Here is a 115343-nt window from a genome sequence, read left to right on the forward strand (position 1 = left end):
AGCTGGACCGCCGAGGCGCCCGCCTCGATCTGGATCTTCAGGAAGGCGGAGGTGATCTGCGCGAGCCGGTCGACGAGTTCGGCCCACAGCTCGGGGGCGCCGTACATCATCGCCTTGGTGTTCTCGTACGACTTCGAGGGGCCGCCCTCGATCAGGTAGCTGGCCAGCGTGAACGGCGCGCCGGCGAAGCCGATCAGCGGGGTGGCGCCGAGTTCGGCGACCAGCAGGCCGACCGCCTCGGTGATGTAGGGCATGTCGTCGGGCTCGAGCGGGCGCAGCCGCTGGAGGTCGGCCGCGGTGCGGATCGGGTCGGCGATGACCGGGCCGATGCCGCCCTTGATCTCGACGTCGATGCCGACGGCCTTGAGCGGGACGACGATGTCGGAGAAGAAGATGGCCGCGTCCACCTTGTGCCGGCGCACCGGCTGCAGGGTGATCTCCTTGACCAGCTCGGGCTGCGTGCAGGCGTCGAGCATCGGGACGCCCTCGCGGACCTTCAGGTACTCGGGCAGCGAGCGGCCGGCCTGTCGCATGAACCAGACGGGGGTGTGCGGCACCGGCTCGTTGCGGGCGGCGCGCAGGAAGACGGAGTCGTACGCGGCGCCGCGGGGCCGCTGACCGGACTGGGCTGCGGGGGTCTCACTCACGGGTCACATCCTCGCACGCGGCCGGCGGGCCCCCGGCCCGCGCGGGCGGCCCGGCCAGGCAAAACGGACACCTCGGGCGGTGCCCGCCGGGGCGGCGCCCGCGGCCCGCTCGATTTCCGGGTTCTCGGCACGCCGGAGGCACGAAAGTGCTCGGATTGCGGGTCCGCGCCGCCTAGGCTTCCGGTCATGGCAGCGGTCGGCGGGCAATCCGCGCAGGGTGGAGGAACGGGCAGGGAGTCGGCGCCGATCGAGTTCCGCGACGCGGTCGAGGCGCTGACCGGGGCGCGGCTGCGCCCCGAGGTACGGCTGTCCCCGCAGCCCGCCCCCCGTCGGCTGGCCCCGTACTCCTTCGCGCTCTCCGCCTCGGTCGAGGTGGACGGCGAGGAGCTGGCGGACGGCACCCTGGTGCTGCTGCACGACCCGTCGGCGCCGGAGGCGTGGAACGGCGACTTCCGGGTGGTGACCATGACCCGGGCCGAGCTGGAGCCGGAGATGGCGGGCGACCCGGTGCTGTCCGAGGTCGGCTGGAGCTGGCTGCTGGACGCGCTGCAGGCGCACGCCGCCGGGTACGCCGAGCCGTCCGGCACGGTGACCAGGTGCCACTCGCAGTACTTCGGCGCGCTGGCCGAGCGCGGCTCGTCCACCGAGATCGAGCTGCGGGCGTCCTGGACGCCGGCCGACCGCCGGTTCGAGCGGCACCTGGCCGCGTGGGCCGACCTGCTGTGCGGGTGCGCGGGGCTGCCGCCGTCCGCGCCGGCCCAGCTGCCGGCCGACGGGCCGGGCGCGCTGGGCGGGGTGGTGCCGATGCCGGCCCGCCGCCGGCCGCGCAATTCGCACTGACCTCCCGTCAGCCGTCCCGGGCGCTCCCGGGGCGGGTCCGCAGACACCTCAGGGGGACAACCCCGCGCTCCGGGCCCGGTGCCACCCGCAGGGCTGACGGAGTGTGACTTCGCGCGCGCTCCTGGTCAATTACCTGCGCGTTTGCGATCGCCGTGGCGTCGTTCCCGATCGAATGTGTGCGATTTCCAGGCATGTCGTACCGGTCATCTGCGCGATTTGTCCGTATTGTTACTCACCAGATCGTGATCACCCGCTAAAGCCGGGCACGGTTGATGCCGAAGGTGTCAGTGACCCTTTCCAGCCGCGGAACGCTCCGACCGCCCCCTCGGGGTTCGTCCGCCACTCCCCCCGGAGGCCTCAGGTGTCGGTCCTTCTCGAGCACCCCGCAAACGTGGTCGCCTACCGTCCGACGAAGCCCACCGCCATGGTGGTCATCGCAGATCCCCGGGTCCGGAACACGGTGACCCGGCACCTATGGGCGCTCGGTGTCCGCGACGTCATCGAGGTCTCCTCGATCGCCGAGGCCCGGCCCCGGGTCTCCACCCCGCGCGACATCTGCATCGCCGACGTGCACCTGCCCGACGGCTCCGGCCTGACCGTGCTGGCCGAGACCCGCGCCGCGGGCTGGCCCAACGGCCTGGCGCTGTCCGCCGCCGACGACATCGGCGCGGTCCGCTCGGCGCTGGCCGGCGGCGTCAAGGGCTACGTGGTGACCGGCACCCGGACCAACATGCCGATGCCCGGCCGCCCCGGCCTGCCGATCGGCGCCGGCCTGGCCGGCCGGATGCGCCGCCCCGGCATCCCCGGCCACCACCACCCCGGTGCGCCCGGCCACCACGGCGCCCCCGGCCAGCCCGGTGCCGCCCCCGGCGCCCCGGGTGCGCCCGGCGCCCAGCCGTCCGCCTACCGCGAGCTGTCCGGCCGCGAGGTGGAGGTGCTGCGGCTGGTCGCCGAGGGCCAGTCGAACAAGGCGATCGGCGTGGCGATGGGCCTCTCGGCGCTGACGGTGAAGAGCCACCTGGCGCGGATCGCCCGCAAGCTGGGCACCGGCGACCGGGCCGGCATGGTCGCGGTGGCGCTGCGCACCGGCATCATTCACTGACCCGCATCGTCCCTGGTGGCGGCCCGGAGGAACGTTTCCTCCGGGCCGCCGTCGTGCGTCCTCCCCGCCCCGCGCCCGGGTCGCCGCCCCGCCCTGACGGGACGTCAGCGCACCGGCGGCGACCCGGCAGCGGCCCCGCGGCGCCCCGCCGGGCCGGGAGCGGGGCGGCCCGCCGCCCCCGGTTGGCATATGTCCGAACGCGGTCCGACCAGTCAGACAACACTCCCGGCGGCGACACACGACGTACCCTTGGGGGGTGACCGACGCCGTAGCCTCCATCCCCGAAGAGACCGCCCCGGTACCGCTCCTCGAGCCCAGGGACGGACTCCCACCGGTGGTGGCGGACGAAGCGGCCCTCGCCGCCGTCGTCGAGGGCTTCCGCGGCGGCACCGGGCCGGTCGCCGTCGACGCCGAGCGGGCCTCCGGCTACCGCTACGGCCAGCGCGCCTACCTGATCCAGCTGCGCCGCCAGGGCGCGGGCACCGCGCTGATCGACCCGATCGCCTGCCCCGACCTGACCGGCCTGAACGCCGCGCTCGCCGACGCCGAGTGGGTCGTGCACGCCGCCACCCAGGACCTGCCCTGCCTGTTCGAGGTGGGCATGCACCCCGGTGTGCTGTTCGACACCGAGCTGGCCGGCCGGCTCGCCGGGTTCCCCAGGGTCGGCCTCGGCCCGATGACCGAGAACGTGCTGGGTCTGTCGCTGGCCAAGGAGCACTCCGCGGTCGACTGGTCCACCCGCCCGCTGCCCGAACCCTGGCTGCGCTACGCCGCGCTGGACGTCGAGGTGCTGGTCGACCTGCGGGACGCGCTGGAGGCCGAGCTCGACCGGCAGGGCAAACTCGACTGGGCGCACCAGGAGTTCGCCGCGCTGGCCGCCGCTCCCCCGCCCTCCCCCCGGGTCGACCCGTGGCGGCGCACCTCCCAGCTGCACAAGGTCCGCCGCCGCCGGCAGCTGGCCGTGGTCCGCGAGCTGTGGCTCGCCCGGGACCGGATCGCCCGTGAGCGGGACGTCTCCCCCGGCCGGGTGCTGGCCGACGCCGCCATCGTGAACGCCGCGCTCGCCATGCCCGCCAACGCGCCCGCGCTGATCGCCGTGCAGGGCTTCGGCCCCCGGGTGAACCGCCGCCAGCTCGAGCAGTGGCTGACCGCGATCGAGCGCGCCCGCGAGCTGCCCGAGTCCGCGCTGCCGCCGGCCACCGCCCCGCACGACGGGCCGCCGCCGCCGCGCGCCTGGGCCGAGAAGGACCCGGTCGCCGCGGCCCGGCTCAGCGGCGCCCGGGCCGCCGTCACCGCGCTCGCCGAGCAGCACCACCTGCCCGCGGAGAACCTGATCACCCCCGACCTGGTCCGCCGGGTCTCCTGGGAGCCCCCGGCCCACCCGGACGCCGACGCGGTCGCCGCGGCCCTGCGCGCCATGGGGGCCCGGGCCTGGCAGACCGAGCTGGTCGCGCCCGTCATGGCGACGGCGTTCCGGACGGCGGCGGAGGGCTAGGACGGGCCGGGGACGGGCCGGGCGGCGTGACCGCCCTCACGGTCCTTGCCCGGCGTTGTTACTCGCGGGTAGATTGGTGAGCGCAGCAGCGCCGATCCTGGGCGCGCTCATCGTCATGTCCCCCTGGGAGGAGAGCCCCCGTGCCTCGTACCGCGAGGGACGTCGTCTTCGTCGACGGCGTCCGCACCCCGTTCGGCAAGGCCGGCCCGAAGGGCATCTACCACGAGACCCGCGCCGACGACCTGGTCGTCAAGTGCATCCGTGAACTGGTGCGCCGCAACCCGAGCCTGCCCGTCGAGCGGATCGACGAGGTCGCCGTCGCCGCGACCACCCAGATCGGTGACCAGGGGCTGACCATCGGCCGCACCGCCGCGCTGCTCTCCGGCCTGCCGAAGTCGGTGCCGGGCTACGCGATCGACCGGATGTGCGCCGGTGCGATGACCGCCGTCACCACCACCGCGGGCGGCATCGCCTTCGGCGCGTACGACGTCGTGGTGGCCGGCGGTGTCGAGCACATGGGGCGGCACCCGATGGGCGAGGGCGTGGACCCGAACCCGCGGTTCGTCTCGGAGAAGCTGGTCGACGAGTCCGCCCTGTTCATGGGCATGACGGCGGAGAACCTGCACGACCGCTTCCCGCACATCACCAAGGAGCGCTGCGACGCGTTCGCGGTCCGCTCGCAGGAGAAGGCCGCCAAGGCGTACGCCAACGGCGACATCCAGCCGGACCTGGTGCCGATCGCGGTCCGCAACACCAACCCCGAGGTCGGCGAGACCGGTTGGGGCCTGGCCACGGTGGACGAGCCGATGCGCCCGGGCACCACGATGGAGTCGCTGGCGGGCCTGAAGACCCCGTTCCGCCCGCACGGCAACGTGACCGCGGGCAACGCGGCCGGCCTGAACGACGGCGCCACCGCCTCGCTGCTGGCCGCCGAGGACGTGGCCCGCGAGCTGGGCCTGCCGGTCAAGATGCGCCTGGTCAGCTACGCGTTCGCGGGCGTCGAGCCCGAGGTGATGGGCATCGGCCCCGTCCCGGCGACCGAGAAGGCGCTGGCCAAGGCCGGCCTGACCATCGAGGACATCGGCGCGTTCGAGGTCAACGAGGCCTTCGCCGTGCAGGTGCTGGCGTTCCTGGACCACTACGGCATCGCGGACGACGACGAGCGGGTCAACCCGTACGGCGGCGCGATCGCGTTCGGCCACCCGCTGGCCTCCTCGGGCGTGCGCCTGATGACCCAGCTGGCCCGCCGCTTCGAGCAGCGTCCGGACGTCCGCTACGGCATCACCACCATGTGCATCGGCTTCGGCATGGGCGGCACCGTCATCTGGGAGAACCCCCACTTCGAGGGTGGTAAGTGACCATGAGCACCACTGAACTGCTGCAGCGCGCCGCCGGGCTGTTCCCCGGCGAGGTCGTCACCACCGCGCACGTGCGCCACCTGGACCTGCCGCTGCGGGCCGGCAAGCTGGCCCTGATCACCCTGGACAACGGCTTCGACCACACCAAGCCGACCACCTTCGGCCCGGGCTCGCTGGCCAAGCTGTCCGAGGCGCTGGACCAGGTCGAGGCGGAGGCCGCCGCGGGCAAGGTGGTCGCGGTCGCCGTCACCGGCAAGCCGTTCATCTTCGCGGTCGGCGCCGACCTCAAGGGCGTCGAGCTGCTCAAGGAGCACTCCGACGCGCTGGCCATCGGCAAGGGCGGCCACGACGTCTTCAAGCGGATCGCCGCGCTGCCCGTCCCGTCCTTCGCGTTCTACAACGGCGCGGCGATGGGCGGCGGCGTCGAGGTCGGCCTGCACTGCACCTACCGCACCGTCAGCGCGGGCGTCCCGGCGTTCTCGCTGCCCGAGGTCTTCCTCGGCCTGGTGCCCGGCTGGGGCGGCTGCACCCTGCTGCCGAACCTGATCGGCCCCGCCAAGGCGGTCAAGGTCATCATCGAGAACTCGATGGCCCAGAACAAGCAGCTCAGGGGCAAGGACGTCTTCGAGCTCGGCATCGCGGACGCGATCTTCGAGCCGGCCGACTTCCTCGAGCAGTCGCTGCTGTGGACCGCCAAGGTGCTCACCGGCGACGTGGTCGTCGAGCGCGAGGAGTTCGACCGCGGCAAGGCGTGGGACGACGCCGTGCTGTGGGGCCGCTGGGTCGCCGACGCCAAGGTGCACGGCGCCGCCCCGGCCGCCTACAAGGCGCTGGACATCATCCAGCAGGTCAAGGACGGCGACCTGCAGGCCGGCTTCGACGCCGAGGACGCGGCGCTCGCCGACCTGATCATGAGCGGCGAGCTGCGCTCCGGGATCTACGCCTTCAACCTGGTGCAGCGCCGCGCCAAGCGGCCGTTCGGCGCACCGGACAAGTCGCTGGCCCGCCCGGTCTCCAAGGTCGGCGTGGTCGGCGCCGGCCTGATGGCCTCCCAGCTGGCGCTGCTGTTCGCCCGCCGGCTGGAGGTGCCGGTGGTGCTCACCGACATCGACCAGGCCCGGATCGACAAGGGCGTGGGCTACGTCCACGGCGAGATCGACAAGCTGCTCGACAAGGGTCGGATCGGCAAGGACAAGGCCAACAAGCTCAAGGGCCTGGTCTCCGGGCACCTCGACAAGGCCGTCGCGTTCGGCGACGCGGACTTCGTGATCGAGGCCGTGTTCGAGGAGATGGGCGTCAAGCAGAAGGTGTTCGCGGAGCTGGAGGCGGTGGTCTCGCCGACCGCCGTGCTGGCCACCAACACCTCCTCGCTGTCGGTCACCGAGATGGCCTCCAAGCTCCAGCACCCGGAGCGCGTGGTCGGCTTCCACTTCTTCAACCCGGTCGCCATCCTGCCGCTGCTGGAGATCGTCCGGGCCGAGCAGACCGACGACGCCTCGCTGGCCACCGCGTTCGGGGTCGCCAAGAAGCTGAAGAAGACCGCGGTGCTCACCAAGGACGCCCCGGCGTTCGTGGTCAACCGCATCCTGACCCGCTTCATGGGCGAGATCCAGAACATCATCGACGAGGGCACCCCGTTCGAGACCGTCGAGGCCGCGGTGAAGCCGCTCGGCCTGCCGATGTCCCCGATCGCCCTGCTCGAACTGGTCGGCCCGGCCATCGCCCTGCACGTCTCCGAGACCCTGCACGGCGCGTTCCCGGAGCGGTTCTCCGTCTCCGCGAACCTCGGCAAGGTCGTCGAGGCCGGCAAGCGCGGCTTCTACGTCTGGCAGGACGGCGCGCAGGTCCTCGACCCCGAGGTGCTGGCGCTGCTCTCCTTCGGCGACAGCGTCCTCACCGAGGAGCAGGTGCGCGCCCGCGCGCTGGAGGCCGTCGCCCAGGAGATCGGCCTGATGCTGGACGAGGGCGTGGTCGGCGAGGCCCAGGACATCGACCTCTGCATGATCACCGGGGCCGGCTGGCCCTTCCACCTCGGCGGCATCACCCCGTACCTCGACCGCGAGGGCGTCTCCGAGCGCGTCAACGGCAAGAAGTTCCTGGCCCCCGGCCTGGCTTCGGTCCCCGCCTGACGCAGCAGCGCACGGCCGCCGGGCGGCGCCCCCTTCCACCGGGGGTGCCGCCCGGCGGCCTTTCTGTATGCTGCCGGTCTTTCCGGATGCAGGGGGGCGTGGGGCGCGTGCTGGTGCTGGTGCACGGCGGGCTGTGGGACGAGGCGGTGGACGCGGCGGCGTTCTGGGAGCGGCCCGGGGTGGTCGACGGCCTGCGCGCGGCCGGGGCCGCCGTGCTGGCGCCCGACCGGGCGATGCGGGCCGGGAGCTGGGCGGCCGAGGCGGAGCACCTCGCGGCGGCCCTGCCGGCCGGGCCGCCGGTCGTCCTGGTCGGCGGCTCCAACGGCTGCTCGGCGGCCCTCCGGCTGGCCCTGGCCGCGCCGGACCGGGTCCGGGCCCTGGTGCTGGCCTGGCCCGCCACGGCGGGCGACGAGCGGCTGGACGGGCGGATCCGGGCGGCCGCGCCGGAGGCGGCCGGGCTGCTGGCGGGCGGGACGCTGCGCGGCGCCGCCGACGCCGAACTCGCCGGGCTGCGGCTGCCGGTGGCGGTCCTCCCCGCCGTCCCGGAGAACCCCGTCCACCGGCGCCGCACGGCGGACGCGCTGCTGGCGCTGGTCCCCGGCGCGGTGGAGCTGCCGGGGTGCCCGGAGCCGCCGCACCCGGCCTTCCGGCCGGAGCCGCTGGTCGCCGCGCTCGTCGGCTTCGCCGGGTAGTCCGCGGCCTCGCCGCGCGCTCCGGGCGGCGGGGCCCTCCTGGCGGGGCCCTCGTGGCGGGGACGCGAGGTGGCCGGGGGCACCGGCGGCGGGGCGCTACTTCTTCTTGAGGCGGTAGATCACCGTGTCGCCCGTGACGCCGACGACCTCGTAGTAGGTGTTGAGCAGGCTGGCGATGCGCGGGACCTTGTCCGGCTGGTAGGGGGCGGTGCCGGAGTCGTCGACGAAGACCTCGGGGAGGCCGTTGGCGGAGATCTCGTTGTCGAAGGTCTGCCAGGCGTCGGAGACGGAGTACTGCTCGCCGACCTTCTCGGCGCCCTTGCCGCCGCTGAAGTTGGTGAGGAAGCCCGCGGTGAGGTAGCGGCTGGCGGGGCGGCGGTCGGCGAGCCAGTAGAGCTCGGGGTGCATGCCCCAGACCAGGACGGTGTCCTTGGGGGTGGTCTGGGCGGCGACGGCGGTGGCGACCTCGGTGGTCTGGGTGAGGCGCTGGCCGGGCCAGAAGACCGCGAGGGCGCAGAAGACGCTGCTGGCGAGGGCGGAGTAGGCGACCACGGGGCGCCAGGGCACGGCGGAGGTGGCGACCGCGCCGACGCCGAGCAGGACCAGCGGGGGCATCAGCTGGAGGTAGTAGTGGCCGAAGAAGTGGAAGCCGACCGAGACGGCGACCGCGGAGGAGAGCAGCCAGACCCAGAGGTCGGCGGTGGAGCCGCGCTCGGGGCCGCGGGCGGGGACGGGTCTGCGGCGGCGGCGCAGCCACAGGCGGTGGGCGTAGGGCAGCAGGAAGGCGAGCCCGGCGCTCAGCAGGATCGCCGAGTTGCCGAGGGCGCGGCCGAGCATCTGCGGCCAGTTGGAGCCGAGCACGGCGTAGTCGCCGGAGCCGGTGACGACCCAGAACAGGAAGCCCTTGGGCTTGGTGAGGATGGCGGCGACCAGCGCTATCGGCAGGGCGAAGCCGAAGCCGATCTTGGCGAGGGCCGGCGGCCAGGGGACGCCGCGGCGGCGGGTGTCCTGGAGCAGCATCCAGAGCACCGGGAGCATCACGGCGCCGCCGGTCTGCTTGGTGAGCGAGCAGAGGGCGACGGCGATGCCGGCGGCCAGCCAGCGGCGGCGCTCCGCGTAGCGGAAGGCCAGCACCATGGCGGGCAGCATGAAGACTTCGAAGGTGGCGGCCTGGGTGTCCTCCGGGGAGAGCCCGATGGACACCAGCAGGTAGAAGGCGCCGGCGTAGCGGCCGGCCCGGTCGCCCCAGCGGCCGCGGGCGATGGAGGCGAGCAGGACGGCGGTGGCCAGGTGGGCGCCGATCGCCAGGGCGCGCAGCGGCCAGAGCGAGACCGAGCCGAAGAGCGCGAAGCAGGCCTCGTACAGCCAGGGCAGCAGCGGGGGCTTGCGGTCGACGACGGTGTCGTAGAGGACGCCGCCGTCGGCGAGCATCCGGGCCTGGGTGGCCAGGTAGCCCTCGTCGGGGCTCCACACCGGGCGGAGGAAGGAGGGGACGTGGGTGGCGGTGGCCAGGACCGCGAGCAGCGGGACCAGTCTGGTCCAGTACCCGGCCCGGACGTGCCCGCGGAGGCGGTCGGCGAGGGCGCGGGGGCTGCTCGTGGCGGTGTTGGGCACGGGTGACAACCTACCGGGCGCGAACGGGCGGAGGAGTGCCAGCCCAGGAATGAGTGTGACGGTCCGACAATAGCCGCACCGCCGGGAGCCGTCGGTGCGGCTCCCGGGCGGTGCGTCCACGGAGGTTCCGGAGGGTCAGCTCCGGGCGAAGGAACGGGCGCTGACCAGTGCTTCGATCTTCGCGGCGACGGCCGGGCCGGTGAGCCCGATCTCCGCCATGATCTCGGCCCGCGAGGCGTGGTCGAGGAACTCCTGCGGGATGCCGAAGTCCCGCAGCGGGACGTCCACGTCGGCGTCGCGCAGCGCCTGGGCGACCGCGGAGCCGACGCCGCCGGCCCGGCCGTTGTCCTCGACGGTGACCACCAGGCGGTGCTGGGCGGCCAGGCCGGGCAGCGCGGCGTCCACCGGCTTGACCCAGCGCGGGTCGACCACGGTGCTGGTGATGCCGCGCTCGGCGAGCAGCGCGGCGGCCTCCAGGCAGAGCGGGGCCATCGCGCCGATCGAGACGATCAGCACGTCGGCGGCCTCGTCCGCGGAGCCGTCCGCGGGGCGGTGCAGCACGTCCATGCCGCCGACCTGGCCGACGGCGGGCACCGCCGGGCCGACGCTGCCCTTGGAGTAGCGGACCACGGTGGGGGCGTCGTCGACCTCGACGGCCTCGCGCAGCTGCAGCCGGACCTGCTCGGCGTCGCGCGGGGCGGCCAGCCGCAGGCCGGGGACGACCTGCAGGATCGACATGTCCCACATGCCGTTGTGCGAGGCGCCGTCGGTGCCGGTGACGCCGGCCCGGTCGAGCACGAAGGTGACGCCGAGCCTGTGCAGGGCGACGTCCATCAGCACCTGGTCGAAGGCCCGGTTCAGGAAGGTCGCGTAGACCGCGACCACCGGGTGCAGGCCGTTGGTGGCCAGGCCGGCCGCGCAGACCGCGGCGTGCTGCTCGGCGATGCCGACGTCGAAGATCCGCTCCGGGTACGCCTTGGCGAACGGGGCCAGGCCGACGGGGTGCAGCATCGCGGCGGTGATCGCCACGATGTCGCGGCGCTCGCGGCCGAGCGCGACCATCTCCTCGCCGAACACCGACGTCCAGTCCTTGCCGGCGGTCTTCACCGGCAGGCCGGTGTCGGGGTGGATCACGCCGACCGCGTGGAAGCGGTCCTCGTCGTTGTTCTCGGCGGCGTGGTAGCCGCGGCCCTTCTCGGTGATGCAGTGCACGATGACCGGGCCGCCGAAGCCGCGCGCCTTGGTGAAGGCGGACTCCAGGGCCTGCAGGTCGTGGCCGTCGATCGGGCCGATGTACTTGAGGCCGAGGTCCTCGAACATGCCCTGCGGGGCGATGAAGTCCTTCAGGCCCTTCTTGGCGCCGTGCAGGGTGTCGAACATCGCCTGGCCGACCACCGGGGTGCGCTGCAGCGCGTCCTTGCCCCAGGACAGGAAGCGCTCGTAGCCCTGGGTGGTGCGCAGCGTGGAGAGGTGGTTGGCGAGGCCGCCGATGGTCGGCGAGTAGGACCGCTCGTTGTCGTTGACCACGATGACGACCGGCAGGTCGCGGCTGTCGGCGATGTTGTTGAGCGCCTCCCAGGCCATGCCGCCGGTGAGCGCGCCGTCGCCGATCACGGCGACCACCGGGCGGTCGTGGTGGCCCTGGATCTTGTTCGCCTTGGCCAGGCCGTCGGCGTAGCCGAGGACGGTGGAGGCGTGCGAGTTCTCGATCACGTCGTGCTCGGACTCGGCGCGCGAGGGGTAGCCGGACAGGCCGCCCTTCATCTTGAGCCGGGAGAAGTCCTGGCGGCCGGTCAGCAGCTTGTGGACGTAGCTCTGGTGGCCGGTGTCGAAGAGGATCCGGTCGCGCGGGGAGTCGAAGACCCGGTGCATCGCCAGCGTGAGCTCGACCACGCCGAGGTTGGGGCCGAGGTGGCCGCCGGTCTTGGAGACCTCCTCCACCAGGAAGCCGCGGATCTCCTCGGCGAGCGCCGACAGCTGCGCGGGCGTGAGTCGATCGAGATCGCGCGGTCCCCGAATGCGGGTCAGCAGGGCCACCCGTTCCTCCTCGTCCAAGTTCTCGCGCCCGCATGGGCCCGGAGGGCGTACGCCCCGCTCGAGTCTAATGTCCATTACCGGCCCGTAGTGCGGGGGGCAACCCGACCAGCTCTTCGGGTGGCCGGGTGCCGAACGCGCCGGACCGCGCGGCCGGGCCCTGGTATGGGGCGCCGGTCGCGCGGTCCGGGGTGGGGCCGGGGGGTCAGCCGCGGCCGTGGGACTTCTGGGTGCGGCGGGAGACCGAGTCCAGGACCACCGCGGCGAGCAGCACCGCGCCGGTGATCATGTACTGGATGGCCTGCTGGGCGTGGATCATGTCCAGACCGGTGGTGATGGACTGGATGACCAGGATGCCGAGCAGCGCCGACCAGGTCTTGCCGCGGCCGCCGAAGAGGCTGGTGCCGCCGATGACGGCGGCGGCGATGGCGCTCATCAGCACGTTGCCGCTGCCCAGCGCCTTGTCCGCGGAACCCTGCTGGGAGGCGATGAACAGGCCGCCGAGGCCGGCCAGGCCGGCCGAGATCATGAAGACCGAGATCCGGACCCAGGCGACGTTGATGCCCGCGCGGCGGGCCGCCTCGATGCCGCCGCCGACCGCGAAGATCTGCCGGCCGTAGCCGGTGCGGCGGAGCACGAAGTCGGCCAGCGCGACGATGCCGACGAAGATCACCAGCGGCAGCGGCAGGCCGCGGTCCTGGTTGAGCATGTAGGCGGCGATCAGGACCAGGACGCCGATCACGCCGGTGCGCAGCGCGATCTCGCTCATCGGGCGGGCCGGCAGGTTGGCGGCGCTGCGGCGGCGGGAGTCGAACAGCTGGCCGGCCGCGAACAGCACGATGGTGGCGAGCGCGAACAGCCAGGCCCAGATGACGTCGCCGTCGCCCAGGAAGTAGGTGTCCAGGTTGGCGACCACGCCGTCCATCGGGTTGTTGACGGTGCCGAGGTTGCCCAGGACGAGCATCTGCAGGCCGTTCCAGGCCAGCATGCCGGCCAGTGTGACCACGAAGGCCGGGACGCCGATCTTGGCGAAGAAGTAGCCGTGCAGGGCGCCGATGGCGACCGCGGCGGCTATCGCCAGCACGATGGCGAGCCACTCGTTCAGGCCCTGGCGGACCGAGAGCACCGAGGTGATGGCGGCGGTGGCGCCGGCCACCGAGCCGAGCGAGAGGTCGATCTCGCCGAGCAGCAGCACGAACACCACGCCGACCGCGATCAGGCCGGGGCCCGCGATCCACTTGGTGATGTTGGTGAGGTTGTCGGCGTTGAGGAAGGTGCCGGTCTTGATCTGGAAGATCGCGGCGATCACGATCAGGCCGACGACCACCGGCAGCGAGCCGAGCTCGCCGCTGCGGATCTTGCGGGTGAACTCGTCGAAGTAGCCGGCTAGGCCCTCCTTGCGGACCAGCAGGCGCGGGTCCACCGCGGGGGAGACGGGCGGGGTGGTGGGGGTCTCGGTGCTCACTTGGCTTCCTCCGCGATTCGAGCCTGACGGCGGGTCACCGCGTTGTCGGTGGCTCCGGTGATGGCGGAGATGATCTCCTCGTGCGAGGTGCTGGCGACCTCGAAGCTGCCGTTGTTGCGGCCCAGCCGGAGCACCGCGACGGTGTCCGCGACGGCCTTCACGTCGGCCATGTTGTGGCTGATCAGGATCACGCCGAGGCCGCGCTGGCGGAGCCGCTCGACCAGGTCCAGGACCTGGGCGGTCTGCTCGACGCCGAGGGCGGCGGTGGGCTCGTCCAGGATGACGATCTTCGGGTCGCCGACCAGGGCGCGGGCGATGGCCACGACCTGGCGCTGGCCGCCGGAGAGCGAGGCGATCGGGATCCGGACGCTGGGGATGCGGATCGACAGGGTGTCGAGGAGCTCGCGGGCGCGCTTCTCCATGGCGACCTCGTCCAGGGTGCCGAAGCGCTTGAGCTCGCGGCCGAGGAACAGGTTGCCGACCACGTCGAGGTTGTCGCAGAGCGCGAGGTCCTGGTAGACGGTGGCGACGCCCAACTGCTGGGCGTCCTGGGGGCGGTTGATGTTGACCGCCTTGCCCTCCCACTCGATGACGCCCTCGTCGATCGGGTGGACGCCCGCGATGGTCTTCACCAGGGTGGACTTACCGGCACCGTTGTCGCCGACCAGGGCGACGACCTCGCCCGCGTGGACCTCCAGATGCACGTCGGTGAGTGCCTGGACGGCACCGAAGCGCTTGGAGACCCCGCGCAACGCCAGTACGGGTGCGCCTGTCACGTGAACCAACTCCTTGAGTCCCGTGCCGGACCTGACGTTTCCGGCACGGCCGTCCCGCGCGCCGGGCCGGGCACGCGGGGTAGTGCTGTGGGTGAAGCGGTGCGGGCGGGGGCTCCCGTGTGGTCAGGGAGCCCCCGCCCGGCGGGTGTTACTGCAGGCCGGCCGCGGTGCAGGCGGCGGCGAAGTCGGCGGTGCAGATGTCCGCGACCTTGTAGAGGTTGTCGGCGATCACGGTGTCCTTGATGTTCGCCTTGGTGACGACCTTGGGCTCGAGCAGCTGGGCCGGGATGCCCTTGTCGGTGTCGCTGTCGATGGTCGAGGTGGCGACGGACTTGATGTCCTTGCCCTGCAGCAGGTTGACGGCGAGCTGCGCGGCCGAGTCGGCCAGCGGCTTGTAGGCCTTGTAGATGGTGTAGGCCTGGTCGCCGGAGACCAGTCGCTGGATGGCGTCGAGGCCCGCGTCCTGGCCGCCGACCGGGACGTTGATGCCCTGGGACTTCAGCTGGGTGATGATCGCGGCGGCCATGCCGTCGTTGGCGGAGTAGACGGCCTGGAAGCCGTCCTTGCCGAGCTGGGTGATGGCGGCGCCGACCTTCTGGCCCGCGACGGTGGGCTTCCACTCACCGCTCTGCTCGTAGACGATCTTCTTGACCTTGCCGTCCAGCACCTTGTGGGCACCGGCCTTGAACTTGCCGGCGTTCGGGTCGGCGTCGTCACCGTTGATCATCACGACGTTGGCGTCGGCGGCCTTGGCGCCCAGCGCGTCGACCAGGGCCTGGCCCTGGAGCTCGCCGACCTTCTCGTTGTCGAAGGAGACGTACGCGGAGACCGGGCCGGTGGCCAGGCGGTCGTACGCGATGACCTTGACGCCCTTGCCGGCCGCCTCGGTGACCCACGCCTGGGTCGACTTGGCGTCGAAGGCGTCCAGGATGATCACCTTGACGCCCTGGGCGATCAGGGTGTCGAACTGCTGCTTCTGCTTCGCGGCGGAGCCCTCGGCGTTGTTGTACTCGACCTTGCAGTCGGCGCAGAGTTCCTTGACCTTGGCCTCGATGAACGGCTTGTCGAAGGACTCGTAGCGGGTGGAGGACGCGTTCTCCGGGAGCAGCAGGCCGATCGACTTGTTGTCGCCCGAGGCCGCGCTGTCCTTCTTGTCGCTGCCGGCCTTGCCGCAGGCGGCCATGGTCAGCGCCATCGAGACGGCGACGGTACCGACGGCGACGCGACGCATCATTGCGTTCATGGTGGGGGGAGCCTCCCTGACAGAGCCGCGAACATTGCGGCGAGGTGGGCAGGAGTCAACCCCGTGACGGAGCTTGTCGTCAATAAGTAAAACCTGAGGCCCGGTGATTCAAACCCTTTCGTTATCTTCCTGAAGGCTCACCCGATACCGAGCGAGCCTCCGGGGCCCCCTCCGCGGGGGTCAGAGCACCCCGCTCTCCCCCATCTCGCTCATCACCAGGGCCAGCGCTCCGAGCACCTCGGCCCGGCCGCCGAGCGTCCCCGGAACCACCGACAACTGCCGGGCGGCACTGGGGATCGCGTACCGTGCCACCGAGTCCCGGATCGGCGAAAGCACCAGCTCACCGGCCTCGGCCAGGTCTCCGCCGAGGATCACCCGGCGCGGATTGAGCAGGTTGCACAGGGTGGCCACGCCCATCCCGATCTGCCGGCCCGCGTCGGCGATCACCCGGCGGCAGCCCAGGTCGCCCTGCTGGGCCAGCTGCACCACCTTGCTGAGGCTCAGCTCACCGGGGTGGTTGGCGTTCAAGAGGTTGAGCAGGTAGCGGGAGCCCACGAAGGTCTCCAGGCAGCCCCGGTTGCCGCAGCGGCACACCGGCCCCGCCTCGTCCAGCACAATGTGCCCGATCTCGCCGGCGGTGCCGCCCGGGCCCCGGTAGATCTGGCTGTTGATCACCAGGCCGGAGCCGACGCCGCTGGCCACCTTGATGTACGCCAGGTCGCCCAGGCCCCGCCCGGCGCCCCAGACCAGCTCGCCCAGCGCGCCCAGGTTGGCGTCGTTGTCCACGTGCACCGGCATGCCCAGCCGCTGGGCCAGCTCCTGGCCGGGCGTCACCCCGGTCCAGCCCGGCAGGATCGCGGTCGAGCCGAGCGCCCCGGTCTCCACGTCGATCGGGCCCGGCACGCCCAGGCCCACCCCGATCACCTTGTCGGCCGGGAAGCCGGCCTGGGTCAGCAGCCGCTCCACCATCCGCTCGGCCCGGTCGAAGCCCTGCTGCGCGGAGACGTCCACGTCCAGCGGCTCGCTCTCCTCGGCCAGCACCCGGTGCGCCAGGTTGCCGACCGCCACCCGCAGGTGGGTGTGGCCGAAGTCCACACCGACCACGATCCCGGCGTCCCCGCTCAGCGACACGCTGCGCGCCCGCCGCCCGCCAGAGGAGGTGTCGGCCACCACCACGGTGCCGGACTCCTTGAGCTCGCGGACGATGTTGGACACCGTCGCGGCCGACAGCCCCGTGCCCCGGGCGATCTCCGCCTGGGTCAGCGATCCGGCCATCCGCACGGCTCGCAGCACCCGCTCGAGATTCGCCCGGTGCAGCGAGGACTGCGATCCCGGTGTGTCCGTCGACATGTTCCACCCTCCAGGGCGCACTTGCTGTTCGTGAGAAGTTCAGCTTCAACTTCTGAACTCTATGCTCCGGTACTGCTCGGAGGGGGAGTCAAGCCCGAACACGGATCGTTACGCGCATGGGAGGATTCCCGGTAACCCCAGCCCTGACGAAGGAGTCCTGCGAGTGCCTGGCACCAACTTGACCCGTGAGGAGGCCCGCACCCGGGCCGCACTCCTGGCCGTGGACGCGTACGAGATCGAGCTCGACCTGAGCTCCGCGCGCGAGGGCGGCACCTTCCGGTCCACCACCGTGGTCCGGTTCACCGCCACCGAACCCGGCTCCTCCACCTTCATCGACCTGGTCGCCCCCGCCGTCTCCGAGATCGTCCTCAACGGCCGCGCCCTGCCCCTGGAGAACTTCGCCGACAGCCGGATCGAGCTGCCCGGCCTGGCCGCCGAGAACGAGCTCCGGGTGGTCGCCGACTGCGCCTACACCAACACCGGCGAGGGACTGCACCGCTTCGTCGACCCCGCCGACGGCGAGACCTACCTCTACACCCAGTTCGAGGTCCCGGACGCCCGCCGCGTCTTCGCCAGCTTCGAACAGCCCGACCTGAAGGCCACCTTCGCCTTCACCGTCACCGCCCCCGCCGGCTGGGTCGTGGTCTCCAACTCCCCCACCCCCGAGCCCGCCGGCGACGGCGACACCCGGGTGTGGACCTTCGAGCCCACCCCGCGGATGTCCACCTACATCACCGCGCTGGTGGCCGGCCCCTACGTCGGCGTGTTCGACAGCTACGACAACGGCTCGCAGCACGTCCCGCTGGGCGTGTACTGCCGCCCCTCGCTGCGCGAGCACCTGGACGCCGACGCGGTCTTCGCGGTGACCAAGCAGGGCTTCGACTACTTCCAGGAGAAGTTCGACTTCGCCTACCCGTTCGCCAAGTACGACCAGCTCTTCGTCCCGGAGTTCAACGCCGGCGCGATGGAGAACGCGGGCGCCGTCACCCTCCGCGACCAGTACGTGTTCCGCTCCAAGGTCACCGACGCCGCCTACGAGATGCGCGCCGCGACCGTCCTGCACGAGCTCGCCCACATGTGGTTCGGCGACCTCGTCACCATGGAGTGGTGGAACGACCTGTGGCTGAACGAGTCCTTCGCCACCTTCGCCGAGGTCGTCTGCCAGGCCGAGGCCCCCGGCTCCAAGTGGCCGCACTCCTGGACCACCTTCGCCAACCAGATGAAGACCTGGGCCTACCGGCAGGACCAACTGCCCTCCACCCACCCGATCATGGCGGAGATCAACGACCTGGAGGACGTCCAGGTCAACTTCGACGGCATCACCTACGCCAAGGGCGCCTCGGTGCTCAAGCAGCTGGTCGCCTACGTCGGCCAGGACGCCTTCTTCCAGGGCGTGCGCGCCTACTTCAAGCGCCACGCCTGGGGCAACACCCGCCTCGCCGACCTGCTCGGCGCCCTCGAGGAGGCCAGCGGCCGCGACCTGCGGACCTGGTCCAAGGCCTGGCTGGAGACCGCGGGCATCAACGTGCTGCGGCCCGAGCTGTCGGTCGCCGCGGACGGCACCGTCACCTCCTTCGCCGTCCTCCAGGAGGCCCCCGCGCTGCCCTCCGGCGCCCGCGGCGAGGCCGTGCTGCGCCCGCACCGGATCGCCGTCGGCCTGTACGAGCTCACCGACGGCAAGCTGGTGCGCACCGACCGGATCGAGCTCGACGTCGACGGCGAGCGCACCGAGGTCCCGCAGCTGGCCGGCCGGAAGCGGCCCGCCGTGCTGCTGCTCAACGACGACGACCTCTCCTACGCCAAGGTCCGGCTCGACGCCGACTCGCTGGCCGTCGTCACCGAGCACCTCGGCGACTTCGCCGACTCGCTGCCGCGCGCCCTGTGCTGGGCCTCCGCCTGGGACATGACCCGCGACGGCGAACTCGCCACCCGCGACTACCTCTCGCTGGCCCTCTCCGGCCTGCCCCGCGAGAGCGACATCGGCGTCGTCCAGTCCGTCCAGCGCCAGGTCAAGCTCGCCCTGGAGCTGTACGCCGACCCCGCCTGGCGCGAGACCGGCCTGCAGCGCTGGGCCGCCGCCGCGGAGGACGCCCTGCGCGCCGCCCCCGCCGGCAGCGACCACCAGCTCGCCTGGGCCCGCACGCTGGCCGGCGCCGCCCGCACCGACGGGCAGCTCGCGCTGCTCGCCGGACTGCTGGACGGCTCGGTCGGGATCGACGGCCTCGCCGTCGACACCGAACTGCGCTGGACCCTGCTGGCCCGGCTGGTCGCCACCGGGCGCGCCGACGAGGCGGCGATCGACGCCGAACTCGCCCGCGACAACACCTCCTCCGGCCAGGAGCACGCCGCCACCTGCCGGGCCGCCCGGCCCACCGCGGCGGCCAAGGCCGAGGCCTGGGCGTCGGTGGTCGACTCCGACACCCTGACCAACTACGTCCAGGAGGCCGTCATCGCCGGCTTCCAGCAGGCCGACCAGCGGGAGCTGCTGGCCGCCTACACCGAGAAGTACTTCGCCTCGGTCAAGCAGGTCTGGGAGACCCGCAGCCACGAGATCTCGCAGCAGATCATCGGCGGGCTCTACCCCTCGTACGCGGTCTCGCAGGCCACCCTCGACGCCACCGACGCCTGGCTCGCCGCGGCGGACCCGGCGCCGGCGCTGCGCCGCCAGGTCGTCGAGGCGCGGGCGGGCGTGGAGCGGGCGCTCAAGGCGCAGGCTGCCGACCGCTGACCGCTGACGCGGCGTCAGGGGCAGGACGGGCAGGGGTCGGAGGCGAGGGTTTCGCTTCCGGCCCCTGCGGCTTACTGCCCCCAGCCGCGCGGACTTGCCGGTGGGCTCCGGCCGGCAGCGGCATCGACCCGCCGTTCCCCGGGCCCCTGGCTACTGCCCTCCGAGGGTCACGGTGAAGGTGGTGCGGCCCGGGGCGCTGGTGAGGGTGACGGTGCCGTGGTGGGCGTGGACGACGGCCTGGACGATGGCGAGGCCGAGGCCGGTGGAGCCGGTGCGGCGGGAGCGGGCGCGGTCGCCGCGGGTGAAGCGGTCGAAGACGTGCGGGACGAGGTCCGGGGGGATGCCGGGGCCGTCGTCGGTGACGGTGAGGCGGCCGTCGGGGTCGAGGCGGAGGGTGACGGTGGTGCCGTCGGGGGTGTGGGTGCGGGCGTTGGCGAGCAGGTTGGTGACGACCTGGGCGAGGCGGTGCGGGTCGCCCTGGACGGTGACGGGTTCGGCGGGGAGTTCGAGCAGCCAGCGGTGGCCGGGGGCGGCGGCGCGGGCGTCGGCGGTGCAGTCGAGGGCGATCCGGGTGAGGTCGGTGTCCTGGACGGCGAGCGGGCGGCCGGCGTCGAGGCGGGCGAGCAGCAGCAGGTCCTCGACGATGGTGCCCATCCGGCGGGACTCGGCGCTGATCCGCTCCAGCGAGTGCCGGACGGGTTCGGGGACCGGGCCGGGGTGGCGGAGCGCGAGTTCGGCGTGGCCGCGGACGGTGGCGACGGGGTTGCGCAGTTCGTGGCTGGCGTCGGCGGCGAAGGCGCGCAGGCGCTCCTCGACGTTCTGGCGGCGGGTCAGGGCGTCCGCGACGTGGCCGAGCATCCGGTTGAGCGCGGTGCCGACCCGGCCGACCTCGGTGCCGGGGTCGTCGTCGGGGACGCGTTCGCCGAGGACGACGGCGCCGTTGGCGAGCGGGAGGGCGGAGACCCGTTCGGCGGTGGCGACGACCCGGTCGAGCGGGCGCAGGGCGATCCGGGCGGCGAGGGTGCCGGCGGCGGCGGCGACGGTGAGCGCGGCGGCGAAGACGATCAGTTCGATCAGCAGCAGGCGCTGCACGGTCTCGTCGACGGGGTGCAGCGGCAGGCCGGTGACCAGGGTGTCGCGGTCGTAGCCGGTGACGGCGACCGCCCGGTAGTGGCCGAGCGCGGAGAGGGTGAGGTCGCGGGGGCGGCCGTCGACGGGGAGGGCGCGCAGGGCGGCGGTGTCGGCGGGGTCGAGCGGGACGGCGGCGTCGGTGCCGCTGTCCTTGGCGAGCGGCACGGGGTCGTCGTCGCCGGGCGGGACGCCGCCGACCACGGCGGCGTGGGTGACGCCGCCGTCGACCAGCCGGGCGCCGAAGGTGCCGGGCGACTGGGCGCGGGTGTCGTGGCCGCCCTGGCCGGGGTGTTCGAGGCTGGCGGCGTAGCGGCCTCCGGAGGAGGAGAGCTGCTGGTCGAGGCGGTCGACCAGGAAGTGCCGGAGCGCCTCGCAGGTGGCGACGCCGATGCCGGCGCAGATCAGGGTGAGCAGGACCAGGACGCCGGCCACCAGGCGGGCCCGCAGGGTGCGGGGCCGCAGGGTGCGGGGGCGCAGGGTGCGGGGGCGCAGGGTGCGGGGGCGCAGGGCGGGGCGCTTCACCCGGAGGGCGGGGCGCCTCATCCGGTGGCCGCCCGCAGCACGTACCCGGCGCCGCGGACGGTGTGGATCATCGGGGGCCGGCCGGCGTCGATCTTGCGGCGCAGGTAGCTGATGTACAGCTCGACCACGTGGGCCTGGCCGCCGAAGTCGTAGGACCAGACGGCGTCCAGGATCTGGGCCTTGCTGAGCACCTGGCGGGGGTGCTCCATCAGGTAGCGCAGCAGGGCGAACTCGGTGGGGCTGAGGTCGACGGGTTCGCCGCCGCGGCCGGCCTCCCGGGTGGCGGGGTCGAGCCGCAGGTCGCCGACGGCGAGGGTGCCGGGGGCGGCCGGTCCGGGGGGTGCGGTGCGGCGGAGCAGGCCGCGCAGGCGGACCACCACCTCCTCCAGGCTGAACGGCTTGGTGACGTAGTCGTCGCCGCCCGCGCTGATCCCGGCGATCCGGTCCTCGACGGCGTCCCGGGCGGTGAGGAACAGCACCCGCACCTCGGGGTCGGTGGTGTGGACGCGGCGCAGCACCTCGAGGCCGTCGAAGTCGGGGAGCGTCACGTCGAGCACCATGGCGTGCGGGTGCCAGTCGTCGGCGGCGGCGACCGCGTCCAGGCCGCCGGTGACGCCGCGGGCCTGCCAGCCCTCGTAGCGCAGGGCGCCGCAGAGGACCTCGACCAGGTCGGGTTCGTCGTCGACCACCAGGACCCGCCAGGGGGTGTCCGCGTGCTGCATGCGTCCATTCTGCCGTTCCGGCATGAGAAAGCAGTGAGATCATCAGCCCGGCTCGATTCCCGGTGGAGTCCGGCCGGATCCGCCCTGACCTGCGCGGACGCGGCTCCGGGGCGGCCGGGTCGGGCGACCGGTTCATAGGGAATTGAGAACTTCCGGTGCCACCGTGGGCGGCGTACCACCGAAGGAGGGCCCGATGACCGCACTGTCCACCCCCACCCGGGCCGCCCGGCGCGCCGCCCCGGGCCGGGCCCTGCACCCGGACGCCGTCCGGCACGGCGCCGCCGCCCTGATCGTGCTCGGCGCGCTCGGCGTGCTCGGCCTGTGGTGGGCCGACACCCCGCGGGTGGCCGGCGCCGCGGACTGGCTCACCGGCACGGCCCGGATCACCGGCCTGCTGGCCGGCTACGCCGCGCCCGTCCTGCTGCTGCTGATGGCCCGCGTCCCGCTGCTGGAGCGCGAGGTGGGCGCGGACCGGCTGGCCCGCTGGCACGCGTACGGCGGCCGCTACCTGGTCTCGCTGGTCACCGTGCACGTGCTGACCGTGGTCTGGGGCTACGCGCTGACCGACGGGCGGGGCCTGTGGGGCCAGACCGTCGAGATCGTGTTCCACTTCCCCGACATGCTGAAGGCCACCGCCGCCACCCTGCTGATGCTCGGCACCGGCGCGGTCTCCGCCCGGGCCGCCCGCCGCCGGCTGGGCTACGAGACCTGGTACTACCTGCACCTGGCCACCTACCTGGCCGTCGCGCTCGGCTTCGCCCACCAGCTGACCAACGGCGCCGACCTGGTCGACGGGCCCGCGAAGGCCGGCTGGTACCTGCTGTACTTCGGCACCGCGGCCGTCCTCGGCTGGTACCGGCTGCTCGCCCCTTACCTGCGCGACCGGCGGCACCGGCTGGAGGTCGCCGAGGTCCGCGCCGAGGGCCCCGGCGTGGTCTCGGTCTTCCTGACCGGCCGCCACCTGGGCGAGCTGCGGGCCGAGCCCGGGCAGTTCTTCCGGCTCCAGTTCCTCACCCCGCAGCTGCGCTGGGCCGCCAACCCGTACTCGCTCTCCGCTCCCCCGCACCCGCGCTTCCTGCGCTTCACCGTCAAGGGCCTGGGCGCCCACAGCGCGGCGATCGCCGCGCTCGCCCCCGGCACGAAGGTCCGGGCCGAGGGCCCCTACGGGGCGTTCACCGCGCGGCGGCGGCACGGCGGCGGGCCGGTGCTGCTGCTCGGCGCGGGCGTCGGCGTCACCCCGCTGCGCGCGCTGTTCGAGACGCTGCCCGGCCGGCTCACCCTGGTGCAGCGGGCCCGCCGCCCCGAGGACGTGCTGTTCCGCCGCGAGCTGGCCGCCGTCGCCGAGCAGCGCGGCGGCCGGGTGCACGAGCTGCTCGGCAGCCGGGCCCAGGTCGGCGACCTGGGCGCGGCGCTGCGCCGGCTGGTCCCCGACCTGGCCCGGCACGAGGTCTACCTGTGCGGGCCCGAGGAGTTCACCGCCGACGCGGTCCGCGCGCTGCGCGCCGCCGGGGTCCGGGCCGCCCGCATCCACCACGAGTCCTTCGCCCTCTAGGAGCACCCGCCACCATGCGACGCGCCGTCATCACCGCCTCCGCGACCGCCGCCGGGGTCGTCCTGCTGCTCTCCCTCAAGCCCCACGACCCCTCCACCGCCCCGGCCATCTCCTCGGCCGGCGCGGACTCCGCCCGGAACACCACCCAGGACACCGGCCAGGGCACCGGCCAGAACACCACCCAGGGCTCCGGGCAGGGCAGCGGCACCGGGGCCGCCGCCGGCGGGGCCACGCAGACCGTCACCGGCAGCGCGGTCAACACCCGGTACGGGCCGGTGCAGGTCAAGGTCACCGTGGCCGGGGGGAAGATCAGCAAGATCGACGTGGTGCAGTACCCCACCCGGGACCGCCGCGACCAGGAGATCAACAGCTCCGCCATCCCGCAGCTCAACCAGGAGGCGCTCGCCGCCCAGAGCGCGGACATCGACGTGGTGTCCGGCGCGACGTACACCAGCGACGGCTACACCCGCTCGCTGCAGAGCGCGCTCGACCAGGTGAAGAAGTGACCGTCCGCCACGTCGAGCACGTGATGGGGACGGTGTTCTCGTTCGCCGTCCGCGACCCCGGGCCCGCGACCGGAGCGGCGATCGGGCGGATCGTCGAGCGGCTGCACCGGATCGACGCGGTGTTCTCGACGTACCGGCCGGACAGCGCGGTCAGCCGGCTCGGCCGCGGGGAGATCACCCCGGAGCAGGCCGGGCCCGAGGTGCGGTGGGTGCTGGAGCGGTGCGCGGAACTCACCGCGGAGACCGGCGGGTACTTCACCGCGCGGCCCGGCGGGCGGCTGGACCCCAGCGGCTACGTCAAGGGCTGGGCGGTCGAGGAGGCGTCCCGGGCGCTGCGCGCGGCCGGCTCCGACCGGCACTGCGTCAGCGGCGGCGGCGACGTGCAGACCGCGGGCGGGCCCTGGCGGGTCGGGATCGCCGACCCGCACCGGGCGGGCGCGGTCGCCCGCGTGGTCACCGGCCACGACCTGGCGGTCGCCACCTCCGGCACCGCCGAGCGCGGCCCGCACGTCCTCGACCCGCACACCGGCCTGCCCGCGGGCTCCTTCGCCTCCCTCACCCTGGTCGGCCCGCACCTGGCCCGGGTGGACGCCCTGGCCACCGCGGCGTTCGCGATGGGCGCCCCGCGCGGCCTGGACTGGCTGGCCGCGCGGGGCGTCCGGGCGCTGGCGATCCACCCGGACGGGCGGCAGGAGACGACGGCGGGCTGGGACTGACCCGGGCTCAGCGGCCCTTCACCAGGTCGTAGCCGGTGGCGATGGCCGGGCTGGTGAAGGTGTTGACGGCGTCGGCCGGGGACGGGTGGTAGGAGCCCCACTTGAGGTAGTCGCGGGTGCCGTCCCAGGTGGTGCCGGTGTAGGTGCCGGAGCCGGTGGTGAAGGTCTGCTTGACGCCGTCGTACCAGAAGTCGACGGTGCCGTCGGTGCGGCCGAGGCGGAGCTTGAGGACGTAGCCGTGCCACTGGTCGTCGGCGACGGGGGCGCTCCAGAGCGGGTGGGCGACGTGCTGGGTGTCCCACTCCTGGAGGCGGACCCGGCCGTCGGCGACGTCGATCTCGACCGGGTGGTTGGCGGTGCCCTCGCTGGGCGAGCACTTGAGCTGGAAGACGTAGCGGCTCCGGTCGTCGCCGATCCGCACCCGGGAGGACCAGCCGACGTAGACGGTCGCGCCGTTCACCAGGTCGGGGCTCAGCGTCTCGCAGCGCTCCTCCCCGGCGGCCTGCCGGGCCCGCCAGACCTTGCCCCTGGCCGGGTCCTGGACGGTGCCGAAGTTCCCTGCCTTGCACTGGACGGCGGCGAACGAGGAGGGGCCCTCGGCGGTGTCGGCGGCCCAGATCACCTTTCCGGCGGCGGGGGCGGCAGCGGCGGTGCCGGGGGCGGCGGTGGGAAGGAGGGCGGCGGCGGCGAGGGCCAGGGCGAGGGTCGCGGCACGGGCGGGGCGGAACACGGGGGCGGGGCGGAACGCGGGGGCGGGGCGGAACATCGGCACTCCGGAGGGTGGGAGGGGTGTCTTCGCTCCGGCTGATGTTCCGTCACCTGCCACCCGGCCGCCACCCCGCCCCGTCCCGCTCCGTCCCGTCCCGCACGAACGCGGCGGCGGCCGCCGGACCGCCGACGCTGGTCGGGGTCCGGCAGCCGCCGCCGTCCGGGTACGGGCCCGGGATTACTTCTTCTTGCTGCCCGGGATCATGCAGAGGCCCGCGATCACCGCGAAGGCGACGATCGGGAGGGCGACGAACAGGCCCAGGGTCGCACCGACGCTCAGGCCGGTGCCGGGGTCGTCGCCGTCGTCGCGCGTGAGCGCCATCGCGGGCGACGACATGACCATCATCAGCGTGGCCGCCGCGGTGACCGCACCGGCGCGCATTGCGTTCCTCTTGTCCACGTTTCCCAAGGTACCGGCCCCCTACACCGCTCCGCCCGGCGGGGTGCGCCTGTCGGCGTGTCCCGGCGGGAGGGCGTTCAGCGGGGCGAGGGTGGCGGCGATGCCGGCGGTGCCGGGGGCGGCGGCGAGGGCGTCCAGGGTGCGGGGGGTGCCGGTGGCGTCGGCGACCGGCAGGCGCCAGTTGGGGTACTGGTCCCAGGTGCCGGGGAGGTTCTGCGGGCGGGGGTCGCCGACGGTGTCGGGCAGCCAGACGCCGACCAGCTTGGCGGGGGTGGCCAGCAGGTAGGCGTACAGCGCCTCGGGGGTGGCCGGCTCGCCCTCGGCGAGCAGCCCGATCCGGACCAGTTCGCGCTGCCAGTCGGCGAGTTCGGCGGCCGCGGCGTCCTGTTCCTCGCTGAGCGGGCGGGCCAGCAGGCCGAGGTGGTGGCGGAGTTCGACGTGCTCGCCGGTGAGCCGGGCGGCGGTGGAGGGCAGGTCGTGGGTGGTGAGGGTGGCCAGGCAGCCGGGGCGCCAGCGCTCGGGGGGCAGCACGGCGCCGCCGGCCTGCCAGTCCCGTTCGAACCAGAGCACCGAGGTGCCCAGCACGCCGTGCTCGGCGAGCCGTTCGCGCACGCCGGGCTCGACGGTGCCGAGGTCCTCGCCGATCACGGCGGTGCCGGCCCGGTGCGCCTCCAGGGCGAGGACGGCGAGCATCGCCTCGGCGTCGTAGCGGACGTAGGTGCCCTCGGTGGGGCGGGCCCCCTCGGGCACCCACCAGAGCCGGAACAGGCCCATCACGTGGTCGATCCGGATCGCGCCGGCGTGCCGGGCGGAGGCCCGGATCAGCTCGGCGAACGGGGCGTAGCCAGCCTCGGCCAGCGCGTCCGGCCGCCACGGGGGCAGGCCCCAGTCCTGGCCGTGGGCGTTGAACGCGTCCGGCGGGGCGCCGGTGGAGATGCCGGCCGCCAGCACGTCCTGCAGCGCCCAGGCGTCGGCGCCGTCGGGGTGGACGCCGACCGCGAGGTCGTGGATCAGGCCGATCGGCATGCCGGCGTCGGTGGCGGCGCGCTGGGCGGCCCGCAGTTGCTCGTCGACCAGCCAGGCCAGCCAGCGGTGGAACTCCACCCGGTCCTTCGACTCGGCCTTGGCGGCCGCCACTTGGGGGTTGGCGGGGTGGCGCAGGCCCTTCGGCCAGGAGTGCCAGCCGGCGCCGTGCTCCTCGGCCAGCGCGTTCCACACCGCGTACCGCTCCAGCCACTCGCCCCCACGCCGGACGAACGCCCGGTACGCGGCCTCCCGGCCGACGCCGCGCGGCACGGTGTGCAGCAGTTCGAGGGCCCGGCGCTTGAGCGACCAGACCGAGTCGCGGTCGATCAGCCCGTCGTGCTCCAGCACCTCCTCGCGCAGCAGCCGGGCCCGGCGGGCCAGGTCGCGGGCCTCCTCGTGCCGGGCGTACTCGGGGAGCGCCTCGACCCGCAGGTGCACCGGGTCGGCGAAGCGGCGCGAGGACGGGCGGTAGGGGGACGGGTCGGAGGGGGCGCCGGGCATGCCCGCGTGCAGCGGGTTGATCTGCAGGAAGCCCGCGCCGAGTTCGGCCCCGGCCCACTGGGCGAGCTCGGCGAGGTCGGCCAGGTCGCCCATGCCCCAGGACTGTTCGCTCAGCACCGAGTACAGCTGGGCCAGGAAGCCCCAGTGGCGGCCGGCCGGTTCGGGGATCCGGGGCGGGGCGACGACCAGCGCGGCCCGGGCGGTGCGCCCGTCCGCCCGGACCGCCAGGACGTGCCGGCCGGGCGGCAGGTCGGCGGGCAGCCAGTGCGCGTGCTCGTCCGTCAACTCCCAGGCTTCGCCGCCCTGTTCGAGCTCGATCCGGACGTCCGCGCCGGCCGGCAGGTCGAGCGCGGTGCGGCGGCCCTGCCAGGCGACCACGGTGGGCGGCAGCAGGCGGGCGGCGGTCTGCGCGCGGTGCCGCTCCAGGGCCGCGGCGGCCAGCTCCGGCGTCCCGGCGTCGACCCCGAGCGCGGCCAGCACGGCGGTCAGCGTCCGCGCCCCGACCTGCACCGGGCCGGCGCCCGCGTCGTAGCGGGTGTCCACCCCGTACGCGTGCGCGAGCGCCGTCAACTCCGGTGGGGCGGGCGGGTTGTCCTCCGCCGGCACCTGCTCGGACCCGGCCTGCTCGCGGTCAAGGTATGCGGCCACCCAGCGCACTCCGTCCTCGGGGTCTCCCCCATGCCAACGACGTCGACAGCCACAGTCCTACCCGGGCCGCCGCCCGCCGACCCCGACCGACACGGCCCGGCGCCCGCACCGGTCGGGTGAACCGTCCGGCGGCGCCTTGCCGGGCGCCCCCGGAAGACGGAGGTCAACGGATGTACCGGGCGATACCGGACATAGCTGCCAAGGGCGTTGACAGGGACGCGGGGAGCTGGTGGGGTGGGCGGGCCGGGTGGCCCCGGGGGGCTGGGGCCGGGTCGGCGGGGGGCCGGTGAGCTGGGCGTTTCGGGCGAGGAGGCTCCGGTGCAGGCGCGGGTTTCGGTGGCGGCCGGACGGCGGCTGCGGCAGCGGTTGGAACAGAGCGCGGCACTGCGCGAGGTGCTGCACCACCCGGCGGCGCTGGCGGCCCGCCGGACGGCGGCGCGGACGGCGCGGCAGCTGGCCCCGCGGGCCGCGGACCGGTTCATCGCGGACGTCAAGGGCACCGAACCGCTGCTGGCCTCGGTGCGGGCCGAGCGCCGCGCGGGCCGGCGGGGCAGCGCGCTGCGGGTCGCGGCGACGCTGTCGGCGGCCGCGGTGGTCGGCGGGCTGCTGCTCCCCACGCCGGGCTTCGCCGTCGAGGCGGGCCTGCGGGCCGGGCCGGGCAGCGCGGCGCCGGACGTCGCGGACCGCTCGGAGACCGTCACCGAGGCGCCGCTGCCGCTGGGTTCGCTGACCGACCCCCGGGTGTTCCCGCGCCCGCAGCAGCTGCGGACGGGCGGCGGCGCGGTGTCGGTGCCCCGGCAGGTGGCGCTGGTGCTGGCGGACTCCGCGGACGGCCCGGCGGTGGACGCGGTGCGCGCGCTGCTGGCCCGGGCGGGCGCGACGGACGTGCGGAGCGTGCCGGAGGCCCCCGCGCAGCCGGCCGCCGGTTCGCTGGTGGTGTACCTGGGCGGCCCGTACGAGGGTGCGGGCGGGGCGACCGACCGGGTGCTGCGGGAGCTCGCGGTGGCGAACGGGCTGAAGGACACCGAGGTGCCGCAGCTGGCGGGCCTGCCCGCGGGCGGCTACCTGCTGGCGTCCGGCCGGCTGACCGCGCCGGGCGGCTCGTACGGCGCGGTGGTGCTGGCGGGCGTCGACGGCGCGGGCACCTACTACGCGGCGCAGAGCCTGGCGCAGCTGCTGGCCCCGGTCGCCCCCGGCCAGGGGCAGGGCGGCGAGGGCGACAAGGGCTTCCCCGGGGTGCTGCTGCGGGACTGGCCGAGCGGCGCGGCGGTGCGCGGCACCGCGGAGTCGTTCTACGGGGCGCCGTGGAGCGCCGCGCAGCGGCTGGCGGTGGTGGACTTCCTGGGCCGCACCAAGCAGAACTACTTCCTGTACGCGCCGGGCGGCGACCCGTACCGGGCGCAGCGCTGGCGGGAGGCGTACCCGGCCGCGCAGGCGGCCGAGCTGTCCGAGCTGACCGCCCGGGCCCGGGCCGCGCACGTCACGGTGGCGTACTCGATCGCCCCCGGGCAGTCGTTCTGCTTCTCCTCCGGCAAGGACGTCGACGCGCTGGTCGCCAAGCTCGACGGGCTGCGCCAACTGGGCGTGCGGGCGTTCCAGTTGGACTTCCTGAACGTGTCCTACGACGAGTGGCACTGCGGCGCGGACCGGCGGAAGTTCGGCACCGGGCCGGTGGCCGCCGCCAAGGCGCAGAGCGCGCTGACCGCGGCGGTGCAGGAGCGGCTGGTGGCCCGGCACCCGGACCTGGCGCCGCTGTCGGTGGTGCCGACCGAGTACCTGAAGCAGGGGTCCACCCCGTACCGGGCGGCGCTGGCGGCCGGGCTGCCGGCCGGGGTGCAGGTGGCCTGGAGCGGCGGCTCGGCGATCCCCCGACAGGTGACGGGCGATCAGATCGCCGCCACCGCCGGGCTGTTCGGGCGTCCGCTGATGACGATGGACAACTACCCGGTGAACGACTCGGCGCCGGACCGGCTGTTCCTGGGCGGCTACGACGGGCGCGACCCCGAGGTGGCGCGGCGCTCGGCGGTGCTGCTGACCTCGGCGATGAGCCAGCCGGTGGCGTCCCGGATCCCGCTGGCGACCGCCGCCGACTTCGGCTGGCAGCCGGACGGCTACCGCGCCGACCAGTCGCTGGCCGCGGCGCTGCGGCTGCTGACCGCCGGGCCCGCGCAGCAGGCCGCGGCGGCGGCGCTGGCCGGCAACAGCGCCTCCTCGCCGCTGGGCGGCCAGGAGTCGGCGTACCTGGCGCCGCTGGTGGAGCGGTTCTGGGCGGCGGCCGAGCCGGCCTCGGGCGCGTCGGCCGACGCGGCGAAGCTGCAGGCGGCCGCGCAGCCGCTGCGCGAGGCGTTCACCGTGATGGCGGACGCGCCGAAGGCCCTGGCGGGCGACCCGCTGGCGCAGGACGCGGCGCCGTGGCTGGCCCGGCTGGCGGCGTACGGCGCGGCGGGCCGGGCGGCGGTGGACATGCTGCTGGCGCAGCACGGCGGCGACGGCGCGGCGGCCTGGCAGGCCCGGCTGGAGCTGGGCCGGCAGCGCGGGGTGCTGGAGCAGAACCCGGTGACGGTCGGCAAGGGCGTGCTGGACGCGTTCCTGGACCGGGCGGCGAAGTCCGCGGACACCTGGTCGGGCATCACCGCCGGGGCGTCCCCGACCACCACCCTGGGCACCGCGCACGACCACGGCCCGGCGCTGATGGCGGACGGCTCCGGGCAGACCTTCTACTGGTCGTCCGCGCCGCCGCAGGTCGGCGACAGCTTCGGCCTGGACCTGGGCACCCCGAAGCCGCTGGGCTCGGTGACGGTGCTGATGGGCTCCTGGGGCGACGACCCGGACGCCGCCTCGGCGGCCGACGACTACCTGCACGACGGGGTGCTGGAGTACTGGAGCGGCTCGGGCGGCTGGCAGCAGCTGGCGGCCGTGCACGGGCAGCGGACGGTCACCGCGAACGCCCCGGCGGGCGCGGTGGCCAAGGCGGTCCGGCTGCGGGCCACCGGCGGGCAGCAGACCGCCGTCGCGGTGCGGGAGTTCACCGCGGCCGCGCCGGACGCGGTGGACACCGCGGTGTCCGGCCCGCCAGCCGCGCCGGGCTCCTCGCCGGACGCGGTGCTCTCCGGCGACCCGGACTCCGCGTTCCGGGCGGCCGCGCCGCCCGCCGCGGGCGACGCCCCGCTGACGGTGGAGCTGGGCTCGGCCCGGCCGCTGGACCGGCTGACCGTGCTGACCGACCCGACGGTGCGGGCCGAGGCGACCGCGCAGGTGCGCCGCCCGGACGGCAGTTGGGCGGACCTGGGCCCGGTGCGGCCCGGCTACAACGAGCTGCGGGCCGACGGCGGGCCGGTGGAGGCGCTGCGGCTGGTGTGGCAGCCGGGCGGCGAGGCCCCGGTGGTCAACCAGGTGATCCCGTGGTGGGCGGACGTCCCGGCGGCCCGGCTGACGCTGGCCGAGCCGACCCTGGACGTGGTGGCGGGCGCGGCCGCGCCGGCCCAGGCCCGGGCCACCGTGGAGTCCGGCCGGCCGGACGCGCTGACCGGCGCGCTGACCGCCGAGGTCCCGGCGGTGGCCAAGGGCCTGACGGTGGCTCCGGCCCCGGCGGTGACGGTGCCGCGCGGCGGCCGGGCGGGCGCGCCGCTGCTGGTGACGGCGGCCGCGGACACCCCGTCGGGCAGCTACCGGGTGCCGGTGGTGTTCACCGCGGGCGCGCTGACCGTCCGCCAGGAGCTGCTGGTGCACGTCGTCCCGCCGACCGGCGGGCCGGACCTGGCGCGGGCGGCGACCGCCTCGTCCTCGGGCGACGACAGTGCGAGGACCCCGGCGGCGGCGGTCGCCGACGGCGACCCGAAGACCTCCTGGAACTCCCCCGCCGAGGACGACGCCTGGGTGCAGCTGCGGCTGCCGCAGCCGGCCCGGCTGGGTGCGGCGGTGCTGCACTGGGGCGCGGCGTACGCGTCCGCGTACCGGCTGGAGACCTCGGTGGACGGCGTGGTGTGGACCACCGTCGCGGAGGTCGGCAACGGGCAGGGCGGCACCGAGACGGTCCGCTTCGACGCGCCGGGCGCCCAGTACCTGCGGGTGCAGGGCGCGGGCCGGGCCACCCGCTACGGGTACGCGCTGTCCGGGGTGGAGCTGTACGGCGTGCAGGCGCCGTAGGGCCTGTCCGCACACTCCTGTCGCGGGCCCGCGGCGGCCGGTGCGTGCTCTCGGCGTGCCGGCCGGAAGCCCTCGTACTGGGCGTACTTGGGTTTTCGGCCGGTGCGGCGAGCGGGCCCCTCCTGCCCGGCGGCGGGCAAGGAGGGCGCGTGCCAGGCGCTGTGGGGCAGACGGGAGTGTGCGGACAGGCCCTGGACGCGCGGCGGGCCGCCGGCGCTCCCGTTGCGGGGGCGGCGGCGGCCCATGAGGCGTACCGGTTGTCGTGTCGGGCAGGCCCTTGTCTGTTCAGGCGGAGAGCGGGGCGTGCTGCTCGCCGCGGCGGATCGGTCGGGTGCGGACGGGAACGGGCAGGACCGTCTCCGGATGGTCGTGGTGCTCGAAGTCCCGGAACTGGTCGAGGCCGCCGTACGGCTCCAGGTAGGGCCGCCAGCGCGGGTCCTTGATCCCGGTGCCGATGACCCGCCAGGCCAGGCCGCTGGGCGCGGCCGGGGGGCGCTTCATCCGCCAGCCGAGGTCGGCGAGGTGCATGTCGGCCTTGGTGTGGTTGCAGCGGCGGCAGGCCGCCACCACGTTGTCCCACCGGTGCTGGCCGCCCCGGCTGCGCGGGATGACGTGGTCGACACTGGTGGCGGCGGCCCCGCAGTACACGCACCGACCGTGGTCGCGGGCGAACAGCGCCCGCCTGGTCAGCGGTACGGGGCCGCGGTAGGGGACCCGCACGAAACGGGTCAGTTTGACGACGGACGGTGCCTGGACGGCACCGGTGGCGCTGTGCAGTGTGGTGCCCGCATCCTCCAGGGCGATCGCCTTGTGGTTGAGGACGAGGATGAGGGCGCGTCGCATCGAGACGACACCGAGCGGCTCGTACGACGCGTTGAGGACAAGGACATGCGGCACGGGGCCTCCTTGGACGCCTGCGGCGCGTGGCTCGCGCCGAGTCGAGCGGGGCGATCGTGGCCCGTGCGGGACGCGATCTCCCTCAGTGTCGCCTTACGCCGTCGTACGACGCCACCATTTCTCCGTGAACGGCCCGCGCGCGTGCGGTGAGCCACCGCGCGTTCCGCCATAGCCGGTATGCCCAGCTCGCGGCCCTCCTGCACGTACCGTGCGGGCGGCGCTGCGGTGCGTGGCCGGGACGGCTCCGGGGGCCTCCGAGCGGGTGAACGGGCTCGCTAGAGTGGGGCGATGCTCGCCGATTCCGCTGCCGACAGCACCAGCACCCCGACGTTCACGCTGCCCACCAGTGCCGCCGACGTGACCGACACCACCCGGCAGGCGGCCGGCTGGCTGGACGACAACTGGCAGGGCTGGGTGGTCGACGGGCTGCGGATCGTGCTGATCCTCGGGCTGGCCCTGGTGCTGCGGGCCGTGGTCCGCAAGGTGATCGACAAGCTGGTGTCCCGGATGGGCCGCCCGGCGGAGGGCGACGGCGACCACGGGGTGCTCGGCGGGCTGCTCGCCAACAGCGGCGTGGTCAACACCGAGCGGCGCCAGCAGCGTTCCGAGGCGATCGGCTCGGTGCTGCGCTCGGTGGCCTCCTTCAGCATCCTCGGCACCGCCTCGCTGATGGCGCTGTCGGTGCTCGGCGTCGACCTGGCCCCGCTGCTGGCCTCGGCGGGCGTGGCGGGCGTGGCGATCGGCTTCGGCGCCCGCAACCTGGTCACCGACTTCCTGTCCGGCGTCTTCATGATCATGGAGGACCAGTACGGCGTCGGCGACGAGATCGACACCGGCATCGCCACCGGCACCGTCCTGGAGGTCGGCCTGCGGGTCACCAAGCTGCGCGGCTCGGCCGGCGAGATCTGGTACATCCGCAACGGCGAGGTCAAGCGGATCGCCAACATGAGCCAGGGCTGGAGCACCGCCACCGTCGACGTGCAGGTCGGCTACAAGGAGGACCTGGAGCGGATCGAGGCGCTGGTCACCGAGGCCGCCGAGCAGCTGTCCAAGGAGAGCCCGTACGACGAGCTGATCTGGGGCCGGGTCAAGGTGCTGGGCGTGGAGTCGGTCGCGGTGGACTCGGTGCAGCTGCGGATCGAGGCCCGCTGCACGCCCGGCAAGGCCGCGCAGGTCTCGCGCGCGCTGCGGCTGCGGCTGAAGGCCGCCTTCGACCTGGCGGGCGTCAAGCTCAAGGAGGAGGCCGCCGCGACCGTCCCGGCCCAGGCCGCCGCCCCGGAGGTGCTGCCGCCGTCCGCACTCGCCGACCCCAACTCGGCCCGCTCGCTGGCCGCCAAGCCGATACCCGCCCAGAACTGACGCCCGCCCGCGGCCGACGGGGCCCCGGGGGCCGGGGTGTGGGATCCTCTGGCGTCGCACGGTGCGGACGAGGGGGATGCATGTCGCAGGGGGGCTACGTCGGCGCACTGGTCGGCGAGCGGTACCGGCTGGTCGAGCAGCTCGGCGCGGGCGGCTTCGGCCGGGTCTGGAAGGCCGTGGACGAGCGGCTGCGGGTCGACGTCGCGGTCAAGGAGGTGCTGCTCCCGCAGGGCGGGCCGGGCGGGGCCGCGGCCGTCAACGCGGCCCGCGCCGAGCGCGAGGCCCGGCACGCCGCCCGGCTGCGCAACCACCCCAACGTGGTGGCCGTGCACGACGTGGTGATCGACCGGGGCGTGCCGTGGATCGTGATGGAACTGGTCACCGGCCGCACCCTGGACGACGAGATCCGCGCCGTCGGGCCGATCCCCGCGCCCCGGCTGTCCGCGATCGGCGACGCCGTGCTCGGCGCGCTGGCCGCCGCGCACGCCGCCGGGATCGTGCACCGGGACGTGAAGCCCGCCAACGTGCTGCTCGCCGCCGACGGGCGGGTGCTGCTCACCGACTTCGGCATCGCCGTGCACGCCGCCGACACCGCGCTGACCGCCGCCGGGACGGTCGTCGGCTCCTTCGAGTACATCGCCCCGGAACGCGCCGAGGGCCGCGAGGCCGCCCCGGCCGGCGACCTGTTCTCCTGCGGGGTGACGCTCTACCACGCGGCCACCGGGCACTCGCCGTTCCGCCGCGACAGCGTCTCGGACTCGGTGCTCGCGGTCTTCGCCCACCACCCCGCGCCGCTGCCCGGACCCGGCCCGCTGTCCGGCGTGATCGGGCAGCTGATGGCGAAGGACCCGGCCGCCCGCCCCACCGCCGAGGCCGCCCTGCGGACGCTGCGCGACCCGGCCGCCGCCCCGGCGTTCCCCGCTCCGCCCGCGCCGCCGGCCGTCCCGGCGGTGCCGCCGGGACCCGGGCCGGTGCCGACCGCGCTGGACCGCACGCCCGCGGCGCCGCCCGCGCCCGCGTACGGCCCGCCCGCGCCCGCGTACGGCCCGCCCGTGCCCGCGTACGGCCCGCCGCCCTCGTTCGGCCCGCCGTCGCCCTCGTACGGGCCCCCGGCCCCGTCGTACGGCCCTCCGGTTCCGTCGTACGGGGCGGCGCCCGTCCACGCGGCGGCGACCGGGGGCGCGGCCCGGGAGCCGTTCGAGGAGGACGAGGACGGTGCGTACGGGGCCGGGGCAGCGGCCAGGGGCCGGGCGGCCCGGGCCGTGCTGCTGCGGATCGTCGGCGGCTTCGCGCTGCTGGGGCTCGGTCTGGCCCTCACCGCCTACCTGCTGCTCACCTACCTGGTGGGCGAGCCGTCGGAGACCGCCGCGACGGTCACCGCGGTCAAAGTGGCGGTCGAGTCGGTCACCGCGGGCGCCGCGGTCACCGGCGGCGTGCTGGCGTTCCCGGGCGGCTCGCCGCAGCGGCGGCTCTACCTGGCCACCGGGCTGGGCGCGGTGCTGACCGTGCTGGTCACGGCGGTGGTCTCCGCCAACGCGCAGATCAGCGGAATCCTCTGACGGTTCGCCAGGACGCGGCGGGCGGGCGGCCCGGGCCCGTCCGCCGCTCGGCAGCACCGCCCGCCCCCCTCGGCACGGCGCCGTGCAACGAACCGGTGTCGGGGCGTTGACATCCGCGACTCATGATTGGAAACTTTCCTAACAGTTGGCCGCAACCGCGTACGCAGAGGAGGATCGGGCCGTGACCACCCGAAAGACGCCCCGTTCCCCGCTGGCCGGTACGCCGAGTCTGCTGCGGGCCATAAACGACCGCGCCGCGCTGGAGCTGCTGCTCGAGAACGGCCCGCTGTCCCGCACCCAGATCGGGAGCCTGACCGGGCTCTCGAAGCCGACCGCCTCGCAGCTGCTGGCCCGGCTGGAGGCCGTCGGGCTGGTGGTGCCGGTCGGCACGACCGCCGGGGGGCCGGGGCCGAACGCCCAGCTCTACCAGGTGAACCCGGCCGCGGGCCACGTCGCGGGCGTGGACGTGACCAGCACCACGGTGCGGGTCGCGGTCGCGGACATCACCGGGGCGACGCTGGCCGAGCACCGGGTGCCGACCAAGGGGTGGCCGGCCGCGGAGACGGTGGCCCGGGTCGCGGAGGCCGTCGCGGAGACGGTGCGCCGGGCGCAGCTCGCCCCCGGGTCGCTGCGCGAGGTGGTGATCGGGATCGGCGGCGCGCCGGACCCGGTGACCGGGAAGCTGCGCTACGCCTCGCACCTGCCGGGCTGGCACTCGCCGCGGCTGGTGGAGGAGCTGGAGCAGGCCCTGGGCGCGCCGGTGTCGATCGAGAACGACGTGAACCTGGCCGCGGTGGCGGAGCAGGCCGGCGGGGCGGCGGCGGGGTGCGAGGACTTCGTGCTGCTGTGGGCCGAGGAGGGCATCGGCGCGGCGATCGTGATCGCGGGCCGGCTGCACCGGGGTTTCACCGGGGTGCGGGCGAGGTCGGCTACATGCCGGTGCCCGACGCCCCGGTGTCGTTGAACGCCCGCCGGAAGGTGTCCGGCGGGTTCCAGGACCTGGCCGGCGAGCCCGCGGTGCTGGCGCTGGCCCGCCGGCACGGGCTGCGCGGCGCCGACGCGGCGCAGGCGGTGGCCGGGGCCCTGGGCAGTGCCGAGGGCGGGGCCTTCCTGGCCGAGCTGGCCGAGCGGCTGGCGGTCGGGCTGGCGGTGATCGCCTCGGTGGTGGACCCGGAGCTGGTGGTGCTCTCCGGGGGGACGCCGACCGCGGGCGGGGAACGCCTGCGGGAGCTGGTCCAGGAGGCCCTGGGCCGGATGTCCATCCCGCGGCCGGAGGTGCGGCTGTCGGCCGTGCCGGGGCCGCCCGTCCTGACCGGTGCGCTGCAGCGCGCGCTGGCGACCACCCGGGACGTCCTGTTCAGCACGCACTGACGCACCGCCGCGCGGGCGCACTGGCGCACCCGCGCGGCACCGATCCGAGACGTTCGCTCCCACTCCCCTTCCCCCCACGGGACGCCGGGCCCTGCCGCCCTGCCCCCGTACCCTCCCCAGGAGTGCAATTCCGTGGACACCACCCGCAGCGCCCCGCCCGTCCGCCGCCCGCTGGCCGCGCTCACCGCCGCGCTCTGCGCGACCCTGCTGGCCTCGGCCTGCACCGGCACCAACTCCGGTGGCGGGCAGGACGGTTCGGCGTCCGGCCAGGACGTGACGATCACCTTCTGGCACGGCTGGAACCAGGACAACGAGGTGAAGGCGATCAACGACAACGTCGCCGCCTTCGAGAAGCTGCACCCCAACATCCACGTCAAGGTGGTCGGCGACATCGCCGACGACAAGGCCCAGCAGGCGCTGCGGGCGGGCGGCCCGGACGCCCCGGACGTGGTGTCCTCGTTCTCCACCGACAACGTGGGCAAGTTCTGCTCCTCGCACGTGTGGGCCGACCTCGGGCCGATGCTGAAGCAGGACGGCGTCGACCCGGCGAAGACCTTCCCGGCCGCGATGCTCGCCTACAGCCGGTACCAGGGCAACCAGTGCTCGCTGCCGCTGCTCGGCGACGCCTACGGGCTGTACTACAACAAGACCGCGTTCGCGGCGGCCGGGATCACCGCGCCGCCGAAGACGTTCAGCGAGTTCGCCGAGGACGCCGCCAAGCTGACCGTCCCGGACGGCGACTCCTACCGGCAGCTGGGCTTCATGCCGAACTACCACGGCTACGAGACCTCGATCGCGCACTACCTGGGCCAGTACGGCAGCACCTACTTCGGCCCGGACGGGAAGTCCGACGTGGCCACCGACCCGACCGTGGCCGCCGCCCTGGCCTGGCAGAAGCAGCTGGTGGACCGGCTGGGCGGGTTCGCCAGGCTGGAGAAGTACCGGACCTCCTTCGGCGACGAGTTCAGCGCCAAGAACCCGTTCGCCACCGGGCAGGTGGCGATGAGCATGGACGGCGAGTGGCGCGCCGCCTCGCTGGCCGAGGACAAGCCGTCCTTCGAGTGGGCCACCGCGCCGTTCCCGGTGCCGGACGACCAGGCCGACAAGTACGGGCGCGGCTACCAGACCGGCACCATCGTCGGCATCGCCAACGGCTCGAAGAAGCAGACCGCGGCCTGGACCTTCGTCAAGTACCTGACCACCGACACCGACGCGGTGGTCTCCTTCGCCAACGCGATCCACAACGTGCCCAGCACCCTGGCCGCGCTGGAGTCGCCGAAGCTGGACGCCGACCCGAACTTCCGCACCTTCCTCGGCATCGCCAAGAACCCGAACTCCGCCACCACCCCGGCCAGCATCAACGGCGGCGCCTACCAGGTGTCGCTGCAGAACCTCAGCTACGCGGTGGAGTCCGGCCAGCAGACCGACCTGAAGGCGGGCCTGGCGGCCACCGCCAAGGAGATCGACGACGCCGTCAACCAGGCGAAGTGACATGGCGACCGTGAGCCCCGCCCTCCCGCCGGCGCTGCGCCGCAAGCGCCGGCGGGAGCGGGCCAGGACCCTGGCCTTCCTCTCCCCGTGGCTGATCGGGTTCGGCGTCTTCTTCCTGTACCCGCTGGCCTCCACCGCCTACTTCTCGTTCACGCACTACGACGGGTACCTGGCGCCGACCTTCTCCGGCCTGAAGAACTGGGACTACGTCTTCACCAAGTACCCGCCGTTCTGGCAGGGCCTGGGCAACACGCTCTGGCTGGTCGCGGTGATGGTCACCCTGCGGGTGGCGTTCGGCCTCGGCATCGGCCTGCTGATCACCAAGGTGAAGACCGGCGCCGGGTTCTTCCGCACCGCCTTCTACCTGCCCTACCTGGCCCCGCCGGTGGCCGCCACGATGGCCTTCGCCTTCCTGCTCAACCCCGGCACCGGCCCGGTCAACCACCTGCTGGGCGAGGCCGGCCTGCCGCAGCCCGGCTGGTTCACCGACCCGTCCTGGTCGAAGCCGGCCCTGACCATGCTGGCCATGTGGGGCATCGGCGACCTGATGGTGATCTTCATGGCGGCGCTGCTGGACGTCCCCCGGGAGCAGTACGAGGCGGCCGAACTGGACGGCGCGGGCGCCCTGCAGCGGTTCCGGTACGTCACCCTGCCGAACATCTCGCCGATCGTGATGTTCGCCGTGGTCACCGGCGTGATCCAGACCATGCAGTACTACACCCAGGCGATCGTGGCCGGGAAGGTCGCCTCCGGCGTGATCGGCGGCTCCGGACAGCAGTTCGAGTCCGGTTACCCGCACGGCTCCACCTGGACGCTGCCGCAGATGGTCTACAACCTCGGCTTCCAGCACTACGACTACGGCTCCGCCTGCGTCGTCGCCCTCATCCTGTTCGCCCTCACCATGGCGTTCACCTCGATCCTGCTGCGGCGCAAGTCCGGCTTCCTGACGGAGGACTGAGCTCCCGTGACCCTCGCCTCCGCGCTCCCCCGCGAACGCCCCGCCCCGGCCACCGCCGCCGACCGCGCCGCCCGCCGCCGCGCCGCCCTGAACTGGGTCGCGGTGCACTCCCTGGCGATCGCCGCCGCGCTGTTCTTCCTGCTGCCCCTCGTGTTCGTCTTCCTCACCTCGGTGATGACGGACCAGCAGGCGCTCACCTCCGACCTGTGGCCGCACCACTGGCAGTGGTCGAACTTCGTCAAGGTGTGGAACACCGACGGCTTCCTCACCTGGTGGCGCAACACCCTGCTGTACGCGGTGGCCGGCACCGCGCTGACCCTCGCCTCCAGCCTGCCGGTGGCCTACGCGCTCGCCAAGTTCCGCTTCCGCGGCCGCAACCTGGCCCTGATGGCGGTCATCTCGATGATGATGCTGCCGCCCCAGGTCACCATCATCCCGATGTACCTGTTCTGGGCGAAGCAGCTGCACCTGTCCGGCACGCTCTGGCCGCTGATCATCCCGATGGCGTTCGGCGACGCCTTCTCGATCTTCCTGCTCCGCCAGTTCCTGCTGACCATCCCCAAGGAGTACACCGAGGCCGCCCGGATCGACGGCTGCGGCGAACTGCGCACCCTGCTGCGGGTGGTGCTGCCGATGGCCAGGCCCGCCGTCGCCGCCGTCGCGCTGTTCCAGTTCTTCTGCTGCTGGAACGACTACTTCGGCCCGCAGATCTACGCCTCCGACAACCCCGGCGCCTGGACCCTCAGCTACGGCCTGGAGTCCTTCAAGGGCGCCCACCACACCAACTGGAACCTCACCATGGCGGCGACGCTGCTGGTGCTGGCGCCGGTGATCGTTCTGTTCTTCTTCGCACAACGCGCCTTCATCGAAGGCGTCACACTGACAGGGGTCAAGGGCTGATGTCCGCACTGAAGTTGGCAATCGTCGGCGGCGGTTCCACCTACACGCCGGAACTGATCGACGGGTTCGCGCGGCTGCGCGACACCCTGCCGATCCGCGAGCTGGTGCTGATCGACCCGGCGGCCGACCGCCTGGAACTGATCGCCGCCCTGGCCCGCCGGATCTTCGCCAAGCAGGGCCACGGCGCCACCGTCACCACCGCCACCGACGTCACCGCGGGCGTCCGGGACGCCGACGCGGTGCTGCTGCAGCTGCGGGTCGGCGGGCAGGCCGCCCGCAACCAGGACGAGACCTGGCCGCTGGAGTGCGGCTGCGTCGGCCAGGAGACCACCGGCGCGGGCGGCCTCGCCAAGGCGCTGCGCACCGTCCCGGTGGTGCTGGACATCGCCGAGCAGGTCCGCCGCACCAACCCGGACGCCTGGATCGTCGACTTCACCAACCCGGTCGGCATCGTCACCCGCGCCCTGCAGACCGCCGGCCACAAGGCCGTCGGCCTGTGCAACGTGGCGATCGGCTTCCAGCGCAAGTTCGCCGCCCACCTCGGCGTGGACCCCGAGCTGGTCCGCCTGGACCACGTCGGCCTGAACCACCTCACCTGGGAGCGCGGCGTCACCCTGCTCGACTCCCCCGGCTCGGCCGGCGGCCGCGAGGTGCTGCCGCAGCTGCTCGCCGAGCACGGCGAGGCGATCGCCGCCGACCTGCACCTGCCGCTGCCGGTGGTCAGCCGGCTCGGCGTCGTCCCCTCCTACTACCTGCGCTACTTCTACCAGCACGACCTGGTCGTCGAGGAGCTCAGGGTCAAGGGCTCCCGGGCCGCCGAGGTCGCCGCGATCGAGCAGCAGCTGCTGGAGATGTACGCCGACCCGGCCCTGGACACCAAGCCCGAGCTGCTCGGCAAGCGCGGCGGCGCGTTCTACTCCGAGGCCGCCGTGCAGCTGATCGCCTCGCTGCTCGGCACCGACGGCCGCACCACCGTCCAGGTCGTCAACACCCGCAACGACGGCGTGCTGCCCTTCCTGCCCGACGACGCCGTCATCGAGGTCCCCGCCGAGGTCGACGCCGCCGGCGTCCGCCCGCTGCCGCAGCGCCCGGTCGAGCCGCTGTACGCGGGCCTGATCGCGAACGTCACCGCGTACGAGCACCTGGCCCTGGACGCCGCCCTGCACGGCGGCCGGGACCGGGTCTTCGACGCGCTGCTCGCCCACCCGCTGGTCGGCCAGATCGAGCTCGCCGACCAGCTCACCGACCGGCTGCTCGCCCACAACCGCGACCACCTGAGCTGGGCGTGACCGGCACCATGGCGGAGCACCACCGCACCACCACCGAGCACCACGGGGGGACCGGCCGATGAGCCACTCCGCACACCTGCCCGGCGTCCTCGCCATCGACGCCGGCAACAGCAAGACCGACCTCGCCCTAGTCGGCGCCGACGGCACCGTCCTGGCCACCGCCCGCGGCGGCGGCTTCCAGCCGCAGCACACCGGCCCGGCCGCCGCCGTCGCCGCGCTCGCCCCGCTGGTCGACGACCTGGCCCGGCAGGCCGGCGTCACCCGGCAGCCCGGCGGGCGGCCGCTGACCGACCACGTCAGCGCCTGCCTCGCCAACGCGGACCTGCCGATCGAGGAGCAGCAGCTGCACGAGGCGATAGCCGGACACGGCTGGGCGACGTCCGTGCACGTCGCCAACGACACCTTCGGCCTGCTCCGGGCCGGCACCGACGGGCCGCTGGGCGTCGCGGTGGTCTGCGGCGCCGGCATCAACTGCGTCGGCCTGCGGCCCGACGGGCGCACCGCCCGCTGGCCCGCGCTCGGCCGGCTCACCGGCGACTGGGGCGGCGGCGGCGGACTCGCCGAGGAGGCCATGTGGCACGCCGCCCGGGCCGAGGACGGCCGCGGCGAAGCCACCCTGCTCTCCCCGATGATCGGCGCCCACTTCGGACTGGCCGGGGCCAACGCCCTCGCCGAGGCCGTCCACCTGGGCCGGATCGCCCCGGCCCGGCTGCACGAGGTCTCCCAGGTGCTGTTCGCGGCCGGCGCCGCCGGCGACCCGATCGCGCTCGGCCTGATCGACCGCCAGGCCGACGAGGTGGCCCGGCTCGCGGTGGTCGCCCTCACCCGGCTGGAGCTGCTCGACCGCCCGGTGCCGGTCGTGCTCGGCGGCGGCGTGCTGGCCTCCCGGCAGCCCCTGCTGATCGACAACCTGACCGCCCGGCTGGCCGCCGACGCCCCGCTCGCCGAACCCCGCGTGGTCGTCGCGCCCCCGGTCCTCGGCGCCGCCCTGCTCGGCCTGGACCACCTCGGCGCCGCCCCCGCCGCCCACCGCCGCCTGCGCGACGCCTACCCGACCACCCACCCGATAGCGGCCTGACGGGCCGTCCGGCCACCGTCCCGCCCGCGAGCCGCCGCCGGCGGGGGCCTCCGAAGCACCGCACATGCCTCGGACGCCCCCGCCGGCGGTCCTCTCCCCGGCGGACGGGGCGCGCGGCGCGGGGTGCGGGGTGCGGGGTGCGGCGGGGTTCGGCGCAGGGTTCCCGCAGGTGACGGTACGTCACCGGGCCGACAAGTTCCCGAGTCCGGTATCAGTTGAGTGAACATCTGGCAATGGCGCCTGGGATGCCCGTTCTGTCCGTTGAACCCGGCCGGTGGGGTTGTTAGTGTCGCGCGCTCACAGCGCGTCCGACGGGGGCGTGCGCCTGGAGCACCGGGAGCAACGCCAGATGGCGATCCGCAAGTCCACGATGCAGGAGCAGGTCGCCGCGGCGATCGCCGCGATCGAGCCCAACGACCGCCCGGTGACGACGTTCCACACGGTCACCGGCCCGAGCCCGTGGCTGACCCAGCAGTTCGGTCTGATCGGCCAGCTGTTCGTGAAGTACTACTTCGTGACGCTGACCCACCGGGTCGTCGTCATCCACCGCGCCTCCCGGGTGAGCAACCGTCCGCTGGACCTGCTGCACGTCATCCCGCTCGACCAGGCCCGCGCCTCGATCGGCGACGTGCGCCGCAACACCCTGTGGAGCTCGCTGCGCTTCCAGATCCCGGGCGAGCCGCAGCCGACCCGCCTGAACATCCACCGCTACTGGCGCACCGAGATGGACGCCTTCACCGGCGGCCTGCTCGGCGGCGGCCCCGGTGTCCCGGGCCAGTACCCGCAGGCCCAGGCCCCGGTCCCGGGCCAGTACCAGCCGGCTCCCGGCCAGGCCCCCTACCCGCAGCAGGCCCCGGGCCAGGCCCCGTACCCGCCGGCGCAGGCCCCGGGCCAGTACCCGGCGCCGGGTGCCAACCCGTACCAGAGCTGACCGCGCCGCCGGGGCGCCCGTCCGACCGTCGAACGGTCCGGCGGGCGCCCCGGCGTTCTCCGGGGCCGCGGAGGTGCCGGGGCGTCAGCCGAGGTGGGTGCGGGCCCAGTCGGCGAGCAGGCGGGCGCAGTCGTCGACGGACTCCCGCCAGCTGCGGACCGCGCCGTCGCCCGCCTCGTCGCTGACGTGCTTGACCAGCCGGACGGGCAACTGGGCGCGGCGGGCGACGGTGGCGACCGCGTAGCCCTCCATGTCGACCAGGTCGGCGGTGCGGGCCAGCAGGTCGCGGTCGGCGTCGGCGGAGACGAAGCGGTCGCCGGTGGCGAGCACCGGGCCGCCCGCGGAGAGGTCGATCGGGCCGTCCATCGTGCGGCCGGTGAGCTGTTCGAGCAGCGGGGTGTCGAGGTCGTGCTGGAGCACCCGGCCGACCTCGTGGGTGCCGGCCAGGCCGGGCCGCAGGGCCCCCGCGGTGCCCAGGTTGACGACGGCGGCCGGCCGCCGTCCGCCGGCCAGCAGGGTGGCCAGCGCGGCCGCCGCGTTGAGCTTGCCCATGCCGGTGAGCAGCACCGGCAGGCCGCCGTCGAGGTGGGCGGCCTCCTCGGGCAGGGCGACGACGAGCAGCGGGCGGTCGGGGGTGACGGTTCCGGTCAGGCGCATGGCGTCCAGCTTACGAGGGGGCGGCGGGCGGCCCGGCGGGCCCGAGGAGCCTGCGGCAGGTCCGGCCCGGTGGCGGGCCCCTCGCCGGGCCCGGCGGTGGGCCTGGTCGGACCCGGCGGTGGGCCTGGTGGGGCCGGTGGGGCACAGATCGGTCACCGCCCGGCGAACTCCAGACCAACTCCGGCCCGGGGGCCGTTCCGCGTGGCGATACTGCCCGGAGACGGGGCCGGTGGAGCCGAGGGGGAACGGTGGCCGCACAGACACAGGGGGGCGTCCTCGCCCCGCCGCCGGGCCCTGCGCCGGGCCGGGCGCCCGACCGGGTCGCGGAGCCGGGCCGCGGCCCGCTGTCCGCCCCGCTGGCGCGGCTGCGGACGGCCGCCCGCACCCCGCCGGGGCGGCTGCGCACGGCGGGCGCGGTGCTGGTGGCGCTGGCGCTGCTGTTCGGCGTCACGGCGGCCTGGCAGTCCGCCGACCGGGCGGGCGCGGCCCGGCAGTTGGCGTCCCGCAGCGAGCCGCTCAGCCAGGACGCGGCGGAGCTCTACCGTTCGCTGGCGGACGCCGACGCCACCGCCGCCGCGGGCTTCCTGATGGCGTCCGCCGAACCGCCCGAGGTCCGCAAGCGCTACCAGGACGACCTGGCCACCGCCGCCCGGCTGATCCCGCAGGCGGCCGCGCGCAGCGGCGCGTCCGCCGACGCGCAGCGCCGGCTGGCCGAGCTGAGCGAGCAACTGCCGCGCTACGCGGGCCTGGTGGAGACCGCCCGGGCGATCAACCGGGAGGGCCTGCCGCTCGGCGGGGCCTACCTGCGGTACGCCTCCGACTACCTGCAGAAGACGGTGCTGCCGAACGCGCAGAAGCTGGCCGACACCGAGGCCGCCGCGCTGGACGGCGACTACGACGCGGCCGCCGCCGAGCCCTGGGCGGCGCTGGTGCTGGGCGTGCTGCTGCTGGGCGCGCTGGGCCGCTACCAGGTGCTGCTGTTCCGGCGCACCAACCGGGTGTTCAACCCGGGCCTGCTGACCGCCTCGGCGGCGGTGCTGGTCGCGCTGGTGTGGACGGTCGGCGGCACCGTGGCGGCCGGCACCGGCCTGCACGAGGCCCGCACCCAGGGCATCGACCCGCTGCGCGCGCTGAACCAGGTCCGGGTGGAGGCGCTGCAGGCGCACACCGCGGAGAACCTCGACCTGGTCTCGCGCGGCGCCACCGAGGCGTACAACGAGCGCTGGACCAGCCTGTCCCGGACCCTGAACGGCTCGCCCCGCAACGACGGTTCGGTGGCGGGCCTGACCGCCGCGCCGCCGGCCCGGGCCGGGGACCGGCTGGCCGAGGCGCAGCGCTGGTACGGCGAGTGGCAGCGGCGGCACGCGGCCGCCGCCGAGCTGGACGCGAGCGGCGACTACGAGGGCACCCTGCGGCAGACCCTGGCCCCGGGCCGGGACGACACCGCGGAGGCCGCGTTCAACGCCGCCGAGCAGCAGTGGGAACAGGCCGGACGGGCCGAGCAGGCCGCGTTCGACTCCGCCGCGGGCGGCGTCAGCGGGGCGCTGGCCGTCCAGGCGGTGGCGGCGGCGCTGCTGGCCGCGCTGGCGGTCGGCGGCACGGTGCGCGGCATCGGGCGCCGACTGGCCGAGTACCGGTAACGGGGGGAGCGAAGGATGCGCAGGGCTGGCAGGGCGAGGACCGGAACGCTGGCCGCGACCGCGGCACTGGTGGCGGGCCTGCTGGGGGTCGGCGGCTCGGCGGCCGGCGCGGCCGGGAACGCGGTGACCCGGAACGCCGTGACCGGGAACGCGATGCCCGGGAACGCGGTGGCCGGGAACGCGGTGGCCGCGGACGACTGCGATACCGGGGTGTCGCTGCCGCCCAGGGAGCAGGCGGGCGCGAAGATCCAGGAGATCCGCAAACGCGGCCGCCTGGTGGTCGGCGTCGACCAGAGCGCCTACAACTGGGGCTACCGCGACTCGCAGACCGGCAAGATCGAGGGCTTCGACATCGACCTGGCGCGCGCCGTCGCCAAGTCGGTGCTCGGCGACCCGGACAAGGTGGTGCTGAAGACCATCGCCACCGCCGACCGGATCAACGTGCTCAAGGACCACCAGGTCGACCTGATCGCCCGGGCGATGACCGTCACCTGCGAGCGGAAGAAGCAGATCGCCTTCTCCGCCCCGTACTTCAAGGTCTCCCAGCGGGTGGTCGCGCCGAAGGCCGCGCACGCCGGCAGCGTGGCGCAGGCGCTCGGCGGCAAGCGGGTGTGCGCGGCGCTGAACTCCTCCTCGCACACCGAGCTGAAGGCGAACGCGCACGGCGCCGCCTCGGTCGTCACGCCCGACAACCAGCTGGACTGCCTGGTCCTGATGGAGCTCGGCGAGGCGGACGCCACCCTGTCGGACAGCTCGCTGGCGGCCGCGATGGTCGCCCAGGACCAGACCATGGAGCTGGCCGGGGAGTCCTTCCTGCCCACGTACATGGGCGTGGGCATGAACCAGGACGACACCGACCTGATCGCCTGGGTCAACCAGGTGCTGGTCGAGTGGCGCGGCGGCGGCTGGCAGGCCAGCTACGACACCTGGCTGCGGCCCAGCATGGGGGTGCCCGACCCGTACCGGCCGTGGTGACCGCGCGGACGCGGGCGGCGCGGGCAGCTCAGGTGGCGCGGACGGCGCGGGCGGTACGGGCGGCGGGGCCGGGCCGGGCCGGTTTCCCGTCCCGGACCGGGAATCCGGGGGACCGCCGTCCGTGCGGTGCCGGGCGTCGGGGAGACTGGCGGCCCACGGACGGTCGTCCCGACCGCCCCAGGACCGACGCCCCGTCACCACGACCGTGGCCGAGAGGAGGAACCGCGTTGGCCGGAACGACCCGCCCGGTGATGAACCGTGAGGAGGTCGACCGCGCGCTGGCCCGGCTGGGTGCCGAGCGCGACGCGGTCGAGGCGGCGCTGCTGGCGCTCCAGGACCACCCCGGTCTGCGGCTGCTGACCGGCGCCGAACTGTCCGGGCGCACCCGGGAGCGCTGGGCGGTCGCCGAGGGCGGCGTCGCCCTGCTGTGGGCGCTGTTCGACCGGTACGCGGAGGCGCTGGCCTCCGCCCGCGCGGTGCGCTCCCGGCGCACCCGGCCGACCGCCGCCGAGCTCGGCGAGCTCGGCGAACTGCTCTCCGGCCGCTCGGTGACCGTCTCCGGCGGACGGCTGCCCGACGAGGCGGGCCTGATCGGCGGCCCGGCCCGGCTGGTCGAACAGGTCACCCTGGTCGAGCTGCTGGAGCGGATGAACGGCTGGTACGCGGTGGTGGTCGAGGTGGTGAGCGCCGTCGACGCGGTCTGGTCGGCGCTGCCCGCCCGGATCGACCTGCTGCTCGCCGAGCTCGGCCGGGTCCAGATGCTCGCGGTCTCGGTCGGGGTCCGCCCCGGCGGGCACCCGCTGGCCGACGACCTCGCCGACCTGGCCCGGCAGTTGGGCGCGCTGCGCGCCCTGGTGGTCGCCGACCCGCTGGCGCTGTGGCGGCCCAGCCGGGTGCCCGCGCAGCGCGGCCGGGCCGGCGAGGGAGCGGCCTGGGCCTCCCCCACCGGCGCCGTCGACACCGCGGGATTCGACCGGATGGGACGCCAACTGGACGACGTGCGCGTCGAGTTGGAGGGCCTGCTGCGGCTGCGCGACGAGTCCCACGAGCGGCTCCAGCAGGTCGCCGACCTGCTCCAGCGCGCCGACCTGACGCTCGCCGAGGCCCGCCGGGCCCGCGGCGAGGTGCTGGCGAAGATCGCCGCGACCGAGGTGCCCGCCGTGCCCGGCCCGCCCTCCGCGCTGCGCGAGGCGATCGGCCAAGCCGTCGAGTTCCAGCAGACCGGCCAGTGGCACCGGCTCGGCCCGCTGCTGGACGCGCTGGAGGACGCGGCCGCCAAGGAACTCGGCCGGGCCCGGCAGGCGCTCACCGAGGTCGCCCAGCCGCTCGCCGTCCGGGCCGAGCTGCGCGGACGGCTGGAGGCGTACAAGGCGATGGCCGCCCGGCTCGGCCTGGCCGAGGACCCCGAGGTGGTCGAACGCTTCGAGAAGGCCCGCTGGCTGCTCTGGAGCGCCCCGTGCGACCTGCGGGCGGCCGCCGAGGCGGTCGGCCGCTTCCAGCAGGCGCTGCGCGCACCCGAACGGCAGCCGCAGCCGCAGCCCCAGCCGGAAGCGGCGGCGCCGCAGGTCCAGGACACCGAACAGGGGGAGGACACCGATGGCTGACGCATGCGCCCGCCCGGGCTGCACCGGGGAGATCGACACCGACGGCTACTGCACCGAGTGCGGCCTCGCCCCCGAACGGGGCGGCACCGCCGCCGCCCCCGGCGGCCCGTGCGGGCGCGCGGACTGCCCGGGCACCGTCGACCCCGACGGCTACTGCGACGAGTGCGGCCTCGCCGCCACGTCCTCCACCGCCGCCCGGCTCCCCGCACAGCGCAGCGCACCCGCCGCCCCCGGCGCTCCCGCCGCTCCCGCCGCCGCCCCCGGCGGCCCGTGCGGGCGCGCGGACTGCCCGGGCACCGTCGACCCCGACGGCTACTGCGACGAGTGCGGCCTCGCCGCCACGTCCTCCACCGCCGCCCCCGCGCCCTCGTCCCCGTCCTCCGCCCCGTCCGCCCCGGCGTCCCCGTCCGCCCCCGTGCCCGGTTCCGTCCGCGGCTCCTCCGGCCGGTCCCGGTCGAGCCGTTCGACGCGCGGCGGCTCGGTGTCGGTGCGCAGTTCGCGGGGCAGCACGGGCACCGCGCGGCGCGGCAACCTGGGTGCGGGCCTGGTGGCGATCGCCCCGGTGCCGACCCAGGACCCGGCGCAGGCGGTGCTGGCGAACCCGGAGGTGCCGGAGCGCAAGCGCTTCTGCTCGCGCTGCGACCAGCCGGTGGGCCGGGAGCAGGACGGCCGGCCGGGCCGGCCGGAGGGCTTCTGCACCAAGTGCGGCACCCCGTACTCGTTCAGCCCGAAGCTGTCGCGCGGCGACCTGGTCGGCGGCCAGTACGAGGTGATGGGCTGCCTGGCGCACGGCGGCCTGGGCTGGATCTACCTGGCGGTGGACCGGCGGGTGAACGACCGCTGGGTGGTGCTCAAGGGCCTGCTGGACACCGGGGACGAGGACGCGCTGGCGGTGGCGATCGCCGAGCGGCGGTTCCTGGCCGAGGTCGACCACCCGAACATCGTCCGGATCATCAACTTCGTCGAGCACCCGGACGCCCGGACCGGCGTCGCCGACGGCTACATCGTGATGGAGTACGTCGGCGGCAAGTCACTGAAGGACATCGCCAACGAGCGCCGCGCCGCGGACGGGCGGCGCGCGCCGCTGCCGGTCGAGCAGGCGCTGGCGTACGGGCTGGCGGCGCTGCCCGCGCTGGGCTACCTGCACGCCCGCGGGCTGGTGTACTGCGACTTCAAGCTGGACAACGTGATCCAGTCCGACGACATGCTCAAGATCATCGACCTGGGTGCGGTCCGCCGGCACGACGACGACGGCCCGATCTACGGCACCGTCGGCTACCAGGCCCCGGAGATCGCCACCGCCGGCCCCTCGCCGTCCTCCGACCTGTACACGGTGGCCCGCACGCTGGCCGTGCTGACCTTCGACTTCGCCGGCTACACCGACCGCTGGCGGCACGAGCTCCCGGGCCCGGACGAGGTGGAGGTGTTCGCCCGCTACGAGTCCTTCCACCGCCTGCTGGTGCGCGCCACCGACCCGGACCCGGCCCGCCGGTTCGCCTCCGCCGAGGAGATGGCCGGGCAGCTGACCGGCGTGCTGCGCGAGGTGCTGAGCCTGCAGGACGGGCAGGCCAGGCCCGCGCCGTCCACCCTGTTCGGGCCGGAACTGCGGGTCGTCGACACCGAGTTGGCCGAGCACGCGCCGGACGCCCGGGCCGCCGCGCTGGCGCTGCCCGCGCCGCTGGCCGACCCGGCCGACCCGAACGCGGGCCTGCTGGCCGCGCTGCCCGCCGCGCCCGCCGAGGCGCTGGCCGTGCTCCGGGCGGCCGGCGCCGACTCGACCGAGCTGCGGCTGCGGGTGCTGCGCGCCCACCTGGAGCTGGGCGAGGCCGCGGCCGCCGCCGAGGTGCTGGCCGCCCTGGAGGCCGAACACCCCGGCGAGTGGCGGGTGGTGTGGCACCGGGCGCTGACCGCGCTGGCGGCCGGCCGGGCCGCCGAGGCCCGCGACTCCTTCGAGGCGCTGTACGACGCGTTCCCCGGCGAGGGCGCCCCCAAGCTGGCGCTGGCGGTCTGCGCCGAGCTGCTCGGCGGGACCGCGGCCGCCGCCGGGTACTACGCGCTGGTGGGGACCGTCGACCGGTCCTTCGTGAGCGCCGCGTTCGGCCTGGCCCGGGTCCGGCTCGCGGACGGCGACCGGGACGGCGCGGTCGCCGCGCTGGAGGCGGTGCCGGAGAGCTCCGCGCACTGGACCGCCGCCCGGATCGGCGCGGTCCGGGCCCGGCTGCGCGGCCGGGCCGCCACCGAGCCGCTGGCCGCCGAGCTCGCCGACAGCTCCGAGCGGCTGGCGGCGCTCGCCCTGGACGCCCGGCGGCGCGAGGAACTCGCCGTCGAGGTACTGGACTCGGCGCTGAACTGGGTGCTGGCGGGGGCCGCCGGGAAGCCCGCCACGCTGACCGTGCTGGGACATCCCGCCGCGGAACGGGAACTGAGGCTCGCCCTGGAACACTCCTACCGGATGTTGGCGCGGTTGTCCGACCGGGCCGAGACGAGGATCGAGTGGGTGGAACGGGCCAACCGGGCCCGCCCCAGGACATGGGTGTGAGCATGCCGCAGCAGACCGAGTGCCCGAACTGTGCCGAACCGCTGGGCTCGCAGGACGCGTTCTGCGGGGCCTGCGGCACCGCCCTGACCGGGCCGCCGACCCTGCGCGACCTGCCCGTCGTGCCCAGCTGCCCGCACTGCGGCTCCGCCGAGCTCGCGGACGGCTGGTGCCAGCGCTGCGGCCAGGCCCAGCCGCGCGAACGCGACCACCAGGAGCGGGAGCTGACCGGCGTCGCGGCGGTCTCCGACCGCGGCCTGCGGCACCACCGCAACGAGGACGCGTTCACCGTCGCCACCGCCGAGGCCCCGGACGGGACGCCCGTGGTGCTCGCCGTGGTCTGCGACGGGGTGTCCTCCTCGTCCCGCCCGGACGAGGCGTCCGCCACCGCCGTCACCGCCGCCGCCGACTCGCTGGTCGCCGCGCTGGCCTCCGGCCGCGAGCCCGACCGGGCGATGCGCGAGGCGATCGGCGCCGCCAACCGGGCCGTCACCGCGCTCGCCCACGACGGCACCGCCCCCGACGGCCGGCACAGCAACGCGCCCGCCTGCACCTACGTCAGCGCGGTCAGCTCCGGCGGCCTGGTCACCATCGGCTGGGTCGGCGACACCCGCGCCTACTGGATCCCCGACGACCGCGAGTCCGCCGAGCCGTACCGGCTCACCGAGGACGACTCCTGGGCGGCCCGGATGGTCGCCGCCAACCTGATGGCCGAGGCCGAGGCGTACGCCGACCCGCGCGCGCACGCCATCACCGGCTGGCTCGGCGCCGACGCCGAGGACCTCGACCCGCACACCGTCAGCTTCACCCCGCACGTCCCCGGCGTGCTGCTGGTCTGCACCGACGGCCTGTGGAACTACGCCGAGGCCGCCACCGACCTGGCGTTCTTCGTCCGGGCCGACGCCCGCACCGAACCGCTGGCCACCGCCCAGGAGTTGGTGCGGTTCGCGGTCGAACGCGGCGGGCACGACAACATCACCGTCGCGGTGCTGCCGATCGACCCGCCGACCGCGCCGGCCGTCCACGACGCCACCCTGCTCGACGTGCCGCTGCCGCGCGCCGCCGACCCGGACGCCACCGTCCCGCTGCGCCCGGCCGTCCCCGCCGCTGCTCCCGCCGCCGCAGCCGCGCCCGCGCCGCCGGCGCCGCCCGCCGTCCCGCCCGTGCCCGCCGCCCCGCCCGCCGTGGTGCCCGTCGCGGCGGCGGACGCGGACCCGGCCGGGAACTGACCCCTCCGCCCTCCCGCCCCTCCGCGACAGGAGCTCTCCGCATGGCCTCGTTGTCCAAGCCCGACGCGCCCCGGTTCGACGTCGACGTCTTCCAGAACGAGTACCTCGCCCAGGGATCCCGGGAGGTCAACGCGATCGTCACGGTGACCGCGACCGGCGGCGGCACCTCCGGCGGGCGCCCGATCGGCGCCCCCGGGCCGGACGCCGCCGTGGTCCTGGTGATCGACTGCTCCGGCTCGATGGAGTACCCGAACACCAAGATGCGGCACGCCCGCGAGGCCACCGCCGCCGCCATCGACGGGCTCCGCGACGGCGTGGCCTTCGCGGTGGTCGCGGGCACCCACGAGGCGAACGACGTCTTCCCCGGCAACGGCCGGCTGGCCGTCGCCGACCGGCACACCCGCGAGCAGGCCAAGGACGCGCTGCGCCGGCTCAAGCCGTCCGGCGGCACCGCGATCGGCACCTGGATAGCCAAGGCGCAGCAGCTGTTCGCCTCCCGCCCGGAGGCGGCCATCCGGCACGCCGTCCTGCTCACCGACGGCCGCAACGAGCACGAGAAGCCCGCCGCCCTGCAGCGCGCCCTGGACGCCGCCGCCGGGTACTTCACCGCCGACTGCCGCGGCGTCGGCACCGACTGGGAGGTCGCCGAGCTGCGGAAGGTCTCCTCCGCGCTGCTCGGCACCGTCGACATCGTCGCCGAGTCCTCCGGCCTGGCCGAGGACTTCCGCGCGATGATGACCGCCGCGATGGGCAAGCAGGTCGCCGACGTCGCCCTGCGGGTGTGGACGCCCGCCAACGCCCGGGTGAAGTTCGTCAAGCAGGCCGCCCCCGCCGTCGAGGACCTCACCGACCGCCGCACCGACGCGGGGACGCGCGCCGGGGACTACCCGACCGGGTCCTGGGGCGACGAGTCCCGCGACTACCACGTGTGCGTGGAGGTCCCGGCGGCCGCGGTCGGCAACGAGATGCTGGCCGCCCGGATCAGCCTGGTCCTGCCGCACCCCGACGGCACCGCCGAGGTGCTCGGCCAGGGCCTGGTGCGCGCCGTGTGGACGGACGACCTGGCCTCCTCGACCCGGATCAACCCGCAGGTCGCGCACTACACCGGCCAGGCCGAGCTGGCCGACTCGATCCGCGACGGTCTGGAGGCCCACCGGGCGGGCGACTTGGAGCGCGCGGGCGCCAAGCTGGGCGCCGCCGTCCGGCTGGCGTACAGCAGCGGCAACGAGGGCACCCTCAAGCTGCTGCGGAAGGTGGTGGACGTGGTCGACGAACGGGAGGGTACCGTTCGGTTCCGTAAGAACGTGAGCGAGGCCGACTCGATGACACTCGAGACCCGGTCGACGAAGACCGTGCGCGTGAAGAAGTGAGCCGGACACCCGCCGGACCCGAACCTGCTGGAGTGGGGACCTGATGCCGATCTGCCCTAGGGGACACGAGTCGCAGGCCGAGGACTGGTGCGACTACTGCGGCTTCCCGATGACGCCGCCGCCCGGCCTGGCGATCCCGGGCTTCCCGAACGGCCCGGCCCAGCCCGGCCCCCAGAGCCACCAGGGTCACCAGGGCCAGCAGGGCCAGCCCGGCCACCAGGGCCAGCACGGCGCCCAGGGCTACCCGGGCGGCCCCGCCGCACCGCCCCCGGGCCCGCCCGGCCCGCCCCCGTACACCTCCGCCGGCTACCCGCCGGTCGGCCCGGGCAGCACCCCGCCGTCCGGCACCCCCGCCGGTGGCGGCGGCTACTTCGAGCCGCGCCGCACCCCGACGCCGCCCGCCGGCACCCCCACCGGGCCCGCCGCGGGCGCCCCCGGCGCGCCCGGACCGTACGGCGCCCCGCCGCCCCCGCCGACCGCGGGCCTGGTCACCTGCCCGATCTGCCGCAGCCCGCAGAGCGGCCGGTACTGCGAGGAGTGCGGCTACGACTACAACCTGGCCACCTCCGCCCGCCCGCCGGGCGCCGCGCCCGCCCCGGCCGCCCCGTTCGGCCAGCAGCCGCCGGCCGCGCCGCCGGGCCACCAGCCCCCGCCGCCGGCCCAGCAGCAGGGCTACGGCTTCCCGCCGCCCGCCGCCGCGCCCCCGGCCCCGCCGACCGCGTTCGACCCGCCGGCGCCCTCGCCGTACGAGCGCCCGCAGCCGCCGCAGCCCCAGCCGCAGTCGCCCTACGAGCAGCAGCGGCCCCCGTACGAGCAGCAGCCGCCCGCCCCGCAGCCGCCGCAGTCCCCGTACGAGCGTCCGCAGCCGCAGCAGCCCTCGCCGTACGAGCGCCCCGGCTACCCGGCCGCGCAGGCCGCCCCGGGCGGGCCGGCCGCGCCGTCGTTCGAGAAGCCCCCGGCCGCGGGGTTCCCGGACGTCGACTACGAGCGCACCGGCCCGGTGTACGCCGAGCCGTCCGCTCCCCCGGCGGGCGGCCGGCCGCAGCCGGGCCAGGGCCCGGACTCCGGGACGTCCTTCCGGCTCACCCCGCCCGGGCAGCCGGGCGGCGGCGCGGCGCAGCGCGGCACCTGGTTCGCCGTGGTGGCGCCGGACCACGAGTACTTCACCGACATGATGACCCGCAGCGGCCCGGAGGCGGCCGGCCTGTACTTCCCGCAGTACACCTCGGAGCGCCGGGTCCCGCTGACCGGCCGGGGCCAGCTGCGGATCGGGCGGCGCAGCCAGCAGCGCGGCACCGTGCCGGAGATCGACCTGTCGGTCGCCCCGGAGGACCCGGGCGCCTCGCACCACCACGCGCTGCTGGCCGAACAGCCGGACGGCAGCTGGGTGGTGGTCGACCAGGACTCCACCAACGGCACCACCATGAACGGCGGCCCGGACACCCTGCCGCCGCACACCGCGATCCCGCTGAACGACGGCGACCGGATCCACGTCGGCGCCTGGACCACCATCACGGTGCACCTGGCCTGACGCCCCGCCCGTCCTGACGGCACCTCACCACCGGCCCCGGCCCGGGGAGTTCGCTCCCCGGGCCGGGGCCGCCGCCCGCACCCGGTCGGCGCGGAAAGCTCGGAAGCGGAAAGCTCAGAATTCGCACAGAAGCCCTCGTCCGGCGCGCCCCCACCCCCTACGCTTCGCCCCATGAGTGATGCAATAACCGCGGACGGGATCCGGAAGCGGTACGGGGATGTCCAGGCCGTCGACGGAGTCTCGCTCTCCGTCCGGACTGGCGAGTTCTACGGCCTGCTCGGACCGAACGGTGCGGGCAAGACCACCACGTTGGAGATCCTGGAGGGCATCCGGGAGGCGGACGAGGGGCGGGTCGAGCTGCTCGGCCTGTCGCCGTGGCCGCGCAACCCTAAGCTGCTGCCGCGGATCGGCGTGCAGTTCCAGGCCTCCGCGTTCTTCAACAAGCTGAGCGCGCGCGAGACCATCCGCACCTTCGCCTCGTTCTACGGCATCGGCCCGAAGGCGGCCGACGCGATGCTGGAGCGGGTCGGGCTGACGGAGTCCGCGAACGTGCTGACCGACAAGATGTCCGGCGGCCAGGCCCAGCGCCTGTCGATCGCCTGCGCGCTGGTGCACGACCCGGAGCTGGTGTTCCTGGACGAGCCGACCACCGGCCTCGACCCGCAGGCCCGCCGCAACCTGTGGGACCTGCTGCGCGACATCAACGCCGAGGGCCGCACCGTGGTCCTGACCACCCACTACCTGGACGAGGCGGAGATCCTCTGCGACCGCGTCGCGGTGATGGACCACGGCAAGGTGCTGAAGACCGGCGCCCCCGCCGCGCTGGTCCGCGAGATCGACGACACCGTCAGGGTCCGGATCGAGTCCGGGCAGCTGGCCGTCGACCGGGTGCGCGAACTGCTCGCCGCCGCGGGCGCGGTGTACGCCAACCTGGAGGACGACAGCGTCACGCTGGCGCTGTCCACCGCCGAGCCCGGGCCGGTGCTCGCCGTGCTGGCCGAGCAGAACGCCCTGCGCGGCCTCGAGGTCCGCGGCGCCACCCTGGAGGACGTCTTCCTCCAGCTGACCGGACGGGAGTACCGGGCATGACCGCCACCGAACGGCCCCCGGCCCCCGCACCCGCCCCGGCCGCCGCGGGCCAGGAGAAGGCCAACGCCTTCGTCGGCCTGTCCCGGGTGATGCTGCTGGGCTTCCTGCGCGACAAGGGCACCCTGTTCTTCACCCTCGCGCTGCCGCTGATGTTCCTGCTGCTGTTCGGCGTCCTCTACAAGGGCGGCGGCACCTCGCACGTCAAGGTCGCCGAGATCGGCCAGGTCAAGGTGCTGGACGACGCCAAGGCGCACGCCGCGGGCGCGCTGGACGCACTGGAGATCACCACCGGCCTGGACGAGGCCGACGCCCTCGCCAAGGTCAGGAAGGGCGACCTGGACGGCCTGGTCGCGGAGGGCCCGGACGGCACCCTGGTGCTCCGCTTCAGCCAGGCCGACCAGGTCAAGTCCGCCACCGTGCAGGGCATCGTCAACTCCCTGGTGGACGGCGCCAACCAGGCGGCCGCGAACGCCCCGGCGAAGTACACCCTGGACGCCTCCAAGGTCGAGGACGACTCCACCAAGCCGATCCAGTACCTGACCCCGGGCCTGCTCGCCTACGCCGTCGCCATGGGCGCGGTGTACGGCGCGTCCTTCACCCTGGTCACCTGGCGCAAGAAGCGGGTGCTGCGCCGCCTGCGGCTGGCGCCCATCTCGGCGGGCACCATCGTCGGCGCCCGGGTACTGGTCAGCGTGCTGGTCGCGCTCGCCCAGACCGGGCTGTTCCTGATGGTCGCGCAGATCGACTACTTCGGGCTGAAGCTCACCGGCAACTGGTGGCTGGTGCTGCCGCTGGTGGTCTGCGCCACCCTGGCGTTCATGTCGATCGGCCTGGTCACCGGCTCGCTGGCGAAGACCGAGGAGTCGGCGAACGGCATGAACCAGCTGATCATCCTGCCGATGTCCTTCCTCGGCGGCGCGTTCATCCCGCTGGACTTCGCCCCGAGCTGGCTGCAGGACATCTCCCGGGCGCTGCCGCTGCGCTACCTGATCGTGCCCGCCAAGTCGGTGCTCAGCCAGGGCGGCGGCCTCGCCGACGCGCTGCCCGCGATGGGCATCCTGCTCGCCTTCACCGCGGTGCTGTGCGCCGTGGCCTGGCGTTTCTTCAACTGGGACGACGCGTAGCCGCCGCCGCCCCGGGACGGGGGTCGTACGCCGGAAGTCCCGGTGTACGGCCCCCGTCGGCGTCTGCGACCATGGACGGGTGACTGACACCGGGCGCAAGACCACCACCGCACCAGAGGAGACCTTCTACGACCAGGTCGGCGGCGAGGAGACCTTCCGCCGGCTGGTGCACCTCTTCTACCGCGGTGTCGCCCAGGACGAGCTGCTGCGCCCGATGTACCCGGAGGAGGACCTCGGCCCCGCCGAGGAGCGCTTCGCGCTGTTCCTGATGCAGTACTGGGGCGGTCCGCGCACCTACAGCGAGCACCGCGGCCACCCCCGGCTGCGGATGCGGCACGCCCCGTTCCGGGTCGACCGGGCCGCCCACGACGCCTGGCTGGGACACATGCGCGCCGCCCTGGACGAGCTGGCGCTGCCCGCCGAGGCCGACCGCGAGCTGTGGAACTACCTGACGTACGCCGCCGCCTCGATGGTCAACACCGCGGGCTGAGCGGCCCTCCCCGGGCGTCCTCCCCGGGGCGTCCTCCCCGGGGCGCCCTCCCGGGAGGCCCTCCCGGGGCGTCCTCAGCGCAGCGGGCTGAGCCCCAGGCCCGCGCCGGGCGCGGCGGCGGTGCGCAGCGCGACGGACCCGGCGGGCGCGTCCAGCCGCAGCCAGGCCCCGGCCCGGTGGGCGGCGAGCTCGGCGCCGGGCCGCAGGAACCCGATCGCGTGGGCGGCGTGCGCGGCCCGCAGCGGCAGGCCCTCGGCGGCCGCCAGCGGCCGGGACCAGATCTCGTCGGCGATCGCGTCGACCGCCTGCCTGGTCCGGTGGTGCTCCGGCACCTCGGCGGTGCGCCGCTTGAACTCCGCGACGGCGGCGAGCACTTCGCCCACCACCCGCTCGACCGGGGGCCGCCCGAGCGGCCGCCAGCCGGAGCGCGGCGGGAGCAGCCCGGCCCAGGCCGGTCCGGTGACGGGCGCGGGCAGCCCGAGCCCGGCGCCCGGCTCGTCCACCGACTCCAGCAACTGCCCGGCGGAGACGGTCAGGTCGGCCGACCCGTCCAGCCCGGCCAGCCGCACGGTGCGCACCGCGAGGACCGCGGAGCCGCCGAGCGGCAGCCGCCCGAACACCGCCAGCACCCCGCCGCCGTCCGCGCCCGGCACCGCCTGGAGGCGGACCGCCGCGGCCCGGTCGAAGCGCAGCAGCCGGCCGAGGAAGGCGGCCAGGTCGGCGGCCTCCTGCCGGTCGGCGAGGTCGAGTCGGGTCTGCACGGTCACCGGTTCAGCTCGTTTCTCGGACGGGACTTCGGCGGGACTTCGACGGGGCGGCGGGCGCGGTCAGGCGGCGGCGCAGTCGGCCGGCTGCTCGTCGGTGAACCGGCTCAGGAACTCCCGCTCGACCGGGCTGATCCGGCGCGGGCGGGCCTCGGCGAGGTTGTAGGGGACGACCACGGTGGAGGCGGTGACGTAGACCGTCTCGGTGCCGTCGGCGGCGACGTCCTTGATCTCGTAGGAGACGGTCAGCGAGGCGCCGCCGATCTTCGTCACCCAGGTCTCGATGGTGACCGGCTCGGGGCGGTGCACCAGCGGCCGCTTGTAGTCGATCTCGTGGCGCGCCACCACGGAGCCGCCCGCGAACTCCCCGGCCCCGGCCTCGGCGGCCCGGGTGAACATGAAGTCGATCCGGGCCTCCTCCAGGTAGCGCAGGAAGACCACGTTGTTGACGTGGCCGAAGGCGTCCATGTCGGACCACCGCAGGGGGCAGGCGTAGATGTGGCGAGCCACGGTGTTCTCCTCGAATTCTCTGTACCCGGAGGTACCCTGCTGGGCAGCCTACGGGCGGCGGCCCGGCAGCCCGCCCGCGGGGGCAGTCTGCCGGGCCGACGTTGCGCCCCGGTGTCAGCCGCGGGTCAGCTTCTTGTAGCTCGCGCGGTGCGGGCGGGCGGCGTCCGCGCCCAGGCGCTCGACCTTGTTCTTCTCGTAGGACTCGAAGTTGCCCTCGAACCAGAACCACTTGCTCTCGCCCTCGTAGGCGAGGATGTGGGTGGCCACCCGGTCCAGGAACCAGCGGTCGTGGGAGATGACCACGGCGCAGCCGGGGAACTCCAGCAGCGCGTTCTCCAGCGAGGACAGGGTCTCGACGTCGAGGTCGTTGGTCGGCTCGTCGAGGAGCAGCAGGTTGCCGCCCTGCTTGAGGGTCAGCGCCAGGTTGAGGCGGTTGCGCTCACCGCCGGAGAGCACCCCGGCCGGCTTCTGCTGGTCCGGGCCCTTGAAGCCGAACGCGGACACGTAGGCCCGGGACGGCATCTCGACCTGGCCGACGTTGATCCAGTCGAGGCCGTCGGAGACGACCTCCCACAGGGTCTTCTTCGGGTCGATGTTGGAGCGGGTCTGGTCGACGTAGCTGATCTTGACGGTCTCGCCGACCTTGACCGTGCCGCCGTCCGGCGTCTCCAGGTCCTGGAGCATCTTGAACAGGGTGGTCTTGCCCGCGCCGTTGGGGCCGATCACGCCGACGATGCCGTTGCGCGGCAGGGTGAAGCTGAGGTCGTCGATCAGGACCTTGTCGCCGAAGGCCTTCTGGAGCTTGTCGACCTCGATGACGACGCTGCCCAGGCGCGGGCCCGGCGGGATCTGGATCTCCTCGAAGTCCAGCTTCCGCATCTTGTCGGCCTCGGCCGCCATCTCCTCGTAGCGGGCGAGGCGGGCCTTCGACTTGGCCTGGCGGCCCTTGGCGTTGGAGCGGACCCACTCCAGCTCTTCCTTGAGCCGCTTGGCGCGCTTGGCGTCCTTCTGGCCCTCGACCTTGAGACGGGTCTGCTTGGTCTCCAGGTAGGTGGAGTAGTTGCCCTCGTACGGGTAGGCGCGGCCGCGGTCGAGCTCGAGGATCCACTCGGCGACGTTGTCCAGGAAGTACCGGTCGTGGGTGACGGCGACGACGGTGCCGGGGTACTTCTCGAGGTGCTGCTCCAGCCAGTTCACCGACTCGGCGTCCAGGTGGTTGGTGGGCTCGTCGAGCAGCAGCAGGTCGGGCTGCTCGAGCAGCAGCTTGCACAGCGCCACGCGGCGCTTCTCGCCGCCGGAGAGCTTGGTGACCGGCCAGTCGCCGGGCGGGCAGCCCAGCGCGTCCATGGCCTGCTCGAGCTGGGCGTCGAGGTCCCAGGCGTTGGCGTGGTCCAGGTCCTCCTGGAGGGTGCCCATCTCGGCGAGCAGCTCGTCGGAGTAGTCGGTCGCCATCAGCTCGGCGATCTCGTTGAACCGGTCGAGCTTGGCCTTGGTCTCCTTGACGCCGTCCTGGACGTTCTCCAGGACGTTCTTGGACTCGTCGAGCGGGGGCTCCTGCTGGAGCATGCCGACGGTGAAGCCCGGCGAGAGGAAGGCGTCGCCGTTGGAGGGCTGGTCGAGGCCCGCCATCATCCGCAGCACGGTCGACTTACCGGCGCCGTTGGGGCCGACGACGCCGATCTTCGCCCCGGGGAGGAAGCTGAGCGTCACGTCGTCAAGGATGACCTTGTCGCCGTGTGCCTTGCGCACCTTGCGCATGGTGTAGATGTATTCCGCCACGTTGAGATCGCTCCGGCGTCGTCGTGAGTAATCGGCTTGCAGCCTTCCATTGTGCCGTAAGGCCGGGGCCGACCCGAACGCCGCTCCCTGGCGCCCGCGGCCCCGCCGGGCCGCCGGCTGCGGGCGCCCGTCATGCGAACGGCCCCGCCGCCCGGCTCCGGGCGGCGGGGCCGTTCCCCGTCCGGCGCGGGCGCCGGACGGGGTTCAGCTGGTGGTTCAGGAGGTGCGGCTGTGGCGGCCGCGGCGGCGCATGCCGTAGACCGCGGCACCGCCGGCGACGAGCAGCACGCCGGCCAGCGCGGCGGTCAGGCCGGAGCCCATGCCGCCGCCGGTGGAGGCCAGCTCCGGGCCGGTCGGGCTGGGCGACGGGGCGGTGGACGGGGTCGCCGACGGGCTGGCCGGCGGCAGGGTGTTGCTGTCGGTCTTGCAGTTCAGCACGCCGCTGAAGGTCTGCGAGAAGCCGCCGGGGCCGGTGACGGTGAACTTGTAGGCGGTGTCCTCCTCGACCGGGAGGGTGACGTCCTGGGTGGCGCCGGGCTTCACGGTGACGTTCTTGCCGCCGACGGTGAACGTCCAGTCCTGGTCGCCCTTGTTGGTGGCGGTGATGACCAGCGCGCCCTGGGTGCAGTCGACCTTGGCGGTGGCGGCCGGGATCGGGCCCTTGGGCGCCCAGGTCAGCGCGGCGAGGGCGTTGACCTTGACCTTGTCGGTACCGGCGAGGATCAGGGTCTGGCTGTGCTTGCCGTTGTCGTCGCCGACGAAGGCCCGGCCGAGGTTGATGGTGGCGGTGGCGTCGGCGGTGACGTTCGCGGTGCCGGCGGCGGCACCGGCCGGGACCTTGGCGAACAGCTGGTCGCCGCTCTTGGCGTTCTTCACCGCGGCGCCGTTCTTGTCGACGAGGGTGACGCCCGCGTCGGTGCCCTTCTTGTCGAGCGCGACGGTGACGCTGTCGGTGCTGCCGCCGGTGGTGACGGTGATCGGGCCGAGCAGGTCGCCGCTCTTGCCGGCCACCGAGCCGGGGTTGAGGGCGAGCGAGGGCTTCGGCTCCTCGGCGCCGCCCTTGGCGTCGGCCTGGGCGATCAGCCAGTCGGTGAACTTCTTGGCCTTGTCGTGGTCGTCGCTCTGCTTGGTCGGCACGTTCGGGTCGGAGTAGTGCCAGATGGCGATCTGGGTGGCCGCGGCCGCGTCGTCCTTGGTGAGGCCGTCGATGCCGGAGGCCTTGCTGAGCGCGCCCTCGTCGACGTTCGGGAAGGAGTGCTCGAGCAGCCACTGGATCTTCGGGCCGGCCTTGGCCTTGACCTTCTCCGGCTGGGACAGCGAGGTCGAGGCCCAGTCGGTCTCGTGGTAGGTCGCGTCCTTGAGCGTGTCGTTGAGCAGGTCGATGCAGTACACCTGCAGGATCGTGTCGGTGCCGGTCACCTTGAGGTTGAACTGCCCGGCGGTCACCGGCAGCCAGCGACCGGGGCGGACCTCGTGCTCGATCTTCTCGCCGTAGCGGATGCCGCCGTCCAGCTTCGCCGTGACACCCGAGGAGGGGTCCGCCGCGAACGCCGTACCGGACGCGACCAGGCTCGACCCGACGGCAAGACCCGACGCGAGCATGACAGCTGCTATGCGGGAGACGACCCGCCCCTGCTTGTGGAACATCTGCGATCCCTCCGGGCGGCGACGTGCCTTCGGCAACCCGCCCCCTGCAAAGCGGCACCCCCTGTGGCGCCGCTGCACGTGTGTGGACCAGACGCATCCTATTGACGCGCCCCGACCGGTTCACGCCCGTAGCGAATCAGGACGATTTCGTGGCTGTTCTGTTATCAAAGAGCTCTTCCGCAGGGCGAGTTGATGAGTCGACATAAAGCCACGGGGCGCCTCCGCGGCAATCAGGATTGCACCCCCCGGCTCAAGAAGTGCCCCGATTACGTCAGTTCAGAACCTCCTCCGCCACACCCGCACCTCCCTCCCCGGCCGCCCCACCCGCACCGCCGCCGACCGCGGCGGCCTCCTCCGCCCGGCGCCGGGCCGCGACCGCCGCCACGATCCACTCCGGCACCGCCTCCTCGACCAGCCGCACCGCCCGCGGCCCGCCCGCCGCCGACAGCACCGGCACCGCCGCCGCCGCACCACCGCCGGAAGCACCGCCGGGAGTTCCGCTCCCGGCCGGGGCCGCCCCCGAACCTCCCTGCCCCGGCGCCGACTTGCCCTCCAGCGCGCGCCGGAACACCGAGGTGCCCCGGGCCAGGTCGTGGCCGATCGAGCGGGCGTCGATCTCCACCTCCGTCCGCCGGCTGCCCTCCTCCCCCCACTCGCGGACCCGCAGTCGCCCGCTCACCACCAGCGGATCGCCCTTGTTCACCGAACCGACCACGTTGGCCGCGAGCCCCCGCCAGGCCACCACCGTCACCCAGGTCGTCCCGCCGTCCGTCCAGTCGCCGCGCTCCCGGTCGTAGCGCCGCTCCCGCGCGGCGAGCCGGAAGTTCGCCACCGCCACCCCGCCGGGCGTCTCCCGGTACGTCACGCCCGACGCGGCGTTGCCGACCATCGTCACCAGTGCCTCGTCCATTCCGACTCCTCCGTTCCCGGCCGCGGCGACCGGTGCCCTTTCCCGGCGGAATCCCCGCCGGGAAAGATCCTCCGCCTTCCGGGAAATCCGCACCAGCACCTTCCGCCCGCCTGTGGACAACTCCGCCCTGTGGAAAACCGGAGTAACTCCCCCGAGTGAATTGAATCGTTTTCCGGTCGAAAATCGACCATTTCAATGCCGTGTCCATGACAACAAAACGACCACCCCGGACAAATGCCGCTCCCTGCCCCGACCTGCACCCCGGCCCGCGCCCCGCCCCGCGCTCCGACCCCGCACCCCTTCCCCCGCAAGGACCGTTCGGGCACCCGCGTCGACCACCCCTTCCGGTGACCGCCCGCACACCCTCCGGACACCCCGGGTCCACCCCCGAAACCACGAACGGGTGGCCCTCGACTCGCCCCGTCCATGTCATCCAACCGATGGAACCCCTAAACGCGCCCCCACCCGCCGGCCGCTCCGGGCGATTGCCCCCGCCGAATCCATAACGGGTGGGGTTGCAGCCCCGTAACGACTGCACAACGTCCCGCTCCGAGAGCCGGTAGACCGCTGCACTCCCCGGCACTACCTGCGATTATCGGACCGCCCCGAGGAGGTCGACACACCCCGGTCCGGTCTTCGAAGTCCAGGGGGCGGAACTGAACACCCGTATCCTGTCCCGGAACATCCCGTCCCGGCCCAGGCCCGGCAAGCGGGCCGACGTCAGCACCCCGGCCCCCATAGCTCAGCGGATAGAGCACCCGCCTTCTAAGCGGTAGGTCGCAGGTTCGAATCCTGCTGGGGGCGCCCACCCACTCCGACCGGCCCCGTCACCACCGGACGAGCACGCGCCGGCCCCGCGGACCGCTTACCCCGTCCCGCCGCGCGCATGCTCCCGCCCCGCCGCCAGGTCGGCCAGGAATCCGTCCAGCAGCACGCGTTGGCGCTCCGGCGGGAACTCCCCGGGGGCGAACAGCGCCTGCACCACCAGCCCGAGCGCGAAGGACTGGGCCCGCGCGGCCAGTTCCTCGGCCGGGCGGTCGGCGGGGAGTTCGCCGAGTTCCTGGGCCTCGGCGCAGAGCCCGGCCATCCGCCGGCGGGCCCGGCGGTAGCGCTCGGCGTGCCCGGCGGTGAGTTCGGCGTCGCCGAGGGCGGCGTCCCAGGAGCCGACCCAGATCCGGTTGGCGGCGGCGCCCTCCGCGTCCAGCGGGAGGATGTCGAGCAGCGCGGCGCGCAGCACGGGCAGGCCGCGGGCGCCGGCGGCGGCCTCGGTGGCGGGCCGGTGGCGTTCGGCGGCCTGCCGGTCGAGGACCTCCAGCGCGTGGGCGACCAGGGCCCGCTTGTGCGGGAAGTAGTGGGTGAGCAGGCCGGTGGAGGCGCCGAGCTCGGCGGCCACCGCGCGCAGGGTCAGGCCGCCGAAGCCGCGGTCGGCGAGCACCCGCCGCACCGCCTCCGAGACGTCGCGCCGGCGTGCTTCGTGGTCGCCCCGTGCGGGTGGAGTCATGCGCGCTAGGGTACCTACCAAACGTTTGTTATGTACCACTGCCGTGTACCACTTCCATGCACCACCGCCGTGTACCGCGAGGGGATGCCGATGTACGCCGTAGCGCTCGCCGAGGACGCCGAGCTCCGCCCGTTGGAGCCGTGGCAGGCCGAGGAGTTCCTGGAGCACATGGACCGGGCTCGGGCCGGGGTCGATCCGTGGATTCCGTGGGCGACCCGCAGCACCGACCTGGAGTCCGCCCGCGCGACGCTGCGGAAGTTCGCCGACAAGCAGGCCGCCGACGCCGGGCGGATCCACGGGATATGGCTGGACGGGACGCTGGTGGGCGGCGTGATGTTCGTCCAGTTCGACGCCGCGGCCGGGGTCTGCGAGATCGGCGTGTGGACCGAGCCCGCCGCCCAGGGCCGCGGCCTGGTCACCGCGGCCGCCCGCCGGCTGCTGGACTACGCGCTGCTGGAGCGCGGCCTGTACCGCGCCGAGTGGTGGAACAGCACGGTCAACCTGCGCAGCCGGGCGGTGGCCCGACGGCTGGGCATGACGCTGGACGGCACGCTCCGCAAGCACACCGAACACCTGGGCGTCCGGCTGGACCTGGAGATCTGGTCGATGCTGGCCCCGGAGTGGCGGGCGGTCCGCGAGGGCGCCGGCCCGACGGAGGGTTGACGCGGATCACATGGCCCGCCCCGCGCCCGCGTGAAAGGCTGACGGCCCGTCCGGCACCGTCCCTCGAGAGGCCCGCCATGCCCGCGAGCACCGCCCACCCGCTGGACCGCCCGGGCCCGGGGGACGTCGAACTGCCCACCGGCGCGCCGGGCCTGCGCTGCTGGGTGGGCCCGGAGCGGGTGGCGACGCTGCTGCTGGACCGGCCGGAGCGGCGCAACGCGGTGACCGGCGCGATGTGGCGGGCGCTGCCCGGGGTGCTGGCGGAGCTGGCGGCGCGCCCGGACGTCCGGGTGCTGGTGCTGACCGGCGCGGCGGGCGCGTTCTCGGCGGGCGCGGACATCGCCGAGCTGGCCGGGGTGTACGCCGACCCGGCGTCCGCCGGCGCGTACCACGCCGCGAACGTGGCGGCCGAGCAGGCGCTGGCGGCGTTCCCGCGCCCGACCCTGGCGGTGGTCCGGGGCGCCTGCGTGGGCGGCGGCTGCCAGTTGGCGCTGGCCTGCGACCTGCGGCTGGCCGCCGCGGACGCCCGCCTCGGCATCACCCCGGCGAAGCTGGGCGTGGTCTACCCGGCGGTCCCGACGCTGCGGCTGGCCGCGCTGGTCGGCCCGGCCCGGGCCAAGTACCTGCTGTTCTCGGGCGAGTTGCTCCCCGCCGCCCGCGCGGAGTCGTTCGGCCTGCTGGACGAGGTGCTGCCGCCCGCCGAACTGGACGCCCGGGCACGGGAGTTCGCGGGCCTGCTGGCCCGCCGCTCACCGCAGACCATCGGCGCGGTCAAGGCCGTGCTGTCCGTCGACCCGGCGGACGCGGCGGCCGCCCTGGAGCCCTGGGAGCGCGCGTCCCGGACGGCGCCGGACGTCCGGGAGGGCCTGGCGGCGTTCCTGGAGCGCCGCGAGCCGCGGTTCTGACCGCCCGGGAGCGCCCGGCGGCGGCCGGCGGCGCCCGGTGCTGCACAATCTCCGATGATCGGACCACCGTCCGGTGCCCGGCACGGTCGAAGGAGCAGCATGTCCACCCCCGTCCACACCGCCGGAGCCGCCGGAGCCGCCGGAGCAACCGAACCCCCCGGAGCCGGAGCGGCGCCCGGCGCCGAGGGCGGCTGGGCCCGCCGGATCACCGACGGGGTCGAACCGAAGAACGTGGTCCTGGCGGTGCTGCCGCTGATCGGAGTGGTCCGCCACGGCTGGTCCGGCCTGGCCTGGGCGGCGTTCGCGGCGCTGTTCGCGGCCGTGCTGCCGACCTGGTTCATCCGGCGCGGGATGCGGCGCGGCAGCATCGAGGACCGGCACGTCGGCCGGCGCCGGCGCCGCCTGGTGGTGCTCCCGGTCGTCATGGGCTCGGTGCTGGTCGGCCTGCTGGCGATGCTCCTGCTGGGCGCCCCGGCCGACCTGACGGCGATGGTGCTGGCGATGTTCGCCTCGCTGGTGCCGCTCCTGGTGATCACGGCCTGGTGGAAGGTGTCGGTACACACCGCAGTGGTGTGCGGCGCGGTGGTCTGCACCGCGATCGCGCTCGGCCCGTGGTGGCTGCTGGCGCTGCCCGCGGTCGTGCCGGTGGGGTGGTCCCGCGTGGCGCTGCGGGACCACACCCCGGCCCAGACGGTGGTCGGCGCACTGGTGGGGGCCGCCACCGCCGGGCTGGTCTTCTGGTCGGCCCGCTGACGGACCGCCCGCCCCGGCAACCCCACCCCGGCAGACCCACGCCCCGACAGACCCACCCCGGCGTGGCTGACGGGCCGTCAGCGGATCGGCGCCCCCGAGATCGCCCGGGCGATGACCAGCCGCTGGATCTCGCTGGTGCCCTCGAACACGGTGTAGATGGCGCTGTCCCTGTGCATCCGCTCGACCGGGTACTCGCGGGTGAAGCCGTTGCCGCCGAGGATCTGCATGGCCTGCGCGGTGACGAACTTGGCGGTCTCGCCCGCGTACAGCTTGGACATCGAGCCCTCGGCGCTGGTGAACGGCTGGTTGTTGACGGCCATCCAGGAGGCCCGCCAGACCAGCAGCCGGGCCGCGTCGATCCGGGTCTTCATGTCGGCGAGCTGGAAGGCGACGCCCTGGTTCTCGATGATCGGCTTCCCGAACTGCACGCGGGTCTTGGCGTAGTCGAGGGCCACCTCGTACGCGGCCCGGGCGATGCCGATGGCCTGGGCACCGACGGCGGGGCGGGAGGCTTCGAAGGTGGCCATGGCGGCGTTCCTGCCGCCGCCCCGGGTGCCTTCGCGGGCCCGGGCGAGGCGGGCGTCGAGCTTCTCCTTGCCGCCGAGCAGGCAGTGGCCGGGGACGCGGACGCCGTCGAGGACGACCTCGGCGGTGTGCGAGGCACGGATGCCGTGCTTCTTGAACTTCTGGCCCTGGCTGAGGCCCTTGGTGCCGGGCGGGACGACGAAGGACGCCTGGCCGCGGGAGCCGAGTTCGGGGTCGACGGTGGCGACCACCACGTGGACGTGCGCGATGCCGCCGTTGGTGGCCCAGGTCTTGGTGCCGTTGATCACCCACTCGTCCTTGGCCTCGTCGTAGACGGCGCGGGTGCGCAGCGCGGAGACGTCGGAGCCGGCGTCGGGCTCGGAGGAGCAGAACGCGGCGACCTTGACGTCCTCGGGGGTGCCGAACATCTGCGGGGCCCAGGTGCCGATCTGCTCGTCGGTGCCGTTGGCGAGCACGGCGACGGCGGCCAGCGTGGTGCCGGTGATGGCGAGGCCGATGCCCGCGTCGCCCCAGAACAGTTCCTCCATGGCGATCGGGATGCCGACGCCGGAGGGGTCGAAGAACTGCTGGGCGTAGAAGTCGAGGGAGTAGATGCCCAGCTTGGCGGCCTCCTGGATGATCGGCCAGGGGGTCTCCTCGCGCTCGTCCCACTCCGCGGCGGCAGGGCGGATGACGTCGGCGGCGAAGCCGTGCAGCCAGTCGCGGACGGCGATCTGGTCCGGCCCGGGGTCGAGCGAGAAGGTGGTCATGTCGGCCTCCAGGAGACGGTCGGGCGGGCCGGAGGGTCCACGCCACTGCGCTGTTACCTCCGGTAACATGGCGGCGAGTCTGCTACCGATAGGTAACCGGTGTCAACGCCCGCCGAGCCGCATACCCGCCCGCACGAGGAGCAGCGCATGACCACCGAACCCCGCCGCGAACAACTGCTCAACGCCGCCGACCGGGTCATCCAGCGCGAGGGCCCGAGCGCCAGCATGAACGCGATCGCCGCCGAGGCCGGCATCACCAAGCCCATCCTGTACCGGCACTTCGGCGACCGGAACGGCCTGATCGGCGCGCTGACCCAGCGCCACACCGCCGGGCTGCTGGCCGCCGTCCGCTCGGCCCTGAACGAGCCGCTGGAGCGCCGCGACCGGGTCGAGCACGTGCTGGACGTCTACCTGGCCGCGATCGAGTCCCGCCCGCAGGTCTACCGGCTGCTCACCCACCCCGAGCCGGGCGACCCGACCGGCGCGGGCAACGCGCTGGCGCCCGCGCTGCGGCAGATCGCCGAGGAGATCACCCGGGCCATCCAGCAGCAGATCGACCTCGGCCAGGAGGGCCCGCTGCTCTCCGAGACCTGGGGCCGCTCGATCACCGGCATGGTGCTGGCGGCCGGCGACTGGTGGCTGGAGACCCGGCCCTGCCCGCGGGCCCGGATGGTGCAGGCCCTGGCCGACCTGCTCTGGGGGCGGCTCTCCGCCGCCGCCGACCTGCCGCCGATGCTGGCCGCCCCGGAGTCCCGGGCCACCGAGTCCTGAGCCCCGGAGCCCCGGAGCCCAGCCCGCCACCCACCGCCAGCTGCCAGCCACCCACCGCCAGCCACCCGCAGAAAACATGAGCCCGTCTCACCTCTTGTGCGGCGGGAGCGGCTCCGGCAGGATCGGCGCACCCCGCCCCCACCCCCCGCCGTGAGGTGCCCCGTGCGCGTCCGCCGCTCCGCCGCCGCCCTGCTGCTCACCGCCGCCGCCGTCCTCGGCACCGTCTCGGCCGGCCCGCCCGCCGACCGCGGCCCGTTCGACGCCCGCAAGGTCTCCGCCACCACCCTCGCCGACGGCCGCACCGCCTTCACCGACCAGCGCGGCCGCGTCCTGGACCTGCGCGGCTTCAACCTCGACAAGTACGACGAGACCACCGAGGCCGACCTGCGCGAACTCGCCGCGAACGGCTTCCGGCTGGTCCGGATCGCGGTCTCCTGGTCCCGCCTCGAACCCGCCCCCGGCCACTACGACCGGGCCCAGCTCGCCCGGCTCGGCCAACTCCTCGACTGGGCCGGGAAGTACCGCCTGTACGCCGTCGTCGACTACCACCAGGACGTCTACGGCCAGTACTTCCTCGGCGGCGACGGCGGCGCCCCCGCCTGGACCACCCGCGACGACGGCCTGCCCTTCACCCCCGACCCCGCCGACTGGTTCGCCGGCTACTTCCAGCCCTCCGTGCAGGCCGCCTTCCGCCACCTCTACGACGACCCCGACCTGCGCCGCGCCCAGGCCGACCTCTACACCACCGTCGCCCGCGAACTGCGCGGCAAGCGCGCCCTGCTCGGCTACGACCTGTTCAACGAGCCCTTCGGGCCCGTCCCCGGCGACCCCGCCGACCCGGCCGTCCTGGCCGCCGCCTCCGCCGCCCTCGAACAGGGCCGGCTCGCTGCCATGTACCGCCGCCTGATCACCGCCGTCCGCCAGGTGGACCGCGACGCCTGGCTGTTCGTCGAACCCACCGTGCTGGTCGGCCAGGGCGTCCCCACCAGCCTCCCCGCCTTCACCGACCCCCGCCCCGGCCCCGACCGGATCGGCTACGCCCCGCACTTCTACGACACCGCCGTCGAGGCCGGCCGGGACTGGGACCCCGCCGGCGGCTTCGTCGAGGACTACACCGCCGCCGTCACCGCCTACCCCCGCGCCCACCGCCTCCCCGTCCTGGTCGGCGAGTGGGGCCCGCCCTCCGCCGCCACCCCCGGCAACGCCGAACTGGTCCGCCGCCAGGTCACCGCCATGCGCACCTTCGCCGCCGGCTGGACCATGTGGTAATGGTGCCACGGCACCGGCGGCTACTGCGCCCTCACCCCCGACGGCCGCCCCGCCCCCGGCTACGGCCCGGTCTTCGCCCGGTGACCGTCCCCGCGCCCCGCCAGGGGCGCGGGGAACCGCGCGGGCGACCGCGCACGGCCGGCGCCGGGAGCACGACGGCCCCCGCGGCCCCGCCTACTCCAGCCCGCGCCGGGCGAGCAGCGGCCCGATCTCCGGCCCCCGCCCCAGCACGTCCCGCACGCACTCCAGCGCGTCCCGGCTCCCGCCCCGCGACAGCAGCCGCTCCCGGAACAGCTGCCCGCTCTCCCGCACGCCGCGCCCGCCGGTGCCGAACCACTCCACCGTCTCGGCGTCCAGCACCTCGGACCAGATGTACGCGTAGTACCCGGCGCTGTACCCGTTCGAGAACACGTGGTTGAAGTACCCGGTGCGGTACCGCGGCGGCACCGCCGCGACCGCGATGCCCGCCTCGGCGAGCGCCCGCGCCTCGAACGCCTCCGCGTCCTCGACCAGCGGGTCGGCGGCGGTCCGCGAGTGCCAGGCCCAGTCGAGCAGCGCCGCCGACAGGTACTCGACGGTCCGGAAGCCCTGCCCGTAGTTCTCGGCGGCGAGCATCCGCCGCACCACGGCCGGGTCCAGCGGCTCGCCGCTCTCGTGGTGCCGGGCGTAGTTGGCCAGCACCTCGGGCCGGGTCATCCACATCTCGTTGACCTGGGACGGGAACTCGACGAAGTCGCGCGGCACCTCGGTCCCGGCGAACGACGGGTACTCGACGTCCGAGAACAGCCCGTGCAGCGCGTGCCCGAACTCGTGGAACAGGGTCCGCACCTCGTCCCAGCTGAGCAGCGCGGGCTCGCCGGGCGCCGGGTGCGCGATGTTGAGGTTGTTGACGACCACCGGGCGGGTGCCCAGCAGCCGGGACTGGGCGACGAGTTCGTTCATCCAGGCGCCGCCGCGCTTGGACTCGCGGGCGTGGAAGTCGCCGATGAACAGGCCCAGCGCCGAGCCGTCCGCGTCGAACACCTCGAAGACCCGGGCGTCGGGGTGGTACGCCGTCAGGTCGGGCCGCTCGGTGAAGGACAGCCCGTAGGCGAGGCCGGCCGCGAAGAAGACGCCGTCGCGCAGCACCCGCTCCAGCTCGAAGTACGGGCGCAGCGCCGCGGTGTCCACCTCGTAGCGTTCGGCGCGCACCTTCTCGGCGTAGAACGCCCAGTCGTGGGCGGCGAGTTCGCCGATGCCGTCGGCGGCCGCGGCGGCGGCCAGGTCGGCGGCCTCGCGTTCGGCGTTGGCGACGGCGGGGGCGACCAGGCGGCCGAGCATCGCGCTGACCGCCCCGGCGGTGCCGGCGGTCTCGTCGGCGACCACGTACGAGGCGTGGGTGGGGTGGCCGAGCAGGGCGGCGCGTTCGGCGCGCAGCGCGGCCATCTTGGCGGCGAGCGGCCCGTTGGTGTCGAGGCCGCGGCGCAGCGAGGCGGTGAGCAGGCGCTCGCGCAGGGAGCGGTCGGTGAGGGAGGCGAGTTCGGTCTGGTTGGAGAAGTTCTTCAGGCTGAGCACCCAGCGGCCGTCCTGGCCGAGGGCGCGGGCGTTCTCGGCGGCGGCGGCGACCGCGGCCCCGGGGAGGCCGTCGAGGGCGTCGGCGCTGTCCACGGCGACCGCGCCGGCCAGTGAGGCGGCGTGCGTGTTGCGGCGGAACGCGGCGCTGTCGGCGGCGAGTTCGGCGTTGATCTCGCGCAGCCGGCGCTGGCCGTCGGCGTCCAGTCGGGCGCCGGCCCGGACGAAGGCGGTGTGCCGGCGTTCCAGCAGGCGCAGCGACTCGGGGTCGAGGCCGAGTCCGTGGCGGGCCTCGTGCAGGGTGTCGAGGCGGGCGAACAGCGCGGCGTCGAGGTGGATCGCGTCGGCGTGCGCGGCCAGCAGGGGGCTGATCTCGGCGTCGAGTTCCTGGACGCCGGGGGTCGTGTCGGAGGAGTCCTGGTTGAAGAAGACCGCCGAGACCCGGCGCAGTACCGCTCCCGAACGCTCCAGCGCCACCACGGTGTTGTCGAAGGTCGGCGGCTCGGAGTTCGCGGCGATCGCGGCGGTCTCGGCGAGCTGGTCGGCCATGCCCCGTTCGAAGGCGGGACGGTAGTGCTCTTCCCGGATCTCGGCGAAGGGCGGGAGCTCGTACTCCAGGGTGCTGGGCGAGAAGAAGGGGTTGTCGCTCATGGCGGCGACATTACGGGCCCCCGGGCCCTGGCGGAACACTGTCACGCCAAGCCGCCGCTCCGGCCGCCGCCCCTCGTGCCGCACCGCCCGCTGTCACCCCCACCGGCTACCGTCGACAGGTCCCGCCCCTGACCGGCCGAGAGGAGCCGCCGCCGTGCGCTACGCCCTGGTGCCCGACCCGCACGGCCCGGGCGGGCGGCTGCAGCCGCTCGACGAGGACGGCGCGCCGCTGGGCCCGCCGGAGCCCGCGCCGCGGCTGGCCGAGGCGGTGGCCGCGGTGGAGGCGGCGCACGCCCCGCGCTGGGTGTGGCCGACGGCGGACACCGCGTACGGCCCGCTGCTGGCCGCGCTGCCGGAGCGGCTGGCCCGCTGCCACGACCTGCGGCTGACGGAGGCGCTGCTGCTGGGCCGGGAGGGCCGGTTCGGGTCGCCGCGGTCGCTGGGCGCGGCCTGGGCGCGGCTGCGCGGCCTGCCGGTGCCGGCCGACCTGCCGGAGGGCGCGCTGCCCGACGAGGACGGCCTGTTCGCTCCGGACCGGCTGCAACTGCCGCCGGGGACGGACCAGTTGGCGGCCGTCGTGGCGGTGCACGCGGAGCAGCTGCGGCGGCTGGCGGCGATCGCCGACCCGGCGGCCCGCTCCCGCTTCCGGCTGCTGGTGGCGGCCGAGTCGGCGGGCGCGCTGCTGGCCTGCGAGATGGCGCACGACGGCCTGCCCTGGCGCTCCGACGTGCACGACGCGCTGCTGACCGAGCTGCTGGGCCCGCGGCCGGCGATCCCGGGCGCGCTGCCGCCGAAGCTGGCCGAGCTGGCCCTGGAGGTGCAGCGGGCGCTGGGCTCGCGCCCGTTCAACCTGGACTCGCACACCCAGGTGATCAAGGCGTTCGCGGACCGGGGCATCCAGCTCTCCTCGACCCGCTCCTGGGAGCTGAAGGCGGTCGACCACCCGGCGGCGGCCCTGATGGTGCGCTACAAGGAGCTGTCCCGGCTGCACGCCGCGCACGGCTGGGCCTGGCAGGCGGCCTGGGCGCGCGGCGGCCGGTTCCGCCCGGAGTACGTGGTGGGCGGCGTGGTGACGGGCCGCTGGGCCTCGCGCGGCGGCGGGGCGCTGCAGATCCCGCGCACCCTGCGCCGCGCGGTGGTGGCCGACCCGGGCTGGCTGCTGGTGGTCGCGGACGCGGCGCAGCTGGAGCCGCGGGTGCTGGCCGCCCTGTCCGGGGACGCGGGGCTGGCCCGGACGGCGGCCGGCGGCGACCTGTACGCGGCGCTGGCGGCGTCCGCGTTCCAGGGCGACCGGGACAAGGCGAAGCTGGGCCTGCTGGGCGCGATGTACGGCCAGACCGGCGGCGGCATCGGCCCGCTGCTGAACACGCTGCGCCGCCGCTACCCGGCCGCGATGGGCTACGTGGAGGCGGCGGCCCGCACCGGGGAGGACGGCGGGGTGGTCTCCTCCCGGCTGGGCCGGGCCTGCCCGCCGCCCTCGGCGGACTGGCTGGACCTGACGGAGGCCCCGGAGTCCGGCGAGGCGGGCGGCCGCTCGGCCCGGGCCCGCGGCCGGTTCACCCGCAACTTCGTGATCCAGGGCAGCGGCGCGGACTGGGCGCTGGCGCTGCTCGCGGCGCTGCGCCGCCGGCTGGCCGCGCTGCGCTCCGGCGAGGACCGCCCGCACCTGGTGTTCTTCCAGCACGACGAGGTGGTCGTGCACACCCCGGCCGACCTGGCCGACGCGGTGGCCGCCGCGGTCGCCGCCTCCGCCGAGGAGGCCGCCGCGCTGGTCTTCGGCGACACCCCGGTCCGCTTCCCGCTCACCACCGCCGTGGTCGACTGCTACGGCGACGCCAAGTGAGCGCCGGGCCCGGCTCAGCCCGCCGCGTCCGGCGTGGGCCGGGTGACGAGCAGCAGCAGCGCGTCGTCGCCGAGTTCGCCGCCGGTGTGGGCCAGCAGGTCGGCGTAGAGGCGGGCGACGGCGGCGTCGAGGTCGGCCAGTGAGCGCCAGCCGTCGCGGACCAGCGGCCCGGCGCGTTCGGCCAGCGGGTAGAACTCGCCGCCGCGGGCGCCCTTCGCCTCGATCACGCCGTCGGTGCAGAGCACCAGGACGTCGCGCGGCCGAACGGCACGGCGCTCGCGCGGGGCTGCCCGCCGACCAGGTGGCCGAGGCCGAGCGGCAGCCAGGGGTCCTCGGGTTCGAGCACCTCGGCCCGCCCGTCGGCGCGCACCCGCAGCGGCGGGACGTGGCCCAGGTGCAGCAGGTCGACGCTGCCGGGCTCGCGGAAGGCGGCGAACATCGCGGTGGTGAACTCCCCGTCGGGGACGTGCCGTTCCATGCTGGCCTCGATCCGGCCGGCCACCGCGGGCAGCTGCTCCTCGTCGTAGGCGGCCTCCCGGAACGCGCCGAGCACCACCGCGGCGGTCTGCACCGCGCCGAGCCCCTTCCCGCGGACGTCCCCGACCAGCACCCGGGTGCCGTACGGGGTGTCCAGCACCGAGTACAGGTCGCCCCCGATCCGGGCGGCGTCCGCGGCGGACACGTACCGCACGGCCAGCCGCAGCGGTCCGACCACCGGTTCGGGCTGGCGCAGCAGCGCGCGCTGGGCGGCCTCCGCGACCGAGCTGACGGCCGCGAAGGCCGCGGCTCGTCGCATCCGCAGTTCGGCGATCCCGGCGCTGAGCGCGGTGACCGCGACGTAGCTGACCATCGCGCCGTACAGGAAGCGGCTGTCGCCGAAGTCGACGACCTGGTCGAGGTGGCTGAGGCCGAGCAGGGCCAGCAGGCCGAGGAAGCAGACCGCGAGCAGTTCGCGCGGCCGCAGGGTCAGTGCGGCCACCGACGGGACGACGACCATCAGCGGGGCCAGGTAGCGGTCCTGCCCGGAGAAGTAGTCGGCGAGCGAGACCAGGCCGATGGCGGCCAGTGCGGGCGCGGCCCGGCGCAGCAGCGACAGGTCCTGGAGGTCGGCCGCCAGCAGGGCGTTGCGCCGCCTGCTGGGCGGCACTCCGCCGGTGCGGCCGGGTGGCGTGCCGTCCCCGCGTCGAAGGTGCACCTACCGAACATATCGGACACCGGGCCGCCTTGCGCCGTCCGGGCGAAATCCCGGCGGTCCGGGCCGGGAACCCCGGGTTTCCCCGCCGTACGGGGGGCGGGCGCCGCACCGCCGCGCCCGCCGTTGCGGTTCCCGGCCCGGCGCGGACTACCCTCGGGGACGGGTCGCGGGAGTGCGGGCCGGAACGCGCCCCCCTCTGGACTAAATACCCCCAGGGGGTACGGTGGTGGTCGTAGGCAGCAGATGCCCTGGGCCCCACGACCGGCCCAGCCCCAGCGCGTCCCGGGAGGTCCCCATGTCCAGCACCGTCACCTACACCGTCAGCGGGATGAGCTGCGGCCACTGCGAGAAGGCGATCAACGGCGAGGTCTCCGCCCTGCCCGGCGTCACCGCGGTCGCCGCCGACTCCCGGGCCGGCACCGTCACCGTGACCGCCGAGCCCGCCCCCAGCGACGAGCAGGTCGCCGCCGCGGTGGACGAGGCCGGCTACGAACTGGTCGGCCGGGCCTCCTGACCCGCCCGCGGGGGCGGCCCGCGCCGCCCCCGCTCCCCCACCGCACCGAGCAGCACCCGAACGGACCGGACGAGCCGATGAGCACCACCACCGACCCCGCCGCCGCGCCCCGCGACCGCGTCGAGCTGTCCATCGGCGGCATGACCTGCGCGTCCTGCGCCGCCCGGATCGAGAAGAAGCTCAACCGGATCGACGGCGTCGAGGCCAGCGTCAACTACGCGACCGAGAAGGCCCGGGTGGACTTCGGCCCCGGCACCAGCGTCGCCGACCTGATCGCCACCGTGGAGCGCACCGGCTACACCGCCGAACTCCCGCCCCCGCCCGCCGCGCCCGAGACCCCCGCGGAACCCGCCCGGGAACCCGACCCCCTGCGTGACCGGCTGCTGGTCAGCGCCGTGCTCAGCCTCCCCGTGGTGCTGCTCTCGATGGTCCCGGCCCTGCAGTTCGACAACTGGCAGTGGCTGGCCTTCGCCCTCACCGGCCCGGTCCTGGTGTACGGCGGCCGGCCGTTCCACCAGGCCGCCTGGACCAACGCCAGGCACGGCGCGGCGACCATGGACACCCTGGTATCGCTCGGCACCCTGGCCGCCTTCGGCTGGTCGGTGTGGGCCCTGTTCTGGGGCGACGCCGGGATGCCCGGCATGCGGCACTCCTTCTCCCTCACCGTCGGCAGCACCGACGCCTCCTCCGCGCTCTACCTGGAGACCGCGGCCGCCGTCACCACCCTGATCCTGCTCGGCCGCTGGCTGGAGGCCCGCTCCAAGCGCCGGGCCGGCGCCGCCCTGCACGCCCTGCTCGACCTCGGCGCCAAGGACGTCGCCGTGCTGCGGGACGGGCGCGAGGTCCGCGTCCCGGTCGGTCAACTGGCGGTCGGGGACCGGTTCGTGGTGCGGCCCGGCGAGAAGGTCGCCACCGACGGCACGGTGGTCGAGGGCGGCTCCGCGGTGGACGCCTCGATGCTGACCGGCGAGTCCGTCCCGGTGGAGGTCACCGTCGGCGACGCCGTCACCGGCGCGACCGTCAACGCGGGCGGCCGCCTGGTCGTCGAGGCGACCCGGGTCGGCGCGGACACCCGACTGGCCCGGATGGCCGAGCTGGTGGAGGACGCGCAGAACGGCAAGGCCGCCGCGCAGCGCCTGGCCGACCGGATCTCCGCCGTCTTCGTGCCCGCCGTCATCCTGATCGCCCTGGCCACCCTGGTCGGCCGGCTGCTGGCCTCCGACAGCCCCACCGAGGCGTTCACCGCGGCCGTCGCGGTGCTGATCATCGCCTGCCCGTGCGCCCTCGGCCTGGCCACCCCCACCGCCCTGCTGGTCGGCACCGGGCGCGGTGCCCAGCTCGGCATCCTGATCAAGGGCCCCGAAGTCCTGGAGAACACCCGCAAGGCCGACACCGTCGTGCTCGACAAGACCGGCACCGTCACCACCGGCCGGATGGCACTGCTGGGCGTGCACACCGCCGAGGGCACCACCGAGGACGAGGCACTGCGGCTGGCCGGCGCCCTGGAACACGCCTCCGAGCACCCGATCGCCCAGGCCGTGGCCGCCGCCGCACAGGACCGGTTCGGCGACCTGCCCGCCGTCACGGACTTCGAGAACCTCCCCGGCCACGGCGTCCGGGGCACCGTCGACGGGCACGCCGTCCTGGCCGGCCGCACCGCCCTGCTCGACGCCCCGCTGCCGCCCGCCCTCGCCGCCGCCCGCTCCGCCGCCGAACGCGCCGGACGCACGGCCGTCGCCGTCGCCTGGGACGGCGCGCCGCGGGCCGTGCTGGAGGTCGCCGACGCGGTCAAGCCGACCAGCGCCGAGGCGATCGCCGAACTGCGCGCCCTGGGCCTGCGCCCCGTCCTGCTGACCGGCGACAACCGGCTGGTGGCGGAATCGGTGGCCGCCGAAGTCGGCATCCCGGCCGAGGACGTGATCGCCGAAGTGCTGCCCGAGGACAAGGTCGCCACCGTCCAACGGCTGCAGGCCGAGGGCCGCACCGTGGCGATGGTCGGCGACGGCGTCAACGACGCGGCCGCCCTCGCCCAGGCCGACCTCGGCCTGGCCATCGGCACCGGCACCGACGCCGCGATCGAAGCCGCCGACCTGACCCTGGTCCGCGGCGACCTGCGCTCCGCCGCCGACGCGATCCGACTCTCCCGACGCACCCTGGCCACCATCAAGGGCAACCTGTTCTGGGCCTTCGCCTACAACATCGCCGCGATCCCGCTCGCCGCCGCCGGCCTGCTCAACCCGATGATCGCGGGCGCCGCGATGGCCTGCTCCTCGCTCTTCGTGGTCGGCAACAGCCTGCGGCTGCGAAACTTCCGCGCCACCCGCTGACCGGGCCGCCCGTCAGCGACCCAGCATCTCCCCGCCGTTGCAGTGCAGGATCTCCCCGGTGATGAACCCCGCCTCCGCCGAGGCCAGGAAGTACACGGTCGCGGCGACCTCGCCGACCTCGCCGATCCGCCCGAGCAGCGTGCGCGCCGAGCGCCGGGCCACCTCGGCCTCGTCCAGCCGCGGCCCGAAGAACTCGGTGCCCGCGACGGTGCCCGGGGCGACGATGTTGGCGGTGATCCCGGACGGGCCGAGCTGGGCGGCCAGGAAGTGGTTCCAGGCGTGCAGGGACGCCTTCGCGGCCCCGTAGGAGCCCGCGCCGCGCAGCGCGGCGATCGAGGAGACGGTGACCACCCGGCCGGAGCCGGGGGTGAGCCGGTCGCGGACCGACTCGGTGAGCAGCACCGCGGTCAGCACGTTGCGCTCGAAGTCGCCGCGCCAGCGGGCCAGCACCGCGTGCGGGCCGGCGCCGAGCACGGTCTCCCGGCTGCCCGCGTTGTTGACCAGCACGTCGATCCGGGCGGGCAGCGCGTCCAGCGCGGCCTCCACCGCGTCCGGGTCGGCGAGGTCGCACATCAGCGGGGTGACGTTCGAGCCGAGTTCCTGCGCGGCCTGGTCGAGGACCCCGGGCCGGCGGCCGACGATCACCACCCGCTCCCCGTCCGCGGCGAAGCGCCGGGCCACCTCCAGCCCGATGCCGGTGCCCCCACCGGTGACGACGACGTTCCTGGCCATTGCGCACTCCCTCCCTGACCGTCCGCCGCGCCGCGCATCGCAGGCGGTCCGTACCGGATTGCCACGATTCCTATCACGCTGGGTTGCGAGGCCAGCGGGGTGGGTGACGCCGCGCGCCGACCGTGCGGTGTGATATGCGGGCGGCCGGCCGGTGCGCGGGCGCACACGGAGAGTGGAGAGAGACAACTCACACCCCCCTGGCGTAACTCTGCGCCCCCTGGTACGTCTTACCTTTTGTAGAGCGGGGCTCCGGCGGGCCCCGGACGGGCTGTCGATTCGTCGACCGCCCTCGCGCACGGCACCGGGCCGGTCCCGGGCCCCGGGGACGCTTTGAGCGGCCGTTCCCGACCGGGGCCGGCCCGGGCGCCGTGCGCCCCAGTACGGCGAACACGCGAAGGGGCCCGGCCCCGCCCCCTGTACGGGAGGGCGGGACCGGGCCCCTTCGGCGTCTCGGCCGACGGCTCAGCGCGCGTCGAGCGGCACGTAGTCGCGGATCTCCACGCCGGTGTAGATCTGCCGCGGGCGGCCGATCCGGCTGGTCGGGTCCTTGATCATCTCGTGCCAGTGGGCGATCCAGCCGGGGAGCCGGCCGATCGCGAACAGCACGGTGAACATGCTGGTCGGGAAGCCCATCGCGCGGTAGATCAGGCCCGTGTAGAAGTCCACGTTCGGGTAGAGCTTGCGCGAGACGAAGAAGTCGTCCTTGAGCGCGTGCTCCTCCAGCTTGAGCGCGATGTCCAGCAGCTCGTCGGACTGGCCGAGCTGCGCCAGCACCTCGTGGGCGAGCACCTTGACCTGCGCGGCGCGCGGGTCGAACGCCTTGTAGACGCGGTGGCCGAAGCCCATCAGCTTGACGCCGTCCTCGCGGTTCTTCACCTTGCGGATGAACGCGTCGACGTCGCCGCCGTCCTTCTGGATCTGCTCGAGCATCTCCAGCACGGCCTGGTTGGCGCCGCCGTGCAGCGGGCCCCACAGCGCCGAGATGCCCGCCGAGATCGAGGCGAACAGGTTGGCGTGCGAGGAGCCGACCAGGCGCACCGTCGAGGTCGAGCAGTTCTGCTCGTGGTCCGCGTGCAGGATGAGCAGCTTGTCCAGGGCGTTGACCACCACCGGGTTCAGCTCGTAGTCCTCGGCCGGGACGGCGAAGGTCATCCGCAGGAAGTTCTCGACGTAGCCGAGGTCGTTGCGCGGGTAGACGAAGGGCTGGCCCATCGCCTTCTTGTACGCGTACGCCGCGATGGTCGGCAGCTTCGCCAGCAGGCGGACCGTCGACAGGTTGCGCTGCGCCTCGTCGAACGGGTTGTGGCTCTCCGGGTAGAACGTGGAGAGCGCGCCGACCACCGAGGAGAGCATCGCCATCGGGTGCGCGTCCGGGGGAAGCCCTGGAAGAAGCGCTTGACGTCCTCGTGCAGCAGGGTGTGCTGGGTGATCTCGTTGCTGAACGCGGCGAGCTCGCCCTGGTTCGGCAGCTCACCGTTGATCAGCAGGTAAGCGGTCTCGATGAAGTTGGCCTCCGAGGCCAACTGCTCGATCGGGTAGCCGCGGTAGCGCAGGATGCCGGCGTCACCATCGATGAAGGTGATCGCGGACTTGTTGGCGGCGGTGTTGCCGAAACCGTTGTCCAGGGTGACCAGGCCGGTCTGCGGGAGCAGCTTCGAGATGTCGAAGCCGGCGTTGCCCGCAGTGCTCTCGACGACGGGGTACTCGTACTCGCCGTCCTGGTACCGCAGTACTACCGATTTGTCGCTCACGTCTTCCTCACCGACGAAATTGATCCTCATCCGACTGCCCTGACTGTCCCAACGATCCCCCACCCGAAGGACGGCCGCGCACCCGGGGGTGACCCCGGGAAGGACCGGGGCCTACAAACTCCGCTGCCGCCACCGGTGTGAACCGGACAAGATCGGCGGCGGCACCGGACCAGGTTCCGCCCTAAATCTCTTCACGTCAAGACAACCTCTGAACGTACCGTACCCCCTCGAACTCAGCCCGCAGCCAATCTGTGGTCCAGCGCGGAGTGCCGCCGACCGGCGCTCACCGCCCGCACCGCCTGCCCGATGGCCTTGCGCGAACCGACCAGTACCACCAGCTTCCTGGCCCGTGTCACCGCGGTGTACAACAGGTTCCGCTGGAGCATCGTCCACGCCGACGTCGTGACGGGAATCACCACCGCCGGGTACTCGCTGCCCTGCGAACGGTGGATCGTCACCGCGTACGCGTGCGCCAGCTCGTCCAGCTCGTCGAAGTCGTACGGCACCTCCTCGTCCTCCTCGGTCATCACCGTCAGCCGCTGGTCGTCCACGCTCAGTGCCGTCACGACGCCCACTGTGCCGTTGAAGACACCGCTGCGCCCCTTGTCGTAGTTGTTCCGGATCTGGGTGACCTTGTCGCCGACCCGGAACGTCCGCCCGCCGAACCGGCGTTCGGGCAGGCCCTCGCGGGCCGGGGTGACGGCCGACTGGAGCAGCGTGTTCAGCGCGCCCGCGCCCGCCGGGCCGCGGTGCATCGGCGCCAGCACCTGGACGTCCCGGCGCGGGTCGAGGCCGAAGCGCTGCGGGATCCGGCGGGCCACCACGTCCACCGTCAGGCCGGCCGCGCGCTCCGCGTCGTCCTCGACGAACAGGAAGAAGTCCGGCAGGCCCTCGGTCAGCGGCGGCAGGCCCTCGTTGATCCGGTGCGCGTTCACCACCACGCCGGACTGCTGGGCCTGCCGGAAGATCCGGGTCAGCCGCACCGACGGGACGGGACCGCCGGCCGCCAGCATGTCCCGCAGCACCTCGCCCGCGCCCACCGACGGCAGCTGGTCGACGTCCCCCACGAACAGCAGGTGCGCGCCCGGCGCGACCGCCTTGACCAGCTTGTTCGCCAGGATCAGGTCCAGCATCGACGCCTCGTCGACCACCACCAGGTCCGCGTCCAGCGGCCGGTCCCGGTCGTACGCGGCGTCCCCGCCCGGTTTCAGCTCCAGCAGCCGGTGCACCGTCGACGCCTCCGCGCCCGCCAGCTCCGCCAGCCGCTTCGCCGCCCGCCCGGTCGGCGCCGCCAGCACCACCTTGGCCCGCTTCGCCAGCGCCAGCTGCACGATCGACTTCACCGTGAACGACTTGCCGCAGCCCGGGCCGCCGGTCAGCACCGCGACCTTCTCGGTCAGCGCCAGGCGCACCGACTGCTCCTGCTCCGGGGCGAGTTCGGCCCCCGTCCGCTTCGCCAGCCAGCCCAGCGCGGCCGGCCAGTCCACACCCCGGAACCACGGCATCCGGTCCTCGTCCGCGCGCAGCAGCCGCAGCAGCTGGTTGGCCAGCGAGACCTCCGCCCGGTGGAACGGCACCAGGTACACCGCCGTCACCTCCTGCCCCTCGGCCCCCGGCAGCCGCTCGCGCACCACCCCCTCCGCCGCAACCAGCTCCGCCAGGCAGTCGATCACCAGCCCCACGTCCACCTGCAGCAGCTTCACGCCGTCCGCGATCAGCCGCTCCTCCGGCAGGTAGCAGTGCCCCTGGTCGGTCGACTGCGACAGCGCGTACTGCAGGCCCGCCTTCACCCGCTCCGGCGAGTCGTGCGGGATGCCCACCGCCTGCGCGATCCGGTCCGCCGTCAGGAACCCGATGCCCCACACGTCCGACGCCAGGCGGTACGGCTGGTTCTTCACCACCCCGATCGAGCCGTCCCGTACTGCTTGTAGATCCGCACCGCCAGCGAGGTCGACACCTGGACGCCCTGCAGGAAGACCATCACCTCCTTGATGGACTTCTGCTCCTCCCACGCCTTCGCGATCATCTTCGTCCGCTTCGGCCCCAGCCCCGGCACCTCGATCAGCCGCTTCGGCTCGTTCTCGATCACCTCCAGGGTCTCCACCCCGAACCGCTCCACGATCCGCTCCGCGAACCGCGGCCCGATCCCCTTGATCAGCCCCGAGCCCAGGTACCGCTGGATCCCCTGCACCGTGGCCGGCAGCACCGTCGTGTAGTTCTCCACCGTGAACTGCCGCCCGTACTGCGGGTGCGACCCCCACCGCCCGAACAACCGCAGGCTCTCCCCCACCTGCGCCCCCAGCAGCGCCCCCACCACCGTCAGCAGGTCGTTCGCCCCCCGCCCGGTGTCCACCCGCGCGACCGTGTACCCCGTCTCCTCGTTGGCGTACGTGATCCGCTCCAGGACCCCCTCCACCTGAGCCAGCTGCACCGGACACCTCACCCGCGATCAGGAACGCACCACCGCGAAAGGTACTCCGCCCCACCGACACCCGGCCCCCGGCCGGTTGCCCCGCCGGGGCCGCGCGGCCGGGCACGCCGGGGCCGCGCGCCGCCCGCGCCCCCGTCGCACCATCCGGCCGCCGCCCCGCTACTGCGCGCCCTCGCCCAGTCGGAGGACCTGCGGGACCCGCCGCCGACCCGCCACCCCTTCCAGTGCCGCCGCGCACGGCACCAGCACCAGCAACCCGACCGCCGCCGACGCGATGCCCGCCCAGTCCGGGGCGAAGGGCGGCGCGCCCGGACCGGCCGTGAAGGCCCGCAGTTCGAGGGCCGGACCGAGCAGCCATGGCAGCGCCAGGCCGAGCAGCGTGCCGCCGACCACCGCCGCCGCCACCACCGGAAGCAGCTGGACGAGCCGGACGCCCGCCGCGGCCCGCCCGCCGAGCCCCAGCGTCCGCAGGTGGGCCAGCATCCGGCCGCGCTCCGCCGAGCCGAGCAGCAGCTCCAGCACCACCGCGACCAGCCCCAGCAGCAGCCCGATCGCCGCCGACACCCGGAACGCCGTCTCCAGCGCGGACACCAGCCCGTCCCCCGCCGAATCCCTCAACTGCCCGTCCAGCAGCCGGATCTCGACCGCCGCGCCGCGGCCCACCGCACCGCCCGCGGCCCCGCCGCCACCCGCACCCGCGGCCGCCGCCGACCCGGCGACCACCGCCCGCAGCCGGGTCGCGTCGATCCGCGCCGCGCCCGCCGCCGACCCCGGCCGCCCCGGGTCGGTGAACAGCACCGCCGCGGTGCGCTGCCCGTTCTGCCGCGGCAGCCGCTCCGCCCCCGGACCGCCGAACACCAGCAGCCCGCCCGCGGTCCCGACGTCCCCGACCACCGGGCCGATCGCCCGGTCCGCGGCCGCGCCCTCCGGCAGCACGCCGACGATCCGCACCCGGAACCTGCTCGTCCCCGCGTCCGCGTCGAACGAGCCGTCCGGGAACCGGGCCGCCGTCACCGCATCGGCCAGCGCCGGGAGTTCCGCGCCCTCGCCGAGCGGCTCGGCCAGCTCCGGCGACGCCGCCAGCGCCGCCGCCAGCGCCGACCCCGGCTCGTACCGGGCCAACGCCGCCGGGTCCACCCCGGCCAGGCCGACGCCCTTCACCGCCGTCCCGTCGTCGTCCGAGGTCAACGAGGCCAGCCCGCCGCGCACCTGGAGCACTCCCGCCACCCCCGGCACCCCGCCCAACTCCTCGACCGGCAGTGGACGTTGCGCCGGACCCAGGACCACCGCGTCACCGCCCGTACGCCACTGCGCGGCCGCCACCCGGCCCTCCCGGACGGTGCCCGACACCAGCGCACCGAACACCGCGCAGGCCAACGCCGGCACCAGCACCAGCAGCGCCGTCGCCGCCGCCCCCGACCGCCGCCCGGCCTGCGCCAGCCCCACCAGCGCCACCGCACCCCGCCGGCGCCGCGCCCACCGCGACACCAGCCGCAGCGGCACCGGATACACCCGCAGCACCACGACCACCGCCGCCAGGCCCAACACCACCGGCACCAGAGCCAGTTGAGGATCCGCCTCGGCCCCCGCCGGCGCCGCGCCGCGCAGCCGCAACTGCAACACCCCCGCCCCGGCCAGCACCAGCACCGCCCCCTCCGCCACCAGCCGCGCGGACAGGCCCAGCGCCCGCCGCAGCCCCCGCCGGCGCGCCCGCTCCCGGCCCGCCCGGCGCACCGCCCGGCCCTGCCACCACACCGCCACCGCCGGCGCGCACGCCACCAGCACCGCCGCCGTCACCGCCGGCCACCACGCCCCCAACGGACGCCCGCCGGCCCACCGCACCGACACCGCCCAACCCGCCAACAGGCCCGCCAGGGCCGCCGGAACGGCCTCCAGCAGCCGAACGGCGGCCAGCGCGGGCTCACCCGCACCCCGCGCCCGCTGCAGCGCCAGCGCCGCCTCCCTGCGCCGCGCCCCCAACCGGGCCGCGGCCACCGCCGTGGACACCCCGACCGCCAGCAGCCCCGCCAGCGCGAACGACTGCAACGCCACCGTCCGGGCCCGCTGGACCACGAACGCGTCCACCAGCACCGACAGCTGCTGGGTCAGCCGCGGCGGCGTCACCGTCCGCGTCCCTACCGGGCAGGGGAACCGGTCCGAGACCAGCCCGCCGCACACCGCGACCGCCGCCGTGTTCCCGAACTCCTGCGCCTGCCGGGACAGTTCCCTCGCCCCGGCCGACGTGCCGCCCGTCCCCCAGGGCTGCTCCGCCGCCCGGAACACCCAGGCCGCGTCCAGCGCCGCCGCCCCGCGCGACTCCATCGCCTCCAGCCCCGCCGGGGACACCATCGCCTGCCCGTACCGGACGTACTGGCTCGCCTGCACCTGCGTGTCCATCGGCGAGTTCAGCAGCGGAAGCTCCCGCCACAGGTCGTCCGAACCCTCCAGCGGCTCGAACTCGCCGACCACCACCGCCCCGGTGGACCGGGCGTCCCCGGACAGCTGCACCCGCTGGCCGACCTTCAGCCCGAACTGCTCCAACGACGCCGCGGACAGGCCCAGTTCGATCGGCGCCCGCTCCGGATCCGACGGCAGCCCCGGCGCCCGCCCGGCCACCCAGCGCACCCGGCCCACCGCGTCCTGCGCGTACACCAGCGACATCACCCCGGCGTTGCCGTGCGGCTCGGGCACCCCGTCGCCCGACAGCCCCATGCCGTCGGCCTGCACCCACCCCGACACCCGGACCAGCGCCCCCGCCAACTCCCCGGACGCACCCTGCCGCATCTTCTCGCCGACCTTGACCAGATCGGTGTCCAGCGTCCCGAACTGCGGCGGCAACGGCCCGCCCCGCCCGTCCACCGGCGCGTTCAGCGACGCCCGCGACACCAGCAGCGGCCCGCCCACCTGCGCCGCGTCCAACCGGCGCGCCAACTCCCTGGTCGCCAACCGGTCGAACACCGGCGGCCACAGCAGCGCCGCGACCGTCAGCACCGCCGACAGCACCGCCAGCACGGCCGGCACCGGCCAGCCCGTCCGGGCCTCCCGCACCGCCGCCCGCCAGCCGCCGAAACCGCCCGGCCGCCATCCGCCCCACCCGGTCATCCGCTCTCCCCCGCCCGAAGCTCACGCGCCAGATCGACCCGCGCCAACATCCGCGACAGCACCAGCACCACCGAACCGGCCCCCAGACCGGTCGCCAGCACCACCGCCGCCGTCCACCCCCAACCCACCGTCAACTCCAGGGACGGGAACACCGCCCGCCCCCCGCCGTCGACCATGACCAACGGCAACACCACCGCCGCCAGCACGATCCCCAGCACCCCGCCCAGCAGCACCGCGAACCCCACCACCACCGACTGCTCCAACCGCAGCACCCCGGCCAACTGCCGCCGCCGCACCCCCAGCGCCCGCAGCACCGCGAACTCCCGCCGCCTGGACCGCGCCGACCCCACCGCGTGCACCGTGAACCCGGCCACCGCGAACACCGGCGACAACACCAGCGACAGCACCAGCGCACTGCGCCGCCCGCTCCGGAACGGATCCTCCGCCAGCGCCGCCGCAGCCGCCCTGGCACTCTCCACCCGCCCCAGCCGGGGATCCGCCGCCACCGCGCGCTCCGCCCGCACCGCACCGTCCTTCGACACCGCCGCCAACAGCCACGCCTCGTCCGCCACCGGCCCCAGCCCCAGCACCGCCCGGGCCGCCGACAGCGCCCGCACGTCCACCAGCGCCTGCGGCTCGTCCCGGCCCGCACCACCCGGCAGGTCCGCCAGCTCCCCGACGATCCGCAACCCGAACCGGTCCTCCTCCCCCGACATCACCCGGACCTCCTGGCCCACCCCGTACCCGGTCTCCCGCAGGAACGCCGCGTTCACCACCGCCGGCACCACCCCGCCCCGGCCCGCCGCCTTCTGCGCACCACCCGGCGGCAACAGCGCGAACGACACCGTGTCCGCACCCGAACTCAGCACGAACGACTCCGCCCCGGGCCCGTCCGGCACCCCGATCCCCGGATCGACACCGCGCACCACCGCCGACAACAACCCGCCCGCCGGCTGCGACACCTCGCACACCCCCGCCCCCGGCACCTTCGACGCCTGACCCGCGTCCGAACGCCCCGGACACCCCAGCCCCGTCGCCCCGGCCACCCCCCGGGTGACGTCCGCCCACCGCACCCCCTCCGGCAGCGCCGCCCCCGCGATCCCCGACACCGCCAGCGTCAGCGTCGGCCGCCGGAACTCCCGCACCGGCGTGCTCCGCAACGACAACCCCGTCACCTGCACCGGGTAGTGCAACGCCCCCGACCCCAACGGCAGCGACACCGCCCGCGACACCCCGTCCGGCGTCAACCGGGCCCGGACCGTCGACACCAACCCGCCCGCGTCCTCCACCTGGACCAGCAGCCACACCGGACCGGTCCGCTCCACCGACGCCACCGACACCTGCACCTCCACCGCCGACGGCCGGCCCTCCAGCACCATCCCGTGCACCGGCACCCCCGCCCCCAACTGACCCAACTGCCCATCCAGCGAACCCCGTTCGAGATCCGAACGGACTGCCGGCACCGCATGCACCCACGCCCCCGACGCCATCCGCTCCGACGTCGCCACCGGCCGCACCGCCGCCGTGTCCACCCCCACCACCGTGGCCCGCGACCCCCGCACCTCACCCTGCTCCGACACCAACGGCGTCACCGCCGCCACCCCCGGCAGCCCCGCCAACGCCCCGTACCGCGCCCCCGACGGCAACTCACCCCCCGTCACCCGCAGATCCGCCCCCACCGCGAACGCCGCCCGGTCCCGGTCACTCGGCGCCTCACCCGCGATCACCGTCGTGGTCAACGCCCCCACCGCCAACGCCAACGCCATCAACAGCACCGGAGCACCCTGCCCCGCACGCCCCCGGCTCACCTGCCACCCGCTCAACGGAGCCACCAGCCCCCGCCCGCGCCGCGCCAACGCCTCCAACGCCCGCCCCAACGGCGGCAACAACCGCAACAGCAGCAACGCCGCCGCCACCGTCATCACCACCGGCGCCGCCACCAGCACCGGATCGAACCCGACCGCACTCGACGCCGGACTCAACAACCCCTGGTACTGCCGCAGTTGCAGGTACGCCAGCACCGCCACCGCGGCCAGCACCAGATCCGCCCCCGCCCGCTGCGCCACCGCCCGCCGGGCACTGCGCGGCGGCGCCTCCCGCTCGCCACCGTCCGGCGTCCACACCACCGGCAGCAGCGCCGCACACCCGTGCAGCACCAACGCCGTCCCCGCCACCGCCCACGCCGCCCCACCGGCCGCCGCAGCCGCCGCACCCTCCACCGGCAACCCCAACCGCTCCAACACCCGCAGCAGCGGCCCCGCCGCCCACACCCCCAGCACCGCCGCCGGCACCGTGCACAGCGCCCACTCCACCCCGGCCGCCCCCACCAACCGGGCCCGACCCGACCCGCGCGCCAACTGCAACAGCAGCTCGGCCCGCCGGAAATCCGCCAGTTGACGCGCCGTCAGCACCATCGTCACCGCCGACAGCACACCCAGCATCGTCACCGGCACCAACATCCCCGACCGCGCCACCAGCATCGGCGACCGCAACTCGTCCAACGCCACCGGAAGATCACTGAACGCCCGCAGCGCGCCCACCGACGGCTCCGCCCCGCGGAACACCGCCTTGGCCGCGTCCCCGCCGGTCAGTCGCTCCACCCGGCTCCGCAACGCCGCCACCCCGTCGACCCGCAGCCGCCCCGGATCCGGCAACGCCGTCCACTGCACGTCCAACTCACCACGCAGTGCCGGATTCGCCCGCAACAACTCGCGCGAAGCCAGCGCCACCCCCTCCGACCCCTTCAACGAGGACGACACCGCCCACGCCCGCCACAGCGGCTCCGACCCCGGCACCTGCCGGTACACCCCGCTGACCGTCACCGGCAGCACCCCGTTCGCCCGCACCAACGGCACCGTCCCGCCCGCCGAGACCCCCACCTGCCGCGCCACCGACTCCGACAGCGCCACCTGCCCCGCCCCGGCCGGCCAGGCCCCCTGCGTCAACTCCGCGAACCGCTGCGGATCCGCCACCGCCAACGGCGTCACCGACAACCCCGCCGACGCTTCCGCCCCCGCCCCCGCCCCCGACGTCGGCAACGTCAACGGGATCGACGTGTGCAGCACCTCCTCCACCTGCGCCGTCGTCCCCGGCAACGCCCGCCGCAACGCCGCCCGCACCTGGGCGTCCGCCTTCTCGTCCGCCCCGTCCGCGTACCGTCCCGACACCGAGAGCGACAGCCGCGGATCCCCCGCCAACCGCTGCCGCATCCCCTCCGCCACCGAACTCCCCGTCAACGCCGTCAGCGCCGCCAACACCGCCACGGCCAACAACACCGTCACCGCCGCGGCCCCCAGCACGACCCCGTGCTGCCCGGCCCGCCGCACGCCAACGGGTGATCCCCGCCCCGCCGTTCCCATGTCTCCCCCGCAGCCCTTCCGCCGCCATCCGATGGTCTGGACCAATCCTGATGACGGGCAGTCTGCCGCCTACCCCCCGGTCAAACAACCGCCCCACGATCACGGACCGGACTCGTTCGACCACCCACCTCCCGGCCGGCCGCCTCCCCGGAACGCGAAAAAGCCCCCTGACTTCCCGTCAGGGGGCTTTCCCACAATGATTGTTCGGCGGCGTCCTACTCTCCCACAGGGTCCCCCCTGCAGTACCATCGGCGCTGTGAGGCTTAGCTTCCGGGTTCGGAATGTAACCGGGCGTTTCCCTCACGCTATGACCACCGAAACACTATGAAACTGTGTACCGCCCGGCCGGATCCCTCCGGCGGGGGTCGTTGTTTCAGAACAACACAGTGAACGCGAGCGTCTGAGGACAAGCCCTCGGCCTATTAGTACCGGTCAACTCCACCCCTCACAGGGCTTCCATATCCGGCCTATCAACCCAGTCGTCTACTGGGAGCCTTACCCTCTCAAGGAGGTGGGAGTGCTCATCTCGAAGCAGGCTTCCCGCTTAGATGCTTTCAGCGGTTATCCCTCCCGAACGTAGCCAACCAGCCATGCCCTTGGCAGGACAACTGGCACACCAGAGGTTCGTCCGTCCCGGTCCTCTCGTACTAGGGACAGCCCTTCTCAACACTCCTACGCGCACAGCGGATAGGGACCGAACTGTCTCACGACGTTCTAAACCCAGCTCGCGTACCGCTTTAATGGGCGAACAGCCCAACCCTTGGGACCTACTCCAGCCCCAGGATGCGACGAGCCGACATCGAGGTGCCAAACCATCCCGTCGATATGGACTCTTGGGGAAGATCAGCCTGTTATCCCCGGGGTACCTTTTATCCGTTGAGCGACGGCGCTTCCACAAGCCACCGCCGGATCACTAGTCCCTACTTTCGTACCTGCTCGACCCGTCAGTCTCACAGTCAAGCTCCCTTGTGCACTTACACTCAACACCTGATTGCCAACCAGGCTGAGGGAACCTTTGGGCGCCTCCGTTACCCTTTAGGAGGCAACCGCCCCAGTTAAACTACCCACCAGACACTGTCCCTGATCCGGATCACGGACCCAGGTTAGACATCCAGCACGACCAGAGTGGTATTTCAACGGCGACTCCACAACAACTGGCGTTGCTGCTTCACAGTCTCCCACCTATCCTACACAAGCCGAACCGAACACCAATATCAAGCTATAGTAAAGGTCCCGGGGTCTTTCCGTCCTGCTGCGCGAAACGAGCATCTTTACTCGTAATGCAATTTCACCGGGCCTGTGGTTGAGACAGTCGAGAAGTCGTTACGCCATTCGTGCAGGTCGGAACTTACCCGACAAGGAATTTCGCTACCTTAGGATGGTTATAGTTACCACCGCCGTTTACTGGCGCTTAAGTTCTCAGCTTCGCCCGACCGAAATCGGACTAACCGGTCCCCTTAACGTTCCAGCACCGGGCAGGCGTCAGTCCGTATACATCGCCTTACGGCTTCGCACGGACCTGTGTTTTTAGTAAACAGTCGCTTCTCGCTGGTCTCTGCGGCCACCACCAGCTCGGGGAGCAAGTCCCGTCACCAGCAATGGCCCCCCTTCTCCCGAAGTTACGGGGGCATTTTGCCGAGTTCCTTAACCACAGTTCACCCGAACGCCTCGGTATTCTCTACCTGACCACCTGAGTCGGTTTGGGGTACGGGCCGCCATGAAACTCGCTAGAGGCTTTTCTCGACAGCATAGGATCATCCACTTCACCACAATCGGCTCGGCATCAGGTCTCAGACACGTGTTGCGCGGATTTGCCTACGCAACGTCCTACACCCTTACCCCGGGACTACCACCGCCCGGGCTGGACTACCTTCCTGCGTCACCCCATCGCTCACCTACTACCCCGTTGGGTCACCGGCTCCACCACGTCCCTTTGTCCGAAGACTCCGGGCCGGCTTCACGGGCTTAGCATCAAGAGGTTCGACGTTGGCGCTTCAAAGCGGGTACGGGAATATCAACCCGTTGTCCATCGACTACGCCTGTCGGCCTCGCCTTAGGTCCCGACTTACCCTGGGCAGATCAGCTTGACCCAGGAACCCTTGGTCAATCGGCGCAAGAGTTTCCCACTCTTGTATCGCTACTCATGCCTGCATTCTCACTCGTGAACCGTCCACAACTCGATTCCTCGGCTGCTTCACCCGGCACACGACGCTCCCCTACCCATCACAGCCCCCGTTGGGGGTATTGCTGCAATGACACGACTTCGGTGGTGTGCTTGAGCCCCGCTACATTGTCGGCGCGGAATCACTTGACCAGTGAGCTATTACGCACTCTTTCAAGGGTGGCTGCTTCTAAGCCAACCTCCTGGTTGTCTCTGCGACTCCACATCCTTTCCCACTTAGCACACGCTTAGGGACCTTAGTCGGTGTTCTGGGCTGTTTCCCTCTCGACCATGGAGCTTATCCCCCACAGTCTCACTGCCGCGCTCTCACTTACCGGCATTCGGAGTTTGGCTAAGGTCAGTAACCCGGTAAGGCCCATCGCCTATCCAGTGCTCTACCTCCGGCAAGAAACACGCGACGCTGCACCTAAATGCATTTCGGGGAGAACCAGCTATCACGGAGTTTGATTGGCCTTTCACCCCTAACCACAGGTCATCCCCCAGGTTTTCAACCCTGGTGGGTTCGGTCCTCCACACGGTCTTACCCGCGCTTCAACCTGCCCATGGCTAGATCACTCCGCTTCGGGTCTTGGGCATGCAACTCGATCGCCCTATTCGGACTCGCTTTCGCTACGGCTACCCCACACGGGTTAACCTCGCTACACACCGCAAACTCGCAGGCTCATTCTTCAAAAGGCACGCAGTCACAGCCCGAAGGCTGCCCCCACGGCTTGTAGGCACACGGTTTCAGGTACTATTTCACTCCGCTCCCGCGGTACTTTTCACCATTCCCTCACGGTACTATCCGCTATCGGTCACCAGGGAATATTTAGGCTTAGCGGGTGGTCCCGCCAGATTCACACGGGATTTCTCGGGCCCCGTGCTACTTGGGAGAAGCTCAAGCGAGCCGTACAGATTTCGTCTACGGGGGTCTTACCCTCTACGCCGGACCTTTCGCATGTCCTTCGACTACCCATACGGTTTCTGACTCGCCCAGCCGCCGGCAGACGACTGAAGAACTTTCCCACAACCCCGTCGTGGCAACCCCTGCCGGGTCTCACACCACAACGGTTTGGCCTCATCCGGTTTCGCTCGCCACTACTCCCGGAATCACGGTTGTTTTCTCTTCCTGCGGGTACTGAGATGTTTCACTTCCCCGCGTTCCCTCCACGCACCCTATGTGTTCAGATGCGGGTGACAGCCCATGACGACTGCCGGGTTTCCCCATTCGGACACCCCCGGATCAAAGCTCGGTTGACAGCTCCCCGGGGCCTATCGCGGCCTCCCACGTCCTTCATCGGTTCCTGGTGCCAAGGCATCCACCGTGCGCCCTTAAAAACTTGGCCACAGATGCTCGCGTCCACTGTGCAGTTCTCAAACAACGACCAGACACCCAAACCCGACACCCCTGACAGGAGCGCCCGGCATGAGGCCGGCATCCATGAGAAAACGATCACTCGTTCCCTCAGGACCCAACAACGTGCCCGGCACAGTCACTCCCAGAGAACCGCTTTCCACGCCCCGAGGGGGCAGTACTGGCGACCTGTTCGCTTCCTGTGCCGAATAGTCAACGTTCCACCCATGAGCTAGCACTCCGGGACATTCGCCCGAAGCTGCCGTGTGCTCCTTAGAAAGGAGGTGATCCAGCCGCACCTTCCGGTACGGCTACCTTGTTACGACTTCGTCCCAATCGCTGGTCCCACCTTCGACGGCTCCTCCCCTTACGGGTTAGGCCACCGGCTTCGGGTGTTACCGACTTTCGTGACGTGACGGGCGGTGTGTACAAGGCCCGGGAACGTATTCACCGCAGCATGCTGATCTGCGATTACTAGCAACTCCAACTTCATGGGGTCGAGTTGCAGACCCCAATCCGAACTGAGACCGGCTTTTTGGGATTCGCTCCGCCTCGCGGCATCGCAGCCCTTTGTACCGGCCATTGTAGCACGTGTGCAGCCCAAGACATAAGGGGCATGATGATTTGACGTCGTCCCCACCTTCCTCCGAGTTGACCCCGGCAGTCTCCTGTGAGTCCCCGACATTACTCGCTGGCAACACAGAACAAGGGTTGCGCTCGTTGCGGGACTTAACCCAACATCTCACGACACGAGCTGACGACAACCATGCACCACCTGTACACCGACCACAAGGGGGCTGATATCTCTACCAGTTTCCGGTGTATGTCAAGCCTTGGTAAGGTTCTTCGCGTTGCGTCGAATTAAGCCACATGCTCCGCTGCTTGTGCGGGCCCCCGTCAATTCCTTTGAGTTTTAGCCTTGCGGCCGTACTCCCCAGGCGGGGAACTTAATGCGTTAGCTGCGGCACCGACGACGTGGAATGTCGCCAACACCTAGTTCCCAACGTTTACGGCGTGGACTACCAGGGTATCTAATCCTGTTCGCTCCCCACGCTTTCGCTCCTCAGCGTCAGTAATGGCCCAGAGATCCGCCTTCGCCACCGGTGTTCCTCCTGATATCTGCGCATTTCACCGCTACACCAGGAATTCCGATCTCCCCTACCACACTCCAGCCTGCCCGTATCGAATGCAGACCCGGGGTTGAGCCCCGGGCTTTCACATCCGACGCGACAGGCCGCCTACGAGCTCTTTACGCCCAATAATTCCGGACAACGCTCGCACCCTACGTATTACCGCGGCTGCTGGCACGTAGTTAGCCGGTGCTTCTTCTGCAGGTACCGTCACTTGCGCTTCTTCCCTGCTGAAAGAGGTTTACAACCCGAAGGCCGTCATCCCTCACGCGGCGTCGCTGCATCAGGCTTTCGCCCATTGTGCAATATTCCCCACTGCTGCCTCCCGTAGGAGTCTGGGCCGTGTCTCAGTCCCAGTGTGGCCGGTCGCCCTCTCAGGCCGGCTACCCGTCGTCGCCTTGGTGGGCCGTTACCCCACCAACAAGCTGATAGGCCGCGGGATCATCCTGAACCGCCGGAGCTTTCCACCGGCCCCCATGCGGGAGACGGTCGTATCCGGTATTAGACCTCGTTTCCAAGGCTTGTCCCAGAGTTCAGGGCAGATTCCCCACGTGTTACTCACCCGTTCGCCACTGATCCACCCCGAAGGGCTTCACCGTTCGACTTGCATGTGTTAAGCACGCCGCCAGCGTTCGTCCTGAGCCAGGATCAAACTCTCCGTGAATGCTTCCACGAAAGAGCGGCACAGCAACCACCGGAATAAGGCGGCCCCGTGCACTGCGTCCTCGCTAGTGTTTTACTTCAAAAGGAATCTCCAACCCCGACGAGACGTCGAGGCCGGGGATGTCAACATATCTGGCGTTGACTTTTGGCACGCTGTTGAGTTCTCAAGGAACGGACACTTCCTTCGACCGGCCTTCCGACCGTATCTCCGGGCGCTTCGTTCTTTCGTGTTCCCAGCTTATCAGAGGTTTTCGCCACCGTTTCATCGGTGTTTCCTCGAACTCGCTTTCGTTCGCCCCTCTCGGTGCGACTCCGGAACTGTACGGGGAGCGGCGGCCGCAAAGCAAATCCGCCCCCGGGCCGGGTGGCACGGGGGCGGAAGGGGACGCGGGGCGTCCGGAAAGGTCAGTGGACCTCGGTGATCTCGGGGCCGCGCGAGAAGGGGTCGATCGAGCCGCCGGCGTACGGGGACTCGGGCTCGACGGGGGCGGCGGCGCCGTCCGCGACCATCTGGGCGTCCTCGGGGAGCTTGAGGACGATCGGGTCGCGGGGGCCATCGGGGCCTCGCCGCGGACCACGACGGTCTGGCGGAAGACCTCTTCGAGGATGCCGGCCATCTCGGGCTGGACGGCCGCCTGGCCGGAGATCACGCCGCGGAGGAACCAGCGGGGGCCGTCGCAGCCGACGAAGCGGACCAGCTGGACGCCCTGGGTGCCGTCCGGGAGTTGGACGGGGACCTGGGCGCGGAGGTGCCAGCCGAGCGGGCCCTCCTCTTCCTCGACGGCGCCGCCCTGACCGGTGATGCCGGTGGCGATCTCCTCGCGGACCTCGCCCCAGATGCCCTCCGACTTGGGGGCGGCGAACGCCTGGAGCTGGACGGCGCTGTTGCCCAGGACGAGGGTGGCGGCGACGATCGCGTCACCGGCGACCTCGACCCGCAGCTCCATGCCCTCGACGCCAGGGATCAGCAGGCCCCCGAGGTCGACCCGGCCCTCTTCGGGCTTCTCCAACTCGGAGACGTCCCACGGCCCGTCCGGGCGCGGGGCCGGCGGGAGGCCGACCCGGTCGGCCGGGTCCGGTTCGGTGTCGTTCTCGCTCTCGACGGAACCCTCGACGTCATCGGCCGTCTCGTCGGCGCTGATGGCGTCCTCGGCGAGCTGCTCGACAGCGTCCTCGCTCTTGCGACGACGGAACACGGTCACTGTCCTTCCCGGTCCAAGACCGAATCCAAGACCGAACGCGAATATCTGCTACCTGCTACCCATCGGACCGGCCGAAAACCGCTGCAATCGCCGATCGCACCGCTTCCACCCGCTCGTCGTGCTTCGCTCGGTGGAACCGAGACCGCGGCGCATGCTAGACCGCGGCGTGGCCGCCGGTCGAGCCGAACCCGCCTTCGGCACGGACCGAACCCGGGAGTTCACCCACCTCGTGGAAGCGGGCCTTCTCGACCTGCTGGATGACCAGCTGGGCGATCCGGTCGCCGCGCTTGAAGCGGACGGGCTCCTTGGGGTCCAGGTTGACGACGATCACCTTGATCTCACCACGGTACCCGGCATCGACCGTCCCCGGGGCGTTCACCAGTGCAACTCCGCAACGGACCGCGAGCCCGGAACGCGGGTGCACGAACGCCGCGTAACCGTCCGGTAGCGCGATGGAGATGCCGGTGGGGAGCAGCACCCGTTCGCCGGGGGCGAGTTCGGCGTCGACGGTGGTGCGCAGGTCGGCTCCGGCGTCGCCGGGGTGCTCGTAGGCGGGGAGCGGGATCTCCGGGTCGAGCCGGCGGATCAGGATGTCGACGGGCGGGCGGACGGGGTCGGTCACGGGTTCACCTCGAAGGCTCGGGCGCGCTTGATCTGGTCGGGGTCGTCCAGGATCTTCTGCACGTCCTCCGGACGACCGTGCATGGTGAAGTGTTCCAGCTTCACCTGGATGAAGAGCGCCTGTGCCCGGATGGCGACCGGCCCGTCGGGGGCGCCGATCCGGCCCTCGGCGGCGCTGTAGACCTTGCGGCCGTGCACGCCGGTCACCCGGGCGTGGATGTGCAGCACCGAGTCGACGGGGACGGGGCGGACGAAGTCGGTCTCCAGGCGGCCGGTGACGGCGGGGGCGCCGAGCAGCCAGTTGAGCGTGCCGAGGGTCTCGTCCATGGCGCTGACCAGGACGCCGCCGTGGGCCAGGCCGGGGCCGCCCTGGTGGGCCGGTTTGACGGTGAACTGCGCGGTGACGTCGAGGTGTTGGCCGGCGACGGCGGTGAGCTGGAGGCCCTGGGGGTGGTGCGGGCCGCAGCCGAAGCACTCGTCGTAGTGGGAGCCGATGAGGGTTCCGGGTGCGGGGGCCAGCGGGGAGCGCTCGGGGAGGGCGGCGTCCGCGGGCGGGGTGGTGGGGGTGGTGGGTCCGTTCACGGCGCCGACCCTACCTGTCGGTAGGTTTCCGGGACAGGCGCGCCGACGGGGCCCCGGGGGGTCGGCGCGGTGTGCGGAGCGCCCACAATGGAGGGCATGTACGAGGAACGTCTCACCGTCCCGCGGTCCTGGTGGCTGCTGTCCGTGGCGCTCGGGCTGTCGCTCGCGCTGATCCTGCTCCGGTTCAGCGGCGTGGCCGCGCTGGTCGGGCTGGTGGTGGGGGTGGCCGCGGGGGCCGCGGCGCTGAGCAGTTACGGGTCGGCGCGGATCCGGGTGGTGCAGGGGTCGCTGGTGGCCGGGCAGGCCCGGGTCCCGGTGAGCGCGCTGGGCGCGGTCGAGGTGCTGAACCCGAAGGAGGCGGTGGCCTGGCGGTCGGTGAAGGCCGATCCGCGGGCGTTCATGCTGCTGCGCAGCTACGTGCCGACGGCGCTGAAGGTCGAGGTGACAGATCCGGCGGACCCGACCCCGTACCTGTACCTGTCGACCCGGTCGCCGCAGAAGCTGGCGGACGCGCTGGCCGGGGCGGCTGGGCGGGGCGCCGAGCGGGGCGCGGCGCGGGAGCGCTGAGGGCGCCGGCGGAACGTACGGCGCCGCGCGGCGCCGGCAGGCGAAAGGGACGGTCCCACCCGGAGGTGGGGCCGTCCCTTTCGGTCTGTCTGCGAGCCCTGCGGGGGCAGGAGCGCGGCTCGCGCTCTGCCGGGTGCGACCGCTCGGGACGGTCGCTGCTTCTGCCTCCGGCCCTGCTGCTCAGGGCCGGACGGGGCGGCGTACCGGGCCGGCGGAGGGGTCTCGCCCGCCCGGGCCAGTGCCGCTCCGTTTTCAGGCGCCGCAGTCCCGGCAGATCGGCTGGCCGTTCTTCTCGCTGTAGAGCTGGCTCCGGTGGTGCACCAGGAAGCAGCTCATGCAGGTGAACTCGTCGGCCTGTCGGGGAAGCACTCGGACCGAGAGCTCCTCGTTCGAGAGGTCGGCGCCCGGAAGCTCCAGCCCCTCGTTGGCGTCGTACTCGTCGACGTCGACCGAGCTGGACGCCTTCTCGTTCCGGCGGGCCTTGAGTTCCTCGATGCTGTCCTCGTTGAGGTCGTCATCGGTCTTGCGTGGGGTGTCGTAGTCCGTTGCCATAGTTTTCGCTCTCCCCCTTTGGGTGTGTGCGGGTATCTCCAGCGCACGTAACGCCTGGGGGGCCGGTCTTGTGCCCGACCCGAGGCCGAGATTGTGCCTTACTTCAAGCCCCGTTACTCAATCGACATCCGGACAGGGGCCCGTTGGGGTGATCGAACGAGGTCCGAACACCGTCCACCGTACGGGTGAAGCGGTTCGGACCGGAACTTTCCGATCATCACGGTAGGTGATCATCCGGGAGCACCGGGGGTGGCAACTCGGCGGCGGTGAAAGGTTCTTGGCGTCCGGACGGGGCGCCGTCGGCCGGATCGGACGACTACCCAGTGCGACCGGCCCACCCGAACGAGTGATCACACCATCGAGGGATCCGGGTACGCCTTCCGGACAGGTGTGAGGTTCGTCACATCGGGCGCGACAGCGGGCGTTTGCCGCCAAAGCGGGCCTTTCGTCCGGAGCGCGCGCGACCGGTTTGTCCGCATACCGACCGGTGCGTCACGCTCCGGCCGGAGAGTCGCCGGACGACCGCTGGGCCGGCCCGCGGAGGGCCGGCCCGGGGCGGTGGCGGTCAGGCCCGGGCGGCGGCCGCGGCGGCGCGGCGGGCCAGCAGGGCGGCCTGGCGCTCGTCGAAGCGGGTCGCCTGGGTGTCCAGACCGGCCAGGAAGGCCCCCAGCTCGTCCTGGGCGTGCTGGCCGACCGGGCCGAGGCCGGAGACCTCCATGACCTTCAGGTGGCGCAGCACGGGCTGCAGCACGTCGTCGTGGTGGATCCGCAGGTTGTAGATGCCGCCGATGGCGATCTGGGCGGCCGAGCGCTCGAAGCCGGGCATGCCGTGGCCGGGCATCCGGAAGTTGATCACCACGTCGGCGATGGCGCGCATGGCCTGGTCGGGAGCGAGCTCAAGGGCGGCCTTGAGCAGGTTCCGGTAGAAGACCATGTGCAGGTTCTCGTCGTTGGCGATCTTGGCCAGCAGCTGGTCGCAGAGCGGGTCGCCGGAGTGGTGGCCGGTGTTGCGGTGGGCGATCCGGGTGGCCAGCTCCTGGAAGGCGACGTAGGCGACGGACTGCAGCATGCTGTGCGCGTTGTCGGACTCGAAGCCCTCGGACATGTGCGCCATCCGGGCCCGCTCCAGCTCGACCGGGTCGACGGCGCGGGTGGCCAGCAGGTAGTCGCGGATCGCTATCCCGTGCCGTCCCTCCTCGGCGGTCCAGCGGTGCACCCAGGCGCCCCAGGCGCCCTCGCGGCCGAACATGCTGGCGATCTCGTGGTGGTAGCTCGGGAGGTTGTCCTCGGTGAGCAGGTTGACCACCAGCGAGATCCGGCCCAGCGGGGTGACCTTGGACTGCTCCAGCGACCACGCCTCGCCCCCGAGCACGCCGTCGAAGTCCCGCCCCTGGCTCCACGGCACGAACTCGTGCGGCATCCACTCCTTGGCCACCTTGAGGTGGCGGTTGAGCTCGGTCTCAACGACCTCCTCGAGCGCGAGGATCAGCCTGGCGTCGGTCCAGGCGGTCGTGGCGGTTCGCTGCACGGGGGCGATGGTCACGGCGTTGCTCCTGCGGATGGGGCGGGCTGACCTACGGCTGCGTAGGTTACGACACCGTAAGTTGTTGCGGCCGCAAATGACAAGCCGCCCCTGTCCAGCGCTTATGTCGTTCCGACACGGCTGGGCGGGGGCGGCTGGAGGAGCGCCGCGGGCCGGAGCGCCTGAAGGGGCCGGTGCGGCCCCGGGGGCGTCCGGAGGGCTAAGGGATGCGGACCTGGATCCGCAGGCCGCCTCCGGGGCGGGCAGTGACCTCGATGGTGCCTCCGTGGGCGCGCACCACCGAGCGGACGATGGACAGGCCGAGCCCGACGCCCTTGTCGCTGCGGGTGCGGTCGGTGCCCCTGAGGCGGCGGAACGGCTCGAAGATGTGCTCCAGCTCGTAGCCGGGGACGACCGGGCCGGTGTTGCTGACCACCAGCTCGCCGCCCCCGCCGCGGACGGGCGAGGTGGCGATCTCGACCCAGCCGCCGGGGCTGTTGTAGCGGGTGCCGTTCTGCAGCAGGTTGAGCGCGATCCGCTCCAGCAGCACGCCGTTGCCGTGCGCGGGGGCGGGCGCCAGCTGGGCGCGCAGTTCGACCTCGCGGTTGGCGGCCTCGGCCCGGGTCTGCTCCATGGCGCGCTGGGCGACCTCGGCGAGGTCGACCGGGCGGCGCTCGGTGAGCTCGTTCTCGCTGCGGGCCAGCAGCAGCAGGCCCTCGACCAGCTGCTCGCTGCGCTCGTTGGTGGCCAGCAGGGTCTTGCCGAGCTGCTGCAGGTCGGGCGAGGCCTCCGGGTCGGCCAGCTGGACCTCCAGCAGGGTGCGGTTGATCGCCAGCGGGGTGCGTAGCTCGTGCGAGGCGTTGGCGACGAAGCGGCGCTGCGAGTCGAAGGCGCGGTCGAGCCGCTCGAGCATCTCGTCGAAGGTGTCGGCGAGCTCCTTGAGCTCGTCGTCCGGGCCGTCCAGGTCGATCCGGCGGTGCAGGTCGCTGCCGGCCACCTCGCGGGCGGTGCGGGTGATCCGGCCGAGCGGGTGGAGCACCCGGCCGGCCATCGCGTAGCCGACCGCGAAGGCGATCACGGCCAGGAAGACCAGCGCGGTCAGGGCGCGGCGCAGCAGGGTGGACAGCGCCTGGCTGCTGTTGGCCTCCTGGATGCCGCTCATCACCCGGTCCAGGGTGGCCTGGTCGGTGATCTCCTGGCCGTTCAGGGTGACCGAGACCCGGGGGCCGAGGGTGAGGTGCGGCAGCTGGGCCTGGTCGAAGGCGGAGCGGACGAAGTAGTACATCAGCAGCAGCAGCACCACGCCGGCCATCAGGAACATCCCGCCGTACAGCAGGGTGAGCCGGATCCGGATGGTGGGGCGCAGGGACAGCCAGGCGAACAGGCCGTCACCGGGGTGGTACGTGTCGTCGGCGCGGTCGCGGTCGGGGCGGCCCGGGGGGTGCGCCGGTCGTGGGGGCACCTGGTGCGGGCCCGGGGCGGGCGTGCCGGGGGCCCCGCCGGGGAGTGGCGGGGTGGTCATGGCCGGAGGTCCTCTCAGACGGTGGGCGGTTCGGGGGTGCGGGTCACACCCGGTAGCCGGAGCCGGGCACGGTGACGATCACCGGCGGGTCCCCGAGCTTGCGGCGCAGGGTCATCACGGTGACCCGGACCACGTTGGTGAACGGGTCGGTGTGCTCGTCCCAGGCCTTCTCCAGCAGCTGCTCGGCGGAGACCACGGCGCCGCCGGCCCGCATCAGGACCTCCAGGACGGCGAACTCCTTGGGGGCGAGCTGGACGGGCTTGCCGTCCCGGATGACCTCGCGGCGGCCGGGGTCGAGGCTGATCCCGGCGCGCTCCAGCACGGGGGGCAGCGGGACGGTGGCGCGGCGGCCCAGCGCCCTTACCCGGGCGACGAGTTCGCTGAAGGCGAACGGCTTGGGGAGGTAGTCGTCGGCGCCGATCTCCAGCCCCTCGACCCGGTCGCTGATGTCGCCGGAGGCGGTGAGCATGATCACCCGGGTGGCCAGGCCCTGTTCGACCACCCGGCGGCAGACGTCGTCGCCGTGGACCAGCGGGAGGTCCCGGTCGAGCACCACCACGTCGTAGTCGTTCACGGCGATCCGCTGCAGCGCGGCCTCCCCGTCGTAGACGACGTCGACCGCCATGGCCTCCCGGCGCAGGCCGGTGGCGACGGCCTCGGCGAGCAGCTGCTCGTCCTCGACGACGAGTACCCGCACGGTGGTTGTCCCTTCTGCTGGAGCGGCCCTGGCCGTGCCTGCCCGTGCGGGCCGTGGTGCGCCGGGCGCGGATCCGGACAGACGGATCCGACGGTGCCTCCATCCTGCCTGGTCGCGCGGTAAAGCAGTCGTAAGTCCGGTGCGCCGTCCGCGAAAACGGAGCGGTGCGGACACGTTTGGACTGTGACTCGGGCAACTTTCCGAGGAGTTGGAGGTTTCCCCGGCCGAGGGGTGGGGAGGACACGTGCACACCGTGATGCCGTCCCGTGGCGCGTCACGGCCACCACCACCCGCCGAGTGCCCCATCCGCACCGGCCTGGGACGGAAAGCCACCGGGTCGCGGCCGCCGCGCCGCCCGAGCGCCCGACCGGAACCTGCGTCCGGTCAACGGTGCCCGCCCAGGGTTTGCCCGGTTCCCGTGCCGGGGGGCTGCTCGGGCCGCGCCCGTCGACACAGCAAAGGGGGCCCGTATGGACGCCTTCACCGCCGGAATCCTTCAGCGGATCAAGAACGCCGAGCAGGATCTGCACCGCGCGATCGAGTCCGGGGACGAGTTCCTGGCCGAGGTCGAGCAGTCCGAGCTGGAGGACCTCCAGCGCCTCGCCACCGAACACGGAGTGGACCCGGTCCTCGGCACGCACCGCTCCGCCGCCTGACCGCTCCCCTTCTTCTTCTCCTCCCGTACGGCGAGAGCCCCGGCCCGGTTCCCCGGGCCGGGGCTCTCTGCTGTCCGCGGGACGCGGGATGCGGGGATCAGTCGTGCCAGGCGCCGAGCGCCTCCAGCCGGGCCTGCAGCGGTTCGAACAGGCCGGGCGGGGCGGCGACCGTGAGCTCGCCGTCGGCGGGCAGGCCGGGGCGGGAGCCGGTGAGCGCGCCCGCCTCGCGGGCGATCAGCAGGCCGGCGGCGCGGTCCCAGGGAGCCAGGCCGCGCTCGTAGTAGCCGTCGAACCGGCCGGCCGCCAGGTCGCACAGGTCGACGGCGGCCGCCCCGCCCCGGCGGACGTCGCGCACCTCGCCCATCAGCGCGTGCAGCACCTCGGCCTGGTGCACCCGCCGCTCGCGCAGGTAGCCGAAGCCGGTCGCCACCAGCGCCTGCCCCCAGGCCGGGGCCGGGCGGACGGCGAGCGGGCGGCCGTCCAGCGTCGCGCCGCCGCCGCGCACGGCCTGGAACAGCTCGCCGCGGGCGGGCACGAAGACCACGCCCACCACCGCCTCGCCGTCCAGTTCGGCGGCCACGCTGACCGCCCAGGAGGGCAGCCCGTACAGGTAGTTGACGGTGCCGTCGAGCGGGTCGACCACCCAGCGGACCCCGCTGGTGCCGGGGTGGTCGGCGCCCTCCTCGCCGAGGTAGCCGTCGTCCGGGCGGCGGGCGGAGATCAGCTCCAGCACCAGCTTCTCGGAGGCCAGGTCCATCTCGGTCACCACGTCCACCGGGCTGCTCTTGGTGGCGGCCACCCCGAGGTCCGCGGGGCGGCCGTCGCGCAGCAGGGCGCCGGCCCGGGTGGCGGCCTCGACGGCGGTGGCGAGCAGGTCCTGCAGCAGGTCGTCGGTCACGGGTCCGGTCCTCGTGCTCTCGGGGTCAGGCTTCTTGGGCGGCAGCGGGGCGGGGGGCGCGCGGGTTGGGGCAGCAGGCGGTGGCGCACAGGTCGTGGCTGGGGCCGAGGGCGCCCAGCGCGCACCGGGTGACCGGTTCGCCGCGCTGCGCGGCGGCCCGCTCCAGCACCAGGTCCCGGACGGCGGCGGCGAACCGCGGGTCGGCGCCGACGGTGGCGGCCCGGGCGACCGGCAGGCCGAGTTCGGCGGCCTTGGCCACCGCCTCGGTGTCCAGGTCGTACTTGACCTCCATGTGGTCGGAGACGAAGCCGATCGGCACCATCACCACGGCCTCGGCGCCCTCCGCGTGCTGCGCCTCCAGGTGGTCGCAGATGTCGGGCTCCAGCCACGGGATGTGCGGGGCGCCGGAGCGGCTCTGGTAGACCAGCTGCCAGGGCCGGTCGGCGACGCCGGTGCGCTCGGCGACCGCGGCGGCGATCAGCCGGGCGACGTCCAGGTGCTGGGCGACGTAGGCGCCGCCGGGGGTGCCGCGGGCCGGGTCGTCGGGGGCGCCGGAGGTCTCGGCCATCGCGGTCGGGATCGAGTGCGTGGTGAACGCCAGCCGGGCGCCGTCGCGGGCCCCGGCCGGGAGTGCGGCGAGCGCGGCGAGGGTGGCGTCGGTCATCGGCCCGACGAAGCCGGGGTGGTTGTAGAAGTGCCGCAGCTTGTCCACGGTCAGCTCGGGGCGCCCCTCGGCGGCCAGCCGGGCCAGCGCGTCGGCCAGGTTCTCCCGGTACTGCCGGCAGCCCGAGTACCCGGCGTAGGCGCTGGTGGCGAGCACCAGCACCCGGCGGTGCCCGTCGTCGGCGATCTCCCGCAGGGCGTCGACCAGGTACGGGGCCCAGTTCCGGTTGCCCCAGTACACCGGCAGGTCCAGGCCGTGGTCGGCGAAGTCCTTGCGCAGCGCGGCCAGCAGCTCCCGGTTCTGCTCGTTGATCGGGCTGACGCCGCCGAACAGGAAGTAGTGCTTGCCGACCTCGGCCAGCCGCTCCTTGGGGATGCCGCGGCCCCGGGTGACGTTCTCCAGGAAGGGCACCACGTCCTCGGGGCCCTCCGGCCCCCCGAAGGACAGCAGCAGCAGCGCGTCGTACGGCGCGGGTTCGGCGGGGCGGGGGGTGCGCGTGTCGGACATGGCTCCGATCCTGCCACCCGGAACGGACCGGCCGGTGCACGGGCGGCGGCGGGGCGGTGTCCGGGATGTCCGCGAACAACCCGGATGCGGACGTTCGCCCACGCTTCGTAAGCTGTCCGGGCGATGGTCGCACATTACCGATGGTTGCGTCCCCCACCCATCAGCTTCCCGATCCGACCTCCGACGGAGCCACCCCCCGTGCTGTCCAGCTACCGCCAGATATTCGCCGCCCCCGGTTCCCTGGCCTTCTCCTCCACCGGGCTGATCGCCCGGCTGCCGATCTCCATGACCGGGATCGGCATCGTCACCATGCTCGGCCGGATCAAGGACTCCTACTGGCTGGGCAGCCTGCTCTCCGCCGTCCTCGCGGTCTCCGCCGCGGTGCTCGGCCCGCGCATCTCCCGCCTGGTCGACCGCCACGGCCAGCGCCGGGTCGCGCTCCCCGCCACCGGCGTCACCGTGCTGGCCGCCGCCGGGCTGCTGCTCGGCGCGCACTACGGCTTCCCGGACTGGACGCTGTTCGTCTTCGCCGCCGGCATGGGCACCATGCCCAGCACCGGCTCGATGGTCCGCGCCCGCTGGGCCCACCTCTACCGGGACGCGCCGCCCAAGCTGCACACCGCGTACTCCTTCGAGGCCGTCGCGGACGAGGTCTGCTTCATCATCGGCCCGATCCTGGCCGCCACCCTGGCCACCTCGCTCTTCCCCGAGTCCGGCCTGTTGCTGGCCGGGGTCTTCCTGGTGGTCGGCGTCCTGCTGTTCACCGCCCAGCGCCGCACCGAGCCCCCGGCCCACCCCGTCGAGCACCGCGGCGGCAGCCCGGTCGTCCGGGACAAGGGCATCCAGACCCTGATCCTGACGCTGGCCGCGGTCGGCGGCGTCTTCGGCTCGGTCGAGGTGGTCACCGTGGCCTTCGCCCGCGCCCAGGGGCACCCGGCCGCGTCCGGCGGCGTGCTGGCCGTGTACGCGCTCGGCTCCTGCCTGGCCGGGGCGGTCTTCGGCGCGCTGAAGTTCACCACCCCGCTGGACCGCCGCTTCCTGCTCGGCGTCGGCGTGATGGCCGCCGGGATGGCGCCGCTGATCCTCGCCGCCCAGCTGCTGCACGGCACCGCCGCGCTGGTCGGGGTCGGCGCCGCGCTCTTCCTCTCCGGCCTGGCCATCTCCCCCACCCTGATCACCTCGATGGCGCTGGTGGAACGGCTCGTCCCGGCCGCGCAGCTCACCGAGGGCATGACCTGGACCACCACCGGCCTGGCCCTCGGCGTGGCCGTCGGCTCCTCCGCGGCCGGCATCGTCGTCGACGCCGGGGGCAGCGCCAACGGCTACTGGGTGCCGGTGGCCTCCGCCGCGCTCTCCGCGGTCGCCGCCTACACCGGCCTGCCCCGGCTGCGCCGCCGGCTCGCCGCGGCGCGGCCGGCCGCGGCGGAGGCGGTGCACTCCTGAGCCGGCCGGAGCTCCCCGCCCCGAACCGTAGACCTGCGCGATCCTGGTGACTACGCTCCCCGTACCCACCGGTAGAACCGGAAGGTAGGACACGCGCGAGCGGGAGGCTCTGGAGATGACCGAGGTCTGGCGGAACTGGGCGGGGAACCAGAGCGCGCGGCCCGCGCAGGTCGTGGCGCCGGGCTCGGTCGAGGAGCTCTCCGCGGCGGTGGTCGCGGCCGGGGAGGCCGGCCTACCGGTGAAGGCGGTCGGGGCGGGGCACTCGTTCACCGCGATAGCCGCCGCCGGGGACGCGGTGCTGGTCCGCCCGGACCGCCTGACCGCCGTCCGGAAGCTCGACCGCGAGGCCGGGACGGTCACCGTCGAGTCGGGCCTGCCGCTGCACCGGCTGAACCGCCTGCTCGCGGCGGCCGGCCTCTCGCTGACGAACATGGGCGACATCGAGGTGCAGACGGTCGCGGGCGCGACCAGCACCGGCACCCACGGCACCGGCCGGGACTCCGGCTCGCTGGCCGCGCAGATCGAGGAGGTCGAGATCGTCCTGGCCGACGGCTCGGTGCGGACCTGCTCGGCGACCGAGGACGCCGAGCTGTTCCAGGGCGCCCGGCTGGGCCTGGGCGCGCTGGGCGTGGTGAGCGCGCTGACCTTCGCGGTGGAGCCGATGTTCCTGCTCTCCGCGCACGAGAAGCCGATGGGCTTCGACGAGGTGCTGGACTCCTTCGACGACCTGACCGCGGTGAACGAGCACTTCGAGTTCTACTGGTTCCCGCACACCGACCGCTGCTCGACCAAGCGCAACAACCGCAGCCAGGGCCCGGCCGCACCACTGCCGAGGTTCAAGGCCTGGCTGGACGACGACTTCCTCTCCAACACGGTCTGGGAGGGCGCCTGCCGGGTGGGCCGCGCCTTCCCCGGGGCGATCCCGACCATCGCCCAGGTCGCCAGCCGGGCCTGGTCCGAGCGCCGGTTCACCGACCAGGCGTACAAGGTCTACACCAGCCCGCGCAAGGTGCGCTTCATCGAGATGGAGTACGCGGTGCCGCGCGAGGCGGCCACCGGGGTGCTGCGCGAACTGAGGGCGCTGGTGGAGCGCTCCGACTGGCGGATCAGCTTCCCGGTGGAGGTGCGGGTGGCCCCGGCGGACGACCTGTGGCTGTCCACCGCGAACGGGCGGGACAGCGTCTACATCGCCGTCCACCTGTACCGGGGCACCCGCGAACTCTCCTACTTCACCGAGGTGGAGAAGCTGATGACCGCCCACCAGGGGCGCCCGCACTGGGGCAAGCTGCACACCCGGGACGCCGAGTACCTGGCCTCCGTCTACCCGCACTTCGGCGACTTCACGGCGCTGCGCGACAAGGTCGACCCGGAGCGCCGGTTCGCCAACGCCTACCTGCGCCGGGTGCTCGGCGCCTGACCTCCCGCCGCCTCAGCCGGTGCCGGTCGGCGCGGCCGTCCCGGGCAACTCGCCCTGGCCGGCGGCCGGTTCCCCGGCCGGCGCGGTGGCCCGGTCGGTCGGGGCCGCGCCGGAGGGCGCGGCGCTCGGCGAGGGCTGCGCGGACGCCGACCCGGACGCCGCACCCGACGGGGTCGCCGACGGCCCGGCCGAACCGCCCGGCGTCGCCGACGGGGTGGCGGAGGAGCGGCCGGAGGGCAGGTCGGACGGCCCGGCGGACGGGGTGCCCGCGGGGGCCTGCGGCTGCCGGTCGCCGGACGGCCGCGAGGGGTTGAACGAGGTGCCGCCGCCGTCCTGCCCGGTGGTGATGTCGTGCATCGGCTTCCCGGCCGCAAGTTCCACCGCGACGATCGGCACCATGGCGAGCACGAACACCAGCCCGGAGACCGCCGCGTACGACTTCCACGTCCAGCGGCGTTTCGCGCGCAGCAGCCGGGGGGCGTTCCAGTCCTGGCTGATTCCGTTCGGCGGGGCGGGTGCGGGGTGCACCGCGGGGGCGGATTCGGTACCGCGTTCCACCGCGTTGCGCAGTTGTTCCCCGGTGCGTTTGAACAGGTGCTGGAAGAGCGCGCTTCCGACGGTCGCCCCCACCGAGACGACGGCCGCACCGAGTATCGTTCCGTACACTCCGAGTTCCGAGGCGAGTACTGCGCCGACCACCGCCGCCAAGGCGCTCGCCGCCACCTGAGCGGCCGTCAGGTCGAGCCGTCTGCGCTCGGCCTTCTCCTCCGCGGCGGCCGGTCCGTGCGCGAACTGCTGGCTCTGCTGCGGCATCCCTGCCCCTCGGTCGATGTGTCGGAATTTCGAACAAGCCTCTCCATCTTGCCCAAAGAAGGACACAAGGGTCGAAAATCCGGTTCTCTCCGGTCGATATATGTGAAGATGATCACCGTTCGTCGATCACCGGCGGGTCAATGGGGTGCCCACTCCGGAGATTCCGGTGATTCGCGGGAGACTTGAGCGGCGAGCCGCCCCTCCGGATGCCACGAATGGAGTACTGTTCGTGGAGCCTGAGCCTTCGGACTCGTTGTCGACGACCCGTCGGACGACGGACCGGGCGCCCGGGTGCGATGTCGACCGTCGACGTGGCAAACAGGCAACCGTGCCACAGCGGCGCGCCCGGGTGAAAGCCCGACACGCCGGGTAACTCTGCAAGGTTGTGGCCACTCGCCAACGGGCAGGCCACACTCAGTACGGGAGCAGCGACGCAGGTGACGTCGGCAGGCACCACCCGGGAGGTAACCGTGCCCGAACTGCGCGTCGTGGCCGTCAGCAACGACGGCACACGGCTGGTGCTCAAGGCTGCCGACAGCACGGAGTACACCCTGCCGATCGACGAGCGGCTGCGCGCCGCCGTCCGGGGTGACCGGCCGCGGCTCGGCCAGATCGAGATCGAGGTGGAGAGCCACCTCCGCCCCCGTGACATCCAGGCCCGGATACGAGCCGGTGCCTCCGCTGAGGAGGTCGCCCAGGCCGCCGGCATCTCGGTGGAACGCGTCCGCCGCTTCGAGGGCCCGGTGCTCGCCGAGCGCGCCTTCATGGCCGAGCGGGCCCGCAAGACGGCGATCCGCCGGCACGGCGAGTCCACCGGCCCGCAGCTCGGCGAGGCCGTCGCCGAGCGCCTCGCGCTGCGCGGCGCCGAGAAGGACACCGAGCGCTGGGACTCCTGGCGCCGCGACGACGGCACCTGGGAGGTCGTCCTCTGGTACCGCGCCGAGGGCGAGCACCGGCGGGCCGCCTGGTCCTACGACCCGCCGCGGCGGCTGGTCCAGCCCAACGACGACGAGGCCCGCGCGCTGATCGGCGAGAACGTCGAGCGCGAGGAGGACTCGGTCTTCCCGTTCATCCCGCGGATCGCCCGGCTGCCGCACGACCGCCCGGCCCGCCCGATGATCGAGCGGCCCTCCGCCGACCGCATCATGCAGGTCCGCGAGGCCCGCGAGGCGGCGGCCTCCGCCGCCACCGCGGCCGCGCCCGAACGGGACTCCCTCACCAGCCTGTTGGACGTGGTGCCGTCCTACCGCGGCGACCTCACCCCGGTCGTCGGCCCGAGCGTGGAGACCACGGTCGCCGAGGAGCCCGAGGAGGTCGTCGAGGAGACGGCGGCCCCTGCCGCCAGCGTCGGCGCGGGCTCCGCGTACGCGGACATCCTGATGCCGCGCTCGGTCGCCCCGCACCGGGACCGCCTGGTCGGCACCACCGACCGCCAGGCCGAGGCCGACGGCGTCCGGCCGGGCCGCCGGGCGACGGTGCCGAGCTGGGACGAGATCGTCTTCGGCTCGCGCCGCAAGAAGCCCGAGTAGGCAACCGGGCTTCGGGAGAGGCGTTCTCAGGGGCTCGGGGAACGGCGGGCCCGGGTCTGCTGACGGCTCACCGCCGTTGCGCGCGTCTGTTGCCGGTTCTCCTGAAGGCCCGCAGCAGCACGGACCTCCGACGGGCTCCGGCCGTCAGCAGCACGGACCCGCCACCCCCGAGCCCCCGTCGGGTCTCCCCTACTCCACCGGGTTGGCCGGGTTCGCGGACCACTCGCTCCAGGAGCCCGGGTAGAGGGCGACGCCGTCGTGGCCGGCCAGCGCGAGGGCGAGCAGCTGGTGGGCGGCGGTGACGCCGGAGCCGCAGTAGACGGCGGTGCGGGCCGGGTCGGTGAGGTCGAGGGCGGCGAACCGCCCGGCCAGCGCGGCCGGGGCGAGGAAGCGGCCGTCGGGGCCGAGGTTCTCGGTGGTGGGGGCGGAGACCGCGCCGGGGATGTGCCCGGCCCGCGGGTCGACGGGCTCGGTCTCGCCGCGGTAGCGCTCGCCGGCCCGGGCGTCGAGCAGCAGGCCGGTGCGGGCGAGCGCGGCGGCGCCGGCCGCGTCGACGGTGGGGAGGTGGCCGGGGTCGGCCTTGAAGTCGCCGTCGCCGGGGGGCGGGGTGTCGGTGCTGAGCGGGTGCCCGGCGGCGGTCCAGGCGGCGAGGCCGCCGTCCAGGACCCGGACGTCGCCGTGGCCGGCCCAGCGCAGCAGCCACCAGGCGCGGGCGGCGGAGAGCGCGGGCCCGGCGTCGTAGGCGACGACGGGGCGCTCGGCGCCGACGCCGGCCCGGCGCAGGGCGGCGGCGAGGCGGTCCGGGTCGGGCAGCGGGTGGCGGCCGGCCGGGCCGGGCGGGTCGGCGAGTTCGCGGTCCAGGTCGACGTAGTGCGCGCCGGGCAGGTGGCCCGCGGCGTACTCCTCGGCGCCGGGCGGGCCGCCGAGCGCCCAGCGGACGTCGAGCAGGACGGGGGGCCGGTCGGAGCCGAGCGCGGTGGCGAGTTCGGCGACGCTGATCAGGGGCGAGGTCATGCCGCCATTGTGGCGCGCGGACGCGGCGCGCGGGGCGGGCCGGACGATCCCGTCACCCGGGGAAACGTTCCTGACGGGTGGTCAGCCCTCGAAGGGGAGCACGTCCGGGGAGAGGACCGCGGCCCGGGCGGTGGCGGCGGTGAGCCGGCGGCGGTGGTGGCGGCGGCAGAGCACCTCGTAGCCGATCTCGTCCTCGTTGACGGCGACGTCCCCGACCACCACCTGGGCGCCCTCGACGACCATGACGCCGCCGACGGTGCGGGCGTTGTGGGTGGCCCGGGCGCCGCACCAGCAGAGCGCCTCGACCTGGAGGACCTCGACCCGGTCGGCGAGCTCGATCAGCCGCTGGGAGCCGGGGAACAGCTTGGTGCGGAAGTCGGTGGTGATCCCGAAGGTGAACACGTCGATGCCCAACTCGTCGACGATCCGCGCGAGTTGGTCGATCTGCCCGGCGGAGAAGAACTGCGCCTCGTCGCAGATCAGGTAGTCGACCTTGCCGCCGGCCGAGAGCAGGTGGACGACGTACGCCTGGAAGTCGAAGACGTCGCCGACCTCGACGGCGTCGGCGCGCAGGCCGAGGCGGCTGGAGATGGTGGCGGCGCCGGCCCGGTCGTGGCGGGTGAAGATGATGCCCTGGCGGCCGCGGGCGGCGTGGTTGTGGTCCATCTGGAGGGCCAGCGTCGACTTGCCGCAGTCCATCGTGCCCGAGAAGAACACCAATTCAGCCATGGCGGAGCGTCAGCCTTTCGGGCGAGGGAGTCAACGGGCGGGCTCAGCCGCGGACTTCGAGCAGCGGCACGAGCTGTTCGACGGGGGTCATCGAGCCGTGCAGGCCGACCATCTGGGACTCCCCGGGCTCGCTGCGGGTGGCGACGACGGCGATGTCGTCGCGGGCGGCGGCGACCACGTCGCCGATCCGGGGCAGCACGCGCTCGTCCACCGTGGGGCCGAACCAGCCCGCGGCGACGGCCTGTTCGCGGGTGGCGACCCACATCTGCTCGCCCAGCACCTCGCTCCACACCGCGTGCACGTCGCCGGCCGCGCCGGGATGGGCGTAGACGTGCCGGGCCCGGCCCTCGCCGCCGAGCAGCGCGACGCCGGCCGAGAGCTCCCAGTCCTCGTCGAAGTCGATCCGGTTCTCCGGGGCGATGTCGATCATGCCGTGGTCGGCGGTGACGTACAGCGCGGAGCGCGGCGGGAGCTGCTCGGCCAGGCGGCGGGCGAGGCGGTCGACCGTGAAGAGGGTGAGCCGCCACTCGTCGGAGTCGACGCCGAACCGGTGCCCGGCGGCGTCGAGTTCGCTCAGGTACGTGTAGACCAGGGCGCGGTCGTGCTCGGCCAGCCAGGCGGCGGCCCGGTCCATCCGCTCCTCGCCGGTGGTGCGGCCGAGGAAGGTGCCGCCGGAGAGCGCGACCTGGGTGAGCGGGGTGGAGGCGAACAGCGGGGAGGAGACCTGCGCGGTGGCCACCCCGGCCTGGTGGGCCCGCTCGAAGACGGTGGGGTAGGGCTGCCAGGTGTGCGGGTCGACCGGCGGGTTCCAGCGCAGCTGGTTCATCAGCCGCCCGCTGTCCGGGATCGCCACCGTGTACCCGGCCAGGCCGTGCTGCCCGGGCGGCAGGCCGGTGCCGACCGAGGCCAGCGAGGTGGCGGTGGTGGACGGGAAGCCCGCGGTGATCGGGGAGCGCCCGGCCATCAGCGAGGTGAGGAACGGCGCCCAGTCCGGGTTGGCCCGGATCAGCTCCCAGCCGAGGCCGTCGACCAGGAACACGCAGACCCGGTCGGCGGGCTCCAGCGGCAGCGCCGGGCGGTAGCCGGGCACGCCGAGGCCCGCCGCCAGCGTGGGCAGCAGGTCGGAGAGCGCGGCGCAGCCGTAGCGCGGGGCGGGGGCGTCGGCCGGGTCGAGCAGCTCGTAGGCGTCGTCGTGCATGTCCCGGCTCAGCCGTTGGCCACGGTCGCCTCGGACAGCGCCCGGGCGAACACCAGCGCCTGGGCGACCGTCTCCGGCCCGTCCCCGGCCTCGCTGACCCGCAGCGACAGGTCGTCGGCGGTGGCGGAGCCGGTGTAGCCGTGGTCCGCCTCGCAGTTCGGGTCGGAGCAGCCGGCCGGCTCCAGGTCGAGGCGCTGCACGGCGCCCCAGCCGATGGTCAGCACGACCTCGCGCGGCGGGGTGCCGGGGGTGTACGTCTCGGGGTTGGCGACCATGCGGCTGACCACCACGGAGGTGATCCGGTCCAGGCGGACGGTCTCGGTGGAGGTGGTGGCGTACGGGACGGGGGTGGCCGCGTCGCCGTTCTGCTCGTCGGTGTGGCTGACCACGAAGCGGGACGCGGTGAGCACCAGCACGGTGACGTGCCGGCGGACCTCGTTGGCGTCGAAGGTGGTCTCCTGGTGCACCAGGTACGAGGTGATCGGCTCGGGGCCCACCGCGGACTCCACCGCCTCGGAGACCAGCGCCGGGTAGTAGCCGCTGCGCTCGATCGCGGACCGCAGGTCCTGCGTGGTGGTACCGGTCTTCGCCATATCTCCATCCTGGCATGTCCCGCCGCTCCGGCGGGTGGCACTGCGCCGGGTTCGCCCGGCCTTCGCCCCGCGGGGGCCGCCCGGTCCTGGCGAGCGGGCAACCACGCAAGATTACAGCGTGCTCATGGCGCGCGGTCCCAGATCGGTGCGGACCGGCAGCGGGGCGATCCGGACCCGGGCGCCGAGCACGGTCAGGCCGTGCGGGGCGACCACGACGGGCTCCAGGTCGACCGCGGCGATCTCGGGCAGGTCGTCGACGAGGCGGGAGACCCGCAGCAGCACCTCCTCCAGCGCGCCGGTGTCGACGGCCTCGGCGCCGCGCCAGCCGAACAGCAGCGGGGCGGCCCGGACTTCGCGGATCAGTTCGGCGACGTCCCGGTCGGTGGCCGGGACCAGCCGGTGGGCGACGTCGCCGAGCAGTTCGGCGGGGGCGCCGGCCAGGCCGAAGGACAGGATGGTGCCGACGGCGGGGTCGACGGCCGCGCCGATCACGGTGTCCACGCCGCGCGGGGCGAGCCGCTGCACGACCAGTTCGGCCTGCGCGGCGCCGCCGAGCAGCGCGTCCAGTTCGCGGTGGGCGCGGCGCAGTTCGGCCTCGCTGGTCAGGTCGAGCCGGACGCTGCCCAGGTCGGGCCGGTGCCGCAGGTGCTCGGCGGTGGCCTTCAGCGCAACGGGGTAACCGAGCGCGGCGGCCGCCTTGACGGCGGCGGCCTCGTCGGGGGCGGGCAGCGTCGGGCTGACCGGGATGCCGTAGTGGCCGAGCAGTTCGGCGGCCTCGGGGTCGGGCAGGGTGACCCGGGCGCCGCCGGACTGCAGCCGGGCGGCGACCGCCTCCCGGCCGGACAGCGCGCGTTCGACCAGGGCGCGGGCGGCGTGCTCGTCGACGCCCTCCAGTTC

83 protein-coding genes, 1 tRNA gene, 3 rRNA genes and 4 pseudogenes (2 of these 91 running past the window's edge) are annotated in these 115343 nt (G+C 73.8%); 44 read left to right on the forward strand and 47 right to left on the reverse strand.

Annotated elements, in window-relative coordinates:
- Positions 1 to 647, reverse strand: the 5' portion of a protein-coding gene (hemE, locus tag EDD39_RS33025; protein ID WP_123563063.1) for a uroporphyrinogen decarboxylase. Its footprint begins 433 nt before the window's first position; the window shows 647 of its 1080 coding nt (coding positions 1–647); its start codon is at positions 645 to 647; its stop codon lies beyond the left edge, outside the window.
- 186 nt (positions 648 to 833) lie between these two features.
- On the opposite strand from hemE, the gene EDD39_RS33030 reads away from it, so the two are divergent.
- The 6 genes from EDD39_RS33030 to EDD39_RS33055 all read left to right on the forward strand — a co-directional run bounded on the left by EDD39_RS33030 (position 834) and on the right by EDD39_RS33055 (position 8263).
- Complete coding sequence (locus tag EDD39_RS33030; RefSeq protein ID WP_123563065.1) at positions 834 to 1487, forward strand: DUF3000 domain-containing protein; 654 nt, start codon at positions 834 to 836, stop codon at positions 1485 to 1487.
- Positions 1488 to 1848: 361 nt separating this feature from the next.
- Positions 1849 to 2589 (forward strand): response regulator transcription factor, encoded by a 741-nt coding sequence (locus tag EDD39_RS33035; RefSeq protein ID WP_030459687.1) that lies wholly within the window; start codon positions 1849 to 1851, stop codon positions 2587 to 2589.
- A 256-nt stretch (positions 2590 to 2845) separates the two neighbouring features.
- A complete protein-coding gene (locus tag EDD39_RS33040; protein ID WP_123563067.1) occupies positions 2846 to 4084 on the forward strand; it encodes an HRDC domain-containing protein in 1239 nt (412 codons plus the stop codon).
- A gap of 140 nt (positions 4085 to 4224) precedes the next feature.
- Entirely contained in the window at positions 4225 to 5442 is a 1218-nt protein-coding gene (locus EDD39_RS33045) for a thiolase family protein (RefSeq protein ID WP_123563069.1), read from the forward strand.
- A 2-nt stretch (positions 5443 to 5444) separates the two neighbouring features.
- Positions 5445 to 7571, forward strand: a complete 2127-nt coding sequence (locus EDD39_RS33050) for a 3-hydroxyacyl-CoA dehydrogenase NAD-binding domain-containing protein (RefSeq protein ID WP_123563071.1) — start codon at positions 5445 to 5447, stop codon at positions 7569 to 7571.
- 98 nt (positions 7572 to 7669) lie between these two features.
- The gene (locus tag EDD39_RS33055; RefSeq protein WP_244257393.1) at positions 7670 to 8263 is read left to right on the forward strand and encodes an alpha/beta fold hydrolase; all 594 of its coding nucleotides are present in this window, start codon (positions 7670 to 7672) and stop codon (positions 8261 to 8263) included.
- Between the two features lie 96 nt (positions 8264 to 8359).
- Here the strand turns inward: EDD39_RS33055 and EDD39_RS33060 are convergent, their stop codons facing one another.
- The 6 genes from EDD39_RS33060 to EDD39_RS33085 form a co-directional block, all read right to left on the reverse strand.
- Positions 8360 to 9877, reverse strand: coding sequence for an ArnT family glycosyltransferase (locus tag EDD39_RS33060; RefSeq protein ID WP_123563073.1), 1518 nt, complete (start codon positions 9875 to 9877; stop codon positions 8360 to 8362).
- A gap of 135 nt (positions 9878 to 10012) precedes the next feature.
- On the reverse strand, positions 10013 to 11914 hold the full coding sequence (dxs, locus tag EDD39_RS33065; RefSeq protein WP_208765702.1) for a 1-deoxy-D-xylulose-5-phosphate synthase: 1902 nt from the start codon (positions 11912 to 11914) through the stop codon (positions 10013 to 10015).
- A 202-nt stretch (positions 11915 to 12116) separates the two neighbouring features.
- The gene (locus tag EDD39_RS33070; RefSeq protein ID WP_030459694.1) at positions 12117 to 13376 is read right to left on the reverse strand and encodes a sugar ABC transporter permease; all 1260 of its coding nucleotides are present in this window, start codon (positions 13374 to 13376) and stop codon (positions 12117 to 12119) included.
- Positions 13373 to 14161, reverse strand: coding sequence for an ATP-binding cassette domain-containing protein (locus tag EDD39_RS33075; protein WP_081966876.1), 789 nt, complete (start codon positions 14159 to 14161; stop codon positions 13373 to 13375). Before EDD39_RS33075 ends, EDD39_RS33070 begins: the two co-directional genes overlap by 4 nt.
- A gap of 139 nt (positions 14162 to 14300) precedes the next feature.
- Positions 14301 to 15395, reverse strand: a complete 1095-nt coding sequence (locus tag EDD39_RS33080) for a substrate-binding domain-containing protein (protein ID WP_123563077.1) — start codon at positions 15393 to 15395, stop codon at positions 14301 to 14303.
- Positions 15396 to 15575: 180 nt separating this feature from the next.
- Positions 15576 to 16745: an ROK family transcriptional regulator gene (locus tag EDD39_RS33085; RefSeq protein ID WP_030913555.1), complete on the reverse strand. Its 1170-nt coding sequence runs from the start codon at positions 16743 to 16745 to the stop codon at positions 15576 to 15578.
- A 163-nt stretch (positions 16746 to 16908) separates the two neighbouring features.
- On the opposite strand from EDD39_RS33085, the gene pepN reads away from it, so the two are divergent.
- Entirely contained in the window at positions 16909 to 19473 is a 2565-nt protein-coding gene (pepN, locus tag EDD39_RS33090) for an aminopeptidase N (RefSeq protein ID WP_123563080.1), read from the forward strand.
- A gap of 150 nt (positions 19474 to 19623) precedes the next feature.
- Here the strand turns inward: pepN and EDD39_RS33095 are convergent, their stop codons facing one another.
- Positions 19624 to 21147, reverse strand: a complete 1524-nt coding sequence (locus EDD39_RS33095) for a sensor histidine kinase (RefSeq protein WP_208765703.1) — start codon at positions 21145 to 21147, stop codon at positions 19624 to 19626.
- Complete coding sequence (locus EDD39_RS33100) at positions 21144 to 21848, reverse strand: response regulator transcription factor (protein ID WP_167518090.1); 705 nt, start codon at positions 21846 to 21848, stop codon at positions 21144 to 21146. The genes EDD39_RS33095 and EDD39_RS33100 overlap by 4 nt, the downstream gene beginning before the upstream one ends.
- A 193-nt stretch (positions 21849 to 22041) precedes the next feature.
- Here EDD39_RS33100 and EDD39_RS33105 point away from each other — a divergent pair, with 193 nt between their 5' ends.
- From EDD39_RS33105 to EDD39_RS33115, 3 genes are read left to right on the forward strand one after another with little or no spacing between them, the layout of a single operon-like run.
- A complete protein-coding gene (locus EDD39_RS33105) occupies positions 22042 to 23400 on the forward strand; it encodes a ferredoxin reductase family protein (protein WP_123563084.1) in 1359 nt (452 codons plus the stop codon).
- A gap of 14 nt (positions 23401 to 23414) precedes the next feature.
- On the forward strand, positions 23415 to 23906 hold the full coding sequence (locus EDD39_RS33110) for an FMN-binding protein (protein ID WP_123563086.1): 492 nt from the start codon (positions 23415 to 23417) through the stop codon (positions 23904 to 23906).
- Positions 23907 to 23929: 23 nt separating this feature from the next.
- The gene (locus EDD39_RS33115) at positions 23930 to 24622 is read left to right on the forward strand and encodes an FAD:protein FMN transferase (protein WP_123563484.1); all 693 of its coding nucleotides are present in this window, start codon (positions 23930 to 23932) and stop codon (positions 24620 to 24622) included.
- A gap of 7 nt (positions 24623 to 24629) precedes the next feature.
- Here EDD39_RS33115 and EDD39_RS33120 read toward each other — a convergent pair whose 3' ends face one another.
- From EDD39_RS33120 to malQ, 3 genes are all read right to left on the reverse strand, one after another.
- A complete protein-coding gene (locus EDD39_RS33120; RefSeq protein ID WP_279638460.1) occupies positions 24630 to 25388 on the reverse strand; it encodes a polysaccharide lyase family protein in 759 nt (252 codons plus the stop codon).
- Between the two features lie 180 nt (positions 25389 to 25568).
- Complete coding sequence (psbW, locus tag EDD39_RS33125) at positions 25569 to 25790, reverse strand: photosystem II reaction center protein PsbW (RefSeq protein WP_123563088.1); 222 nt, start codon at positions 25788 to 25790, stop codon at positions 25569 to 25571.
- Positions 25791 to 25811: 21 nt separating this feature from the next.
- Positions 25812 to 27923, reverse strand: a complete 2112-nt coding sequence (gene malQ / locus EDD39_RS33130; RefSeq protein ID WP_162870304.1) for a 4-alpha-glucanotransferase — start codon at positions 27921 to 27923, stop codon at positions 25812 to 25814.
- A gap of 360 nt (positions 27924 to 28283) precedes the next feature.
- On the opposite strand from malQ, the gene EDD39_RS33135 reads away from it, so the two are divergent.
- Positions 28284 to 32111, forward strand: coding sequence for a beta-N-acetylglucosaminidase domain-containing protein (locus EDD39_RS33135; protein WP_244257395.1), 3828 nt, complete (start codon positions 28284 to 28286; stop codon positions 32109 to 32111).
- A gap of 285 nt (positions 32112 to 32396) precedes the next feature.
- On the opposite strand, the gene EDD39_RS33140 is transcribed toward EDD39_RS33135, so the two are convergent.
- Entirely contained in the window at positions 32397 to 33008 is a 612-nt protein-coding gene (locus EDD39_RS33140; RefSeq protein ID WP_123563092.1) for an HNH endonuclease, read from the reverse strand.
- A 288-nt stretch (positions 33009 to 33296) separates the two neighbouring features.
- On the opposite strand from EDD39_RS33140, the gene EDD39_RS33145 reads away from it, so the two are divergent.
- The 9 genes and pseudogenes from EDD39_RS33145 to EDD39_RS33185 all read left to right on the forward strand — a co-directional run bounded on the left by EDD39_RS33145 (position 33297) and on the right by EDD39_RS33185 (position 43944).
- On the forward strand, positions 33297 to 34367 hold the full coding sequence (locus tag EDD39_RS33145) for a mechanosensitive ion channel family protein (RefSeq protein WP_123563094.1): 1071 nt from the start codon (positions 33297 to 33299) through the stop codon (positions 34365 to 34367).
- An 80-nt stretch (positions 34368 to 34447) separates the two neighbouring features.
- A complete protein-coding gene (locus EDD39_RS33150) occupies positions 34448 to 35926 on the forward strand; it encodes a serine/threonine-protein kinase (protein ID WP_123563096.1) in 1479 nt (492 codons plus the stop codon).
- 181 nt (positions 35927 to 36107) lie between these two features.
- Positions 36108 to 37297: pseudogene (locus EDD39_RS33155) on the forward strand (ROK family protein).
- Between the two features lie 132 nt (positions 37298 to 37429).
- Entirely contained in the window at positions 37430 to 38788 is a 1359-nt protein-coding gene (locus tag EDD39_RS33160; RefSeq protein ID WP_244257396.1) for an ABC transporter substrate-binding protein, read from the forward strand.
- Between the two features lies 1 nt (position 38789).
- Positions 38790 to 39746 (forward strand): carbohydrate ABC transporter permease, encoded by a 957-nt coding sequence (locus EDD39_RS33165; RefSeq protein ID WP_123563098.1) that lies wholly within the window; start codon positions 38790 to 38792, stop codon positions 39744 to 39746.
- 6 nt (positions 39747 to 39752) lie between these two features.
- Positions 39753 to 40646 (forward strand): carbohydrate ABC transporter permease, encoded by an 894-nt coding sequence (locus tag EDD39_RS33170; RefSeq protein WP_123563100.1) that lies wholly within the window; start codon positions 39753 to 39755, stop codon positions 40644 to 40646.
- A gap of 8 nt (positions 40647 to 40654) precedes the next feature.
- On the forward strand, positions 40655 to 41935 hold the full coding sequence (locus EDD39_RS33175; protein WP_123563488.1) for a 6-phospho-beta-glucosidase: 1281 nt from the start codon (positions 40655 to 40657) through the stop codon (positions 41933 to 41935).
- 58 nt (positions 41936 to 41993) lie between these two features.
- Entirely contained in the window at positions 41994 to 43013 is a 1020-nt protein-coding gene (locus tag EDD39_RS33180) for an N-acetylglucosamine kinase (RefSeq protein ID WP_123563102.1), read from the forward strand.
- A 349-nt stretch (positions 43014 to 43362) separates the two neighbouring features.
- Positions 43363 to 43944 (forward strand): hypothetical protein, encoded by a 582-nt coding sequence (locus tag EDD39_RS33185; protein ID WP_123563104.1) that lies wholly within the window; start codon positions 43363 to 43365, stop codon positions 43942 to 43944.
- 84 nt (positions 43945 to 44028) lie between these two features.
- Here EDD39_RS33185 and EDD39_RS33190 read toward each other — a convergent pair whose 3' ends face one another.
- On the reverse strand, positions 44029 to 44601 hold the full coding sequence (locus EDD39_RS33190) for a nucleosidase (protein ID WP_208765704.1): 573 nt from the start codon (positions 44599 to 44601) through the stop codon (positions 44029 to 44031).
- 248 nt (positions 44602 to 44849) lie between these two features.
- Between EDD39_RS33190 and EDD39_RS33195 the strand changes: the two genes are divergently transcribed.
- From EDD39_RS33195 to EDD39_RS33240, 10 genes are all read left to right on the forward strand, one after another.
- Complete coding sequence (locus EDD39_RS33195; RefSeq protein ID WP_123563107.1) at positions 44850 to 46241, forward strand: hypothetical protein; 1392 nt, start codon at positions 44850 to 44852, stop codon at positions 46239 to 46241.
- Positions 46242 to 46256: 15 nt separating this feature from the next.
- The gene (locus tag EDD39_RS33200; protein WP_123563108.1) at positions 46257 to 47216 is read left to right on the forward strand and encodes a glutamate ABC transporter substrate-binding protein; all 960 of its coding nucleotides are present in this window, start codon (positions 46257 to 46259) and stop codon (positions 47214 to 47216) included.
- A gap of 251 nt (positions 47217 to 47467) precedes the next feature.
- Positions 47468 to 48820: a hypothetical protein gene (locus EDD39_RS33205; RefSeq protein ID WP_123563111.1), complete on the forward strand. Its 1353-nt coding sequence runs from the start codon at positions 47468 to 47470 to the stop codon at positions 48818 to 48820.
- Positions 48813 to 51359: a serine/threonine-protein kinase gene (locus EDD39_RS33210; protein WP_123563113.1), complete on the forward strand. Its 2547-nt coding sequence runs from the start codon at positions 48813 to 48815 to the stop codon at positions 51357 to 51359. Before EDD39_RS33205 ends, EDD39_RS33210 begins: the two co-directional genes overlap by 8 nt.
- Positions 51360 to 51361: 2 nt before the next feature.
- Positions 51362 to 52585 (forward strand): PP2C family protein-serine/threonine phosphatase, encoded by a 1224-nt coding sequence (locus tag EDD39_RS33215; RefSeq protein WP_123563115.1) that lies wholly within the window; start codon positions 51362 to 51364, stop codon positions 52583 to 52585.
- Between the two features lie 41 nt (positions 52586 to 52626).
- Complete coding sequence (locus EDD39_RS33220) at positions 52627 to 53955, forward strand: vWA domain-containing protein (RefSeq protein ID WP_123563117.1); 1329 nt, start codon at positions 52627 to 52629, stop codon at positions 53953 to 53955.
- Positions 53956 to 53998: 43 nt separating this feature from the next.
- A complete protein-coding gene (locus EDD39_RS42360) occupies positions 53999 to 55486 on the forward strand; it encodes an FHA domain-containing protein (RefSeq protein ID WP_123563119.1) in 1488 nt (495 codons plus the stop codon).
- A gap of 171 nt (positions 55487 to 55657) precedes the next feature.
- On the forward strand, positions 55658 to 56575 hold the full coding sequence (locus EDD39_RS33230) for an ABC transporter ATP-binding protein (RefSeq protein ID WP_030463263.1): 918 nt from the start codon (positions 55658 to 55660) through the stop codon (positions 56573 to 56575).
- Entirely contained in the window at positions 56572 to 57699 is a 1128-nt protein-coding gene (locus EDD39_RS33235) for an ABC transporter permease (RefSeq protein ID WP_123563121.1), read from the forward strand. The genes EDD39_RS33230 and EDD39_RS33235 overlap by 4 nt, the downstream gene beginning before the upstream one ends.
- Positions 57700 to 57778: 79 nt before the next feature.
- Positions 57779 to 58189: a globin gene (locus tag EDD39_RS33240; protein ID WP_123563123.1), complete on the forward strand. Its 411-nt coding sequence runs from the start codon at positions 57779 to 57781 to the stop codon at positions 58187 to 58189.
- 74 nt (positions 58190 to 58263) lie between these two features.
- Here the strand turns inward: EDD39_RS33240 and EDD39_RS33245 are convergent, their stop codons facing one another.
- The 5 genes from EDD39_RS33245 to EDD39_RS42365 all read right to left on the reverse strand — a co-directional run bounded on the left by EDD39_RS33245 (position 58264) and on the right by EDD39_RS42365 (position 63799).
- Positions 58264 to 58956 carry a DUF8010 domain-containing protein gene (locus EDD39_RS33245; protein WP_123563125.1) on the reverse strand — a complete coding sequence of 231 codons (693 nt, stop codon included), beginning with the start codon at positions 58954 to 58956 and terminating at the stop codon, positions 58264 to 58266.
- Between the two features lie 60 nt (positions 58957 to 59016).
- A complete protein-coding gene (locus EDD39_RS33250) occupies positions 59017 to 59463 on the reverse strand; it encodes an acyl-CoA thioesterase (RefSeq protein ID WP_123563128.1) in 447 nt (148 codons plus the stop codon).
- Between the two features lie 114 nt (positions 59464 to 59577).
- Positions 59578 to 61242 carry an energy-dependent translational throttle protein EttA gene (gene ettA / locus EDD39_RS33255; RefSeq protein WP_030463258.1) on the reverse strand — a complete coding sequence of 555 codons (1665 nt, stop codon included), beginning with the start codon at positions 61240 to 61242 and terminating at the stop codon, positions 59578 to 59580.
- A gap of 216 nt (positions 61243 to 61458) precedes the next feature.
- The gene (locus EDD39_RS33260; protein ID WP_123563130.1) at positions 61459 to 62889 is read right to left on the reverse strand and encodes a Cys-Gln thioester bond-forming surface protein; all 1431 of its coding nucleotides are present in this window, start codon (positions 62887 to 62889) and stop codon (positions 61459 to 61461) included.
- Between the two features lie 271 nt (positions 62890 to 63160).
- Positions 63161 to 63799, reverse strand: coding sequence for a single-stranded DNA-binding protein (locus EDD39_RS42365; RefSeq protein WP_279638461.1), 639 nt, complete (start codon positions 63797 to 63799; stop codon positions 63161 to 63163).
- Between the two features lie 731 nt (positions 63800 to 64530).
- On the opposite strand from EDD39_RS42365, the gene EDD39_RS33270 reads away from it, so the two are divergent.
- Positions 64531 to 64603: transfer RNA gene (locus EDD39_RS33270), tRNA-Arg, on the forward strand.
- A gap of 61 nt (positions 64604 to 64664) precedes the next feature.
- On the opposite strand, the gene EDD39_RS33275 is transcribed toward EDD39_RS33270, so the two are convergent.
- Complete coding sequence (locus EDD39_RS33275; RefSeq protein ID WP_123563132.1) at positions 64665 to 65300, reverse strand: TetR/AcrR family transcriptional regulator; 636 nt, start codon at positions 65298 to 65300, stop codon at positions 64665 to 64667.
- A gap of 90 nt (positions 65301 to 65390) precedes the next feature.
- On the opposite strand from EDD39_RS33275, the gene EDD39_RS33280 reads away from it, so the two are divergent.
- The 3 genes from EDD39_RS33280 (at position 65391) to EDD39_RS33290 (ending at position 67621) form a co-directional block, all read left to right on the forward strand.
- On the forward strand, positions 65391 to 65963 hold the full coding sequence (locus EDD39_RS33280; protein WP_123563134.1) for a GNAT family N-acetyltransferase: 573 nt from the start codon (positions 65391 to 65393) through the stop codon (positions 65961 to 65963).
- Between the two features lie 77 nt (positions 65964 to 66040).
- Positions 66041 to 66868, forward strand: a complete 828-nt coding sequence (locus EDD39_RS33285) for an enoyl-CoA hydratase/isomerase family protein (RefSeq protein ID WP_244257398.1) — start codon at positions 66041 to 66043, stop codon at positions 66866 to 66868.
- Positions 66869 to 66967: 99 nt separating this feature from the next.
- A complete protein-coding gene (locus EDD39_RS33290; protein WP_123563136.1) occupies positions 66968 to 67621 on the forward strand; it encodes a phosphatase PAP2 family protein in 654 nt (217 codons plus the stop codon).
- A gap of 77 nt (positions 67622 to 67698) precedes the next feature.
- Here EDD39_RS33290 and EDD39_RS33295 read toward each other — a convergent pair whose 3' ends face one another.
- On the reverse strand, positions 67699 to 68916 hold the full coding sequence (locus tag EDD39_RS33295) for an acyl-CoA dehydrogenase family protein (protein ID WP_123563138.1): 1218 nt from the start codon (positions 68914 to 68916) through the stop codon (positions 67699 to 67701).
- Positions 68917 to 69063: 147 nt separating this feature from the next.
- Here EDD39_RS33295 and EDD39_RS33300 point away from each other — a divergent pair, with 147 nt between their 5' ends.
- The gene (locus EDD39_RS33300) at positions 69064 to 69687 is read left to right on the forward strand and encodes a TetR/AcrR family transcriptional regulator (RefSeq protein ID WP_123563140.1); all 624 of its coding nucleotides are present in this window, start codon (positions 69064 to 69066) and stop codon (positions 69685 to 69687) included.
- A 162-nt stretch (positions 69688 to 69849) separates the two neighbouring features.
- Positions 69850 to 70956 (forward strand): glycoside hydrolase family 5 protein, encoded by a 1107-nt coding sequence (locus EDD39_RS33305; protein ID WP_123563142.1) that lies wholly within the window; start codon positions 69850 to 69852, stop codon positions 70954 to 70956.
- Between the two features lie 174 nt (positions 70957 to 71130).
- Here EDD39_RS33305 and EDD39_RS33310 read toward each other — a convergent pair whose 3' ends face one another.
- Positions 71131 to 73158, reverse strand: a complete 2028-nt coding sequence (locus tag EDD39_RS33310) for a M3 family metallopeptidase (RefSeq protein ID WP_123563144.1) — start codon at positions 73156 to 73158, stop codon at positions 71131 to 71133.
- A 154-nt stretch (positions 73159 to 73312) separates the two neighbouring features.
- Here EDD39_RS33310 and EDD39_RS33315 point away from each other — a divergent pair, with 154 nt between their 5' ends.
- Complete coding sequence (locus EDD39_RS33315) at positions 73313 to 75001, forward strand: bifunctional 3'-5' exonuclease/DNA polymerase (RefSeq protein ID WP_123563146.1); 1689 nt, start codon at positions 73313 to 73315, stop codon at positions 74999 to 75001.
- Positions 75002 to 75015: 14 nt separating this feature from the next.
- Here EDD39_RS33315 and EDD39_RS42370 read toward each other — a convergent pair whose 3' ends face one another.
- Entirely contained in the window at positions 75016 to 75246 is a 231-nt protein-coding gene (locus EDD39_RS42370) for a SpoIIE family protein phosphatase (protein ID WP_279638462.1), read from the reverse strand.
- Complete coding sequence (locus tag EDD39_RS42375; protein WP_279638463.1) at positions 75225 to 76196, reverse strand: PP2C family protein-serine/threonine phosphatase; 972 nt, start codon at positions 76194 to 76196, stop codon at positions 75225 to 75227. The genes EDD39_RS42370 and EDD39_RS42375 overlap by 22 nt, the downstream gene beginning before the upstream one ends.
- 295 nt (positions 76197 to 76491) lie before the next feature.
- On the opposite strand from EDD39_RS42375, the gene EDD39_RS33325 reads away from it, so the two are divergent.
- Positions 76492 to 76710, forward strand: coding sequence for a heavy-metal-associated domain-containing protein (locus EDD39_RS33325; protein WP_123563149.1), 219 nt, complete (start codon positions 76492 to 76494; stop codon positions 76708 to 76710).
- Positions 76711 to 76787: 77 nt separating this feature from the next.
- Positions 76788 to 79037, forward strand: a complete 2250-nt coding sequence (locus EDD39_RS33330) for a heavy metal translocating P-type ATPase (protein WP_123563152.1) — start codon at positions 76788 to 76790, stop codon at positions 79035 to 79037.
- 12 nt (positions 79038 to 79049) lie between these two features.
- On the opposite strand, the gene EDD39_RS33335 is transcribed toward EDD39_RS33330, so the two are convergent.
- From EDD39_RS33335 to EDD39_RS33385, 11 genes and pseudogenes are all read right to left on the reverse strand, one after another.
- Positions 79050 to 79769 (reverse strand): SDR family NAD(P)-dependent oxidoreductase, encoded by a 720-nt coding sequence (locus EDD39_RS33335; protein ID WP_123563154.1) that lies wholly within the window; start codon positions 79767 to 79769, stop codon positions 79050 to 79052.
- A gap of 462 nt (positions 79770 to 80231) precedes the next feature.
- Positions 80232 to 81520 (reverse strand): annotated as a pseudogene (locus EDD39_RS33340) (citrate synthase).
- 233 nt (positions 81521 to 81753) lie between these two features.
- Positions 81754 to 83951 (reverse strand): annotated as a pseudogene (gene recD2, locus EDD39_RS33345) (SF1B family DNA helicase RecD2).
- 159 nt (positions 83952 to 84110) lie between these two features.
- A complete protein-coding gene (locus EDD39_RS40445; RefSeq protein ID WP_123563156.1) occupies positions 84111 to 87053 on the reverse strand; it encodes a hypothetical protein in 2943 nt (980 codons plus the stop codon).
- Positions 87050 to 90352 (reverse strand): FtsX-like permease family protein, encoded by a 3303-nt coding sequence (locus tag EDD39_RS42380; RefSeq protein WP_208765705.1) that lies wholly within the window; start codon positions 90350 to 90352, stop codon positions 87050 to 87052. The genes EDD39_RS40445 and EDD39_RS42380 overlap by 4 nt, the downstream gene beginning before the upstream one ends.
- 262 nt (positions 90353 to 90614) lie before the next feature.
- Positions 90615 to 90731 (reverse strand): 5S ribosomal RNA (gene rrf, locus EDD39_RS33360).
- A gap of 83 nt (positions 90732 to 90814) precedes the next feature.
- Positions 90815 to 93919, reverse strand: a 23S ribosomal RNA gene (locus tag EDD39_RS33365).
- A gap of 285 nt (positions 93920 to 94204) precedes the next feature.
- A 16S ribosomal RNA gene (locus EDD39_RS33370) occupies positions 94205 to 95721 on the reverse strand.
- The 16S, 23S and 5S rRNA genes sit together here, the layout of an rRNA operon.
- Before the next feature lie 404 nt (positions 95722 to 96125).
- Positions 96126 to 96916, reverse strand: a pseudogene (locus EDD39_RS33375) (DUF3710 domain-containing protein).
- Positions 96917 to 97076: 160 nt separating this feature from the next.
- Positions 97077 to 97544 carry a dUTP diphosphatase gene (dut, locus tag EDD39_RS33380; RefSeq protein WP_030907541.1) on the reverse strand — a complete coding sequence of 156 codons (468 nt, stop codon included), beginning with the start codon at positions 97542 to 97544 and terminating at the stop codon, positions 97077 to 97079.
- Positions 97541 to 98125: a PaaI family thioesterase gene (locus EDD39_RS33385; protein WP_123563160.1), complete on the reverse strand. Its 585-nt coding sequence runs from the start codon at positions 98123 to 98125 to the stop codon at positions 97541 to 97543. The genes dut and EDD39_RS33385 overlap by 4 nt, the downstream gene beginning before the upstream one ends.
- Before the next feature lie 87 nt (positions 98126 to 98212).
- On the opposite strand from EDD39_RS33385, the gene EDD39_RS33390 reads away from it, so the two are divergent.
- A complete protein-coding gene (locus tag EDD39_RS33390) occupies positions 98213 to 98692 on the forward strand; it encodes a DUF3093 domain-containing protein (protein ID WP_123563162.1) in 480 nt (159 codons plus the stop codon).
- Between the two features lie 252 nt (positions 98693 to 98944).
- Here the strand turns inward: EDD39_RS33390 and EDD39_RS33395 are convergent, their stop codons facing one another.
- The 4 genes from EDD39_RS33395 to EDD39_RS33410 form a co-directional block, all read right to left on the reverse strand.
- A complete protein-coding gene (locus EDD39_RS33395; RefSeq protein WP_014138508.1) occupies positions 98945 to 99244 on the reverse strand; it encodes a DUF4193 domain-containing protein in 300 nt (99 codons plus the stop codon).
- A gap of 565 nt (positions 99245 to 99809) precedes the next feature.
- Positions 99810 to 100787, reverse strand: coding sequence for an acyl-ACP desaturase (locus EDD39_RS33400; RefSeq protein ID WP_123563164.1), 978 nt, complete (start codon positions 100785 to 100787; stop codon positions 99810 to 99812).
- Positions 100788 to 100986: 199 nt separating this feature from the next.
- Positions 100987 to 102288: a sensor histidine kinase gene (locus tag EDD39_RS33405; RefSeq protein ID WP_123563166.1), complete on the reverse strand. Its 1302-nt coding sequence runs from the start codon at positions 102286 to 102288 to the stop codon at positions 100987 to 100989.
- Between the two features lie 43 nt (positions 102289 to 102331).
- Positions 102332 to 102985, reverse strand: coding sequence for a response regulator transcription factor (locus tag EDD39_RS33410; RefSeq protein WP_030458051.1), 654 nt, complete (start codon positions 102983 to 102985; stop codon positions 102332 to 102334).
- Between the two features lie 470 nt (positions 102986 to 103455).
- On the opposite strand from EDD39_RS33410, the gene EDD39_RS33415 reads away from it, so the two are divergent.
- The gene (locus EDD39_RS33415) at positions 103456 to 103641 is read left to right on the forward strand and encodes a hypothetical protein (RefSeq protein ID WP_030458050.1); all 186 of its coding nucleotides are present in this window, start codon (positions 103456 to 103458) and stop codon (positions 103639 to 103641) included.
- A gap of 97 nt (positions 103642 to 103738) precedes the next feature.
- Here the strand turns inward: EDD39_RS33415 and EDD39_RS33420 are convergent, their stop codons facing one another.
- Both EDD39_RS33420 and EDD39_RS33425 read right to left on the reverse strand, forming a co-directional pair.
- On the reverse strand, positions 103739 to 104539 hold the full coding sequence (locus EDD39_RS33420; protein WP_123563168.1) for an inositol monophosphatase family protein: 801 nt from the start codon (positions 104537 to 104539) through the stop codon (positions 103739 to 103741).
- Positions 104540 to 104564: 25 nt separating this feature from the next.
- Complete coding sequence (locus EDD39_RS33425) at positions 104565 to 105710, reverse strand: ferrochelatase (protein WP_123563170.1); 1146 nt, start codon at positions 105708 to 105710, stop codon at positions 104565 to 104567.
- 198 nt (positions 105711 to 105908) lie between these two features.
- Between EDD39_RS33425 and EDD39_RS33430 the strand changes: the two genes are divergently transcribed.
- Positions 105909 to 107153: an MFS transporter gene (locus EDD39_RS33430; protein ID WP_123563172.1), complete on the forward strand. Its 1245-nt coding sequence runs from the start codon at positions 105909 to 105911 to the stop codon at positions 107151 to 107153.
- Positions 107154 to 107268: 115 nt separating this feature from the next.
- Complete coding sequence (locus EDD39_RS33435; protein ID WP_123563174.1) at positions 107269 to 108570, forward strand: D-arabinono-1,4-lactone oxidase; 1302 nt, start codon at positions 107269 to 107271, stop codon at positions 108568 to 108570.
- Between the two features lie 12 nt (positions 108571 to 108582).
- Here the strand turns inward: EDD39_RS33435 and EDD39_RS33440 are convergent, their stop codons facing one another.
- On the reverse strand, positions 108583 to 109383 hold the full coding sequence (locus EDD39_RS33440) for a hypothetical protein (protein ID WP_123563176.1): 801 nt from the start codon (positions 109381 to 109383) through the stop codon (positions 108583 to 108585).
- A gap of 437 nt (positions 109384 to 109820) precedes the next feature.
- Here EDD39_RS33440 and sepH point away from each other — a divergent pair, with 437 nt between their 5' ends.
- Positions 109821 to 110912 carry a septation protein SepH gene (sepH, locus tag EDD39_RS33445; RefSeq protein WP_123563178.1) on the forward strand — a complete coding sequence of 364 codons (1092 nt, stop codon included), beginning with the start codon at positions 109821 to 109823 and terminating at the stop codon, positions 110910 to 110912.
- A 189-nt stretch (positions 110913 to 111101) separates the two neighbouring features.
- Here the strand turns inward: sepH and EDD39_RS33450 are convergent, their stop codons facing one another.
- From EDD39_RS33450 to EDD39_RS33470, 5 genes are all read right to left on the reverse strand, one after another.
- A complete protein-coding gene (locus tag EDD39_RS33450; RefSeq protein ID WP_123563180.1) occupies positions 111102 to 111926 on the reverse strand; it encodes a sulfurtransferase in 825 nt (274 codons plus the stop codon).
- A gap of 81 nt (positions 111927 to 112007) precedes the next feature.
- Positions 112008 to 112655 (reverse strand): thymidine kinase, encoded by a 648-nt coding sequence (locus tag EDD39_RS33455; protein WP_030458042.1) that lies wholly within the window; start codon positions 112653 to 112655, stop codon positions 112008 to 112010.
- A gap of 43 nt (positions 112656 to 112698) precedes the next feature.
- On the reverse strand, positions 112699 to 113853 hold the full coding sequence (locus EDD39_RS33460) for an alkaline phosphatase family protein (RefSeq protein ID WP_123563182.1): 1155 nt from the start codon (positions 113851 to 113853) through the stop codon (positions 112699 to 112701).
- Positions 113854 to 113861: 8 nt separating this feature from the next.
- Positions 113862 to 114446 (reverse strand): DUF5998 family protein, encoded by a 585-nt coding sequence (locus EDD39_RS33465; protein WP_030458040.1) that lies wholly within the window; start codon positions 114444 to 114446, stop codon positions 113862 to 113864.
- Between the two features lie 111 nt (positions 114447 to 114557).
- A protein-coding gene (locus EDD39_RS33470) for a bifunctional acetate--CoA ligase family protein/GNAT family N-acetyltransferase (RefSeq protein ID WP_123563185.1) crosses the window boundary here: on the reverse strand, positions 114558 to 115343 show its end. It continues 1989 nt past the right edge of the window; only the last 786 of its 2775 coding nucleotides appear in the window; its start codon lies off the right edge, out of view; the stop codon is at positions 114558 to 114560.

It is taken from the genome of Kitasatospora cineracea (assembly GCF_003751605.1).
GTDB lineage: Bacteria > Actinomycetota > Actinomycetes > Streptomycetales > Streptomycetaceae > Kitasatospora > Kitasatospora cineracea.

Bases quoted from the DNA above. Each gene is read 5' to 3' on its own strand.
- EDD39_RS33030 (WP_123563065.1), top strand. From the start codon at position 834: ATGGCAGCGGTCGGCGGGCAATCCGCGCAGGGTGGAGGAACGGGCAGG.
- EDD39_RS33050 (WP_123563071.1), top strand. From the start codon at position 5,445: ATGAGCACCACTGAACTGCTGCAGCGCGCCGCCGGGCTGTTCCCCGGC.
- EDD39_RS33080 (WP_123563077.1), bottom strand. From the start codon at position 15,395: ATGAACGCAATGATGCGTCGCGTCGCCGTCGGTACCGTCGCCGTCTCG.
- EDD39_RS33085 (WP_030913555.1), bottom strand. From the start codon at position 16,745: ATGTCGACGGACACACCGGGATCGCAGTCCTCGCTGCACCGGGCGAAT.
- EDD39_RS33095 (WP_208765703.1), bottom strand. From the start codon at position 21,147: ATGAGGCGCCCCGCCCTCCGGGTGAAGCGCCCCGCCCTGCGCCCCCGC.
- EDD39_RS33100 (WP_167518090.1), bottom strand. From the start codon at position 21,848: ATGCAGCACGCGGACACCCCCTGGCGGGTCCTGGTGGTCGACGACGAA.
- EDD39_RS33105 (WP_123563084.1), top strand. From the start codon at position 22,042: ATGACCGCACTGTCCACCCCCACCCGGGCCGCCCGGCGCGCCGCCCCG.
- EDD39_RS33110 (WP_123563086.1), top strand. From the start codon at position 23,415: ATGCGACGCGCCGTCATCACCGCCTCCGCGACCGCCGCCGGGGTCGTC.
- EDD39_RS33115 (WP_123563484.1), top strand. From the start codon at position 23,930: ATGGGGACGGTGTTCTCGTTCGCCGTCCGCGACCCCGGGCCCGCGACC.
- EDD39_RS33120 (WP_279638460.1), bottom strand. From the start codon at position 25,388: ATGTTCCGCCCCGCCCCCGCGTTCCGCCCCGCCCCCGTGTTCCGCCCC.
- EDD39_RS33145 (WP_123563094.1), top strand. From the start codon at position 33,297: ATGCTCGCCGATTCCGCTGCCGACAGCACCAGCACCCCGACGTTCACG.
- EDD39_RS33150 (WP_123563096.1), top strand. From the start codon at position 34,448: ATGTCGCAGGGGGGCTACGTCGGCGCACTGGTCGGCGAGCGGTACCGG.
- EDD39_RS33165 (WP_123563098.1), top strand. From the start codon at position 38,790: ATGGCGACCGTGAGCCCCGCCCTCCCGCCGGCGCTGCGCCGCAAGCGC.
- EDD39_RS33180 (WP_123563102.1), top strand. From the start codon at position 41,994: ATGAGCCACTCCGCACACCTGCCCGGCGTCCTCGCCATCGACGCCGGC.
- EDD39_RS33185 (WP_123563104.1), top strand. From the start codon at position 43,363: ATGGCGATCCGCAAGTCCACGATGCAGGAGCAGGTCGCCGCGGCGATC.
- EDD39_RS33190 (WP_208765704.1), bottom strand. From the start codon at position 44,601: ATGCGCCTGACCGGAACCGTCACCCCCGACCGCCCGCTGCTCGTCGTC.
- EDD39_RS33200 (WP_123563108.1), top strand. From the start codon at position 46,257: ATGCGCAGGGCTGGCAGGGCGAGGACCGGAACGCTGGCCGCGACCGCG.
- EDD39_RS33205 (WP_123563111.1), top strand. From the start codon at position 47,468: ATGAACCGTGAGGAGGTCGACCGCGCGCTGGCCCGGCTGGGTGCCGAG.
- EDD39_RS33210 (WP_123563113.1), top strand. From the start codon at position 48,813: ATGGCTGACGCATGCGCCCGCCCGGGCTGCACCGGGGAGATCGACACC.
- EDD39_RS33215 (WP_123563115.1), top strand. From the start codon at position 51,362: ATGCCGCAGCAGACCGAGTGCCCGAACTGTGCCGAACCGCTGGGCTCG.
- EDD39_RS33220 (WP_123563117.1), top strand. From the start codon at position 52,627: ATGGCCTCGTTGTCCAAGCCCGACGCGCCCCGGTTCGACGTCGACGTC.
- EDD39_RS42360 (WP_123563119.1), top strand. From the start codon at position 53,999: ATGCCGATCTGCCCTAGGGGACACGAGTCGCAGGCCGAGGACTGGTGC.
- EDD39_RS33230 (WP_030463263.1), top strand. From the start codon at position 55,658: ATGAGTGATGCAATAACCGCGGACGGGATCCGGAAGCGGTACGGGGAT.
- EDD39_RS33235 (WP_123563121.1), top strand. From the start codon at position 56,572: ATGACCGCCACCGAACGGCCCCCGGCCCCCGCACCCGCCCCGGCCGCC.
- EDD39_RS33260 (WP_123563130.1), bottom strand. From the start codon at position 62,889: ATGTTCCACAAGCAGGGGCGGGTCGTCTCCCGCATAGCAGCTGTCATG.
- EDD39_RS42365 (WP_279638461.1), bottom strand. From the start codon at position 63,799: ATGGACGAGGCACTGGTGACGATGGTCGGCAACGCCGCGTCGGGCGTG.
- EDD39_RS33275 (WP_123563132.1), bottom strand. From the start codon at position 65,300: ATGACTCCACCCGCACGGGGCGACCACGAAGCACGCCGGCGCGACGTC.
- EDD39_RS33280 (WP_123563134.1), top strand. From the start codon at position 65,391: ATGTACGCCGTAGCGCTCGCCGAGGACGCCGAGCTCCGCCCGTTGGAG.
- EDD39_RS33285 (WP_244257398.1), top strand. From the start codon at position 66,041: ATGCCCGCGAGCACCGCCCACCCGCTGGACCGCCCGGGCCCGGGGGAC.
- EDD39_RS33290 (WP_123563136.1), top strand. From the start codon at position 66,968: ATGTCCACCCCCGTCCACACCGCCGGAGCCGCCGGAGCCGCCGGAGCA.
- EDD39_RS33295 (WP_123563138.1), bottom strand. From the start codon at position 68,916: ATGACCACCTTCTCGCTCGACCCCGGGCCGGACCAGATCGCCGTCCGC.
- EDD39_RS33300 (WP_123563140.1), top strand. From the start codon at position 69,064: ATGACCACCGAACCCCGCCGCGAACAACTGCTCAACGCCGCCGACCGG.
- EDD39_RS33310 (WP_123563144.1), bottom strand. From the start codon at position 73,158: ATGAGCGACAACCCCTTCTTCTCGCCCAGCACCCTGGAGTACGAGCTC.
- EDD39_RS33325 (WP_123563149.1), top strand. From the start codon at position 76,492: ATGTCCAGCACCGTCACCTACACCGTCAGCGGGATGAGCTGCGGCCAC.
- EDD39_RS33330 (WP_123563152.1), top strand. From the start codon at position 76,788: ATGAGCACCACCACCGACCCCGCCGCCGCGCCCCGCGACCGCGTCGAG.
- EDD39_RS33335 (WP_123563154.1), bottom strand. From the start codon at position 79,769: ATGGCCAGGAACGTCGTCGTCACCGGTGGGGGCACCGGCATCGGGCTG.
- EDD39_RS40445 (WP_123563156.1), bottom strand. From the start codon at position 87,053: ATGACCGGGTGGGGCGGATGGCGGCCGGGCGGTTTCGGCGGCTGGCGG.
- EDD39_RS33390 (WP_123563162.1), top strand. From the start codon at position 98,213: ATGGAGGGCATGTACGAGGAACGTCTCACCGTCCCGCGGTCCTGGTGG.
- EDD39_RS33395 (WP_014138508.1), bottom strand. From the start codon at position 99,244: ATGGCAACGGACTACGACACCCCACGCAAGACCGATGACGACCTCAAC.
- EDD39_RS33405 (WP_123563166.1), bottom strand. From the start codon at position 102,288: ATGACCACCCCGCCACTCCCCGGCGGGGCCCCCGGCACGCCCGCCCCG.
- EDD39_RS33415 (WP_030458050.1), top strand. From the start codon at position 103,456: ATGGACGCCTTCACCGCCGGAATCCTTCAGCGGATCAAGAACGCCGAG.
- EDD39_RS33425 (WP_123563170.1), bottom strand. From the start codon at position 105,710: ATGTCCGACACGCGCACCCCCCGCCCCGCCGAACCCGCGCCGTACGAC.
- EDD39_RS33435 (WP_123563174.1), top strand. From the start codon at position 107,269: ATGACCGAGGTCTGGCGGAACTGGGCGGGGAACCAGAGCGCGCGGCCC.
- EDD39_RS33440 (WP_123563176.1), bottom strand. From the start codon at position 109,383: ATGCCGCAGCAGAGCCAGCAGTTCGCGCACGGACCGGCCGCCGCGGAG.
- EDD39_RS33450 (WP_123563180.1), bottom strand. From the start codon at position 111,926: ATGACCTCGCCCCTGATCAGCGTCGCCGAACTCGCCACCGCGCTCGGC.
- EDD39_RS33455 (WP_030458042.1), bottom strand. From the start codon at position 112,655: ATGGCTGAATTGGTGTTCTTCTCGGGCACGATGGACTGCGGCAAGTCG.
- EDD39_RS33460 (WP_123563182.1), bottom strand. From the start codon at position 113,853: ATGCACGACGACGCCTACGAGCTGCTCGACCCGGCCGACGCCCCCGCC.
- EDD39_RS33465 (WP_030458040.1), bottom strand. From the start codon at position 114,446: ATGGCGAAGACCGGTACCACCACGCAGGACCTGCGGTCCGCGATCGAG.